This is a genomic window from Mycolicibacter kumamotonensis (assembly GCF_002086285.1).
GTDB lineage: Bacteria > Actinomycetota > Actinomycetes > Mycobacteriales > Mycobacteriaceae > Mycobacterium > Mycobacterium kumamotonense.
The window spans coordinates 1-96,587 of sequence record NZ_MVHU01000017.1; the positions used below are offsets into that span (position 1 = coordinate 1).

Here is a 96,587-nt window from a genome sequence, read left to right on the forward strand (position 1 = left end):
GGCGGCCGCGGGGGGGGCCCGGGGGGGGGGGGGGGCCCGGGCGGGCCCCGCCGGGACCGGCGCAGCGGGCGGTGACGGCGGGTCCGGCGGGGCCGCCGGTCAGGTCGCTGCGGGCAACACCATCATCGACGGCTCCGACGGAGCCGACGGCACGGCCGGTGTGAGCGGCACTGATGGCAACGCCGGTCAAGGCGGCACCGCCGGTCAGCCCTGATCCTTGGTGAACCGTCGCCGAGCGTGTACCTGCTGCGAGATCTCCCCCGAGTTTCCGCAGTGAGTACACGCTCGGCGAAGCGGCATGACCGCTACAGCTGCCGGATGGCCTCGATCCGGGCCCGCAGCTGATCCGACGTGGCCGCCGCCACCGGTGGGCCACCGCAGATCCGGCGCAACTCGTTGTGGATCCAGCCGTGCGGTTTGCCGAGCCGGTGATGCGCCGCCGACACCAGCGCGTTGAGTTCGTGACGTAGCGCCCGCAACTGTCCGTGGGTGGTCACCGGTACCGGAACCCCGCCGTCGTTGACCGCTTTGGACCGTCGGACCAGCTGCTCTTCCTGCCTGCGCCGCAACAGGTCCCGCATCTGGTCGGGGTCCAGCAGACCGGGGATGCCCAGATAGTCGGCCTCCTCCTCGCTGCCGGCCGGGGTGGCCGTCCCGAACGACGCACCGTCGAAGATCACCTGGTCCAGCTCGGCGTCGGCGCCCAGCGACTCGAAGGTGTTCTCCAGTTCGGACGGTTCGTCGCGCCGGCGCTCGGCCTCGGCGAACTCGTCGCGTTCGGACTCCCGGTGCGGCTTGCCCAGCACATGGTTGCGCTGCGCCTCAAGCTCACTGGCCAACTGCAGCAGCGACGGCACCGAGGGCAGGAAGATGCTGGCGGTCTCGCCCGGCCGCCGCGACCGCACGAACCGGCCGATCGCCTGCGCGAAGAACAGCGGGGTGGACGCGCTGGTCGCGTAGACGCCCACCGCCAGCCGTGGCACGTCGACACCTTCGGAAACCATCCGCACCGCCACCAGCCAGCGACTGGTCGCCGCGGAGAACTGCGCGATCTTCTGCGAGGCGGTCGGGTCATCGGAGAGCACCACCGTCGGGGCCTCGCCGGTGAGCGTGGTCAGCAGCTTGGCGTAGGCGCGGGCGGTCTTCTGATCCGAGGCGATCACCATGCCGCCGGCGTCGGCCATGCCGCCATCGCGCAGCTGGCGCAGCCGAGTGTCCGCGGCGGTGATCACCGCCGGCATCCATTGCCCGGCCGGATCCAACGCCGTGCGCCAGGCCCGCGCGGTGTGCTCGGCGGTCAGCGGCTCGCCGAGCCGGGCCGCGTACTCCTCACCGGCGCTGTCACGCCAGCGGGCCTCCCCCGAATAGGCCATGAACACCACCGGGCGCACCACGCCGTCGGCCAGCGCCTCGGGGTAGCCGTAGCTGTCGTCGGCCACCGAACGCAACGCGCCGCTGCCGTCGGGCTCATAGTTGACGAACGGAATGGGACTGTCGTCGCTGCGAAAGGGGGTGCCGGTCAGCGCCAGCCGGCGAGTGGCGTCGGAGAACGCCTCGCGGATGCCGTCGCCCCAGCTTTTGGCGTCCCCGCCGTGATGGATCTCGTCGAAGATCACCAGGGTTTTCGCGGCCTCGGTGCGCACCCGGTGCCGGGTCGGGTGGCTGGCGACCTGCGCGTAGGTGACGACGACGCCGTGGTATTCCGCACTGGTCTGGGCGTCGGAGTTGGAAAACCGCGGATCCAGGGCGACGCCGTGTTCGGCGGCCGCCGACGCCCACTGCACCTTCAGGTGTTCGGTGGGCACCACGATCGTGATGCGCTCGACGGTGCGGTCGGCCAGCAACTCGGCGACGATGCGCAGCGCAAACGTCGTCTTGCCGGCGCCGGGGGTGGCCACCATCAGAAAATCGCGCGGCTTGGCGGTCAGATACCGCACCAGAGCCCGCCGTTGCCAGCCCCGCAAAGCCCGGGTGCTGGGCGCTGCGTCAGCCCGCACCCGGTCTCCTATCTGATCGAGAGGCAGTCTAGGGCAAGCGGATAGCATCGCTTGCGTGTCCACCCCGGGGGAGCCGGAATCCATCCGCGTTGAGCGGCTACTCGACGCGCAGACCAAAGCCGCCGCGCTGTTCGACGAGATCGAGCGCCGCGGCATGATCCGCCCCGGTGTCGGCGAGCAGCAGCTCTCCGATGAGATCGCCGACCTGGCCGCCGAACGGTTCGGGGTGACGCGGCACTGGCATCGCCGGGTGGTGCGCGCCGGGGAGAACACCCTGCATCCGTTTCACGCCCACCCGCCGGATCGGATCATGACCGACGACGACATCGCCTACCTCGATCTGGGCCCGATCTTCGCCGAGTGGGAGGCCGACTTCGGTCGCACCTTCGTGCTCGGTGACGACCCGGACAAGCTGGCGCTGCGCGACGCCCTGCCCGGGGTGTGGAGCGCGGGTCGCGCGTTCTTCGAGGCTCACGCCGAGATCACCGGCGCGCAGCTGTTCGAACACGTCGTCGGCCTGGCCCAGGACGCGGGTTTCGAGTTCGGCGCTCCCATCGCCGGGCACCTCCTCGGGGAGTTTCCGCACAAGAAGATCTCCGGAGACGACGCCCGGTTCTACGTCGCACCCGGATCCGACGAGCCGATGCGCCGCACCGACCGCACCGGCCGGGTCTGCCACTGGATCCTCGAGGTGCACCTGGTCGACCGGGCCCGCCGGTTCGGCGGTTTCTACGAGGAACTGCTCGACGTGGGGTGAGCCGGGTTCGGCTATACCGGAAAGACCACCCCGGTCAGCTCCTCGGAGACGGTCCACAGCCGCTTCTGCGCGTCGACATCGTGGGACTTGCGGCTGGACTTCACCACGGTGGGGTAGCCGCGTCCCTGCGCGAAGCCGTCCGGCCCGAAGTACTGGCCGCCGAGCGCCTGCGGGTCGCTGGCGGCGCGTAGTGACGGCAGCGCGCCCATGTCCGCACCCTGGAAGAGCGGTTTGATCAACGGGTAGGCGGCCGCAGCCCACCGCGGCAGGTGGCGCATCAGGTCGGTGTTGGAGCCGCCGGGGTGCGCGGCGGTGGCGATCGTGGTCGCGTGCGGAGCCAGCCGGCGCTGCAACTCGTAGGTGAACATCAGGTTGGCGAGCTTGGACTGCCCGTAGGCCTCGACCCGGTTGTAGCGGCGCTGCCACTGCAGGTCGTCGAAGTGGATGTCGGCGCGGATGCGGTGACCGACGCTGCTGACGGTCACGACCCGGGAGCCGGCGACCGGCAGCAGCCGGTCCAGCAGCAGTCCGGTCAGGGCGAAGTGGCCCAGATGGTTGGTGCCGAACTGCAGCTCGAAGCCGTCCTTGGTCGTCGCCTTCGGCGGGTACATCACCCCGGCGTTGTTGATCAACAGGTCGATGCGGTCGTGATCGGCGCGCAACTGCGCCGCGGCGGAGCGGATCGAGTCCAGCGAGGTCAGGTCGAGCTCCTGCAGCGTCACGTCGGCGCCGGGGCTGCGGCGACGGATGAGGGACTCGGCGTCCTTGCCCTTCTCGAGATTGCGCACGGCGAGCACCACCCGGGCGCCCTGCGCGGCGAGTGCGGCGGCTGTCTCGAAGCCCAGACCGGTGTTGGCTCCGGTGATGACCGCGACCCGCCCGGTCTGGTCGGGGATGTCCGCGGTTGTCCATTTGGCCATGGGGAACTCCTGAGCTGTAGGGTAAACGGGGCTAGCGCTCCGGTTTTTGCAACTATACGGAACGATCGCCCCGCTTTGTCAACCGATAGGGATGCACAGGTGACTGAGTCCAGCCGGCCACTGCGCGCCGACGCGGTGCGCAACCGTGCGCGCGTGCTGGACGTCGCCTATGAAACCTTTGCGGCCGAAGGCTTGTCGGTGCCGATCGATGAGATAGCCCGACGCGCCGGAGTCGGCGCCGGGACCATCTACCGGCACTTCCCGACCAAGGACGCGCTGTTCCGGGCGGTCCTCAAAGACCGCATGCAACGCGTCGTCGACGACGGGTACGCCCTGCTGGAATCCGACGAACCGGGGGTGGCGCTCTTCACCTTCCTGCGCTCGATCGTCCTGCAGTGGGGTGCGACGGATCGGGGCCTGGCCGAAGCACTGGCCGGCGTCGGCATCGACATCGCCCAGGCCGCACCGGAGTCCGAGGACGCCTTCCTGGCGGTGCTCGGTGAGCTGCTGGGCGCCGCGCAGCGGGCGGGCATCGCGCGAGGCGACCTCGGTGTCGGCGACGTGAAGGCGATCCTGGTCGGGTGCCAGGCGATGCAGTCCTACAACGCCGCGTCGGCCGAGCGCGTGATCGACGTCGTCATCGACGGTTTGCGCGCGCCGCAATAAGGCGCGCTTCGCTCCGCGCATCATCGCCGGACGAGCCCGACGGTCCGGCTCCTCAGCTCGTCGCTTCGCTCCGCGCATCGTCGCCGGACGAGCCCGACGGTCCGGCTCCTCAGCTCGTCGCTTCGCTCCGCGCATCGTCGCCGGACGACCTTGCACTCTCCATGGGCGAGTGCTAAGAATGACGTTGGCACTCGCGACCGGCGAGTGCTAGGTCGGGACGGTGAGGTACGGGGCCGCACCTGCGGAGCACACCCACAGCCGTCCGTCGCGGGCACTGACCCGACCGACAAGACGTGCACCCCCTAACCGGAGGAATCACTTCGCAATGGCTAAGCAAATTGCGTATGACGAAGAGGCCCGTCGCGGCCTCGAGCGGGGACTGAACGCCCTCGCCGACGCGGTCAAGGTGACGCTGGGCCCCAAGGGCCGCAACGTCGTCCTGGAGAAGAAGTGGGGCGCCCCCACGATCACCAACGATGGTGTGTCCATCGCCAAGGAGATCGAGCTGGAGGACCCCTACGAGAAGATCGGCGCCGAGCTGGTCAAGGAGGTCGCCAAGAAGACCGACGACGTCGCCGGTGACGGCACCACCACGGCCACCGTGCTGGCCCAGGCCCTGGTCAAGGAAGGCCTGCGCAACGTGGCCGCCGGCGCCAACCCGCTGGCCCTCAAGCGCGGCATCGAGAAGGCCGTCGAGAAGGTCTCCGAGACCCTGCTGAAGGACGCCAAGGAGGTCGAGACCAAGGAGCAGATCGCGGCCACCGCCGGGATCTCCGCGGGCGACCAGTCCATCGGTGACCTGATCGCCGAGGCGATGGACAAGGTGGGCAACGAGGGTGTCATCACCGTCGAGGAGTCCAACACCTTCGGCCTGCAGCTGGAGCTCACCGAGGGTATGCGCTTCGACAAGGGCTACATCTCGGGTTACTTCGTCACCGACGCCGACCGTCAGGAAGCGGTCCTGGAGGACCCCTACATCCTGCTGGTCAGCTCCAAGGTGTCGACGGTCAAGGACCTGCTTCCGCTGCTGGAGAAGGTCATCCAGGGCGGCAAGCCGCTGCTGATCATCGCCGAGGACGTCGAGGGCGAGGCGCTGAGCACCCTGGTCGTCAACAAGATCCGCGGCACCTTCAAGTCCGTCGCCGTCAAGGCTCCGGGCTTCGGTGACCGTCGCAAGGCGATGCTGCAGGACATGGCGATCCTCACCGGTGGCCAGGTCATCAGCGAAGAGGTCGGCCTGTCGCTGGAGACCGCCGACATCTCGCTGCTGGGCAAGGCTCGCAAGGTCGTGGTGACCAAGGACGAGACCACCATCGTCGAGGGCGCTGGTGACTCGGAGGCCATCGCCGGCCGGGTGTCGCAGATCCGCGCCGAGATCGAGAACAGCGACTCCGACTACGACCGCGAGAAGCTGCAGGAGCGCCTGGCCAAGCTGGCCGGCGGCGTCGCGGTCATCAAGGCCGGGGCTGCCACCGAGGTGGAGCTCAAGGAGCGCAAGCACCGTATCGAGGACGCGGTCCGCAACGCCAAGGCCGCCGTCGAGGAGGGCATCGTCGCCGGTGGTGGCGTGACCCTGCTGCAGGTCGCGCCGTCGCTGGACGAGCTGAAGCTCGAGGGTGACGAGGCGACCGGCGCCAACATCGTCAAGGTGGCGCTGGAGGCCCCGCTGAAGCAGATCGCCTTCAACGCCGGCCTCGAGCCCGGCGTGGTGGCCGAGAAGGTCCGTAACTCGGCCGCCGGAACCGGCCTCAACGCCGCCACCGGCGAGTACGAGGACCTGCTCAAGGCCGGCGTCGCCGACCCGGTGAAGGTGACCCGCTCGGCGCTGCAGAACGCAGCCTCGATCGCGGCGCTGTTCCTGACCACCGAGGCCGTTGTCGCCGACAAGCCGGAGAAGGCGGCCGCACCCGCGGGCGACCCGACCGGTGGCATGGGCGGCATGGACTTCTAAGTCTGGTTGCACGACAAGGCCCGGTCTGCTTCGGCAGACCGGGCCTTCGTCGTTTACGTTGACTCTGCGCGTAGGGCGGGAAAGTGCGAGTGGGGTGCGCCCTGGACGCAGAGTCAACGAGGATGGGTGCATGGAGATCCTGCTGCTGGGCACCGGCAGCGCCGACGGCTGGCCGAACCCGTTCTGCCGGTGCGTCTCCTGCCGATCGGCGACCGAGGTTCGCGGGCAGACCGCCGCGCTGGTCGACGGCGTGCTGTTGCTGGACTGCGGCCCGGAGGCGCCGCGGGCCGCCGCGCGCTTCGGACGGTCGCTGGCGTCGGTGCGCCACATCCTGTTCACCCACGGCCACTGGGACCACGTCGGGCCGGCCGCCATGCTGATGCGGCACTGGACCGGGACCGGCGAGCCCCTGGATGTGGTCGGCCCGCCGAGCGCTCTAAATCAGTGCCGGGACTGGGTGGGCCCGGACGACCCGGTCCGGTTCGTCGAGGTGAGCCCGGGCGACGACGTGCGCGTGGGTGACTACCGGGTCCGGGTGCTCGCCGCCGCGCATGGCGCCGACATCGGCGGTGACGCGGTGCTCTACGATCTGGAATCCGTTGGCGGCCGGATCTTCTGGGCCACCGACACCGGCCCGCTGCCCGAGGCTACGCACGCCGCGGTCGCCGGCGCCGGCTTCGACGCGGTGTTCCTGGAGGAGACGTTCGGGATGCATACCGGCCACGGCACCGAACACCACGACCTCCCCGCTTTCGCGGCGACCGTGGATGAGTTGCGCCACTCCGGCGCCGTCGTGGCCGCCACCGACGTCGTCGCCGTCCATCTGAGCCATCACAACCCGCCGGAACCGGAACTGACTGCGGTATTGGCTGATTCGGATGCCCGGCCGGGGCGCGACGGTGAGATCCTGGGCGCGGTGCCGATCCGTTCGCTGATTCTCGGCGGCGCCCGCTCAGGCAAGTCCGCGCACGCCGAAGCGCTGCTGGCCGGGCAGGTAGCGGTCACCTACCTGGCCACCGGCGGAACGCGCGAGGGCGATCCGGAATGGGCCGAACGGATACGGCTGCACCGGAGCCGACGCCCGCACACCTGGCGCACGGTGGAGACCGTCGACATCGCCGATACGCTGCTCACCGCCGAAACCCCGCTGCTGCTGGACTGTTTGGGAACCTGGCTCACCGCTCGCATGGACCTGCACCGGGTTTGGGACGACGGCGGCCTCGACGGCGTGCACGCCGATATCGACGAACTGGTTTCGGCGTGGCGGGCCTGCCCGGTGCGGGCGGTGGCGGTAAGCAACGAGGTCGGCAGCGGAGTGGTGCCGCCCGCCGAATCCGGGCGGTTGTTCCGCGACCTGCTCGGCGTGCTGAACGCACGGATCGCCGCGGAGTCCGACGAGGTCGTGCTGATGGTGGCCGGGCGACCGCTCAAGCTTCCTGCGCAGTGACCTTCAAGTCGACACAGTCGCTGTAGCAAGGGGTTTCGCCCGGCGACTCCGGGGTGGCGACCCGGATCAGCACCGCGCGACTGGGGGAGATCTTCAGGCTGGCCAGCTCACCGGCATCAGACACCTCGGCGGTGCCGTCGACGATGACGGTGTAGCCACCCGGGACCGGCGGCGGCCACATCACCGTGACATCGCTGCTGCGAGCCAGGTTCGCCCGGCTGCGCCGCCCACCGAGCGCGCCGATGTGCACGATGTCGCCGTTGAGCGTCGGCATCACCGGTACCGGGTGCGGCCGGTTCTCGGCGTCGACGGTGATCAGGTAGGCGTAGTCGTAGCCCACGAGTTTCGCTGCGAGGCGGTCGAAATCCACGTTGGAAGCCATGCGACCAGCCTAACGTCGCCGGCTGTCAATTCGCCTTGAGCTGCACGCAGTCGTGCACGGTGCCGACCGCCCGCTTGGTGCCCTCGGCGAACACCGGCCGGTGCAGCAGGGCCTTGGTCGGCCTGACCAGCACCGGGGCTCCCGGATCATCGGGAAGCTCGGCCTGGCCGTCGACGAACAGGGAGTACTCGCCGACCTCGCGGGCGGGCCAGACCAGGGTGACACCGGCGCGGGCCGCGATGTTCTCCCGGCCGTGGGCGCCGACGGGTCCGACGTCCACCCGGGCGCCGTCGAAGACCGGGGTGATCGCGGTGGTGCGAATGCGGTAGTCGTCACCGACGGTCACCAGGTAGGCGAAGTCGTAGCCGGGCAACAGCTCGGCCAGCCGGGCGAGGTCGACGGAGGTGGTCATGGTGTCGAGGATAGTGATCAGGTAGCAGACACCAGAGGAAACCTGGGCCAAGATGAACCCATGGAATTCCGCTACCTGGGCAACTCCGGCCTGCAGATCTCAGAGATCACCTACGGCAACTGGCTCACCCACGGATCGCAGGTCGAGAACGACGTCGCGACCGCGTGTGTGCATGCCGCGCTCGATGCGGGCATCACTACCTTCGACACCGCCGATGTCTACGCCAACGGTGCCGCCGAGGAAGTGCTCGGCGCCGCGCTGCAGGGCCGGCGACGTTCTTCGGTGGAGATCTTCACCAAGGTCTACTGGCCGATAGGGCCGGCCCCGCTGGGCCGCAACGACACCGGGTTGTCCCGCAAGCACATCATGGAGGCCATCGACGGGTCGCTGCGCCGGCTGGGCACCGACTACGTCGACCTCTACCAGGCGCACCGCTATGACTCCTTCACCCCGCTGGAGGAGACCATGCAGGCCTTCGCCGACATCGTCCGGGCGGGCAAGGCGCTCTACATCGGGGTCAGTGAATGGACCGCCGAACAGATCCGCCAGGCCCACGGGCTGGCCCGCCAGCTGGGCATATCGCTGATCTCCAGCCAGCCGCAGTATTCGATGCTGTGGCGGGTGATCGAGCCGGAGGTGGTCCCCACCTGCCAAGAACTGGGCCTGGGCCAGATCGTGTGGTCGCCGATGGCCCAGGGCGTGTTGTCCGGCAAGTACCTGCCGGGTCAGCCGCCGCCGGCCGGCTCGCGCGCCACCGACGAAAAAGGTGGGGCGAACTTCATCAAACGGTTCATGACCGACGAGGTGTTGACCCGGGTCCAGCAGTTGGCGCCGATCGCCGCGGAGCTCGAGCTGACCACGGCGCAGCTGGCGATCGCGTGGGTGCTGCAGAACGACAATGTGGCCGCCGCTCTGGTCGGCGCCTCGCGTCCGGAGCAGGTCACCGAGAACGTCAAGGCCTCCGGCGTGCGCATCCCCGCTGAGCTGCTGGCCCGCATCGACGAGGTGCTGGGCGACGCGGTGACCCGCGATGCCGACGTGGTGGCCCGCTCCACCCCGGAAAAACGCTTGATCTAGGCCCGGCACAGGATCTGGCTGTGCGGAATCATCAACCAGCCGTCGGGGTTCTCGGCCCAGCTCCGCCAAGCCTGCGAAATCGCCTGCAGTGTGGCCTGATCGGCGGCGCCACTGTCGAGCAGCTGCTCGGCGATGGCGGACTGCAGGATCCGATCGGCCCACATGCCGCCCCAGTGTTCCCGCTCGGCGGGGGTGCCGTAACACGTCGCGCTGGCCGTCGGGGTGACGTCGGTGAATCCGGCCGCATGCGCCCAGGCCAGCAGATGCCGGCCCGCGTCGGGCTCACCGCCGTTGGCTCGCGCTGCATCGCGGTAGAGCCGCAGCCAGTCGTCCAGCTCCGCCGAGGCCGGATACCAGGTGAACGCCGCGTAGTCGCTGTCGCGGGCGGCCACCACGCCACCGGGTTTGCAAACCCGGCGCATCTCGCTCAGCGCGGTCACCGGGTCGGCGACATGCTGGAGCACCTGATGGGCGTGCACCACGTCAAAACTGTTGTCGGGGAACTGCAATGCGTGCACATCGGCGACCACGAAATCGATGTTGTGCTGCCCTCGCTCACGTGCGCAGTCGCGGGCCAGATCAAGTGCCGCGGGGACGGGCTCGATGGCCGTCACCGTCCCCGGCGCAACCAGGGCGGCTAGATCCACCGTGATGGTTCCCGGCCCGCAGCCGACGTCCAGCAGCTGCAGGCCCGGCGTCAGGGCCGGCAACAGATACGCCGCGGAGTTCTGCGCTGTGCGGGAGCGGTGGGCGCGCAGCACCGATTCGTGGTGGCCGTGGGTGTATTTGGGCTCTGCAGGCTCAGTCACACCGGAAACGGTACGCCGGCAAGTTGACATTCAGGACGGCGCGGGTTGCCGGCCGCGCACCAGCCTGCCCGGCCGGGCCGCGGTGGGTTTGCCGTTCTCCGCGATGATCTCGCCGGAGACGATCGTCGCCACGTAGCCGTCGGCGCTCTGATCGAGCCGGCGCCCGCCGGCGGGCAGGTCATAGTTGACCACCGGCTTGTGCAGCCGCAGCCGCTCGTGATCGATGACGTTGAGATCCGCCTTGTAGCCCACCGCGATCCGGCCCCGGTCGTCGAGTCCGGCGGTCCGGGCCGGTGTCGACGTCAGTTCGCGGACCGCCTCGGCGACGCTGAGCCGGCCCGACGCGCGATCACGGGCCCAGTGCGTCAGCACATAGGTGGGAAAGCTTGAGTCGCAGATCATTCCGTAGTGGGCGCCGCCGTCGCCCAGGCCCAGCACCACGTCATCGCGACGCATCAGGTCCCCGACGGTGTCCAGCGAGTTCTCCCGGAAGTTGGCCAGTGCGTCCAGCAGGATCGCGTGCCCGTCGTCATCGAGCAGCCGGTCGTATGCCTCCTCGACCGGGGAGACGCCACGCGCCTCGGCGCGTGCCGCAATGCTCTTCGACGGATCCGGCTCATAGTCGGCGTCATCGCCGAGCGGGTACGTCCACTGCCAGGACTGGGCCAGGTACGCGATGGGGTTGGTCGGGACAATGCTGGCATGGTCGGCCAAAATCCGCTGCCGCACCTCGGGTTTGCGCATTTCAGCGACCCGCTCCGCGAGCGGCAGGTCGGCGATCTGCCGATAGCTCGGGTACAGCACGAAGGGGTTGATGCTCAGGTCCAACCCGACCATGAGCCCGATCGGGCGGGGGAACACCTGAGCGGTGATCGCGGCGCCGGAGCTGTTCGCCTTCTCCACCATGGTAATCGCGTCGTGCCACAGCGGCTCGCCGGCATTGCCGATCAGCAGGGTGAACGTGACCGGCAGGCCCGCATCGGTAGCCGCGTCGAAAACCTGCTGCAGCACAGGCTGATACGCGCCGTCGGGGAGGTCGGGGACGAACTGGATCAGCCCTCCGCCGCCGTCGGCGATACCGCGGCCGATCTCGAGGATCTCGGTGTAGGCGGCGCCGTAGCTGGGAATCCGGGCCCCGGCCCTGGTGCGGTGAGTGGTCAGCCGTGACGATGAAAATCCCAGCGCCCCAGCTTCGGCGGCCTCGCGGGCCAGCTCCCGCATCCGCGCCAGATCCGCGGGCGTGGCCGGCTCGCGGTCGACACCGCGTTGCCCCATCACGTAGACCCGCAGCGGCGAATGCGGCAGGAACGCTGCGACGTCGATGTCCCGCTGCCGCGCGTCGACGGCATCCATGAACTCCGGGAAGGTCTCCCATGTCCACGGCAGGCCATCGGTCATCACCACTCCGGGGATGTCTTCGACGCCGGCCATCAGGTCGACCAGCACCTCATGGTCGGCGGTTCGACACGGCGCGAAACCCACCCCGCAGTTGCCCATCAACACCGTCGTCACCCCGTGCGCCGACGAGGGATTGAGGCGATCCGACCAGATCGACTGCCCGTCGTAGTGGGTGTGAAGGTCGACGAAACCGGGGGTGACCAGCAGCCCCGCCGCGTCGATCACATGCTGGGCTGCGGTGGCCCCCGCGTCGTCCACCCGGCCGACCTCGGCGATGACGCCCTCGCGAACCGCGACATCGCCGACGAAAGGCTGGCCACCCAGCCCATCGATGACCGTGCCGTTGCGGACCACGAGGTCGTAGGTCATCTAGAAAATCTACGCCCGGGTACGCATCGGATGCCAGGATGATTTCGGTGATCGCCGGTGGCCACCAATTGCAGCGGCTCTACGGTCCGCGGGCGTGGCTATAGTTGGTGGCTGAAGCGCAACCACGGAGCCTGATACGGGATCGGAGGCGCGAACCGATGGTAGCCCTCGAGCGGTTCGACTCCGACGGTGTCCGGGAGCTGATCGGCCGGACGGACCAACTCGGTGTGCTGACGGTGTGTCTCAACGCGGATCCGAGCGGGGACCCGAACCTGCAAGCCGCCTCGATCGATTTGAAGAACCGTTTCCGGGAACTGCAGCAACGGGTCGCCTCGGAGAATGAGCACGGCGGCGAGACCGTCGCCGCGCTGGAACGACTCTGGCCGCGGGTGGCACAACTCGCCGATCCTGCGGCCGGTGGCCGAAGCCGAATTCTGTTCGCCGGACTGGAAGATGACTGGGAGCTACAACTTCAGAGCGCGTTGCCGATAGCCAGCCGAGTGGTGTTGGACGAGCGCCCGTTCATTCATCCGCTGCTGGAGCTGCTCGATGAAGGCCGGCCGGCGGGGGTGGTCCTGGTCTCCGCCGAGGACGCCCGGCTCCTGGAATGGCGGGTCGGGTCGCTACAGCTGCTGAGCCGCATCGAGCAGCAGTATGTCGAGGCGCCGCACGAGCGCGCCGGGCAGATCGGTGGCGGCCCGCAGGGCCAGTTCCACACGCCCGTGCAAGAGCAGCGTCAGTCGCGCGAGCATGATCGGGCACACCGATTTCTGGACCAGGTGACGACGGTGGCCGCCGGGCTGGCCGCTGAGCGCGGATGGGAACGAATCCTGGTCAGCGGCGGGGACCGCTGGACTGAACGGGCCGTCGAGAAGTTTCCGCAAGCGCTCAGCGACCGGATCTTCGCCGACGCTCGGGTTCTCAGCGGGCTCGATCCCGGCGCGCTGCAGGCCGCGGTGACCGAGTGGGCGCATGAGCAGCACGCCGCGCGGGAAAGACGGCTGCTGGACAGTGTTTGCGACGGCGCCGGCTCCGGTCACCGGGTGGCTCTGGGCGTGTCGGAGGTGGCCGCGGCGTTGAATGCCGGGCGAGTCGCGCACCTGGTATATGACCCGGAGGTCCGCTACACCGGGACGGTGGGCGCGAACGGGTCGCTGTACGCCGGCGACGAGGTCGGGCCGGACGGGCGCCCGGGGACGCCGGATTCCCGGTTGACCGAGAGGCTGGTCGAGCGGGCATTCACCACCGGAGCCCGGATCAGTCCCATCGAGGGCGCAGCCGACGGGCGGCTGCGCGATGCCGCGGGAATCGCCGCACTGCTGCGCTGGTAAACGGACTTTCGGAAGGAATGGACGATGAATCCGACGAGATCGATGACGTGCCGATGAGCGACGCCGCGTTGCAGGACCTGCTTCGAGACGCGTTCACCCGGTTGATCGAGCATGCCGACGAAGTCACCGGCGGGCTCACCGAGGAAGTGGCCGACTATCGGCCGACCCCGCAAGCCAACAGCATCGCCTGGCTCCTTTGGCACAGTGCCCGGGTGCAGGACATCCAGATCGCCCAGGTTGCCGGTGTCGAGCAGGTGTGGACCCGCGACGGGTGGGTGGACCGGTTCGGCCTGGACCTGCCACGCGACGACAGCGGCTACGGCCACAGCCCGGCCGAAGTCGCCAAGGTGCACGCCCCGGCGCAACTACTGGCCGACTACTACCGCGCCGTGCATCAGCTGACCCTGGACTATCTGGCCGGTGTCACCGCGGCCGAACTGGGCCGCGTGGTCGACACCCACTGGAATCCGCCGGTGACAGCGGGGGTGCGGTTGGTCAGCATCATCGACGATTGCGCGCAGCATCTCGGTCAGGCCGCCTACCTCAGGGGCTTGCAGGAATAAGCCGCCGGGGACGAACTTGACACCTGTCGAGGGCGGATGCGACCGGGGTCACAATCGGTACTAGCATGGCGCCATGACCATCACAACGCCCGCTGCCACCACCCTGCTCGGAACCGACACCGTGCTGAACCCCGCCACCGGGGAGGCCGCCGGTGAGGTCCGCTGGACCGATCCGTCCGAGGTCGAAGCTATCGCCACCGCCCTGCGCACCGCACAGCGCGAATGGGAGGCCCGCGGCGCCAAGGGCCGGGCCAAGGTGCTGGCACGGTACGCGGTGTGGCTCGGCGAGCACCGGGACGAGATCGAGAAGGTGCTGATCGCCGAGACCGGCAAGTCCCGCACCGACGCCGCTCAAGAGGTGCCGTTGCTGATCATGATCCTGTCCTACGTGATCAAGGTGATGGACAAGGCGATGACCCCGGAGACCCGGCCGGCGTCGCTGCCGATGATGGCGATCAAGAAGGTCGCCGTGCACTACCGGCCGCGGCCGGTGGTCGGCGTGATCGCGCCGTGGAACTACCCGGTGGCCAACGCGTTGATGGACGCGATCGGTGCCTTGGCGGCCGGCTGTGCGGTGCTGCTCAAGCCCTCCGAGCAGACCCCGCTCACCGCCGAACTGTTGCGTGACGGTTGGCAGCAGGCCGGCGGACCCGACGTGTTCGCGGTGGTTCAGGGTGCGCGCGAGGTGGCCGAAGCGGTGATCGACAGCTCGGACTACGTGCAGTTCACCGGGTCGACGGCCACCGGGCGCAAGGTCGCCGAGCGCGCCGCCCGCCGGCTGGTGCCCTACAGCCTCGAATTGGGCGGCAAAGATCCGATGATCGTGTGCGAGGACGCCGACATCGACCTGGCCGCACACGCCGCCGTGTGGGGGGCGATGTTCAACGCCGGACAGACATGCGTCTCGGTCGAGCGGGTCTATGTGCTCGAACCCGTCTACGACAAGTTCGTCGCCGCGGTGGTCCGCGATGTGCAGGCGCTGCAGATGGGCGCCGGCGAGGGCACCCACTTCGGGGCGCTGATCAGCGACCAGCAACTCGCCGTCACCGAACGCCACGTCAAAGAGGCGCTGGCCGCCGGAGCGCGTGCGCTCACCGGTGGGGAACGCGCACCCGGCAAGGGCAGCTTCTACCCGCCCACCGTGCTCGTCGACGTCGACCATTCGATGGCCTGCATGACCGAGGAGACCTTCGGCCCGACCCTGCCGATCATGAAGGTCGCCAGCGTCGACGAGGCGATCCGGCTCTCCAATGACAGCCCCTACGGACTGAGTGCCTCGGTGTTCTCCCGTGACATCTCACGAGCTAAAGATATTGCGGTCCAACTGGACTGCGGTGCGGTAAACATCAACGACGTGATCTCGAACCTGATGTGCACAACGGCGCCGATGGGCGGCTGGAAGACATCGGGTATCGGTGCGCGCTTCGGCGGCGTCGACGGCATTCGCAAGTTCTGCCGGCAGGAGGCCGTCGTGGCGCCGCGCACGAACGTCGGCGCGGGTGGCAATTACTACCACAATTCGCTCAAGACACTGGCCCGGATGAACGGACTGATGACCCGGATGGCGCTGGCGCGGCCACGACGCACGGCGAAGTAGTGCGCTTCTTCACGGCGGCGCTGTTCTGGTTGCTGGCCACCGTGATGCTGGCGGTGACGCTGCCGACGGCGTGGGCGCAGAGCAACCTGATCGACGGCGACGGCTACGCCCGGCTGGCCCGGCGGGCCGCTGCCCAACCTGCCCTGCAGGACGCGGTCGCCGCCGAGCTCACCGCCCAGGCGGTGCGACTGATCCGTGCGCAGGGTTTCCCCATCAACCCGTCCCCGGTGCGGGAGGCCGCCGCCGAATACACCTCCGGGCCGTCGTTTCCCGCCCAGTTCGTCCAGCTGAACTCCGACGGGCACGACTGGCTGCTCAGCGGCGCCGACACCGGCCCGTGGGAGATCGACGTGGTACCGATGTTGCGGGACAAGGCGTTTGCCCCGCTGCTCTCTGACTACAACATCACGCTACCGGCCTCGATGAGCATCCCGCTGACGCCGACGTCCACCGAGGTGGCGCGTCCCGGCCAATTGCATCGCCTCGCGGTGTGGGGGCCGTGGCTGAGCCTGGTGCTGGTCGCCCTGACCGGTTTGTGCGCGGCGTTGACGCTGGCCGCGGCACGTCATCGCGGACGGGCGTTGGCCAGCCTCGGGGTGTCGGGGCTGCTGGTGGGCGCGGCGGGCTGGTCGGGAATCGAGGTGGCGCGGCGCTACCTGAATCACGTACTCAACCAGGCGACCGGCGATATCCGCCGGATCGCCGAAGCGGTGGCCGATGTGGCCGAAGCCAGCCTGCACCAGTGGCTCAACCTGGTCCTGGCCGGCGGCGGGGTGCTGGTGCTGGTCGGGGTGGCCGTCGCGCTGGCGGGCGGGTTGCGCAAGGTCTGACGGTCAGCGCTGATCGCCCAGCATCCGCCAAAGAAATGAGAAACTCAGCGCGGATTTGAACGCCGCCTGCGCGTTGTCGGCGGCCCCGCCGTGGCCGCCCTCGATGTTCTCGTAGTACCAGACCCGGTGTCCGGCGTCCTGCAGTGCCGCGGTCATCTTGCGGGCATGCCCGGGGTGCACCCGGTCGTCGCGGGTCGAGGTGGTGATCAACACCGGAGGGTAGGTCGCCTCCGCCGAAATGTTCTGGTACGGCGAGTATTCCCTGATGAATTCCCAGTCGTCGGGGTTGTCGGGATCTCCGTACTCGGCCACCCACGACGCGCCGGCCAACAGCAGGTGGTAGCGGCGCATGTCCAACAGCGGCACCTGACACACCAGCGCGCCGAACAACTGCGGGTAGGAGGTGAGCATGATGCCCATCAACAGCCCACCGTTACTGCCGCCCACCGCGCCGAGCTGCGCCACCGTGGTGATCCCGCGGTCCACCAGATCGGTTGCCACCGCGGCGAAGTCCTCGGCCACCAGGTGCCGGCCCGCGCGCATCGCCTGGGTGTGCCAACCCGGCCCGTACTCGCCGCCGCCGCGGATGTTGGCCAGCACGTATGTGCCGCCGCGCGCGAGCCAGAGCCGACCCAGCACCCCGTCGTAGCCGGGGGTGCGGGCCACCTCGAATCCGCCGTAGCCGCCCAACAGTGTCGGGCCGGCAGCAGCGTCCGGCCGCACCACGAAATAGGGGATCGCGGTGCCGTCTTTCGAGGTCGCGAAGTGTTGGGTGACGGTCACGTCTTCGGCGTCGAAAAAGGCGGGCGCGGACTTGATCTCGGTGAGCTCACCGTCGACCGGACCGTGCAGCAGCCGCGACGGGTGGGCGAATCCGCTGGAGTCCAGGAAGATTTCGTCGCCGGTGTCGTCGGCGGCCGCGATCACGGTGTTGGTGTTGGCCGGTACCTCGGTGACCGGGCGCCGCTGCCAGCTACCGGGGGTGGACACCTCCACCCGGCTGGCCACGTCGCGCAGGGTGACCAGGATCAGCCGGTCGCGGGTCCATGCGTAATGGTGCAGTGCCGTGTGCGCGTCGGGTTCGAAGACAACGCCCAATGTGGCTGTGCCGGCCAGGAATTCATCGTAGTCGGCGGCCAACAGGGAACCCGCCCCGTAGGACGCCGTGCCGGTGTCCCAATCGGTGCGCAGCTCGATCAGGATCCACTGCCGGTGCATGGACACCGTCGCATCGGTGGGCGCGTCGATCCGGATCAACTCGCCTTCGCGCAGCTCGTAGACCTCGTCGTTGAAGAAGTCGACGGCCCGCGAGACCAGGGTGCGTTCGAAACCGGGGGTGCGGTCGCGTCCGGCGCTCACCACCACATCGGTCGCCGCGCCGGCGAACACCGTCTCGGCGTCGGCGAGCGGCCGGCCCCGCCGCCACCGCTTGACGATCCGCGGATACCCCGAGTCGGTCAGCGAGTCGGGCCCGAAGTCCGTGCCCACCAGCACCGTGTCCTCGTCCTCCCAGCTGATCCGGGTCTTGGCCTCCGGGAGCTGGAATCCGTCGGCAGATGGGGGGACGAATTCCCTAGTGGCCATATCGAATTCGCGTACCACCACGGCGTCCGAGCCGCCCCGCGACAGCGACACCAGTGCCCGGGTGAGCTCCGGCTCGATCACGTTGGCGCCGGCCCACACCCAGTTCTCGCCGTCGGCGCGGCCCAGCTCGTCGACATCGATGATGACGTCCCATTCGGGGGCGGCGCTGCGATAGCTGTCCAGGGTGGTGCGCCGCCACAACCCGCGCGGGTTCTCGGCGTCGCGCCAGAAGTTGTAGAGGAACTCGCCGCGCCGGCGCACGTAGGGGATGCGGGCGTCGGTGTCGAGCACCTCGAGGGCGGCGGTGCGCATCGCCTCGAAATCCGCCCCGGCGAACTCCTCGACGGTCGGGGCGTTGTGGGCGCGAACCCAGTCCAGGGCGTCGTCGCCGGTGACGTCCTCGAGCCAGAGGTACTTGTCGTCCAGCGCGTCACCAGCCATGGGAGCCATTCTGGCAACGGCGGTAATGTGATGTGTACAACACCGTCGAAACTAGGGGCTACACCGATGACCGTTTTCGCCCGCCCGGGTTCTCCCACCGCACTGATGAGCTACGAGTCGCGCTACGGGAACTTCATCGGAGGCCAGTGGGTGGCCCCGGCCGGCGGTGAGTACTTCGAGGACATCACGCCGGTCACCGGCCAGCCGTTCTGCGAGATCCCGCGCTCCACGGCGGCCGATATCGACAAGGCGCTGGATGCCGCGCACGCCGCGGCCCCGGCCTGGGGCAAGACGTCGCCGGCCCAGCGCGCGGAGGTGCTCAACAACATCGCCGACCGCATCGACGAGCACACCCAGCAGCTGGCGGTCGCCGAGGTGTGGGACAACGGCAAGCCGATCCGGGAGGCGCTGGCTGCCGACATCCCGCTGGCCGCGGATCATTTCCGCTACTTCGCGGCGGCGATCCGCACCCAGGAGGGCGCCCTGAGCCAGCTCGACGACGACACCGTCGCCTACCACTTCCACGAGCCGCTGGGCGTGGTCGGCCAGATCATCCCCTGGAACTTCCCGCTTTTGATGGCGGCCTGGAAACTGGCGCCGGCGCTGGCCGCCGGCAATGCGGTGGTGCTCAAGCCCGCCGAGCAGACCCCGGCGTCGATCCTGTACCTGATGAGCCTGATCGGCGACCTGCTGCCGGCGGGAGTCGTCAACGTGGTCAACGGATTCGGGGTGGAGGCCGGCAAGCCGCTGGCATCGAGTAACCGGATCGCCAAGATCGGCTTCACCGGCGAGACCACCACCGGGCGGCTGATCATGCAGTACGCCAGCCAGAACATCATCCCGGTCACCCTGGAGCTGGGCGGCAAGAGTCCCAACATCTTCTTCTCCGACGTGCTGGCGGCCAATGACGACTTCCAGGACAAAGCGCTGGAGGGCTTCGCCGGGTTTGCGCTCAACCAGGGCGAAGTGTGCACCTGCCCGTCGCGGTCGCTGATCCAGGCCGACATCTACGACGAGTTTTTGGAGCTGGCCGCGATCCGCACCAAGGCGATCCGCCAGGGCGACCCGCTGGACCCGGCCACCATGATCGGCGCCCAGGCCTCCAACGACCAGCTCGAGAAGATCCTGTCCTACATCGAGATCGGTAAGGGTGAGGGCGCCAAGGTCATCACCGGCGGGGAGCGCGCCGAACTCGGGGGCGAGCTGTCCGGCGGCTACTACGTGCAGCCGACCATCTTCGGCGGGCACAACAAGATGCGGATCTTCCAGGAGGAGATCTTCGGCCCGGTGGTCTCGGTGACGTCGTTCACCGACTACGACGACGCCATCGGAATCGCCAACGACACCCTCTACGGGTTGGCCGCCGGGGTGTGGAGCCGCGACGGTAACACCGCCTACCGGGCCGGCCGCGACATCCAGGCCGGCCGGGTGTGGATCAACTGCTACCACGCCTACCCGGCGCACGCCGCGTTCGGCGGCTACAAGCAGTCCGGAATCGGCCGGGAGAACCACAAAATGGTGCTCGACCACTACCAGCAGACCAAGAACCTGCTGGTGTCCTACTCCCCGACGGCGACCGGCCTGTTCTGATGGACGCGCCGGCCAGGGTGCTGATCACCGACGCGGCGGCTGAACTGGTGGCGCGCTTGGTGGATCGGCACGGCCCGGTGATGTTTCACCAGTCCGGCGGCTGTTGCGACGGCTCGGCGCCGATGTGCTACCCCGACGGCGACTTCATCATCGGTGACCACGACGTGCTGCTCGGTGTGCTCGACGTCGATGGAGCCGGGCCGACGCCGGTGTGGATCTCCGGGCCGCAGTTCCAGGCGTGGAAACACACCCAGCTGATCATCGATGTGGTGCCGGGGCGCGGGGCCGGCTTCAGCCTGGAGGCGCCGGAGGGCATGCGGTTTTTGGCCCGCGGCCGGGCTTTCACCGACGACGAGAACGCGTTGCTGGACGAAGTCCCGGTGATCACCGGGTCGCTACCGCGCTGAGCGGGGCTGCCCTCGTAAAATCTGCTGGTGTGATTCCGCTGCCGCGCCCCTGGTTGTTGAGCAGCATCATGCTGGTCGGGATCGCGGTCGGTGTCCTGACCGGAATCGGGACGACGCTGCTGATCACCGCGCCGGTGCGCCCGGACGCCGCGATCGCACTGGTGCTCGGTGCGCCCAGCGTGGCGGGTCTGGTGCTGGTGTTCGTCTCCTCGCGCCGGTGGGTAACCGCAATGGGTGCGTTTCTGCTCGCGCTGGCGGTCGGCTGGTTCGGGGCGCTGGCGGCCGTTCAGGTGGTCTCGCATGTCTGAGACCACCGACACCGGGGCGCTGCCGATGACCGAGCCGCACTGGCCGCCGAGTTTCGAGACCGGTCCGCATCCGACCCCGCTGCCCGACCCGGATGACCAGGGTGAGCCCGAGCCGGAATCGAAGCCCGAACCGGAGCCGGTCCCGGCCGCCTCGACTGCGCCCGACAAGCCGGCCAAGCCGCCCAAGCCGCTGGTCGTGGAGGGGCAGTACCGATTCCTTAGGTGGTGGCAGCTGGCGCTGGTGCTGGTCGCCGTCTGGATCCCGGCGGCCGGGATCGGGCTGGGCTTGTTCTCCTGGTGGTTCTCGCTGGCCGACAAGACCCCGGCCGTCTTCGTCGTCGTGGTCTATGCGGTGGCGTGCACCGTCGCGGGGCTGATCGTGGCGATGGTCGGCGAGAAGCCGTTGCTGGCGGCGCTGGCCATCGCGCTGATGACGGCGGTGTTCGCCTCGGCGGCCGCCGCGGCGCCGCTGTACGGCCACCACTTCTGCCAGCATGTGAGCCGATGCGTGGGCGGTGTGCTCCCGTACTGAGGTCCCCGGTGACGTGACCGTTAGGGTGAACGGGTGACCCACTATGACGTCGTTGTCCTCGGAGCCGGCCCCGGTGGTTATGTCGCGGCCATTCGCGCCGCCCAGCTGGGCTTGAACACCGCCATCGTCGAGCCGAAGTATTGGGGCGGGGTCTGCCTCAACGTCGGCTGTATCCCGTCTAAAGCGTTGCTGCGCAATGCCGAGCTGGCACACATCTTCAACCGCGAGGCCGCCACCTTCGGGATCAGCGGGGAGGCCAGCTTCGACTACGGCGCGGCGTTCGACCGCAGTCGCAAGGTCGCCGACGGCCGGGTCGCCGGTGTGCACTTCTTGATGAAGAAGAACAAGATCACCGAGATCCACGGCTACGGCCGGTTCACCGATGCCCACACGCTGGCCGTCGAGCTCAATGAGGGCGGGACCGAGAACGTCAGCTTCGACAACGCGATCATCGCCACCGGGTCCAGCACCCGCCTGGTGCCGGGCACGTCGCTTTCGGCCAACGTGGTCACCTACGAGCAGCTGATCCTGAGCCGGGAGCTGCCGGGCTCGATCGTCATCGCCGGATGCGGGGCCATCGGCATAGAGTTCTCCTACATCTTGGCTAACTACGGCGTCGACGTCACGGTGGTGGAATTCCTGCCGAGGGCGCTGCCCAACGAGGACGTCGAGGTGTCCAAGGAGGTCGAGAAGCAGCTCAAGAAGCTGGGTATCAAGATCCGCACCGGCACCAAGGTCGAGTCCATCGTGGACAGCGGAGCCGGCGGGTCCGTCACCGTCACCGTCAGCAAGGACGGGCAGACTGAAGAGCTCAAAACCGACAAGGTGTTGCAGGCCATCGGCTTTGCGCCCAACGTCGACGGCTACGGTTTGGAGGCTGCCGGCGTGGCGCTGACCGACCGGCGCGCGATCGGTGTCGGGGAATACATGCAGACCTCGGTGCCGCACATCTACGCCATCGGTGACGTCACCGGTCTGCTGCAGCTGGCGCACGTCGCCGAGGCGCAGGGTGTGGTGGCCGCCGAGACCATCGGCGGTGCCGAGACGATGCCGCTGGGCGACTACCGGATGATGCCGCGCGCCACGTTCTGTCAGCCGCAGGTGGCCAGCTTCGGGCTGACCGAGGAGCAGGCCCGCGCCGAGGGCTACGACGTGAAGGTGGTCAAGTTCCCGTTCACCGCCAACGGCAAGGCGCACGGGGCGGGCGACCCGAGCGGGTTCGTGAAGCTGATCGCCGACACCCGCTACGGCGAGCTGATCGGCGGGCACCTGGTCGGCCACGACGTCTCCGAGCTGCTGCCGGAGCTCACACTGGCGCAGAAATGGGACCTGACCGCGAACGAGCTGGCCCGCAACGTGCACACCCACCCGACCATGTCCGAGGCGCTGCAGGAGTGCTTCCACGGCCTGACCGGACACATGATCAACTTCTGAATCAGACTTGCCGCCGATGCGCGCGTCGGCGGCGTTTCCCTTGCTACCGGCTGTCAAACCAGCCAAGCTTGCGGTCGTGGGGAGTTCAGAGCCGCGACAGGTGCACCGGAAGCCGAGGTCCGATGACCCGGCGGTATGACGTGGCGATAGCCGGGGGCGGGCCGGCGGGTTCGGCGGCTGCCTGGCAGGCGCTCCGGACCGGTGCCCGGGTGGTGGTGCTGGACAAGGCCGAGTTTCCGCGCGACAAACCCTGTGGGGACGGCTTGACTCCGCGTGCCACCGGTTACCTGCAGAGGATGGGTCTGGCCGACGAGATCGCCAAGTTCCACCGCATCAACCGGGCCAAGATCTTCAGCCCGAGTCAGTGGGAACTGACCTTGCCGCGCCGCGTCGGGATGCCCGACCACGGGCACGGTATCCGCCGTCGCGAGCTGGACACGATGTTGCTCGACAACGCCGCGGCCGCCGGCGCCGAGGTGCGCCAGGGCGCCGAAGTCGTCGGCCCCCTCGTCGACGACGACGGACGCGTCACCGGCGTGACCCTGAAGTCCGGCGAGAAGGTGCTGGCCGATGCGGTGATCGCCGCCGACGGCGCGTACTCGCCGGTCAAGCGCGGGCTCACACTGGACTCGCAATACAACGGCTACACGGCGATCGCGATCCGCGCCGAAATGCCGGCGAACCGCCCGGACTCCGACAGCCTCGACATCTATCTGAAGGTTCGGTTCCAGGGCGACCAACTGCCCGGGTACGGCTGGGTGTTCCCACTCGGCGGTGGCCAGGTCAACATCGGGGTGGGCTACGTCAACAGCTACAAGCACTGGCAGAAGATCAACTCCACCCAGTTCCTGGGCGAATTCATGGCCACCCTGCCCCGGGAATGGGAGCTGCCGTCGATCGCCGAGTTGCAGAAGTCGAAGGCCCTGCAGGGCTGGCGGCTGCCGATGGGTTTCACCGCCTGGCCGCCGTGGCGCCCGGGTGTGCTGTTCGCCGGTGATGCGCTGGGGGCGGCCCGGCCGGTGTCGGGCGCGGGCATTTCCAAGGCGTTGCAGTCCGGGATGGCGGCCGGTGAGTGCGCCATCGCCGCGTTGGCCAACGGCGGGCCCGACGATTTCAGCAACTACCAGCAAACCATCCAAGCGGCATGGGGCAAGGAGTACCGGCTCGGCCGGGTCTTCAACAAGCTGGCCGGCGTCCCGGCCCTCACCCGCACCGCGCTCACGTTGTTGGACAGTGTGAACCATCCCGGGTTTCGAGCACGACTGCTGTTGTGGGAGAAGACATTATCGGGACGGTAGCGAAGTGCGGCTACCGCAGCAGCTGAAATACCACCAATCCCGCCGCCATCCCGGCCCCATTGGCGAAGGCGTTGACGACGTCGTTGTCCACCCAGCGCCACCCCCAGGACGGCTGCGTCGGCGACCCACAGTGCAGGCGGTCCTCCACCGTTGCTCCGCAGGCGGTGCACAAGAAGTGTGCCTCCACGCTGGCGCCGATCAGGGTGTCCACCAGGGAGCCGATGATCCCGGCTGCCAGGCCGACGGGCACCATCGTCAGCCCCCCGAAGAGCGCGCCGAAACCTCCGACCGCCGACGCTCCCACCACCGTCGCCGCTGAACCCAGTGGGGAGACCGCCCCCGACGTGCCTTTGGCGACGCGGCTCCGCGTCCGCAGCGACACCGGATCCCGCCTGGAGAACCGGCCGATCTCCGATGCCCACGAATCGGCGATGCCGGCGGCGATCCCGCCGATGGAGACGGCGTACCAGGCCGGATCGCGAGTGAACGCGAAGCCGATCACCGGGGTCAGCACCGGTAGGCCGGCGTTCACCGCGACCTGACTCAGGGTGCGCATGCCTTCGGACCGGCTGGGCCGGCGATACGCGGTGAGCAGGCTGGTCAGCGAGAAGAAGACGGCGGCCGGGATGATCCACGCCCACCCGCCGAGGCCGACGGCGATACCGGCGATCAGGCCACCGCACAGCGCGCCCGGTAGATCCAGCCAGCGCATCCGCAGCATGAACGGCACGATGGCGCAGCCGAATACGGCCGCGGCCAACCAGCGCAGCGCGTCGTCGGTCGACAGATCGCGCGCGACATGCAACAGCAGTGCCACCCACGGTGTGATCAGCAGGTTGTCCGCCGCCGGCCAGACCAGCAGTTCGACCGCCGCCGTCGTCACCGCGACGAACAACGAAACCGCCACCGCCATAAACGAGTTCAGTTCGAGGCCGACCTGGCAGAACACGAACGACACGGCGAAGGCGATCGCCACGAAGGCCACCGAGCCCTCCAGGGAGCGCACGCCGCCGCCGGCTTCCAGCCGGTGGCGGCCCAGGCGGTCGCCGATCAGGGCCGCGCCCGCGTCGGCCAGACCCAGCACCGCCACCCCCGCGGCGATCGCAACCCGGTCCGGCCAGAACGCCAGCACCGCGACGAGCGCCCCGGCGGCGAAGCCGACCAGTCCGTAGTCGCGGGACCGGGTGCCGTCGAAGACTCCCGGCACCGGGACCAGGCCCCGTTCCACGATGAATGTCAACGCCACCGTCGCGACGGCCAGCACGCCCGCCACCACCGCGCCGTTGGACAACTGGAACGCGGCCCCGGCTGCGAACAGCCCGCACAGTGCGTGGGGAACCTTGCGGGTGACCAGCGGGCCGGCGCCACGGCGTACCAACGCTCGCCCGACGAGGATCAGCGCGACCGCGATCAGCAGGACCCCGCCCCCGGCGACGGCCAGGTCGTGGCTCACGGTAGCTGTCACGCAGCGCTACTCATCGAAGTCCAAAGGCACCCGCAGTGCGCTCAGCGTGGCGGCCAGAGCGTCGTATTGGCATGTGAGCATGACGAATTCGATCAGCCGGGGACGGTCGAAGTGCTCGGACAACTGCGCCCAGGTGGCATCCGAGAGCGTGCGGGTATGCACGAGTTCATCGATGCCGGTCAGCATGACGCGCTGACGATCGTCCAGGCCGGGCGCATCGGGGCCTTCGAAAATACGCTCCTGGGTGGCGTCGTCCAAGCCGGCCGCGGCGGCCATTCGCCGGTGGTGCTGCAGTTCGTACTGGCTGTCACGCAGGTGGCCCACCCGCAGGATCACCAACTCGGTGTCGCGGGTCGACAGCTTGCCGCCCCGCATCAGCACCCCGCCGAACGGCAGCCAGGACCACATCAACCGCTTGTGCTGACCGAGTGTGGTGAACAGGTGCGCCCTGGGCACGTGCTGGCGGGCGGCGACGACCTTGCAGACCAGCCAATTGACCAGACCGAGGTCGCGCAGGCCGGGGGCTTCGGGGATGCGTGCTGTCACCGCTGTTGCTTTACCAGATACGGCGACACCGTGCTGCGGTGTTCGTTGAGATCGAGGTCACGGCCCAGCGCGGGGAATGCCCGCTGCGGACAGTTGTCACGCTCGCAGACCCGGCAGCCGGCCCCGATCGGGGTGGCGGGCACGTCATGGCCGTCGTGCAGGTCCAGCCCCTCGGAATAGACCAGCCGATGGGCGTGGCGCAGTTCGCAGCCCAGCCCGATCGCGAACGTCTTGCCCGGCTGGCCCCACCGGGAGGCACGGCGCTCGACGGTGCGTGCCACCCACAGGTATTTGCGGCCGTCGGGCATCTCGGCGACCTGCACGAGGATTTTTCCGGGGTTGCCGAACGTCTCGTAGACATTCCACAGCGGGCAGGTTCCGCCGCTGGAGGAAAAGTGAAAGCCGGTGGCCGACTGACGTTTCGACATGTTGCCGGCTCGATCGACACGGACGAATGAGAACGGCACGCCCCGCATCGACGGGCGCTGCAGGGTGGACAGCCGGTGGGCGATGGTCTCGTAGCTGACCCGGTAGAACGCCGACAGCCGCTCGATGTCGTAGCGGAACGTCTCGGCGCTGTCGTGGAACTGCCCGTAGGGCAGCACGACGGCCGCCGCGAAGTAGTTGGCCAGCCCGAGCCTGGCCAGGGTGCGGGCGTCCTTCGAGGTGAACTTGCCCTCTTCGACCATCGCCGAGATCTGGTCGTCGTATTCCAGGTAGGCCAGTTCGGCGGCCATCTTGAACACCCGCTGGCCCCACGACAGGTGGTTGGAGATGTCCAGGGTCCGGGTCTCGGTGTCGTAGCGGTGCAGCACGGTCTCGCCCAGGTCGATCCGGCGGTTGATGTGCACGCCGTGCACCTCGGTGAGCCGGTTGGCCAACTCGATGGCCAGTTCGCCCTGGTGCCGGCGCATCCGGGTGGCCAGTTCCTCTGCGGCGGTGTCGAGTTCGTGCAGGTAGTTCTGCCGCTGATAGAAGTAGTCGCGGACCTCTTCGTGCGGCATGGTGATCGCGCCGGTGCCGCTGCCGTCGGTGTAGCGCTCCTCGGTGGCCGCGGCCAGCTGGGCCGTGGTGATCCGGTAGCGGCGGTGCAGGTTGACCATCGCCCGGGCCAATTTGGGGTGGGCGCTGACCATTTCGGCCACCTCGGTCAGCTCGACCTCGACGTCCAGGTCGCGGTCCAGCGTGACCTCGCGCAACTCGGCGACCAGCCGGGTGTCGTCCTGGGAGGCGAAGAAGGTGGCGTCGACCCCGAAGACCTCGGTGATGCGCAGCAGCACCGCCACCGTCAGCGGCCGGACGTCGTGCTCGATCTGGTTGAGGTAACTCGGTGAGATCCCCAACATCTGCGCCAGGGCGGCCTGGCTGAACCCGCGCTCGCTGCGCAGCTGGCGCACTCGGGAGCCGACGTAGGTCTTGGCCACTTCGCCGAGCCTACCTGCTGCGAAGGCGACATTCGCATTATTGGCATGGCATGATCGCTCAGGGAAAAACAACCGGGAGCATCGATGCAGCAGACAGATGAGCCGACCGGCCTGGCGAAGGTCTTGATGCCGGTGCCGGACCCGCATCCCGACGTGTTCGACCGGCAGTGGCCGCTGCGGGTCGCCGACATCGACCGGCACGGCCGGCTGCGGATGGACGCGGCCGCCCGGCACATCCAGGACATCGGTCAGGATCAGCTGCGGGAGATGGGGTATGAGGCCACCCACCCGCTGTGGATCGTCCGGCGCACCATGATGGACCTGATCGCACCCATCGAGTTCCAGGACATCCTGCGGGTGCGGCGCTGGTGCTCGGGCACCTCCAACCGGTGGTGTGAGATGCGCGTCCGCATCGACGGACGGCGCAGCGGCGGGCTCATCGAATCCGAGGCGTTCTGGATCAACATCAACCGCGAGACCCAGGGCCCGGCGCGCATCTCCGAGGACTTCCTGGCCGGGCTCAAACGCACCACCAGCGTCGACCGGCTGCGCTGGAAGGCGTACCTGAGTGGCGGGAACCGCGATGTGCGGGCCGGTGCCGCCGAGATCCACGAGTATCCGATCCGATTCACCGACATCGACCTGTTCGATCACATGAACAACTCGGTGTACTGGAGCGTGGTCGAGGATTACCTGGCGAGCTATCCGGAACTGCTCGCGGCGCCGCTGCGGGTCACCCTGGAACACGACGCCGCGGTCGCCCTGGGCGACAAACTAGAGATCGTCTCCCATCTGCACCCGGCCGGATCGACCGATCGGTTCGGGCCGCAACTGGCCGATCGCGCTGTTAGAACGCTCACATACATGGTCGGTGAAGAGGTCAAAGCGCTCGCCGCGATCTTCCCGCTGTAACACGTTCTAGTCAGTACGGGCGTACTGCTAATACCCGCGTTGACCAGTGCAGATAAGTTACCGACCGGTAGCTTAACTGGCGGGCGACGCGAGAGGCTGTCCACGCGATTCTTCGCAAACTTCGCATAACGCCCGTACTGTTTGGCCAAAGTTGGCAGTGAAAACCAGTGGACCTGGGCCGATGTGGTGTGTCAGGGTCTCGTTAACACACCAGTAAATTCGTCGGGGTGTTGGCAAGTCCGATAAGCGGCCCGGCGATCGCGCGAAACAGAAGGAGTCGCCATGTCGACCGTTGGCACGCCGAAGAGCCCCGAGCAGATCCAGCACGACTGGGACCACAACCCGCGCTGGAAGGGCGTCACCCGCACCTACACCGCCGAGGACGTCGTCGCGTTGCAGGGCCACGTCGTCGAGGAGCACACCCTGGCCTGCCGCGGCGCCGAGGTGCTCTGGGAGCAGCTGCACGAGCTGGACTACATCAACGCCCTGGGCGCGCTGACCGGCAACATGGCCGTCCAGCAGGTCCGCGCCGGCCTGAAGGCCATCTACCTGTCGGGCTGGCAGGTCGCCGGTGACGCGAACCTGTCCGGCCACACCTACCCCGACCAGAGCCTCTACCCGGCCAACTCGGTGCCGCAGGTGGTTCGCCGGATCAACAACGCCCTGCTGCGTGCCGACGAGATCGCCAAGGTCGAGGGCGACACCTCGGTGGAGAACTGGCTGGCCCCGATCGTCGCCGACGGTGAGGCCGGCTTCGGCGGTGCGCTCAACGTCTACGAGCTGCAGAAGGCGATGATCGCCGCCGGCGTCGCGGGCTCGCACTGGGAGGACCAGCTGGCCTCGGAGAAGAAGTGCGGCCACCTGGGCGGCAAGGTGCTGATCCCCACCCAGCAGCACATCCGCACCCTGACCTCCGCCCGCCTGGCTGCCGATGTGGCCGGCGTTCCCACCGTGGTGATCGCCCGCACCGACGCCGAGGCCGCCACCCTGATCACCTCCGACGTCGACGAGCGTGACCAGCCGTTCATCACCGGGGAGCGGACCGCCGAGGGCTTCTACCGGGTTCAGAACGGCCTGGAGCCGTGCATCGCCCGGGCCAAGGCCTACGCGCCCTACGCCGACCTGATCTGGATGGAGACCGGCACGCCGGACCTGGAGCTGGCCCGTAAGTTCGCCGAGGGCGTCAAGGCCGAGTTCCCCGACCAGATGCTGGCGTACAACTGCTCGCCGTCGTTCAACTGGAAGCAGCACCTCGACGACGCCACCATCGCCAAGTTCCAGAACGAGCTGGGTGCGATGGGCTTCAAATTCCAGTTCATCACGCTGGCCGGCTTCCACGCCCTGAACTACTCGATGTTCGACCTGGCCCACGGCTACGCCCGCAGCCAGATGAGCGCCTACGTCGAGCTGCAGGAGCGCGAGTTCGCCGCCGAGGAGCGGGGCTACACCGCCACCAAGCACCAGCGCGAGGTCGGTGCCGGCTACTTCGACCGGATCGCCACCACCGTCGACCCGACCTCGTCGACGACCGCGCTGGCCGGCTCGACCGAAGAGGGCCAGTTCCACTGAGCCGCTAGTCCTCGCGGGGCGGAAAGCTTCCGCGGTGCTTGTCGGATTGCGCCGCGGGGGAGTTGACAGCGCGGGCCCCGCCCAGCCAGCCTGGGCGGGGCCTGTTGCTGCCCTGAGACTGAAGATGAACTCGCCGTGAAGCCCGAAAGGAACACAGTGTCGATCCAACGAGTAGGCGTCATCGGAGCCGGGCAGATGGGCGCCGGAATCGCCGAGGTGTCCGCGCGCGCCGGCGTCGAGGTGAAGGTCTTCGAGACCACCGACGCCCTGATCGCCGCGGGCCGCAACCGGATCGTCAAGTCGCTGGAGCGCGGCGTGAGCGCGGGCAAGATCACCGAACGCGAGCGCGACGACGCCGTCGGCAACCTGACCTTCACCACCGACCTGGGCGACCTGGCGGATCGGCAGTTGGTCATCGAGGCCGTCATCGAGGACGACACCGTCAAATCGAAGATCTTCGCCGAGCTGGACCGGGTGATCACCGACCCGGAGGCGGTGCTCGCGTCGAACACCTCCTCCATCCCGATCATGAAGATCGCCGCCGCCACGGCGAACCCGCAGCGGGTGCTGGGCCTGCACTTCTTCAACCCGGTGCCGGTGCTGCCGCTGGTCGAGCTGGTGAGCACCCTGGTCACCGACCCCGCCGCCGCCGACCGCACCGAGGAGTTCGCCAGCGCGGTGCTGGGCAAGCAGGTGGTGCGCTGCTCGGACCGCTCCGGTTTCGTGGTGAACGCCCTGCTGGTGCCCTATCTGTTGTCGGCGGTGCGGATGCTGGAGTCCGGGTTCGCCACCGTCGAGGACATCGACAAGGCGATCGTCGCCGGACTGTCGCACCCGATGGGCCCGCTGCGGCTGTCGGACCTGGTCGGCCTGGACACGCTCAAGCTGATCGCGGACAAGATGTACGAGGAGTTCAAGGAGCCGCTGTACGCCGCGCCGCCGTTGCTGCTGCGCATGGTCGAAGCCGGCCAGCTCGGCAAGAAGTCCGGCCGGGGCTTCTACAGCTACTGAGCTTGCGCCGCCCGGCGCCAGGGCAGGATCGGCGCCGGGTGCGGACCGGCGTTGAACTTCTCCAACGAGCCGCCCACCTCGACGATGCCGCACAACGCATTCCAGCTCAGCATCGTCAGGTAATCGATCAGGTCGTCGGCGCTCATCCTCGGGTCCAGCAGCCACGAGTGGGTCGCCAACTGCACGCCGCCGACGATCATGTACGCCCACGGCTCGACCCCGTGGGTGTCCATCCCGACCTCGTTCATCCGGCGGCGCAGCATCACCGCGAGCATCCGGGCGATGATGCGTTCGGAGTCGGCGATCACCTTGCTCTTGGACGCCGAGCTGTTGGCCATCACGAACCGGTACGGCTCGGGCTCGTTGGCCACCGTCTGCACGTACACCCGGATGATCTCGCGGACCAGATCGAAGCCGTCCAGGTTCGCCGACAGCGCGGCCGCCATATTGGGGATCAGCGTGGTCTGAGCGAACCGCATCATCACCGCGGTGGTCAGGTCGTTCTTGTCGACGAAGTAGCGGTACAGCACCGTCTTGGACACGCCGATCTCGGCGGCGATCTCATCCATGCTCACGTACCGGCCGCGGCGCCGGATCGCCTCGATCGTCCCGTCGATCAGGTCATTTCGGCGGTCGACCTTGTGCTGGTGCCAACGTCGCTTGCGACCATCGGTCTTAGCGACCCCGGCTCGAAGCTGCTCTGCCACTATCGCGGGTTCCCATTCACTAGACGTAGTAGATAATACGGGCTGGTCCAGCAAACTCTGTGCCGCGGTAACAGTTACCGGCGGTTTAGCGAGGCTCGACGGAGGAGAGGCGAAGCTGGAACCGCCGCATTTACTCGGGCGGTTTAGCGAGGCTCGACGGAGGAGAGGCGAAGCTGGAACCGCCGGGGCTCCCGATAGCGGATGATGGTGGAGTGGTGCATCGACAAGACCGCCCGACTTGGCCCGGTGCGGCGCGGACCGTGCAGTCGCTGGCGGAGTCGTTCGCCGATGCCGATCCGGCTGCCGATGCCGTCCGGTTACGCGATCTGCGCCGGATGAAGGTCGTCGCGCTGAGCTTTCTGCTCGGTGCGACCGTCGTCTTCCTGTTGTGCCGGTGGGCCCAGGCCGGCGGCCCAGCTCCGACCTGGGTGGGCTACGTCGGTGCCGCCGCCGAGGCCGGCATGGTCGGCGCGCTGGCGGACTGGTTCGCGGTCACCGCGTTGTTCAAGCACCCGTTGGGTATCCCGATCCCGCACACCGCGATCATCAAGCGCAAAAAGGACCAGCTCGGGGAGGGCCTGGGCACTTTCGTGCGGGAGAACTTCCTGTCCCCGCCGGTGGTGGAGACCAAGCTGCGCGATGCGCAGATCGCCGGGCGGTTGGGCAAGTGGCTCTCCGAGCAGAATCACGCCGAGCGGGTGGCCGCCGAGACCGCGACCGTGCTGCGGGTCCTGATCGAGATGTTGCGCGACGAGGACGTGCAGGAGGTGCTGGACCGGATGATCGTGCGGCGCATCGCCGAGCCGCACTGGGGGCCGCCGGTGGGCCGGGTGCTGGGCACTCTGCTGGCCGAGAACCGGCAGGAGGCGTTGATCCAGCTGCTGGCCGACCGGGCGTTCCAGTGGTCGCTCAACGCCGGCGAAGTCATCCAGCGGGTGGTGGAGCGGGACTCGCCCACCTGGTCGCCGCGGTTCGTCGACCACCTGGTCGGCGACCGGATCCACCGCGAGCTGATGGACTTCACCGACAAGGTGCGTCGCAACCCCGATCACGAACTGCGCCGCAGCGCGACGCGTTTCCTGTTCGAGTTCGCCGACGACCTGCAGAACGACCCGGCGACGATCGCCAAGGCCGACGCGGTCAAAGAGCAGCTGATGGCCCGCGAGGAGGTCGCCAACGCGGCGGCGACGGCCTGGCGGACGCTGAAGCGGCTGGTACTCGAGGGCGTCGACGACCCGTCCAGTGCCCTGCGCACCCGGGTGGCCGCGACGGTGGTCCAGATCGGTGAGTCGTTGCGCGACAACGCCGAGCTTCGCGACAAGGTGGACAACTGGATCGTGCGGGCCGCCCAGCATCTGGTGGCGCATTACGGGGTGGAGATCACCGCGATCATCACCGAGACCATCGAGCGCTGGGACGCCGCGGAGGCCAGCCGGCGAATCGAATTGCATGTCGGACGCGATCTGCAGTTCATCCGGATCAACGGCACCGTCGTCGGGTCGCTGGCCGGGCTGGCGATCTACGCCATAGCTCAACTTATGTTCTGACCTGCGCTAGCTAGTGCTTGCAAAAGTTAGCACTAGGTCGTATCGTGGCATCCGTCAGCAGTTGAAAGTCCACGAAAGGGGTCACCGGTGTCGCAGGATGACAAGCTCACCGCAGTGGTCTCCACCGCCGCGGCCGACATCGGCAGCTTCATCCGGGCGCAGCGCGAAGCCGCGCAGGTGTCCATGCGGCAGCTGGCCGACAAGGCCGGTGTCAGCAATCCCTACCTCAGCCAGATCGAGCGCGGATTGCGCAAGCCCTCCGCTGACGTCCTCAACCAGATCGCCAAGGCCCTGCGGGTCTCCGCCGAGGTGCTCTACGTGCGCGCGGGAATCCTGGAGCCCAGCGAGAAGAGCGAGGTCCGTGACGCCATCATCGCCGATGCGGCGATCACGGAACGACAGAAGCAGGTTCTGCTCGACATCTACACCTCCTTCGTCCAGCAGAACGAAGCCGACGGTGAGGAGACGACGCCTGCCTGATCCCCGATCGTCCTCCTGACAACCACACCCGAAAAACCAATCTGAAAGGAATCCCGAACATGGCCGAGAACCCGACCATCGAAGAACTGAAGGCCCCCCTGCTCGCCGCGATCGGTGCGGCCGATCTGGCCCTGGCCACCATGAACGACCTCGTCGCCACCCTGCGCGAGCGCGCCGGTGACGCCCGCGAGGACGCCAGCAGCCGGGTCGAGGAGAGCCGTGCCCGCCTGAACAAGCTGCAGGAGGAGCTGCCCGAGCAGTTCGCCGAGCTGCGCGAGCGTTTCACCGCCGAGGAGCTGCGCAAGGCCGCCGAGGGCTACGTGGAGGCCGCCACCGGCCGGTACAACGACCTGGTGGCCCGTGGTGAGGCCGCGCTGGAGCGGCTGCGCAACCAGTCCGGTCTCGACGACGCTTCGGCGCAGGTGGAGGGCTACGTCGACCACGCCGTCGAGCTGACCCAGGAGGTGCTGGGCAACGTCGCGTCGCAGACCCGCGAGGTCGGTGAGCGCGCCGCCAAGCTGGTCGGCATCGAGCTGCCCAAGAAGGAGCAGGCCAAGAAGGCCGCTCCGGCTGCCGGGGCCGCCAAGAAGGCTCCGGCGTCGACCGCCGCCAAGAAGACCCCGGCGAAGAAGGCTGCTGCCAAGCCCGCCGCGAAGAAGGCTCCGGCCAAGAAGGTCACCCAGAAGTAACCGCAGTTCGACGCCCGGGACGGTACCCGCCTAGGCTTGCAGCGTGTTCGCTATGAGCCTGGTGGGTATCGTCCTCGGCGTTTTGCAGCTCGCCGTGTTCGCAACGTCGGTGTACGCGTTCGTGCACGCCGCCATGCAGCGCTCCGACGCCTACACCGCCGCCGACAAGCTCACCAAGCCGGTGTGGCTGGTGATCCTCGGGGTGTGCGGGCTGCTGGCCTTGGTGCTGCAGGTGATGGGGATGGCGATCGCCGCCTGCGCCGCCGGGGTCTACCTGGTGGATGTGCGGCCCAGATTGCTTGAGGTCCAAGGCAAGTCCCACTAGCCCCATGGTCCGTTCGACTATCAGCGCCATCGGCGTGGTGGCGGCCGTGCTGGCGCCCGCCGCGCCGGCCCGGGCCGACGCCGGGCCTTCGGATTTCGTCGACCGCACCGAGTGGGTGAGCTACGGGGACCTGTCGAGTCTGCGGGTGTATCCGACTCCGGCCGGCCGGGCCGCGGCCACCCGGTTGGACGCCGCCGAGGGCGAGCAGGCCTGGCGTGAGGTGCTCGCCGCGGCCCCGGAGGCGGACACCCCGAGCATGCGCGAGCAATTCCTCTGTCACTGGAACTACGCCGAGTTCGCCCGTCCCGGCAAGACCAGCTGGAACCTCGAGCCGTGGCGTCCCGTCGTCGACGGTGTGACCATGCTCGAGTCCGGCTGCAACCCCGGCGCCGCCGAAGAGGCCTTCTGATGCCGCCGACGCCCGAGTGCCGGTGGGGCCGTGACCGGGTGGCGAGACTGGTCGACCACACCCTGCTCAAACCCGAGGCGACCGCCGATCAGGTTCTCGCCGTCGTCGCCGAGGCCGCCGAACTCGGTGTCGCCGCGGTGTGCGTCTCGCCGTCGATGGTGGCCATCGCAGCCTCAGCCGACCTCGTCGATGCCGCCCGCGTCCCGATCGCCGCGGTGGTGGGCTTCCCGTCCGGCAAGCATCTTCCGGCGGTCAAGGCGCACGAGGCGGCGCTGGCCGTCGCGGCCGGGGCGGCCGAGATCGACATGGTCATCGACGTCGGTGCGGCAGTGGCGGACGACTTCGCCGCGGTGGGCGCCGATATCGCCACGGTGCGCGCCGCCGCGCCGCACGCGGTGCTCAAGGTGATCGTGGAGTCGGCCGCGCTGCTGGAGCTCGGCGGTGCGGCCACCCTGGTGGCGGCCTGCCGCGCCGCCGAAGACGCCGGTGCGGATTTCGTCAAGACCTCCACCGGATTTCATCCCTTGGGCGGGGCATCGGTGGCCGCGGTGACGCTGATGGCCGACACCGTCGGAGGGCGGCTCGGGGTCAAAGCCAGCGGCGGTATCCGCACCGCGGACGATGCGCTGGCGATGCTCGAGGCCGGGGCCACCCGGCTGGGTCTGTCGGGGACCCGCGCAGTGCTGGACGGGCTGGGGTAGCGCTTACAGCCGCGCGAAGCACTGACTCGACGACGACGCCGGGATGGCGGCGTTGCGCGTCGAGAACTTGACCACCACACCGGAATCTGTGACCTGCGAGCTGTCGATGTGGATCCCCAGCGGAAGATCGCCGGTCACCTTTGCGGTGAGGTCATCCAGGTTGCGCTGCACGGTGTCGGTATCCAGATCGTGGCCGAGCGCTTCCAGCTCCACCACCTGCAGCTTCAGCCCGTTGTCGACGATCTGCGGCTTGACGGTGGCGCGGTTCAGCAGGCCCTTGAGCTCGACGGTGCCGGCGTCCGGATCGGTGGTGACCTTGCCGGTGACGATGCTGCCGATCACCGGAACCACGTCTTGAATCGACTCCTTGATGCCGTCCGCCGGCCAGGTGATGGTGCCGTCCAGCGACCCGATGGTGCCCTTGGAGTCAGCGCTCTTGTGCAGCCGGATGTCGCGGATGTCCAGGTCCAGCTGCATGCCCTTGGCCTTGCGGATCTGGTTGCCGGCGGTCTGCACCGAGATGTGCGGGTAGTCGCCCCGGAAGTACTGCGCCAGCACCGGCGGATCGGAGGCGAACGACACCGTCGCGGTGTCCTCCGCCTCGCACTGGACCGCGTCGGCGACCAGGCTCTTGGCCCGGTGCGTGGCATAGAGCTGCCCGCCGAACAGGGCGACCAGCGCCAGGACCAGCACCGCGGACAGCGCCAGCAGGACCGCCGGCAGGCCGGTAAACCGATGCGAGGGACGCCCTGATCCGAGTGTGCTCATTACTGCAGGCTACAGGTGGGCGAAGCAGGGGTCGTCGGACTGCGGGATGGCGGCGTTACGAGTCGAAAACCGTGCCACCACACCGTTATCGGTGACCTGGACGCTGTCGGCGTGCAGGCCGAGCGGGTAACGCTTGGTCAGCTCCCGGGCGAATCGGTCCAGCTCCGGCTGCAGCGTCTCGCGCGGCAGGGTCAGCGCACCCAGCCCGGTGAGCTTCTGCACCTGCAGCGAGAGCCCACCGTCGACCACCTCCGGCTTGACCACCACGCTGGCCAGGCCGAACGCGCCGCCGAGTTCGACGGTGCCGTCGTTGGCATTGGTCTTCAGATCCGAGACCAGGTTGCCCAGGATCGGCACCATCGACTGGACGGTCTCCTTGATCCCGGCCGACGGCCAGGTCAGGGTGGCGTCCAGGGCACCGATGGTGCCCTTGGAGTCGCCGGTGCCGTGCAGGTCGACGTCGAAGATGTTGAGGTCGGCCGTCATCTGCTGGGCGTCTTTGACCTGGTTGCCCGCGGTGTGGATGGAGATGTTGGTGTAGTTGCCGGTGAAGTGCTGCCACAGGAACGGCGGCGTCACCCCGAACGACACCTTGGCCTTGTCGTGAACCACGCACTCGGTGGCCTTGGCCACCTTGTTGTCGGCGATCCGGCGGGCGATCAGCTCGGCGCCGATCAAACCGGCCAGCGCCAGCGCGATCACGGTGACAATGATCAGCACCAGCGCCAATGGGTCTCGCAGTACGCTGGCCGGCCGCTGCCGGGTGGCGGCGGTGTCGATGACGGTGGTGGGCGCCTCGCCGGCCGGTTCCGGTGCCGGCGGCGGCGCGACCGGCGGGGGCGCAGCGGACGGTGGGGGCGCAACCTCCGCGGGCGCGCCGGGAATCCGGGTGGTCGGCTCGTCGCGGTGCGGATCGCCGACCGGCATCTGTCGGGTGGGCGACGCCGACGGCTCGGGTCGAGGCGAAGCTATGCCCTCGGTGGGCTGGTCGGGCTGGCCGCTGGGGCGCGCCCAAGGTGACTGGTCGCCGTGGGGAGGTCCGGGCGGATTGCTCACCCGCGCGATTCTGCCTTACCGACCTGAACAAAGTCCGCGCGATTGCTCAACACGGCCAGCGTCCGGCGGGCGGTGGCGACCGCCTCGAGGTCGATGTCGCAGACCAGCAGCTGCGGTTCCGGGCCGGCCGATGCTACCGGCTCGCCCCACGGCGAAGCGATCAGGCTGTGGCCCACCCCGGTCGGCGCGCCCGAGGAACTCGTCGGGTCGTCGGCACCGGGGTAGGCCTGGCCGACGGCGGCGATGTAGCTGGTCGAGTCCAGCGCCCGCGCGCAGGCCAGCAGTTCCCACTGCCGCAACTTGTCCGGCCCGGCGCCCCACGAGGCGCACACCGCGATCAGTTGGGCACCGCGGTCGGCCAGCTCGGTGTACAGCGCCGGGAAGCGGATGTCATAGCAGGTGGACAGGCCGACCCCGACGCCGTCGACATCGATCACCACCGGATCGGATCCCGGTGCGACGGTGCGTGATTCGGTGAAACCGAACGCATCGTAGAGGTGCACCTTGTGATAGTGCGCGTCGGTTGCCGGCCCCGTCGCCAGCAAGGTGTTGGTGACTCGTCCGTCACCGGCGGGGACGAACATCCCCGCGACGACGGTCACCCCGGCCCGGGCGGCGATGTCGCGCACCCGGGTGGCCCACGGCCCGTCGAGCGGTTCGGCGATCGGGCCCAGCGGCACCCCGAACCGGCACATCGTGGCCTCCGGGAACACCACCAGGCGGGCGCCCTGCGCGGCGGCGCGCTCGGTGTAGTCGGCCACCAACTGCAGGTTGGCGGCCGGGTCGGTGCCGCTGAGGATCTGCGCACACGCTATCCGCATGGGTTCAGCCTATTCCGGTCGCGCGGTGCCGCCTCGCTGCAGCCATGTCGAGGTGAACTGCTGCTCGGCGGTCATCAATTCGCCCAGCTGGGTGCCGATGAAGTTCTCGATCTTGCCGCCTACCAGCGGGATGTCGACCTGTACCGTCGCGGTCAGCCGCAGCGCGCAGCCGGCTTCCCCCGATTCGGAGGCCGGTTCCAGCACCGCATCCCCGGACAGCTTCGCCGGTGCGCCGACGATCTTGCCGGTGACCTGGGCGTGTGCCCGCCCGTCGCGGACCGGACGCCACTTCTCGTGGCGCGCCATCTCCAGGTCGCCGGGATGGAACTGGGCGGCCAGCGCCGGCAGCTTGTCGCGGTGAATGCCCTGGGTGGTGACCACGTCGACGCCGCCGTCGGCGCCGACGGTGATCGAGTCCAGGGTCGCGGTGTCGGCCCCGGAATCGGCCAGCCGGGCCAGCCAGTACCGCTCGTCGGCGAACGCCGCATAGACCTGCTCGACGCTTCCCGGGTAGTGCTCGGTCAGCGTGAATGTACGCGGCATAGCTGGTCAGGCTACCGTTACCCGCCGTGGCCGGTTCCGAGTTCGCGGGCGCGCGTGTCGCCGAGGCGGTGCCGCTGGCGCCGTTGACCACGCTGCGGGTGGGACCGGTCGCGCAGCGGGTCATCACCTGCACCGATACCGAGCAGATCGTGGCCACCCTGGGCGAACTCGACCGGGCCGGTGTCCGCCCGCTGCTGCTTGCCGGTGGCTCCAACGTGGTGATCGCCGACGACCTGACCGATCTGACCGTGGTCCTGCTGGCCAACGACGGCATCGAGATCGACGGCAACGTGCTGCGGGCCCAGGCCGGCGCGGTCTGGGACGACGTGGTTGCGCGAGCAGTCGCCGCGGGGCTGGGCGGGTTGGAGTGCCTCGCGGGTATCCCCGGCTCGGCCGGCGCGACCCCGGTGCAGAACGTCGGGGCCTACGGCGCGGAGGTCGCCGACACCGTGACCCGGGTGCTGCTGCTGGATCGCCGCACCGGCACCGTGCGCTGGACCCCGGGCGCCGAGTTGAACTTCGGCTACCGCACCAGCGTGCTCAAGTACTCCGATGCGGCGGTGGTGCTGCAAGTGGAGTTCGAACTGGATGCCTCCGGTCGCAGCGCGCCGCTGCGCTACGGCGAGCTGGCCGCCGCGTTGCACGCCGCCGACGGCGACCGCGCCGACCCGGCAGCCGTGCGTGCCGCCGTGCTCAAATTGCGCTCCGCGAAGGGTATGGTGCTCGACGCCGATGATCACGACACCTGGAGTGTGGGCTCTTTCTTCACCAATCCGGTTGTGCCGCAAGAGGTGTACCGGAAGATCGCCGAACGGGAGACCGGACCGGTTCCGCACTGGGACGGCCCCGACGGGGTGAAGTTGGCGGCCGGCTGGCTGGTGGAGCGGTCCGGCTTCGGCAAGGGCTATCCCGGCGATGAGCAGGCGCCGGTGCGCCTTTCCACCAAGCATGCGCTGGCCCTGACCAACCGGGGCGGGGCCGGCACCGCCGACGTGCTGGAGTTGGCGCGCACCGTGCGCGACGGGGTGCGTGCGGCGTTCGGCATCACCTTGCACCCCGAGCCGGTGCTGGTCGGCTGCGCACTGTAACCAACATCGCAGGTGGTCAGGTGGCCCGGCCGGTATCTTGGGATGGCGTGAATGTGAACCGGCGAAAGGCGTTGGCCGCGCTGGCCGCCGGGGTGCTGGCGCCGCAGGCGCTGGCGGGCTGTTTCAGCCGGGCCGGAGACAGCGCCGACAAGACGCCGCCGGCGGCGCCCGCCCTGAGCTTCGAACCCCCGCTCGGCCAGACCGACGTGCTGCCGACCGCCGGCGTCGCCGTCACCGTCTCCGACGGCTGGTTTCAGCGGGTGGCGCTGACCAATCCGGCCGGCAAGGTGCTCAGCGGAACCTTCAACCGGGACCGGACCCGCTACACCATCACCGAGCCGCTGGGCTACGACGCCGAATACCGCTGGTCCGGCTCGGTGGTGGGCCATGACGGCAACGCCGTACCGGTCACCGGCACCATCACCACGGTGACGCCCGCAGTCGTCGTCGACGGCGGTTTTCAGCTGGCCGACGGGCAGACGGTCGGTGTCGCGGCGCCGGTGATCCTGCAGTTCGACGCGCCGATCGGTGACAAGGCGGCGGTCGAGCGGGCCCTGCGGGTCACCACCGAGCCTCCGGTGGAAGGAAGCTGGGCCTGGTTGCCCGACGAGGTGCAGGGCGCCCGGGTGCACTGGCGCAGTCGCGACTACTTCCCGGCCGGAACCACCGTCCGCGTCGACGCCAAGCTGTACGGCGTGGCCTTCGGTGACGGCGCCTACGGGGCCCAGGACATGTCGCTGGAGTTCTCCATCGGGCGGCGTCAGGTGGTCAAGGCCGAGGTCTCCTCGCATCGCATCCAGGTGGTCCGCGACGAGGGCGTGATCATGGACTTCCCGTGCAGCTACGGCGAAGGCGACCAGCCGCGCAACGTCACCCGCAACGGCATCCACGTGGTCAGCGAGAAGTACGCCGACTTCTACATGTCCAACCCGGCCGCCGGCTACAGCAATATCCACGAGCGCTGGGCGGTCCGCATCTCCAACAACGGCGAGTTCATCCACGCCAACCCGGCCAGCTCCGGCGCCCAGGGCAACACCAACGTCACCAACGGCTGCATCAACTTGTCCACCGAGAACGCCGAGCAGTACTTCCACAGCGCGATCTACGGCGACCCGGTCGAGGTGACCGGCAGCTCGATCGAGCTGTCCTACGCCGACGGCGACATCTGGGACTGGGCGGTGGACTGGGACACCTGGGTCTCGATGTCGGCGTTGTCGAGTTCCGAACCGGCCCGGACCTCACTGCCCAGCACCGCGCCGGCCACCCCGACCGACGCGCCGACGCTGTCGGGCACCCCGACGACGACGCAGCCGCCGGCGTCTACTACTCGGCCCGGCGGTTAGCGCGCGTCGCGGAGGCCTGGTCGCGCGGGCGGATCACGATCTGGTCGAGGTCGACGTGCGGGGGCCGGGAGGCCACGAACCCGATCACCTCGGCGATGTCGGCCGCCGTCAGCGGAGTCAGGCCGGCGTAGACCGCGTCGGAGCGCTCCCGGTCACCGTCGAAGCGCACCAGCGAGAACTCGGTTTCCACCATGCCCGGGGCGATCTCGGTGAGCCGCACCGGTTTTCCCAACAACTCACCGCGCAGCGTGCGGTGCAGCGCACTCTGGGCGTGTTTCGCCGAGGTGTAACCGGCGCCGCCGTCGTAGATCTCGAACGCCGCGATGGAGGTCACGGTGACGACCAGGCCGTCGCCGGAGGCGATCAGCTTCGGCAGCAGCGCACGGGTCACCTGCAGGGTGCCCAGCACGTTGGTCTCCCACATCCACCGCCAGTGCTCGAGGTCGGCGTCGCCGACCGGCGCCAGGCCCTTGGCCCCGCCGGCGTTGTTGACCAGCACATTGACCGAACCGGCCAGGCCCTCGCACACCTCGGCCAGCTCGGCGACCGCGGCCGGGTCGGTGACGTCCGCCGCCACGGCGGTGCCCCCGATGTCCTGCGCCAGCGTGGCGATCCGGTCGGCGCGCCGGGCCACCGCTACCACGTGAAAGCCTTGTCCGGCAAGGGTTCTCGCGGTCGCCTCGCCGATACCAGAGCTGGCGCCGGTAACCACCGCAATACGCGGTTCCCGCGCAGGTGTGCTCATCGCCCCAACTTTAGGGGGTGATCGCCAGGGGTCCTACGACGGTCAGCCGGGCGATGCCTCGGGCGGGACCGCCCGGCCCGCCCGGAGCGTTGCGGGGCTAATCGTGGAGCCGTGATACATTTCTCGGTTATGTACCGCAGTGCCCGCTATCTGACAGCGGTGTGTCTTGTCGCCACCGGCGCGTGTTGTTGCGCCTGTTGTCGCGCCTGACCTGCTGCGAGTAGCGCTCCTTTTGAAAGAGCCCGCCGGGTCGCAGGTGTAGCCAGCCCCCTTCCGGACTCTTCCTAGACAAGGACACAGCGTGACCACCACCTCTCTCCCCACCCACATCGCCACCCGCCGAACCGCCCGGACCCGCTCACATCCGCGCGTCGTGCCGCCGGCCCTGCAGCTGCCCGACACCGCCGGCGCCGCGGTTTTCTCCGCTATTCGCCAGCACGGCCCGATCGCTCGCGAGGCCATCGCCGGCGCCACCTCGCTGAGCGTCGCCACGGTCAACCGGCAGGTCAGCGCGCTGTTGCAGGCCGGATTGCTGCTGGAACGCGCCGACCTGGCGACCTCCGGCGCGATCGGACGGCCGCGCCGGCCGGTGGTGGTCAACCACGAGCCGTTCCTGGCGCTGGGCCTGCACATCGGGGCGAAGACCACCAGCATCGTGGCCACCGATCTGCTCGGCCGCACCCTGGACGTCGTCGAAACCCCGACCCCACCCAACGGGGCCGCGCCGGCGCTGGCGTCGCTGGCCGCCAGCGCGCGCCGGTACCTGACCCGCTGGCAGAAACGCCGGCCGCTGTGGGTCGGGGTGGCGACCGGTGGGGCGGTGGACGGCGCCACCGGCTACGTCGACCACCCCCGGCTGGGCTGGTCGGCCGCTCCGGTCGGGCCGGTGCTGGCCGAGGAGCTGCGGCTGCCGGTGTCGGTGGCCTCCCACGTCGACGCGATGGCCGGCGCCGAACTGTTGCTGGGGGTGCGGCGGCCGACGGCGACCAGCGCCACCAGCCTCTACGTCTATGCCCGGGAGACCGTCGGCTACGCCCTGGTGATCGGCGGGCGGGTGCACAGCCCGGCCAGCGGTCCCGGCACCATCGCCGGGCTGCCGGTGTCCTCGGAGCTGCTCGGCGGCTCCGGACAGCTGGAATCCACCGTCAGCGACGAGGCGGTTCTGGCCGCGGCCCGCCGGCTGCGGATCCTGCCCGACGGCAACAGTGCGGCCTCGGCCGCGGTGACCGGCCTGGTGCGCGAGGCCCGGGCCGGTGACGTGCGAGCGGCGGCGCTGCTGACCGAGCGGGCCCGGGCTCTGGGCGAAGCCGTGGCGCTGCTGCGCGATGTCCTCAACCCCGACGACCTGGTGGTCGGCGGCCAGGGGTTCACCGAGTACCCGGAGGGCATGGTCGAGGTGGAGCGGGCATTCGCGGAGCGCTCGGTGCTGGCCGGCCGCAGCCTGCGGGTCACCACGTTCGGTAACCGGGTCCAGGAAGCCGGCGCCGGGACGGTGTCGCTCGGCGGGCTCTACGCCGACCCGGTCGGGGCGATGCGCCGCTCCCGCGGGTCGGTGGCCCGGGCGGTCCCGGAAGCGTCGGCCTGAGGCGAGCTGTAAAGATGACGGGGTGGGGAGTGGCGTCGGATCCGGTGTGCGCCGGGTAGCGGTGCTGTCGGTTCACACCTCGCCGCTGGCGCAACCCGGCACCGGCGACGCCGGCGGAATGAACGTCTACGTCCTGCAGAGTGCGCTGCACCTGGCCCGCCGCGGGGTGGCCGTGGAGGTCTTCACCCGCGCCACGTCGTCGGCCGATCCGCCGGTGGCCCACGTCGCGCCCGGTGTACTGGTGCGCAACGTGGTGGCCGGGCCGTTCGAGGGCCTGGATAAAAACGACCTGCCGACCCAGCTGTGCGCGTTCGCCGCCGCGGTGCTGCGTGCCGAGGCGGCCCACGAGCCCGGCTACTACGACGTCGTGCACTCGCACTACTGGCTGTCCGGTCAGGTCGGCTGGCTGGCCGCGGATCGATGGGCGGTGCCGCTGGTGCACACCGCGCACACCCTGGCCGGGGTCAAGAACGCCGCCCTGGCCGCCGGTGACACCCCCGAACCGCCGCTGCGCAGCGTCGGCGAGCAGCAGGTCGTCGACGAGGCGGACCGGCTGATCGTCAACACCGACGACGAGGCGCGCCAGCTCGTCGCACTGCACGGGGCCGACCCGGCGCGTATCGATGTGGCGCATCCGGGGGTCGACCTGGAGGTCTTCCGCCCGGGCGACAAGCGGCAGGCCCGGGCCGCGCTGGGCCTGTCGCCCGACGAGCCGATTGTGGCCTTCGTCGGCCGCATCCAGCCGCTCAAGGCGCCCGACATCCTGTTGCGGGCCGTTGCGAAGCTGCCCGGGGTGCGTGTGGTAGTGGCCGGCGGGCCGTCGGGCAGCAGCGGGCTGGCCGCGCCGGGCGGCCTGGTTCGGCTGGCCGGGGAACTGGGTATCAGCGATCGGGTGACGTTCTTGCCGCCGCAGTCCCGCGAGAATCTGGCCGACCTGTTCCGGGCGGCCGATCTGGTGGCGGTGCCCAGCTACTCCGAATCGTTCGGGCTGGTAGCGCTGGAGGCGCAGGCCTGCGGGACACCGGTGGTCGCCGCGGCCGTCGGCGGGCTGCCGGTGGCGGTGCGCGACGGCGTCACCGGGGCACTGGTCGCCGGACACGGCATCGAAGCGTGGGCCACAGCGATCGACGAGCTGCTGCGGCTGGGGTCCGGGCCGCGCGGGTGGGCGATGCGCCGGGCCGCGGCCGCTCATGCGGCGACGTTCTCCTGGGAGCGCACCGTGGACGCCCAGCTGGCCAGCTACACCAGCGCGATCGAGGACTTCACCACCGCGCGCGGTGAGCGGATGCGGGTGGTCGGGGCACCGCGCCGGCCCCGGCGCTGGCCCGCGCGACGGGGGGCCCGCGCGTGAACCGCAGCGACGTCCGGCAGCTCATCGAGGACACCCTCAAGGCCGCCGAGCTGACCTACTCGGAGTTTCCGGGCGCGCACGGCGGCCTGCCGGGGCTGGTCGTCGAGCTGCCCGGCGAGCGCAAGCTCAAGACCAACACGATCCTCAGCGTCGGGGAGCACTCGGTGCGTATCGAGGCGTTCGTCTGCCGTAAGCCCGACGAGAACCACGCCGGGGTGTACCGCTTTCTGCTCAAGCGCAACCGTCGCCTCTACGGGGTGGCCTACACCCTGGACAACGTCGGCGACATCTATCTGGTCGGCCGGATGGCGCTGGCCTCGGTGACCGCCGAGGAGATCGACCGGGTGCTCGGGCAGGTGCTCGAAGCCGTCGACTTTGACTTCAACACGTTGCTGGAGTTGGGATTTGCCTCCTCCATTCAGAAGGAATGGGAGTGGCGGGTGTCCACCGGGCAGTCGCTGAAGAACCTGCGGGCGTTCGAGCATTTGATTGACCGCGACGGTGACTGAGACACTGGCCAGCATGTCTGACACTGCCACGCTGGTGCTGCTGCGCCACGGAGAGAGCGAATGGAACGCCAGTAACCAGTTCACCGGCTGGATGGACGTCAACCTGACCGACAAGGGCCGCACCGAGGCGGTCCGTGCCGGCACGCTGCTGGTCGAGCACGGCCTGCTGCCGGACGTGGTCTACACCTCGCTGCTGCGCCGGGCGATCACCACCGCGAACCTGGCGCTGGACGCCGCCGACCGGCACTGGATCCCGGTCCGGCGCACCTGGCGGCTCAACGAACGCCACTACGGCGCGTTGCAGGGCCTGGACAAGGCCGCGACCAAGGCCCGCTATGGCGACGAGCAGTTCATGACGTGGCGGCGCAGCTACGACACCCCGCCGCCGCCGATCGAGCCCGGCAGCCGCTACAGCCAGGACACCGACTCCCGCTACGCCGACATCGGCGGCGGCCCGCTGACCGAATGCCTGGCCGACGTGGTGGCGCGTTTCCTGCCGTACTACACCGACGTCGTCATCCCGGACCTGCGGTGCGGCAAGACCGTGCTGATCGCCGCGCACGGCAACTCGTTGCGGGCGCTGGTGAAATACCTCGATCAGATGTCCGACGAGGAGGTGGTCGGGCTGAACATCCCCACCGGTATCCCGCTTCGCTACGACCTGGACGCCGACCTGCGCCCGAAGGTCGCCGGCGGTGTGTACCTCGACCCCGAGGCGGCCGCCGCCGGGGCGGCGGCGGTGGCGAGCCAGGGCGCCAAGTAGCCGCGGCGCCGGTTCGAGTGAACTGCGAGTGGAAATCGGGTGAAATCTTCCTGCTGAATTCACACTCGACGCACGTCGTGGTCGAACGCTGGCCAGATAGGGCGGTCGACCTGCGTACGATTTTGCCGTGGCTGCGACTTCGGCGCTGACCCTCGCTGCGGTGTCGGCACTGCCGGCGCTCCTGGTGGGCGTGGCGGCCGGTTTCTGGCTGTCGCCGCGGCTGGCCGCGCGGCGCCGGCGGGTGACCACCGAACGGGCGGGGATCACCGTCTCGCAGATGCTGCAGCGGATCGTCGCGCACGCGTCGTTGGGGATCGCCGTCGTGGACACCCACCGCGACGTCGTCTACCTCAACGAGCGCGCCGCCGAGTTGGGCCTGGTGCACGGCCGGCTGCTCGACGACGGCGCCTGGGAGGCCGCGCAGCGGGCGCTGGCCGGCGACGAGGACGTCGTGTTCGACCTCTCCACGGCCAAGCGGGCGGCCAGGGCCGCCCGGCCGGACGTGGCGGCGGTGCGCGGGTACGCCCGGCTGCTGTCCGAGGAGGATCGCCGGTTCGCGGTCGTGATCGTCGACGACCAGTCCGAACAGGTCCGGATGGAGGCCAGCCGCCGCGACTTCGTGGCCAATGTCAGCCATGAACTCAAAACCCCGGTCGGGGCGATGGGGCTGCTCGCCGAGGCACTGCTGGCCTCCGCCGACGACCCCGAGGCGGTGCGCCCGTTCGCGGAGAAGGTGCTGGTCGAGGCGAACCGGTTGGCCAGCATGATCGGTGAGCTGATCGAGCTGTCCCGGCTGCAGGGCGCCGATCCGCTGCCGGACCTGGGCGCCGTCGACGTCGACAGTGTGGTCAACGAGGCGATCTCCCGGCACAAGGTGGCCGCCGACAATGCGGAGATCACCATCACCACCGACGCCCCGAGCGGCTTCCGGGTGCTCGGCGACGAACCCCTCCTGGTCACCGCACTGGCTAACCTGGTGTCGAACGCGATCGCCTACTCGCCGCACGGCTCGCAGGTATCGATCAGTCGGCGCAGCCGGGACGGCTTCGTCGAGATCGCCGTCACCGACCGCGGCATCGGAATCGCACGTAAGGACCAGGAGCGCGTCTTCGAACGGTTCTTCCGCAGCGACAAGGCGCGCTCGCGGGCGACCGGCGGCAGCGGGCTCGGGTTGGCGATCGTCAAGCACGTGGCGGCCAACCACAACGGCACCATCACGCTGTGGAGCCAGCCGGGCACCGGTTCGACGTTCACCCTGGCGATTCCCGCCTACGGCAGTGTGGACCACGATGAGGAGGAGCAGCAGCGATGACGCACGTGTTGATCGTTGAGGATGAGGAGTCGCTGGCGGACCCGCTGGCGTTCCTGCTGCGCAAGGAGGGTTTCGAGGCGACCGTGGTGACCGACGGGCCCTCGGCTCTGGCCGAGTTCGACCGGGCCGGCGCCGACATCGTGCTGCTGGATCTGATGCTTCCGGGGATGTCGGGCACCGATGTCTGCAAGCAGCTGCGGGCCCGCTCGAGCGTGCCGGTGATTATGGTCACTGCCCGCGACAGCGAGATCGACAAGGTCGTCGGCCTGGAATTGGGTGCCGACGACTACGTCACCAAGCCGTACTCGGCCCGCGAACTGATCGCCCGGATCCGGGCGGTGTTGCGCCGCGGCGGCGACGACGAGGGCGGTGTCGGGGAGGGCGTACTGGAGTCCGGTCCGGTGCGCATGGACGTCGAGCGCCACGTGGTGCTGGTCAACGGCGAGCAGATCACCTTGCCTCTCAAGGAGTTCGATCTGCTCGAATACCTGATGCGCAACACCGGCCGGGTGCTCACCCGGGGCCAGCTGATCGACCGGGTCTGGGGCGCGGATTACGTCGGCGACACCAAGACCCTGGATGTCCACGTCAAGCGACTGCGGTCCAAAATCGAGGCCGATCCGGCCAACCCGGTGCACCTGGTTACCGTGCGGGGCCTGGGCTACAAGCTGGAGGGCTGAACCCCAGGCGGCCGGGCTGATCTGTGACCTGACTTGCCCGGGGTGTCGGCGTCGCCGAAAATCACGGGATTGGCGTCCTGCTTCTTAATGTAGCCTTAATCAAGGTTGCCTACGGATTTCTAGGCCCAATATCTAAAACCAATCTTCGTTAGCCATACGGGAGACGCGATTGATGAGCGGGCCGGACGGAACGGTTCACATCCCACGCACGCTGGTGGATCTGCTGAGTCAGCGTGCCCAGCAGCAGGGCGACAAGCCGGCGTTCACCTTCTCCCGTGACGGCGACGAGCACGAGACCAGCCAGGCGACCTACCGGGAGCTGGACCTGCGCGCCCGCCAGGTCGCCACCGACCTGCAGCGTCAGGGCGCCTCCGGGCAACGGGTGCTGGTGCTGTGCCCGCCCGGTCTGGACTTCATCGCCAGCTTCTTCGGGTGCCTGTACGCCGGTGCCATCGCGATCCCGGTACACCCGCCGATGCGCGAGCACCTGCTGCCGCGCGTGGAGTCGATCATCGCCGACGTCCAACCCGGCTTCGCGCTCACCACCGCCGAGATCGAACCCAGGATCAAGCCCGCCATCGACGGGCTGCCCGGCGGGCAGACGCTGCAGTGGTCGATCACCGACTCCTACCCGCCCGGCAGCGAGGCGGCCTGGGCGGCGCCGCAGATCGACGGCGACAGCGTCGCGATGCTGCAGTACACCTCCGGCTCCACCAGCGCGCCCAAGGGCGTCGTACTGACCCACGGCAACCTGATGCACAACCTGGTGACCATCGCCGAGGCCTGGAACCCGCCCGACCACTCCGAGATCGTCGGCGCGTTCTGGCTGCCGCCGTACCACGACATGGGCCTGATCGGCGGTCTGCTGGAGACCCTCTACGTCGGCGGCACGTCGGTCCTGATGCCGCCCACCGCGTTCATCAAGCGCCCGATGCGGTGGTTGGAGGCGATCTCACGGCATCGCGCCATGATCACCGCCGCGCCGAACTTCGCCTTCGACATGTGCGTCGAGCTGTCCAGCCCGCAGGAGCGCGCGGCACTGGACCTGTCCAACTGGACGGTGGCGCTGTGCGGAGCCGAACCGGTGCGCACCGCCACCCTGGAGGGGTTCGCCGAGGCGTTCGCCCCGGCCGGCTTCCGCGCCGAGTCGTTCTACCCGGTCTACGGGCTGGCGGAGGGCACCTTGCTGGTCTCCGGCGGATCGGACTCGGCGCTGCCGCTGGTGCAGCACATCGACCGGGTCGCCCTCGGCGACAACCGGGTCGTCGACGTCTCCGCCGACGACCCCAACGTCGCGACCCTGGTCGGCTGCGGCAAGCCGCGCGGTGGCCAGCGGGTGATCATCGTCGACCCCGAGACCCGCCGGGAATGCGCCGCCGACCGGGTCGGCGAGATCTGGGTGGCCGGTGGAAGCGTCGCGCACGGCTACTGGGGCGCCCCGGAGCTGTCCGCCGAGACGTTCGCCGCGACCCTGTCCGACAGCGGCGAGGGTCCGTTCCTGCGCACCGGGGACCTGGGCTTCATGCACTTCGGGGAGCTGTTCGTCACCGGCCGGCGCAAAGACCTGATCATCATCCGGGGCACCAACCATTACCCCAACGACATCGAGCTGACCGTCCAGAACACCGACCCGGCGCTGCTGCGGGGCCGTGGCGCGGTGTTCTCGATCACCCCCGAACCGGGCGCGGCCGAGCAACTCGTCGTGGTGCAGGAGGCCGACCCGAGCCGCCTGAACGGGGCGGCGGCCGAGGAGGCCATGCAGGCCATCCGCACCGCGGTCACCGAGAACCACTCGGTGCGTACCCACGCCGTGGTGCTGGTGCAGCCGCTACAGCTGCCGACGACCTCCAGCGGCAAGATCCAGCGCAGCGCCTGCAAGCAGCGTTACCTCAACGGCGAGTTGCCGGTGGTGGCGGCCTGGCCCCCGGCCGGGCCCGAGCCCGCGGCCCAGCCGCCGGCGCAGGCCGAGCCCGAACCCGCCCAACCGGCCGGGGCGGGGAACCGCAGTGCGGCCGAGATCAGCGCCTGGCTCGTCGACCGGTTGTCCGGTGAACTCGAGCTTCCCGTCGCCGAGATCGACCCGGCCAAGCCGTTCGCCTACTACGGGCTGGACTCCATCCACGCGGTGCGGCTCTCGACCGCCCTGGAGCAGTGGCTGGGTTGCGAGCTGGCCCCGACCATCGCCTACGAATACCCGTCGATCGACATCCTGTCCCAACACCTGGCCCGCATCGCCGCGGACAGCCCGGCCGCTTCGGGAGCCGGGTCCGCCGCCGAGCGCACCGACCGGCCCACCGCCGACGAGCCGATCGCGATCGTGGGCATCGGCTGCCGGTTCCCCGGCGCGGACGGGCCCGAGGCTTTCTGGCGGCTGCTGTCCGGTGGGGTGGACGCCACCAGTGAGGTCCCGGCCGATCGTTGGGACGTCGACGCCTTCTACAGCCCCGACCCGTCGGTGCCGGGCACCGCGGTCACCCGCAGCGGCGGATTCCTCGACGCCGTCGACCAATTCGATTTCCAGTTCTTCGGGATCTCGCCCCGCGAGTCGGCGCAGATGGATCCGCAGCAGCGGTTGCTGCTCGAGGTGGCGTGGGAGGCCCTGGAGGACGCCGGTCAGGTGCCCGACGCCCTGGCCGGCAGCCGCACCGGGGTGTTCGTCGGGATCTCCACCAACGACTACGGGTTCCTGCGGCTGGGCCAGCCCCAGCTCGTCGACGCCTACACCGGAACCGGCAACGCGCTGAGCATCGCCGCCAACCGGCTGTCCTACACCTTCGACTTCCACGGCCCGAGCCTGTCGGTGGATACCGCCTGCTCGTCGTCGCTGGTCGCCGTCGACCTGGCATGCCGCAGTCTGCGCGACGGCGAGTGCACGATGGCGCTGGCCGCCGGGGTGAACGTGATCCTGTCGCCGGCCTTAGCGATCAACTTCTCCAAGGCCCGGGTGATGGCGCCGGACGGGCGGTGCAAGACGTTCGACGCCGACGCCGACGGCTATGTGCGCGGCGAGGGCGCCGGCGTGGTGGTGCTCAAGCCGCTGAGCCGGGCACTGGAGGACAACGACCCGATCTACGCGGTCATCCGGGGCAGCGCCACCAATTCCGACGGCCGCACCAACGGCTTGATCGCCCCTAGCGGGCGGGCCCAGGAGCGCGTGCTCACCGAGGCGTTCCGCCGGGCGGGCCTGCCGGCCGGTGCGGTCCAATACATCGAGGCGCACGGCACCGGCACCGCGATCGGCGACGCCATCGAGGCCAACGCGCTGGGCACCGTGCTGGCCGAGGGCCGGCCGGAGGGCAGCCGCTGCCTGGTGGGCTCGGTCAAGACCAACATCGGCCACCTGGAGGCGGCGGCCGGTGTCGCCGGTCTGATCAAGGTGGCGCTGGCGCTGCAGCACCGGGCCATCCCGCCCAGCCTGAACTACACCGAACCCAACCCGCACATCCTGTTCGACAGCCTGCCGCTGGACGTGGTGCAGACGCTGACCCCGTGGCCGGCGGGCAGCCGCGCCGTGGCCGGGGTCAGCTCGTTCGGGTTCGGCGGCACCAACGCCCACGTCGTGCTCGCCGAGGCCCCGCAGGTGCGCAGCGGCCACCCCGACGACACCGCGGCACCGCGCGCCGAGCTGCTGGCGCTGTCGGCCCGGTCACCGGAGGCGCTGACCGCGCTGGTCGGGGAGTACGAGATGGCGCTGTTCTCCGGCGGGCTCAACGGCAGCAGCGCGCTGAGCGACCTGTGCTACACCGCCGGCGCCCGCCGCGGCCACCACGACTACCGGCTCGCGGTGGTCGGCGACTCCCCGGCGGCGTTGTTCGAATCGCTGTCGGCTTACCGGCTGGGCGAGTCGCGGCCCGGGCTGTCGGTCGGCCACTGCGCCGCGGGCCGGCCCGGCCCGGGGGTGACCTTCATCTTCTCCGGGCAGGGCTCCCAGTGGCCCGGCATGGCCCAGCGGTTGCAGGCCGACGAGCCGATCTTCGCCGACGCCCTGGCCGCGTGCGACAGTGCGCTGCACCCGCACCTGGGGCACTCGATCCTCAAGGAACTGGCCAAGCCGCAGGAGCGCTCCAAGCTCGGCGACATCGGCATCCTGCAGCCGACGATCTTCGCGATCCAGGTGGCGCTGGCGGCGCTGTGGCGGTCCTGGGGTGTCGAGCCGGCCGCGGTGGTCGGACACAGTCTCGGTGAGGTCGCCGCCGCCCATGTGGCCGGAGCGCTGAGCCTGGAGGACGCCGCGCGGGTGATCTGTGCCCGGGCCCGCATGCTGCGGGGCGTGCGTGGCCGCGGGGCGATGATGGTCACCGAGACCACCCTGGCCGAGGCGCAGGAGCTCATCGCCGGTCATGAGCGCGAGGTCGCCGTCGCGGCCAGCAACAGCCACCGGTCGACCGTGCTCGCCGGCGAGCCCAAGGTGCTCGAAGAGCTGATGGCGAAACTGCAGCAGCGGGACCGGTTCTGCCGGTGGATCGAGGTCGACGTCGCCTCGCACAGCCCGCAGATGGAGGCCCTCGGTGCGGGACTGCGCGGCAGCCTGGTCAAGCTGAAGCCGACTGTGCCGACGGTGCCGATGTACTCCACCGTCACCGGCGAGCTGGTCGGCGAGAAGCTGCTCGACGCCGACTACTGGGTGGCCAACCTGTGCTCGCCGGTGCGGTTCTCACCGGCGCTGCGGCGGCTGCTCGAGACCGGCCACGACACGTTCGTCGAACTCAGCCCGCACCCGATCCTGCTGACGGCGGCTCGCGAAGATGTTGAAGACATGAGGCGCACCTGCACCCTATTGCCGTCGATGCGGCGCGACGATGACGGCCGCTCGACCATGCTCGGCTCCCTGGGCACCCTCTACACCCTGGGGCAGCCGGTCGCCTGGGAGCAGATCTACCCCGAAGGCAGTCGCTGCGTTCCCGCCCCCACCTACCCGTGGCAGCGGGTGCACTCGTGGCTGGACGCCGGCTCCATCGTGGCGCCGCGCCACGGCGGCGCCGGCCTGCCCGGCGGCGGCTGGCGCGGGCCGATCCGGTCGGCCGCTCAGCCGGGCACGGTGCTGACCGAGATCGACGTCACCACGGGGGCGCTCTCCGCCGAGCAGCTCGGTGAGCTGGCCGGCCAAGCGGTCGAGGTGGCGTTCGGGCCGGGCAGCCGGTCGGTCGCCGCGCTGAACCTCAACGGCGGTCCGGTCGCGGCCCGCACCGTGCAGTTCGCCCTGACCGACGACGGGTTCGAGTGCTACGGCAGCGCCGCCGGTGCGGACTGGTTGTTGCTGGCCACCGGACGTCTGGTCGCCGGCCAGTCCGGCGCCCCGGCCATCACCACCGCCCCCGCAGACCCGGCCGAGCACAGCTACCGGGTGCGCTGGCAGCCCGCCTCGATCGCCTCCGATGGCGAGGGCCGGCCCGCCGAACCCGGCAGCTGGCTGATCCTGTCCGACGGCCCGGTGGCCGACACGCTGCGGGACCACCTCGAGGCGCAGGCCCAGTCCTGCGTGCTGGTGGAACCGGTCGTCGGGCTCGCCGAGATCGAACGGGTCAGCGCCGACGGTTATCGCGTCGACCCGGGCCGGCCCGAACACTTCGCCGAGCTGCTGCGCGCGGCGTTCGGCGGTGACCGGCCCCCCTGCCGTGGTGTGGTGCACCTGTGGAACCTGCTGGCAGACACCGGGTCGCTGGAGACGGCGACCGACCTCGGGTCGCTGAGCGTGGTGCATCTGATCCAGGCCCTGACGATGTCCGGGTGGGCGGAGTCGCCGCGGCTGTGGCTGGTGACCCGCGGCGCGCAGCCGGCCGGGGACGAGTCCACGCCGCTCTCGGTCGCGCAGGCCCCGGTCTGGGGGCTGGGCCGCAGCATCGACCACGAGCACCCGGAACTGCACGCCACCGGAGTCGACTTGTCCGCCGACGGCGGTCCCGAAGAACTGCGGGGACTGTTCGGCGAGATCTGGTCGGACAACCGTGAGACCGACGTGGCCCTGCGCGGCCACCGGCGCTACGTGGCGCGGCTGGAACCCCACCGGGCGTCGGCGGAGCAGCCGGGCGAGTTCGCGCTGCACGAGCAGGCCACCTACCTGGTCACCGGCGGGCTCGGTGCCGTCGGCGGCAAGGTGGCCGGCTGGCTGGTCGAGCGCGGCGCGCGCCACCTGGTTCTGATGGGCCGCGGCGCCCCGTCGGCGACGGCGGAAGCGACGCTGGACGCGCTGCGCGCAGCCGGCGCCGAGGTGACTGTGGCCCAGGGCGACGTCACCAAGGCCGACGACGTCGCCGCGGTGCTCGCCACCATCGGCGCCTCCATGCCGCCGCTGCGCGGTGTGGTGCACGCGGCCGGCACCGTCGACGACGCGATCCTGGCGCGCCTGGACGCACCGAAGCTGCGTGCGGTGATGGCGCCCAAGGTGCAGGGCGCCTGGAACCTGCACACGCTGACCGCCGATGCGGAGCTGGACTTCTTCGTGCTGTTCTCCTCGGCCGCATCGGTGCTGGGTTCGCCCGGCGCCGCCAACTACGGCGCCGCGAACGCGTTCCTGGATGCGCTGGCCTGGCACCGGCGGGCGGCCGGCGCACCGGCGCTGAGCGTCAACTTCGGTCCGTGGGCCGGGTTGGGCATGTTCACCAATTCCGAACTGCACCGCCATTTCTCGCACTACGGCGTCGAAGGCATGCCGGCGCAGAGCTACTTCGCGGCGCTGGAGGGTCTGCTGGCCGGCTCCGGCGTCCCGGCACCGCAGGTCATGGTGCTCGACATCGATTGGGCACGCTGGCGTCCCAGCGCGCAGTCGCCGTTGCTGCGCGATCTGCAGGCCTCCGGCGACTCGGCGGGGGCGGCGAGCGGAAGCGGACTGTTCGAGGCGGTGCAGGCCGCCGATCCGCAGGAACGCCGGCGGCTGCTGGAGGTCTACCTGCGTGATCTGGTCGCCGGCAAGCTGGGCCTGGCCCCGGCCGGCCTGGACGTCGCCGCGCCGCTGAACAGCCTGGGCGTGGACTCGCTGATCACCCTGGAACTTCGCATTCAGGTGGAACGCGAACTCGGTATCGTCGTTCCCGTCGCCCGGCTGCTCGATGGGCCGAGCGTGGCGAGCCTTTCGGGGTGGCTCGCCGAGCAGTTGGCCTCCGGCGGTGAGGCCGGGCCGGAGCAGGCCGCAGCGCCCAGCGCCCCCGAACCGGCTGTGTCGCAGGAGATGGACCTGTTGTCGCAGGTGTCCGACCTCTCCGACGACGCGGTGGATGCGTTGCTGCAGAAGATGATCGCCGACGGTGAGCATGTCAAGGATGGGGGATAACCCATGACGGACCGACCCGAGGCGCCCATCGACATCTCCAGCCTGTCACCGGAGAAGAAGCGCGAACTGCTGGCTCAATTGCTGATGGCCAAGGCGCAGAACGCGGCTTCCGAACACGAGCTGTCCTACGGGCAGCGGTCGATGTGGTTCGTGCACCGGCTCGCTCCCGACAGCGCCGCCTACTCCGTTGCCTACGCGGGACGCATCCGTGGCCGCCTCGACGTGCCCGCCCTGGAGCGGGCCGCCCAGGCCCTGGTGGACCGGCACCCGATGCTGCGGACCACCTACACCGAGCGGGACGGCCAGCCGGTGGCGCTGGTCCACCCGCACTGGCCGGTGCGGATCGCGATCCATCGCATCGGCGCGGACGCGGCCGAACTCGAACAGTGGGTCCAGACCGAGACCGACCGGCCGTTCGATCTGCGCACCGGTCCGGTGCTGCGCCTGACCCTGCTGCAGCGCGAGCTCGGTGGCCAGGAAACCGACCACGTGCTGCTGCTGACCGTGCACCACATCGCGGTGGACTTCTGGTCCATCGACATCATCCTCGACGAGCTGCGCGCGCTCTACGCCGCCGAACACGGCGCCGGCCCCGCCACGCCGCCGGGAGCGCCTCCCGACCGCTACGTCGACTACGCCGCGCAACAGACCCGGATGCTGGCCGGGCCCGACGGTGAGAAGTTGTGGGAGTACTGGCGCGAGACGCTGCGCGGTGAGCTGCCGACCCTGGCACTGCCCACCGACCGGCCGCGGCCGGCGGTGCAGACCTACGGCGGTGCGCTGCACCGGTTCAGCATCGACGCCCAGGTGACCGCCGGGCTCAAGCAGCTGGGTCGGGCCGTCGGCGCGACGCCGTATATGACCCTGCTGGCCGCCTATGCGGTGCTGCTGCACCGCTACAGCGGTCAGGACGACCTGGTCATCGGGTCGCCGTTCGCCTGCCGCGACCGGGCCGGCCTGATGGGCATGGTCGGCTACGTCACCAACCCGCTGCCGCTGCGCGTGGACGTGAGCGAGGATCCGAGTTTCGTTGCGCTGCTCGGCCAGGTCAAAGACACCGTGCTGGGCGCCATCGCGCACCAGGAGTACCCGCTGCCGCTGCTCGTCGAGCGACTGCGGCCGGTCCGCGACGCCGGACGCACCCCGGTGTTCCAGGTGTCCTTCGCTTGGCAACAGGTGCGGTTGTTCGACGACGGCGCCGCCGGCGAGGGTGTGCTGCCCCTGGAGACCCTGCACATCGGCCAGGGCGGTTCACCGTTCGACATCACCATGCAGGTCGGCGAGCAGGACGACCGGCTGGAGGTCGCGCTGCAGTACAACACCGACCTGTTCGACGCCGCCACCATGGAGGCGATGGCGCAGCGCTTCAGCTTGCTGCTGGCCGGGTTGGTTCAGCCCGGGGCCGCCGACGCCCCGGTGTCGCGGTTGCCGTTGCTCACCGACGATGAGCGCGCAAAGCTGCAGTCCTGGAACCAGACCCGGGTCGACTACCCGGATGCCACGGCCGGCCTGCACGAGATGGTCGCCGCCGCCGCGGCACGCACGCCCGACGCGGTCGCGGTGAGCTACGACGGCCGGGAGCTGAGCTACCGCGAACTCGACCGGCGGGCCAACGGGCTGGCCCACCGGCTGCAGCAGCTCGGTGTCGGTGCCGGCGCCGGCCCCGCCGTGGTGCCGGTGCTGCTGGAACGCTCCGAAGACCTGGTGATCGCCCTGCTCGGCGTGCTCAAGGCCGGCGGTGCCTTCCTGCCGCTGGACCCCGCCCAGCCCACCGGGCGGATGGAGGCGATGCTGGCCGACGTGCCGGACGCACCGGTCTGCATCACTCACCGGGAGCATCTCGCCCACGTGCCAACGGATTTCACCGGTGCCCGGCTCTGCCTGGACCAGCCCTGGACGGCACCGGCCGAGCAGGAATCTGCTCCCGACGTGGCCTCCGCCGAACTGGCGTATCTGATGTACACCTCCGGTTCCACCGGTGCCCCCAAGGGGGCGCTGAACAGCCATGCCGGCATCCGCAATCGGCTGCTGTGGATGCAGGACGCCTATCCGCTGACCGCCGAGGACCGGGTACTGCACAAGACCCCGATCAACTTCGACCCGTTCGTCTGGGAGATCTTCTGGCCGTTGATCGTTGGCGCCCGGGTGGTGATCGCCAAACCGGAGGGCCACAAGGACGCTGGCTACCTGGCCCGGACCATCGTCGAAGAGCAGGTCACCACAATGCATTTCGTGCCGTCGATGCTGCGCCGTTTCCTGGCGGAGCCCCAGGCGGCGTCCTGTACCGGGCTGCGCCGGGTGTTCTGCAGCGGAGAGGCGCTGACCGCCGACTTGCGCGATGCGTTCTTCGCCGCGCTCCCCGCAGAGCTGTACAACCTGTACGGCCCTACCGAAGCCGCCATCGACGTCACCCACTTCCATTGTGTGCGTGGGGATTCCCGCCCCGTGATCCCGATCGGGCGGCCGATCGCCAACATCGCGATCCACCTGCTCGACACCGCCGGAAATCCGGTTCCGGTCGGGGTGCCCGGTGAACTGTGCATCGGCGGCGTCGGCGTGGCTCGCGGCTACCTGAACCGGCCGGAAGCCACCGCCGCAGCATTCGGCGACGACCCGTTCAGCTCTGAGCCTGGCGCCCTGCTCTACCGCACCGGCGACCTGGCCCGGTATCTGCCCGACGGCAACATCGAGTACCTGGGCCGCCGCGACGACCAGGTCAAGATCAACGGTTTCCGGATCGAGCTCGGTGAGGTGGAGGCCGCGCTGGCCAAGCACCCCGGTATCGCCGAATGTGCTGTGGTGGCACGCAAAGACGCCTCGGGTACTACCCAGCTGATCGCCCACCTCGTGCCGGTCGCGGCGGCGCCGGGCACCGCGGAGCTGCGGCGCTTCCTGCTGAACCTGCTGCCGGCGGCCATGGTGCCCGCGCTGTTCCGCACCACCGACCTGCTCCCGTTGTCGCCCAGCGGCAAGGTGGACCGCCGTGCGCTGCTGGCCATCGACGAGGATCTCGATGCGGTGCCGACGGAATTCGTCGCACCGCGCAACCGCACCGAAGAGGCGCTGGCGAAGATCTGGCGCGAGGTGCTCGACACCGACCGCGTGGGCGTCACCGACGACTTCTTCGCACTCGGCGGGGCCTCCACCCAGGCCCTGGAGGTCGCGGTGCGGGTGGGTGAGCTCGGCATGGAGCTGCGCCCGGAGTCGATGTTCGTCTACGGCACCATTGCCGAGCTGGCCGAAGAGTTCGGCCCGATCGGCGAGGACACCGCCGCCGAGCCCGCGACCGCCCCGGTCGCTGCGGAGATGCCCACCACGCCGAAACCCGTTGCGGCGCCGGTGATCAAACCCGCCCAGACCGGCCCGGCGCGCAACGTCGTGATCGAAAGCCTCGGCGTGTACCTGCCGCCCCGGGCGGTCTCCACGGAACAGGTGCTGGCCGACTGCGTCAACGAGGTGCGGATCCCGCTGGAGCGGCTCACCGGCATCAAGAACCGGCGGATGGCCGGAGTCGACGAGTTCTCGATCGACTTGGGGCGCAAGGCGATCCGCGACTGCCTGTCCCGGTCAAGCTACGCCCCCGAAGAGATCGACCTGGTCATCGCCTGCAACATCTCCCGCTGCGACGGCCCGGAGCACATGTTCACCTTCGAGCCCAGCACCGCCTCCCAGTTGCGTGATCAGCTGGGGCTGACCCACGCGGTCTGCTTCGACATCAACAACGCCTGCGCGGGCATGTTCACCGGCATCAGTGTGGCCCAGGACTTCCTCAAGACCCAGCTGGTGCGCAACGCGCTGGTGGTCAGCGGTGAGTACATCAGCCACATCACCGGAACCGCGCAGCAGGAGATCGACGGGCCGATGGACCCGCGGCTGGCCTGCCTGACCGTCGGCGACGCCGGCGCGGCGGTGGTGCTCGAACTCGGAGCCGGCGATCGCGTCGGTTTCCACGACCTCGACCTGGCCACCTACAGCGAATTCGCCAAGTTGTGCATCGCCAAGGCCACCGAGGGCCCCCACGGCGGCGCCATCATGGTCACCGATTCGGTCACCCAGACCGCGATCGCGGTGAAGCACTCGGTGCCCTACGTCGCCGCGGTGATGCAGCGGCACGGCTGGCGGCCCGAGACGGCCGATCAGTTGCTGATGCACCAGACCTCCGAAGCGTCGATCAACGACGCCATCCTGACCATCAACCGGGTCTTCGGGGCGGGCGCGGCCAGCCGCGCCAACACCATCTGCAACCTGGCCGAGCGCGGTAACACTGCCACCACAACGCATTTCGTCGCGCTATACGACTATATCAATGCGGGCCGGATCAACTCCGGCGACAACGTGGTGCTGTCGATCACCGGATCCGGACAGACCATCGGCACCGGGCTGTACACCTTCGACGACCTGCCCGACCGGATGCGACGTGCCACCAAGGGCCAGTCCGCCCGTGCGGCCCGGTCCACAAACGGCCGCCGGGAGCTGCCGGCGACGCCACGGGTGCGTATCGAGGGGATCGGCACCGCCGCGGCCGGTCAGGGCCGGCCGAGCTCCATCGCGTTCGCGGTGGATGCGGCCAGGGCCTGCCTTGAGGACAGCGGTGTGGACGCCTCCCAGGTCGGCCTGATGATCCACGCCGGCATCTACCGCGACGACTTCCTGTCCGAGCCGGCGGTCGCCACCCTGGTGGCCGGCGAGGTCGGCATCAACGCCGAGCCGGAGTCCGCGGATGCACCCAAGACCTTCGCCTTCGACATCCTCAACGGGGCAGTCGGTTTCCTCAACGGCTGTCATGTCGCCGCCGGCATGATCGGCGCCGGCCGGACCGGTCACGCCATGGTGCTGGCTTCGGAGGTGGAGAACAACACCGTCGAGAGCGGCTACCCGCGCAGGGGCGTCCAGGAGACCGGGTCGGCGATCATGCTGAGCCCCAGCAGCGGCCCGGAGGGCTTCGGCCGGTTCGTCTTCGAACACCATCCGGAGTACCGCCAGGCGCTGGCCACCCACACCCAGGAGCGCGACGGCCGGACCTGGCTGCGGGTGGACCGCGACCCCAACCTGTCGGCGATCTACGTGAGCTGCCTGCCGGCCGCGGTCAAACAGCTGCTGAGTCTGGAGGCCCTGGATCCCGGGGACATCGCGCTGGTGTTGCCGCCGTATCTGCCCGGTGCGGCCCTCGACGACCTTGCCGCGCGGATCGGGGTGGACCGCTCGCGGTTCGTCGACCTGGAGGCGCAGGGCCAGACCACGGACCCGTTCACCTCGACCTTGCCCTATCAGATCCTCGACGCTCGGCGGCGCGGTCTGGTCAAGCCGGGCGACGTGGCGCTGATCATGGCCGTCGGTTCCGGCGTCGAGGTCGGCTGCACCACCTACCGGTTCTGACCCCGTGCGGGCATTCGTCACCGGGGGAACCGGATTCGTCGGCTCGAACCTGGTGGCCGCATTGCTCGATCGCGGTATTCAAGTGCGGGTGTTGCGGCGCTCGACGTCGCCGATGGCAGCCCTCGAAGGGCTGGACTGCGAAACCCGGGTCGGTGACGTACTCGATGGTGTCGACGCGCTGGCCGAGGCGATGGCGGACTGTGACTGGGTGTTCCACACCGCGGCGATCTCGGACTACTGGCGGTACCGCACCCAGACCCGGTTGTACCGCACCAACGTCGACGGCACCCGCGACATGGCCGCTGCCGCCCGGCAGGCCGGGGTGAAACGTTTCGTCTACACCAGTTCGCTTGCCGCCCTGGGCGTTCCCGCGCGGGGCCAGCTGCTGGTGGAGACCGACGAGTTCAACATCCGCCCCCGGAAATTCCCCTACGGGCACAGCAAGCATCTCGCCGAGGCCGAACTGCGCAAGGAAGTGGCGGCGGGTTTGCCCGCGGTGATCGTCAACCCGTCGGTGGTGATCGGTCCCCGCGACGTCAACCGCATCGCCAGCGCGATGCTCGTCGAAGCGCAGCGCGGCCGGCTGTGGTTCGCCGCTCCGGGTGGCACCAACTTCGTGTCGGTCGACGACGTGGTGGCAGGCCACATCGCGGCCGCTGAACGGGGACGGGTCGGCGAACGCTACATTCTGGGCGGTGAGAACCTGTCGTTCCGTGCGGTGTTCACGGCCGCGAACGAGCTCTTCGACCGGGGCGCTCCGTCGGTTGCGTTGCCCCGCTGGGTAATTCCAGTGGCTGCGGCAGGCGTGAGTGCCGCTCGGACTGTCGTGGGCCCGCGGTTGCCGATCGATGCCCGCCAGATGCGCCTGTCGCTGGCCGAGATCTACGCCGATCCGGGCAAGTCCCACAACGAATTGGGGGTGCCGTTCACACCGTTTCGCACCGCGCTGCGCAGCGGCTACGAGTGGTATCGCGACAACGGCTACCTGGACGGGTAACCTGACGGGCTTTTAGCGACAGCGGGTGTCAGCCTGCCTGTTTCCACTCGTCCTCGGGGAGAGGGTCGTCGTCGCCGTCTGCATGAGGCCGCCGGTGGTAGTCGAGGACGGCCTCGATGAAGTGGAACGGGTTGGTGCGTGGTTGGCCGTGGTCGAGCTTGGGTGGCGGGATCCATTCGACCCGGCCGGTGTCGCCGAGTCTGGTCAACCAGCCCTGTTCGCTGGCCATCCGGTTGTCCGGCGCGCACGCCAACGCGAGTTCGTCGACATCGGTCTGTCCGTTTGTGGCCCAGTCGTTTTCGAGGTGGTGGGCCTGGGACAGATACCCCGAGACCGTACATCCTGGGCGGGTGCAGCCGCGGTCGCGTGCATGCAGCACGATGCGCTGATCTCCTGAGGCGAGGCGTTTGCTGCGGCCCAGCCACAAGGCCCGGCCCCTTCCCGTCGAAGATGCTCAGGTAGTGGTAGGCGTGGGAAGCCATGCGCAGCAGATCACCCATGGGCAGCAGGCTGCCACCGGCGGTGTGTGCCTTGCCGGTGATCGGGGATTCGGTCCGCGGCGTATGCCCGGTCGCGGCCTGCAGCTCGGCCAGGGTGGTCGAGACGATCACGGACACCGGCAACCCGTTGAGTCGGCCCAGATCCCCACAGGCCAGGGTGGCGCGTAGGGCGGCGAGCAGGGCATCGTGTTGGCGCTGATCGCGGGTGCGGTGGTCGTGCTGGATCTGGTCCTGGCTGGGTGTGCCGGAGACGCAGGGTTGCTCGTCGGCGGAGTTGCACATCCCCGGGGCGGCCAGTTTGGCCAGCATCGGCTCGAGGGTGGCCCGCAATTCCGGGCTGATCTTGCCGGACAGGCTGCTCAATCCGTCGGCTCGTTGCGGCCCCAGCCGTAGCCCGCGCTGGGCGTGACGTCGGCGGTCGTCGGGCTCGTCGCCGTCTTGATCCAGAACGGCGATCAGGTGCACCGCCAACCGCCCGAAGGTCTCGGGGGCGAACAGCGTCGCCAGTTCCGCCAGGTCACGCTCGGCGCGCTCCCGATCCTTCACATCGATCGTGGTGGGGATCTTCTCCATCGCCTTGCGGGCGATCGCCATCTGCTCGGGCCCTATCTGTCCGGCTGCCTGCGCGGCAGCCAGGCTGGGCAGCACCGGGTCGAGCGGCTCACCGCTCATGGCGGTGCGCGGACCCAGGTCGGCGGCCTCGGCGATCCGCCGGCGGGCTTCTGCCGCGCTGATCCGCAACCGCTCACTCAGCGCCTTGGCCAGCGAACACCCGGCCAACACCTCGCTATGGCCCTCGGCCACGAAGCGGGCCACGATCCGATGATCGATCGCGGGTGCCTGCCACGCCAACACCTCCCGGCGGGCCAGTACCTCCACCAGTTCCTCGGGGCTCAGCGCATCAAACGAACACTGCGCCAACTGGGCATTGATCGCTTCCTGCGCAGCCAGACACCCCAGAATGGTGTCCCGATCGGCGAGCGCATCCCTACCCATACATCGAACATTAGTGCGACTCTCCGACAGGAAATCCCCGGTCCGACCCGCCCGGAGTAAGGAACCGGTGAGAAATTCGGGTCTGTCCGGGTCCGGGCTCCCCATCGGCGATCGAAGGTCGCTCCGATAGTGTCGATCCACTGGCACGTCACCGGAAGGGAGACACCATGGCTGTCACCGTCGTCGACGCGGGGCCCCGGCAGGTCAGCCGGTCGGTGGAGGTTGCGGCTCCGGCGGCCGAACTGTTCGCGATGGCGGCCGACCCGCGCCGCCATCGGGAACTGGACGGGTCGGGCACCGTCCGCGACAACGTCAAGGCGCCCGCCGAAATCACTGTCGGGTCGAAGTTTTCGACGAACATGAAGATGTTCAGGGTGCCCTACCGCATCACCAGCACCGTGACCGCGTTCGAGCCGGACCGGTTGGTCGAGTGGCGCCACCCGGAGGGTCATCGCTGGCGGTGGGAGTTCGAGCCGATCTCACCGAGCCTGACCAGGGTCACCGAGACGTTCGACTACCGCAACGGCGGCGCGCTCAAATTGAAGTTCTACCAGCTGACCCGGTCCGCCAAGACCAATGCCGCCGGTATCGAGGCGACGCTGACGAGGCTGTGCGAGCGCTACCCGATGTAGCGCTTCAGCTGACCTGCGACAGCAGCGCCTCGGTCGGGGGCCGGCGCTGAATCCACGGCCGCACCGACTCTATTTGTGCCGCAAGCGAAATCAGGGCCGCCTCGTCATTGGCCCGTGCCACCAGATGCACCGCCTCGGGGACGCCGTCGGCGGCGATCCCGGTCGGGACCGACATCGCCGGCTGGCCGCTGTAGCACTGCGGGAAGGTGAACGGGATGAACTTCAGCATCCGCAGCATCGCGCGGGCCGGACCGAAACCCTCGAAATAACCCACCCGGACCGGCGGGATCGCCAGCACCGGGGTCATCAAGATGTCGTAGTCGGCGATCGGGCGCTGCGAGCGGGCGGTGATCCGGGGCTCGGCGGCCACCGCGCGCCCGGCGAGCCAGTCCGGGACCAGGCGGCTGGTGCGGGCCTCGGCCTGCATCCGCCGCTCCAGCAGTTCGGTCTCGGGGAGCCGTTCGATCTCGTGGGCGAACCCGTTCATGAACAGCGCGAGCACCGCGGCGATACCCACCACCGGATAGACCGGGTCGCGCTCGACGACCTCGTGGCCCAGTGAGCGCAACAACTCCGCGGTCTCGCGCACCGGGCGCCGCACCTCATCGCTGACGTGCACCGGTACCACCGGCTTGAACGACATCGCGATCCGCAGCGGCCGGGCCGGCGCCCGCAGCGCGTCCATCAGCGGCGGCGCCGGTGGCGGCGAAGGGATTTCGTCGTCGGGTTCGGGGCCGGTCATCGCGTCGTGCAGCAGCGCGGCGTCGACGACGCTGCGAGCCAGCGGCCCGATGTGGTTGAGGCCGTGGAACCGGTAGGCCCGTTCTGGCGACTCCTTGGTGCTGATCCGTCCGCGCTGGCCCTTCAGGCCGACCAGCCCGCAGCAGGCGGCCGGAATGCGGACCGAGCCGCCGCTGTCGCTGCCGGTGGCGCCGGGCACCATCCCGGCGGCCACCGCGGCGGCCGAGCCGCCGCTGGAGCCGCCCGGGGTCCGGTAGAGATCCCACGGGTTGCGGGTCACCCCCCAGGTCGCCGATTCGCAGACCGGGTAGGCGCCGAACTCCGAGAGGTGGGTCTTGCCGATGATCACCGCGCCGGCGGCGCGCAGCCGGCGCACCGCCGCGCTGTCGGCACTCGCCGGGCCGACGTCGATTCCGGTGCCGCACATGGACGAAACGCCCGCCACGTCGGTGTCGTCCTTGACCGCGATCGGCACGCCGGCCAGCGGCAGCACCTCGCCGGCGGCAAGCCGGCGCTCGACCTGCGCGGCTTCGGCCATCGCCGTGTCGCCGAGCACCGTGCGAAACACGTTCAGCACCGGGTCAAGTCGGGCGATCCGATCCAGGTACAGCGTCACCAATTCGCGCGGGGACACCTCGCGCTCCCGCACCAGCTGCGCCAAACGCGCGACGCCGGCAAAAGCCAACCCATCATCGTGCGCGCCCGACATGCCTGCGTCCTTTCCCCCGGACCACAATACCCAGTTTGCGCTGCGGAAACGTGTGCCGATGGTGGCGACACACTGTGAACTGCGAACGTCAGCCCGCTGGCCTGATGTTGTGGTTGAGGGTGAACCGATTGTCCGGGTCCAGGCGCGCCTTGAGGTCGGCGAGGCGCTGATAACCGGCGTCGCCGAACGTCGCCCGGATGCGGTCTTGCCCTTCATCTCCGACGAAGTTCAGGTAGGCGCCGGCCGGGCCGAGCGGGCGCAGGATCTCGAAGGCCTGACCGGCCCACGCGGTGCAGCGCGCGGTGTCGGCCGGGTCGGTCCAGGTCGTCATCAGATGAATGATGTACGGGTGTTCCCGGGTGGCCACGGCCGTCGCCTCCGGCGGCACCCGGCTGGCGTACCCGCCGAGCCGAATCAGGTGCAGCCGGGTCTGCGCCGAGGGCCGCGAGCGGCCGAGCACGGCGATGCGGCGGATCGCCTCGTCGGTCAGTTCGGTGACGAACAACGACTTCCAGTAGTTCAACCAGCCGAACGGCGCGGTCTGGTCGATGGCCTGCTGCCAGGTCGGGTATTCCAGCTTGTGCTGCAGGGCCAGCACGGGTTTGGTGGCCGCACCGCGGACGTTCAGCAGGGCACGGGTGTCGTCGACGCCGGTGGAGTCGGTGCGCGTCGAGCAGCCCAGGATGTTGACCAGCGACTGACCGGACTTGAGGTCGGTGGAGAAGTCCAGAATGGACGCCAGGTGATCCGGGGCGTTGTCCATCTGGGCCCGGAAGTGCTTCAGGGCGGCCTCGGCCTCGGAGTCGGCGTAGGACTGCACGCCGGCCACCACCGAATCGAGCGGGTGCAGCCGCAGCGTGAACTGCGCGACGACGCCGAAGTTGCCGCCCCCGCCGCGCAGCCCCCACAGCACGTCGGCGTTCTCGGTCTCGCTGACCGTCAGCACCTCACCGGATGCCAGCACCAGTTCCGCGCCGATGAGGTTGTCGCAGGTCATGCCGTGGGCGCGGGACAGCCACCCGATGCCGCCGCCGAGCGAGAAGCCGCCGACACCCGTCGTCGACACCACCCCGCCGGGGCAGGCCAGGCCGTACCGGCTGGTGACCGGGTCGACGTCGCCCCAGGTGGCGCCCGCGTCGACGTAGGCGACCCGCGCCTGCGCGTCGACGCGTACCCCGCGCATCTGCGTCAGGTCGATGACGACGCCGCCGTCGGTGGTCGAGTGGCCGGCGACGCTGTGGCCGCCGCCGCGCACCGCGATCTCGGCGCCGGCGTCCACGGCATAGCGCACCGCGGCGACGATGTCGTCGCGTGAACGGCACTGCAGCACCATCCGCGGCCGCTTGTCGATCATGCCGTTGAACACCTGACGCACCTCGTCGTAACGGGCGTCGTCGGGGTAGATGGCGTCACCGGTGAAACCCGGCACCGTGGAGGCGGTCGCGGTCATTGCATCCTTTCCGTCACTCGTCGCGAAGCTCGGTCGCCGGGGTGGAGCGGGTGGACTTCCACGCCGGAATGATGGCCGCGAAGACCGCGGCGACGGTGGCCAGCACCGCATACATCACCGCGTCGGTCCAGGGGAACACCAGCGGGGTGATCAGGCCGACGTTGACGACGGCCGCCCGCCGAACCGCTTCGGAGATCGCGATCGACAACACCGCGCCGAACAGCCCGCCGGCCGCGCCGGCGACGACGGCTTCGACCGTGGTGATGCTGAAGACCCGGAGCCGGGTGGCGCCCAGCGCCTGGATCAGCGCCACCTCGCGCTTGCGGCGGATGCCGACCAGCAACAGCGTCGACAACACCGACACGAACGCGATGGCGAGCAGGCCGTACTTGAGGGTGTTCAGCGGTGTGAGGTACCGGCCGATCGAGGTCGCGATCTCCGAGGCGTAGCCGGCGGTGTCCACCGCGGTCACCGGCTGGTCGAACTTTGCGGCCCCGATGGTGTCGATGACCTGCTCGGCGGTGAACCCCGCCGCCGGGGTGGCGAAGATCAGGCCGGCGGGCTGGGGGCCGTAGATCTGTTCGGCGATCGAGTACGGCATGTATATCCGGCGCCCACCGTATTCGGGGGTGGCCACAATTGTGCCGATACTCATGGCCTGCGCGTCGAGTCCACTTCCAAAGACCAAAATGTCACCGATGTGGAGATTTTTCTCTCTGGCGAGGACGCTGCCGATGACGAGCTGATTGGCTTTCTGGCTCGCCTCCGGCGATTGCCCGGCGAGTAATCCGAACGGGAATGTCGGTCGGTCCTGGGCCTGAATATGCGCCAGCGACCCGTCTTTGAGGCTGATCTCGATTTCAGCCATCCGCTCGATTTTGTCCACACCGGTCAACGAGTTGAGTTTGTTGACCGTCTGCGGGGCGAATCGGGCGTCAATGGGCCCGTAATCGGCGAAGCGCGTCGTGGTGACGGCAATGCGCCCGTCGGACTGCGATTCGGCGACCCGGGTCGCGCCGATGTGAATCGCGACCAGGAAGCCGGAGAGCAGGATCGCGACCACGACCGGCACCGCGATGGCGCCCGAGATCGCCGCGGTACGTGAACGGTCCGAGCGCAGCGCGTTGAGGGCGATGGTCAGCGTCGCCCCGCGCGACTTGCTGGGCTTCGTCCGCAGGCTGGTGATGGCCTGGGCGCTCAGGTACGCCGTGGCCAGCAGCAGGCCGATGATCGCGACCACGGCGCCGGCGTCGGCGAGGGCGGCCTGCCAGGGCACCAGCGCCCCGGACAGCGTGGCCATCCGGGCCGCGATCACCCCGGTCAGTCCGATCGCCAGCAGTAGCAGCGCCTTGGACCAGATCTTGCGCCCGGTGGTCTGTTCTTGGGCCGCCCGCCCGGACAGTTCGGCCGCGATCGGGGTGTTGGACGCCGACAGCGACGGGCCCACCGCGGCCACCACCGCCAACACGATGCCGGCCAGGACACCGACCACCAGGATCACCGGTTTGAGGACCACCGGCACGGTGACGCCGACGAACCGTTCGGTCAGCTCGCTGGCGCTGGCCACGATCGGCTCGGAGATGATGATGCCGGTCAGCACGCCCATCGCCGATCCCGCCGCGCCCAGCAGGGCGGCTTCGCTGAGGAACCCGGTCATGATCGAGGCCGGTGAGGCCCCCAATGCGGAGGCGATCGCGATCTCGCGGCGGCGTTCCTCCACCGACAGGCGGGTGATCTGCGTGATCAGGATGACCCCGACACCGACGGAGATCAGGGCGAAAATCCCCAGCAGGGGCAGCAGCACGTCGTTGACGTTGTAGCCCCGCGCCGGTTCGCTGCGAGGCTGCACGCTGTAGGTGGGCCCGAGGGTGGTCTTCAGCTGCTGCTGGACCTGGGCGGGGTCGGCGCCGTCGTCCAGGGTCACATACACCATGTCCACCCGGTCGCCGCGGGCGAACTGCACCTTGGCCATGCTCATCGGCAGCACCGTGACCAGGCCGTTGTTGACGTCGTCCAGGTCCTCCACCCGCTGGAACTTGTCCATTGCCAGCTGCCCGACGTCGGTGACCAGGGTCGCCGAGGAGTCCAGCGAGTCGCCGAGCGTGCGCGAGATCGCCGGCGGCGGCTCCTGCTGGCCGGCCTGGCAGACCTTCGGGTCGACGATCCACTGCGCCGAGCAGTCCACGCCCAGGCCCAGCCCGAAGCTCTCCTTGCCGTCGTTGCGGATCATCGTCACGCCGCGGATGACCGGGACCACCGCTGCCACCCCGGGCACCGAACGGGCGTGGTCGACGACGGCCGGGCTGATGCCGCCGCGGGTCGCGGCACCGACCACCCGCAGCGGAGCGGGGCCGGCGATCTGATAGCCGACGTCGTCGATGGCCTTGGAGACGCTGGTGACCTCGATCATGACGGCCACCACGACGGCCACCCCGCCGCCGAGGGAGAACGCGGCCAGTGCGGCCCGGAAAGCGTGTTTACGAACGGCCCGGAAATTGATGATCCGGAGCAGGCCGAAAGTGGCCGCTAATGTTCCGCGAGCCATGTCACATTGTTGGGCGTGTGAGCCATTCCACTATCGCTCTCGATTTCGCCGTCGAGTAGCGAAACAAGACGCGGGGCATCGTCGGCGATTTTCCGATCGTGAGTCACCAGAACAATGGTCTGGCCCGCCGCGTTCAAATTGTAAAGCGCGTCGATCACCCGATGGCCATTAAGGGTGTCGAGATTACCAGTGGGTTCGTCGGCCAGAATCACGTCGGGTTTCATGAAAAGCGCGCGGGCGACGGCCACGCGCTGTTGTTCACCGCCGGACAATTCCGACGGCACCCGCTTGGATTTCGCCGCCAGCCCGACCTGGTCCAGCAGGCTCATCGCGTGGGCGTACTGCGAGCGACCGGATTTGCCGGCCAGCAGGCCCGGGAGCATGACGTTCTCCACCACCGACAGGCCCGCTAGGAGGTTGAATGCCTGGAAGACGTAGCCGAGGGTCTGACATCGCACGGCGGCCAACTGCCGGCGCGAGAGCTGGGAGACGCTTTGGCCGTTGATCAGAACATCGCCGCTGGTCGGCATGTCCAGCAGGCCGAGAATGCTCAGCAACGTCGACTTGCCCGAACCCGACGGCCCGACCAGCGCGACGAATTCCCCGCGGGTTATCTGGATATCGATGTTGCGCAATACCGGTGTGGCCGTATCGCCTTCACCGAACTGTTTGTAGAGATTGCGCGCTTCCAGGACCACAGGCGGTCTAAGAACGACCGGCGGCGTCTGGCCGTTATGGTCGAGCTCCACGGTGTGCATGTCGGTCCTGATCATGAATCTCCAACGGCGTGTGTAATACCCCGATCATGCCCCTATTGGGCGAGTTCCTCAATTCTTTGCGCACTCCGATGATGCTGCGCTACCGGGGAGCCCGCAGACGATCATACCGACCTGAGCCGCTCGCCAAAAATCATTCCTTCGTGACCCCGCCCACCATTGACGGCCCTGGTGGGCGGGCCTTCCGGCGGACATCGGCGACGCCGGTACCCCGGTTTCGGCGAGAAATACTCTGACCTGCGGCTAATCGTTCACCGACCGCGAGCCATCGAATTAGGCCTCGCGCTGTTCGGATTGGTGGGCGGCGCCGGTTGCCGGGTGCACGGCCACCAACCCCAGTTCGTTGCGCCGCTGGCAGATCGTCGCCAACTCGGCGTAGGCCTTGGCGCCCAGCAATTCGGTGAGTTCGGGCGCCAGGCTCTGCCACACCTGCCTGGTGCCGACGTGGGCCGCCGGGTCGCCGGTGCAGTACCAGTGCAGATCCTCACCGCCCGGGCCCCAGCCCCGCCGGTCGAACTCGGTGATCGTGGTCTTGAGGATCTCGGTGTCGTCGGGGCGCGTCACCCACTCCTGGCTGCGCCGAATCGGCAGCTGCCAGCACACGTCCGGCTTCATGGTCAGCGGTTCCACCCCGAGCCGGACCGCCTTGATGTGCAGCGCACAGCCCGCACCGCCGGCGAACCCGGGCCGGTTCAGGAAGATGCAGGCGCCCTTGACGGTTCGGGTGCGCAGTTGTTCCTCGCCGTCGTTCTCGTCGTACTCCAGGTAGCCCTTCTTGCCCAGGCCCTTCTCGCGCAGCTGCCAGTCGGCATCGGTCAGCTGCGCCACGGCGTCATCGAGCTTGGCGCGGTCGTCGTCGTCACACAGGAACGCACCGTGCGAACAGCACCCGTCGTCGGGCCGGCCGGCCACGATGCCCCGGCAGGCCGGCGTGCCGAACACGCACGTCCAACGGGACAACAGCCAGGTCAGGTCGGCCGCGATGAGGTGTTCGGGATTGTCCGGGTCATAGAACTCCACCCATTCACGAGGGAAGTCCAAGCCGACTTCACGCCGTTGGGGTGCTGATTGCGCGGGGGTCACAAAACTCCACGCTAGACCAGAAATTCGCGTGGTCTCACGTCGCCGATACCTCGCCCCGTTAAGTTGGGGGCGTGCGATTAGGCGTGCTCGACGTCGGCAGCAACACCGTCCACCTGCTGGTGGTAGATGCCCACCGGGGTGGTCACCCGACCCCGATGAGCTCGACTAAGGCCACGTTACGGCTGGCGGAGGCCACCGACAGCTCGGGCAAGATCACCCGGCGCGGTGCCGACAAACTGGTGTCCACGATCGGCGAATTCGCGACCATCGCAGCGAGTTCGGGCTGCGCGGAGCTGATGGCGTTCGCCACCTCGGCGGTGCGCGACGCGTCCAACTCCGAGGACGTGCTGGCGCGGGTGCGCACCGAGGCCGGGGTTCAGTTGCAGGTCCTGGAGGGCGAGGACGAGTCCCGCCTGACGTTCCTGGCGGTGCGCCGCTGGTTCGGCTGGAGCGCCGGGCGAATCATCAACCTCGACATCGGCGGCGGCTCACTGGAAATGTCCAGCGGTCTCGACGAGGAACCGGAGGTGGCCCTGTCGCTGCCGCTGGGAGCCGGCCGGCTCACCCGGGAATGGCTGCCCGAAGACCCGCCCGGGCGGCGCCGGGTGGCGATGCTGCGCGATTGGCTGGACACCGAGTTGGCGGGCGCGGCCGCGACCGTCCTGGACGCCGGACCGCCCGACCTGGCGGTGGCCAGCTCCAAAACATTTCGTTCGCTGGCCCGGCTCACCGGTGCGGCGCCGTCGGCCGCCGGGCCGCGCGTTCGGCGCACATTGACCGCCGCCGGCCTTAGGCAGCTCATATCATTCATCTCTAGGATGACCACGGCAGATCGTGCCGAATTGGAAGGGGTGAGCGCCGAGCGGGCCCCGCAGATCGTGGCGGGTGCGCTGGTGGCGGAAGCGAGCATGCGAGCGCTGTCGATCGAAGCGGTTCAGATTTGCCCGTGGGCACTGCGGGAGGGTTTGATCCTGCGGCGGCTCGACCGGGAAGCCGACAGCGCCACCTTGCTCCAGTCCTCGTCCATGGGTATGGCGGTGGCCGGGCAGGTGGAAGGAGACCGTCGATGACTGGGCCCAAGCCTGATCCCCGCGACATCGAGACGCGGCCGATATCGGTCGCCGAACTGCTCGCCAAGAACGGGACGATCGGCTCCCCGCCGGTCACCGGGCGCCGTCGGCGCAGGCGCGGTAATGCCGACGCCGTCACGGTCGCCGAACTGACCGGCGAGATCCCCATCATCCGCGACGACCAGAACCCCCCGGACGACCAGAAGCCCCCGGAGCAGAGCGCCCCGGCCGAGCCGTCGGGCAGCCCGAAAAGCTCAGACAGTTCCGGCGGCGAGCCGAGCGGCGGGCTGCTCATCGGTCCGGACCCCGGGTTCATCGAAGAGGAGCCGCCGGCCACCGGGCCGCGCCCCGTCGAGCAGGTGGAGTTCGCCAACCGCTCGGTTCCCGAGCCGCGCTGGCCCAAATCCCCGCCGCAGCCGCCGCGCGGTAGCGGCCCGCAGCAAAGCCCCTACCCGCGTCCGATGCGCCGGTCCGACCCGCCGGCCGCGGAGAACGGCCGACCCGCCGAGGCCCGACCGACGGGCTCCGGGGCGGAACAGATGCGACCCGACCCGGTCGACACCTACACCGACATCGAAGTCGACGTGATGGACACCGACGTGCGAGACGCCGACCTGCAGGTCGGCGACTCCGCCTATGTGCGCTCGGTCCTCAGCAAGGCCGGCAGCACCGAGCGGTCGGTCCGATCGGATTTCGCCGCCGGCTCCGCGGAGCGCCCCGACACCGCGGACCTCGCCGAACCCGACGAGGCCGGCGCCGCCGAAACCGAGCACGCCGACGAATACGCCGGCCCGACGGGACTGGTCGGCGGGGCACTGGTGGTGCTGCAGTCGATGCTGGCGGTGGCGTTCGGAGGCGGATTGTTCATCGCCTTCGACCAGCTGTGGCGGTGGAACAGCATCGTGGCGCTGGTGCTCACGGTCCTGGTCACACTCGGCTTGGTGGCCGCCGTGCAGGCCGTCCGCAAGACCGTCGACATCGTCAGCACCTTGATCGCGGTGGCCGTCGGGCTGCTGGTCACCTTGGGGCCGCTGGCGCTGCACGCCAATTAGCCGGTCACTATTAGTCCGTGCGCCCCGCCATCAAGGTCGGATTGTCGACGGCTTCGGTTTACCCGCTGAGGGCCGAGGCCGCCTTCGAGTACGCGGCCCGGCTCGGCTACGACGGCGTCGAGCTGATGGTGTGGGGGGAGTCGGTCAGCCAGGACATCGGCGCGGTGCGACGGCTGTCGCAGAAGTACCGGGTACCGGTGCTGTCGGTGCATGCACCGTGTCTGCTGATCTCGCAACGGGTCTGGGGCGCCAACCCGATCCACAAGCTGGAGCGCAGCGTCCGGGCCGCCGAACGGCTCGAGGCCCAGACCGTCGTGGTGCACCCGCCGTTCCGCTGGCAGCGGCGCTACGCCGAGGGATTCAGCGACCAGGTCGCCGAGCTGGAGGCCAGAAGCGATGTCGCCGTGGCGGTGGAGAACATGTTCCCGTTCCGGACCGACCGGTTCTTCGGCGCCGATCAGTCCCGTGAGCGGATGCGCCGGCGCGGGGGCGGCCCCGGCGCGGGGATCTCGGCGTTCGCGCCGTCCTACGATCCGCTCGACGGCGGGCACGCGCACTACACCCTGGACTTGTCGCACACCGCGACGGCCGGCACCGACGCCCTGGAGATGGCCCGCCGGATGGGATCGGGCCTGACGCACCTGCACCTGTGCGACGGCACCGGGCTGCCGGCCGATGAGCATCTGGTGCCCGGCCGCGGCGATCAGCCGACCGTCGAGGTGTGCCAGATGTTGGCCGCCGGCGACTTCACCGGGCACGTGGTGCTGGAGGTGACCACCTCCCAGGCGCGTTCGCCGCACGAGCGTGAGGCGTTGTTGATCGAGTCGCTACAGTTCGCTCGCACGCACCTGCTGCGCTGATCGCCGGATCGCTGAGACCCAAGGAGCCCACGCGTGACCTCATCCACGCTGTTCACCGATGCCATGGCCCTGGTGCGCCTCGACGGGGACGAGCATGTCGCGTCGTTTGCCGGAGAGCTGAACGAGCACTGGACCATCGGCCCGAAGGTGCACGGCGGTGCGATGCTGGCGTTGTGCGCCAACGCCGCCCGCTTGGCGTGCGGCGCCCCTTCGGATGCGCTGCAGCCGGTCGCGGTGTCCGCCAGCTACCTGTGGGCGCCCGACCCCGGACCGATGCAGTTGTCGACGACGATCCGCAAGCGCGGCCGCCGGGTCGGCCTCGTCGACGTCGAACTCAACCAGGGCCAGCGCACCGCGGTGCGCGCCGTCGTCACGCTGGGCGAGCCGGAGCACCAGGCGCCGCCACTGCTGTCGTTCAACCCGGTGGTGCCGTTGATGACGCCGGAGCCGCCGCCCGGCTTGGAGCCGATCGGTCCGGGCCATCCGATGGAGCACATCGTGCATCTGGCGCACGGCTGCGATATCCGGCCGGCGCTGACCACGCTCGGCCCCCGCTCGGACGGAGGCCCGCCGGTGATCGAGATGTGGGTGCGGCCCAAAGACGCCGCACCCGATGTGTTGTTCGCGCTGCTGTGCGGCGATGTGTCGGCGCCGGTGACCTTCGCCGTCGATCGCAATGGCTGGGCGCCTACGGTGCAGCTCACCGCCTACCTGCGGGCCGTCCCGGCCGACGGGTGGCTGCGGGTGATCTGCAGCTGCGTGCAGATCGGTCAGGACTGGTTCGACGAGGACCACACCGTCGTCGACTGCGAGGGCCGGATCGTGGTGCAGTCCCGGCAGCTGGCGATGGTTCCCGCCCGCTAGCGCGTCCCCGAGGGGGCCCAAAGGGTGGTATCTGCCATGCTGTCGCCATGGCCAGAATCGCGATCATCGGCGGCGGCAACATGGGCGAAGCCCTGCTGGCGGGTTTGCTCGCGGCGGGACGCCCGGTCAAGGACCTGGTGGTCGCCGAGCGGTTCGGTGATCGGGCCCGCCAGCTGTCTGAGAAGTATTCGGTGCTGGTGACATCGGTCGCCGACGCGATGGAGAACGCGTCCATCGTGGTCGTCGCGGTGAAGCCGCAGGACGTGGACTCCGTCGTCGCCGAGTTCGCCAAGAACGTCACCGCCGCCTCCGGTGACAGCCCCGAGCAGGTGCTGGTGTCGATCGTGGCCGGTGTCACCACCGGGTACGTGGAGTCCAAGCTGCCGGCGGGGGCCGCGGTCATCCGGGTGATGCCCAACACCCCGGTCAAGGTCGGCGCCGGGGCCAGCGCGCTGGCCAAGGGCCGATTCCCCAGCGCCGAGCAGGTCGACCAGGTCGCCGCGCTGTTCGAGTGCGTCGGCACGGTGGCGATCGTCCCGGAAGACCAGCTGGACGCGGTCACCGCGGTCTCGGGGTCCGGACCGGCGTACTTCTTCTTGATGGTGGAGGCGTTGGTGGATGCCGGGGTGGCGGCCGGGCTGAGCCGGCAGGCCGCCACCGATCTGGCCGTGCAGACCATGGCCGGGGCGGCGCAGATGCTTGTGGACGGACGCAGCGAGACGGCGGGGACCGCGGTCATCGACACCGGCCCGGCGCAGCTGAGAGCGATGGTGACCTCCCCCGGGGGGACCACCGCGGCCGCCCTGCGCGAACTGGAGGCGGGCGGCCTGCGGACCTCGGTCGATCGGGCGGTCCAGGCCGCAAAAACACGCTCTGAGCAGCTAAGAATTACATCAGAGTAATTCACTTATTTTTCACATATTGCCCCTCACCCGTCGCAGGAACCCCATTCGTCCCGCTATTCTCCTCTATGTCTGTGCGTGTGGGCGCAGCGGAGGGGAAGCCGCTGGGACTGCACGTGCCTGATTGAAATGGGTAACGATGACGTCTGCGAACGGGCCTTCGGCACGAGACTCGTCTGGCGGCAGGGCGGCACGGGATGCCGGCCCTGCCGAGGCGGGTCGGACACAATTTCTCACCGTGGCCGAGGTGGCTGCATTGATGCGGGTCAGCAAGATGACGGTGTACCGCCTGGTGCACAACGGCGAGCTGCCCGCGGTACGGGTGGGACGGTCCTTCCGGGTGCACGCCAAGGCGGTGCACGACCTGTTGGAGACCTCCTTCTTCGACGCGGGCTGACCGCCACTCGACAGATAAGCGCCCCCCGGGCGTCGCCGCACGGCGACGCCCGGGGTCGGCTGTGTCGTCGGTCCGCCTCGGGTGCCGGTTTTCTGTCCCGCCCTGGTCTACGGGTAAAGTGACCGGGTCGAGCAAGTTCGCCCAGCGCCCCACCGGCGGCGCGGGCAGAAGCAGATAGCGGAGTTCATGGGTTCAGTCATCAAGAAGCGGCGCAAGCGCATGTCGAAGAAGAAGCACCGCAAGCTGCTTCGCCGTACCCGGGTTCAGCGCAGAAAACTCGGTAAGTAACCCACCGGGCCGCAGGCCCCGGGTTCCCGGCCGGGGCGGCCGATCGCCGGTACTGCTTTTCTCCGGTGGCCGTTAGGCTTGCGGAGTGGACGAGGCCGGCCCCCCGAGCGACAGCACGCGAAGCGACGTCCGGCACTACCCCAAGGTTGTGTTGGTTACCGGCGCATGCCGGTTCCTGGGCGGCTATCTGACCGCCCGGCTCACGCAGAACCCCTTGATCAACCGGGTCATCGCGGTGGACGCGGTGATGCCGAGCAAGGACATGCTGCGCCGAATGGGACGCGCCGAATTCGTCCGCGCCGACATTCGCAATCCCTTTATCGCCAAGGTGATTCGAAACAGCGAGGTCGACACCGTGGTGCACGCGGCCGCAGCGTCGTATGTGCCGCGCTCCGGCGGCGGGGCGGCGCTGAAGGAGCTCAACGTGATGGGCGCCATGCAGCTTTTCGCCGCCTGCCAGAAAGCGCCCTCGGTGCGCCGGGTGGTGCTCAAGTCGACCTCGGAGGTCTACGGGTCCTCCTCGCGTGACCCGGTCCTGTTCACCGAGGACAGCACCAGCCACCGGCCGCCCACTCAGGGGTTCCCCCGCGACAGCATCGACATCGAGGGCTACGCCCGCGGGCTGGCCCGGCGCCGGCCGGACATCGCGGTCACCATCTTGCGGATGGCCAACATGATCGGCCCGGCCATGGACACCGCGCTGTCGCGCTACCTCGAGGGTCCGGTGGTTCCGACGGTGCTGGGCCGCGACGCCCGCCTGCAGCTGCTGCACGAGCAGGACGCGCTGGGGGCGCTGGAACGGGCCACCATGGCCGGTAAGGCGGGCACCTTCAACATCGGCGCCGACGGCATCATCATGATGTCGCAGGCGATCCGCCGCTCGGGACGGATCCCGTTGCCGCTGCCCGGGGTGGGACTGTGGGCGCTGGATTCGCTGCGGCGGGCCAACAATTACACCGAGATCAACCGGGAGCAGCTGAACTATCTCAGCTTTGGTCGCGTGATGGATACGACTAGAATGCGAACCGACCTCGGGTACAGCACGAAGTGGACAACTGCCGAGGCATTTGATGACTACGTGCGGGGACGGGGTCTCAACCCGATCATCGACCCCAAGTGGGTGGAGTCGGTGGAGCGGCGCGTGGTGAGCGTGGCGCAACGTCTAGGCGACATCGATGTCAACAAGGTGCGGGGAGGTTAACGCTATGGCTGGTGATTCCAAAGCCAAAGTCATTCCGCTGCACAAAAATTCGGGAGCCGCGCGGCGGCACCCCTCGACCTTGGCCGGCCCCTCGACCGAGCAGATCGTGGCAGTCGTCCGCGAGATCGACCAGCGCCGGGCCGCCGCGGGGTCGCCCGGCGCCGCGGCCGAACCGACGCCGAGCGAGTTCGCCCGGCGGGTGGCCGCGGTGGTCGCGTTTCTGCGGGAGCGGGTCACCGGCGACTACCAGGTCGACGAGTTCGGGTTCGACCCGCACTTCAACGAGGCGGTCGCGCTGCCGCTGCTGCGGCTCTTCTTCAACGAGTGGTTCCGGGTCGAGGTCAGTGGCATCGAGAACCTTCCGGTCGAGGGGCCGGCGCTGGTGGTGGCCAACCACGCCGGCGTGCTGCCGATGGACGCGCTGATGCTCTCGGTGGCGGTGCACGACCACCACCCGACCCATCGCGACTTGCGGATGCTCGGCGCGGACCTGGTGTTCGACCTGCCGCTGATCGGGCCGGCCGCCCGCAAGGCCGGCCACACCATGGCCTGCACCGTCGATGCCCACCGCCTGCTGGCGGCCGGCGAGCTGACCGCGGTGTTCCCGGAGGGCTACAAGGGTCTGGGCAAGCGGTTCAAGGACCGCTACAAGCTGCAGCGGTTCGGTCGCGGCGGCTTCGTCGCGGCGGCGTTGCACACCCAGGCGCCGATCGTTCCGTGCTCGATCGTCGGCTCCGAGGAGATCTACCCGATGATCGCCGACGTCAAGCTGCTGGCCCGGTTGCTCGGTGTGCCCTACTTCCCGATCACCCCGCTGTTCCCGTTGGCCGGCCCCGCCGGTCTGGTGCCGCTGCCGTCGAAGTGGCACATCGCCTTCGGTGAGCCGATCGAGACCACCGACTACGACGCCGGCGCCGCCGATGATCCGATGGTCACCTTCGAGCTGACCGATCAGGTGCGCGAGACGATTCAGCAGACGCTGTACCGGCTGCTGGCGGGCCGCCGCAGCATGTTCTTCGGCTGACCACCCAACTTCTGCGCGAGCACCCAACTTCTGCGCGAGCACCCAACTTCTGCGCGAGCGTGCGTGTTTGCCCGCGAAACGCCGCGGATAAACGTGCAACTGCGCACGCTCGCGAACGGAACCCCGGCTAGGACTTGCTGCGGTTGCGCATCGCCTCGATGGCGGCGATCGTCGCGGCCTCGGTGTCGGCGTCCTGGTTGACCGACTCGCCGAGCATGGTGACGACGCTGGTCACCACCGGGTCGCCGTTCTCATCGCTGACCTCGCTGCGGACCTCGCTGACCACCGTGCCGTGCGACTCGATCACCGAGTCCAGGTAGGTGTCGAAAAACAGCTTGTCGCCGGCCACGATCGGCCGGTGGAAGGTGAACTTCTGGTCGCGGTGCAGCACCCGGGCGATATTGATCGGGATGTCGAACTTTTCGAAGATCTCCAGCTGCACCTGACGTCCGGCGACCGCCAGGAACGTCAGCGACGCCACCAGGCCCGGGTGTCCGGCCTCGGTGGCGGCGGCCTCGTCGAAATGGGCCGGGTGGTCATCTTTGACGGAGCGGGCGAACTCCCGGATCTTCTCCCGGCCGACCTCGAAGTAGTCCGGGAACCGGTAATGCGTACCGATGATCCCCTGCGACTCGGTGTGTACTGCCATGCCGGTTTACCCTCCGCTCGCCGTGGTGTTCGGCGGGCGGAAGCTTATCAGCGTAAAGGTCAGGCGCGCTCGTTCCGGTGCGCCACGGTGCCTGTTGCGGGCGACCGGTCCTCGCGGCCTCCGCAAGCTACGGTCGCTCGTTCCGGTGCGCCACGGTGCCTGTTGCGGGCGACCGGTCCTCGCGGCCTCCGCAAGCTACGGTCGCTCGTTCCGGTGCGCCACGGTGCCTGTTGCGGGCGACCGGTCCTCGCGGCCTCCGCAAGCTACGGTCGCTCGTTCCGGTGCGCCACGGTGCCTGTTGCGGGCGACCGGTCCTCGCGGCCTCCGCAAGCTACGGTCGCTCGTTCCGGTGCGCCACGGCGGCAGCCAGGGCCCCACCGACCGCCCCCAGCGCCAGCGCCGACGGCACACCGATACGCGCCGCCCGCCGTGCGGTGCGGAAGTCGCGGATCTCCCAGCCCCGCTTGCGTGCCATCTCCCGCAGCGCCGCATCCGGGTTGATCGCGACCGCGGTGCCGACCAGCGACAGCATCGGCACATCGTTGAAGCTGTCGGAGTAGGCGGTGCAGCGCCGCAGGTTCAGGCCTTCGCGGATGGCCAGCGAGCGCACCGCGTGCGCCTTGCCGGGCCCGTGCAGGATCTCGCCGACCAGCCGGCCGGTGAACACCCCGTCGACCGACTCGGCGACGGTGCCCAGCGCACCGGTCAGCCCGAGCCGGCGGGCGATGGTCTGGGCCAGCTCGTAAGGGGTGGCGGTGACCAGCCACACCTGCTGGCCGGCGTCTAAATGCATCTGGGCCAGCTCGCGGGTGCCGGGCCAGATCTTGTCGGCGATGATCTCGTCGTAGATCTCCTCGCCCAGATCCACCAGCTCGGAGACCGGTCGCCCCTCGATGAACGCCAACGCCTTGCGGCGGCCGGCCGCGACGTCGTCGCTGTTCTCCCGGCCGGTCAGCTGGAACTTGGCCTGGGCGTAGAGGAACCCGATGACATCGCGGTAGGTGAAGTAGTTGCGGGCGGCCAGCCCGCGGCCGAAATGCACCATCGACGAGCCCTGCACCAGGGTGTTGTCGACGTCGAAGAAGGCTGCCGCGGTCAGATCGACCGGGGCGGGTGTGTCGGCGTCGGCCACGTCGTTCAGCGCCCGGTCGGCGCTGGCTGCGAAATCCCCGCCGGCCGGTGACTCCAGGCCGGCGCCCGCTGCGGAATCCCGGTCGGCCGGGCCGGGTAACGCCATCACCGACTCCTTCCGCTGTGCGCTGCCGGCCGGTCTTCCGGCCGCTCTCAACCCTATCCGGACCCGCCCCCGAAGACCCGCAGGTGATCGCGCAAATCTCCTGTGAGGTCGAGCATCGAGTAGTCCCGGAAACTGAACCGCCAGACGCCGTCCACCCGCTCGAACTCGTCGTGATAGCGACCGGCGGCAACCACCTGCAGCGGCACGGCGTCGGTCTGTTGCAGCACGGTGTAGTAGGACCGGCAGGTCGCGGTGCCGGCCTCCTCGTCGATGTCGAGGATCGGGTTGGTGACGACGTGCTTGGTGCGCGGGGTGCCGTCCGGGTGGATCTTGACCAGCCCGCGCCACAGCGCCAGCAGCCCGGTGCTGTCGAGGACGGTGCTGCCGTCGGCGTCGGCCTTGATCCGGGCGTGGGTGAACAACGCCGCCGCCGAATCCAGGTCGCCGGCGTCCATCAGCTCGGCGTAGCGGTACAGCAGGTTCGTGATCGACACCGCACTTCCGCTGGGCATATCGAAAACATAGCCACCCTGCGCCAGACTGAACACATGACCCGGCCCCAGGTGCAGGTGCTGACCCGCGACGGCTGTCCGGTCTGCGTTCAGGTGCACGCCCAGCTGGCGCAGTTGGCCACTGAGCTGGACTTCGACCTGCACACAGTCGACGTCGACGCCGCCGCCGCGGCCGGTGACAGCGCCCTGCGGGCGGAGTTCGGCGATCGGTTGCCGGTGGTGCTGCTCGACGGACGCGAACACAGCTACTGGGAGGTAGACGAGGCCAGGCTGCGTGCTGATCTTGCCGAATTTGGTGGGCCAGCGCTTTAGCCTCTACCGTGGAGTGAAGTTTGTTCACGGGTGACAGCAAGGAGCGGACCAGGTGATATTGCCGTGAGCGTCCTGCTCTTCGGGGTTTCGCATCGCAGCGCCCCGGTCTCGGTACTCGAGCAGCTCAGCACCGCTGAATCCGATCAGGTCAAGATCGTCGAGCAGGTGCTGGAATCGCCGCTTGTCACCGAGGCGATGATCCTGTCGACCTGCAACCGGGTCGAGATCTACGCCGTCGTCGAGGCGTTCCACGCCGGGTTGTCGGCCATCGGGCAGGTGCTCTCCGAGCACTCGGGCATGTCGATGACCGATCTGACCAAATACGCCTACGTCCGCTACAGCGAGGCCGCCGTCGAGCATCTGTTCTCGGTGGCCAGCGGGCTGGACTCGGCTGTCGTCGGCGAACAGCAGGTGCTGGGCCAGGTGCGCCGCGCCTATGCCTCAGCCGAGGCCAACAACACCGTCGGGCGGGTGCTGCACGAGCTGGCGCAGCGCGCGCTGTCGGTGGGCAAGCGGGTGCATTCGGAGACCGGGATCGACGCCGCCGGCGCTTCGGTGGTCTCGGTCGCATTGGGGATTGCCGCTAAACAGCTGGGCGATAACGGATTACAGGAGCGGTCAGCGGTGGTGATCGGCGCCGGGTCGATGGGTGCGCTGTCCGCGGCGCACCTGGCGCGAGCCGGTGTGGAACGCATCCACGTGGTCAACCGCTCGCTGTCGCGCGCCCAGCGCCTGGCCCGCAAGATCCGCGACACCGGCGTCGCCGCCGACGCCGTCGCCCTGGACCGGATGGCGGCCACCCTGGCCGACGCCGACGTCGTGGTGTGCTGCACCGGGGCGGTCAGCCCCGTCGTGTCGCTGGCCGACGTCCACCATGCGCTGGCCGACGGTGACCGCGACGAGGCGACCCAGCCGCTGGTGATCTGTGATCTGGGCATGCCGCGCGACGTCGACGCCGCGGTCTCCGGGCTGCCCGGGGTGCACGTCATCGACATGGAACGGATCCAGCGCGAGCCGTCGGCGCAGGTCGCCAGCTCCGACACCGACGCCGCGCACGGCATCGTGGCCCGTGAGGTCGCCACCTACCTGGCCGGCCAGCGGATGGCCGAGGTCACCCCGACCGTGACCGCGCTGCGCCAGCGCGCCGCCGACGTGGTGACCGCCGAGTTGCTGCGGCTGGATCACCGGCTGCCGGATCTGGACACCGCCCAGCGCGAGGAGGTGGCGCGCACGGTGCGCCGCGTCGTCGACAAGCTGTTGCATGCCCCCACCGTGCGGGTCAAGCAGCTGGCCAGCTCGCCGGGCGGCGACAGCTACGCCGAAGCGCTGCGCGAGCTCTTCGAGCTCGATCCGACCGCCGTGGATGCGGTCGCGACCGCCGGTGAACTGCCAGTGGTGCCGAACGCGATGGACGTCGGCGCCGAAACCGGGTCGGCCGGGTAGACGTTTTGGGTGAAGTAATCCGTATCGGTACCCGGGCCAGCTTGCTGGCCACCACTCAGGCCGGGACCGTTCGTGACGCCTTGGTGGCCGCCGGGCACCCCGCGGAACTGGTCAAGATCAGCACCGTCGGGGACCGTTCGTCCGGACCGATCGCCGACCTCGGGGTGGGGGTGTTCACCGCCGCGCTGCGCGAGGCCATCGTCGACGGCCGGGTGGACGCCGCGGTGCACTCGCACAAGGACCTGCCCACCGCGGAGGATCCACGGTTCCTGCTGGCCGCCATTCCGCCCCGTGAGGACCCCCGGGATGCGCTGGTGGCGCGCGACGGGTTGGTGCTGGGGGAGTTGCCGACGGGGGCGGTGGTGGGCACGTCGTCGCCCCGGCGGGCCGCACAGCTTAGAGCATTGGGTCTCGGTTTGGAAATTCGCCCCCTACGAGGCAACCTAGATACCAGGTTGAACAGGGTAAGCAGCGGCGAACTCGACGCCATCGTGGTAGCCCGGGCGGGTTTAGCCCGACTGGGACGCCTCGACGCGGTCACCGAGACGCTGGAACCGGTGCAGATGTTGCCGGCTCCGGCCCAAGGTGCGTTGGCAGTGGAGTGTCGCGCCGGCGATACCGCACTGGCGGCGTTGCTGGCGGAGTTGGATCACACCGACACCCGCCGCGCGGTAATCGCCGAGCGGACCCTGCTCGCCGAACTGGAGGCGGGTTGTTCCGCACCGGTGGGCGCGATCGCCGAGGTGGTCGAGTCTATCGATGAGGACGGCCGAGTCTTCGACGAGCTGTCGCTGCGCGGTTGTGTGGCGGCGCTGGACGGATCCGACGTGATCCGCGCGTCCGGCATCGGCAGTCCGGACCGAGCCCGGGAACTGGGCGTTTCGGTCGCTGCGGAACTGTTCGAGCTGGGTGCGCGCGAGTTGATGTCGGCCGCGCGGTGAAAGCCCCGCGTGGGGAAGTGACTGGGAGTAGCGAATGGCTCGCCAAGTGAGCGTGCGAGGGCAGAAGCCCAAGCCGGGCCGCATCGTATTCGTCGGCTCGGGTCCCGGCGACCCGGGTCTGCTGACGACGCGGGCGCGGGTGGCGCTGACGAACGCCGCGCTGGTGTTCATCGACCCGGACGTGCCCGAGGCGGTGCTGGGGCTGGTCGGTACCGACCTGCCCCCGATCGCCGGGCCCGTGCCGCCGGCCCCCAAGGCCGACAAGGCGGACAAGGCCCACGACGACGCGGCCGATGCCACCGACACCGCCGCCGACGCCTCGGATGCCGACTCGGACAAGGCGGCCGACGCGACCGTCCCGGGCGGTCCCGACATCCGCCCGGCGCTGGGCGAACCGGCCGAGGTGGCCAAGACCCTGACCGCCGAGGCGCGTTCGGGCACCGACGTGGTGCGACTGGTGGCCGGCGACCCGCTGTCGGTCGACGCCGTCATCACCGAGATCAACGCGGTGGCCCGCACCAACGTGGCGTTCGAGATCGTGCCGGGGCTGCCGGCCACCAGCGCGGTGCCCACCTACGCCGGCCTGCCGCTCGGCTCATCGCACACCGTGGCCGACGTTCGTGACCCGCAGGTGGATTGGGCCGCGCTGGCCGCCGCCCCGGGTCCGCTGATCCTGCAGGCCACCACCTCGCATCTGCCGGACGCGGCCCGCACCCTGATCGAGTACGGCCTGGCGGACTCCACGCCGTGCGTGGTCACCACCTCGGGCACCACCTGTGCGCAGCGCTCGATCGAGTCCACCCTCGGTGGGTTGACGGAGCCCGCGGCGCTGGCCGGTATCGACCCGGTCATCCTGCCCAACGGTCAGGAGACCTCCGCCGGGACGCTGGTGGTCACCATCGGCAAGACGGTGAACAACCGGTCCAAGCTGAACTGGTGGGAGAGCCGCGCCCTGTACGGCTGGACGGTTCTGGTGCCGCGCACCAAGGATCAGGCCGGCGAGATGAGCGATCGGCTGGTCTCCCACGGCGCCCTGCCGGTGGAGGTGCCCACCATCGCCGTGGAGCCGCCGCGGAGCCCGGCCCAGATGGAAAGGGCCGTCAAGGGTTTGGTGGACGGCCGCTACCAGTGGGTGGTGTTCACCTCGACCAACGCGGTGCGCGCGGTATGGGAGAAGTTCGGCGAGTTCGGTCTGGACGCCCGCGCGTTCTCCGGGGTGAAGATCGCCTGCGTCGGCGAAGCCACCGCCGAGCGGGTCCGGGCGTTCGGGATCAGCCCCGAGCTGGTGCCGTCCGGGGAGCAGTCCTCGCTGGGCCTGCTGGACGAATTCCCGCCCTACGACGACGTTTTCGACCCGGTCAACCGGGTACTGCTGCCGCGTGCGGACATCGCCACCGAGACGCTGGCCGAGGGCCTGCGGGAGCGCGGTTGGGAGATCGAGGACGTCACCGCCTACCGCACGGTGCGGGCCGCCCCGCCGCCGGCGACCATCCGCGAGATGATCAAGACCGGCGGGTTCGACGCGGTGTGCTTCACGTCGAGTTCGACGGTGCGCAACCTGGTCGGCATCGCCGGCAAACCGCACGCCCGCACCATCGTGGCCTGCATCGGCCCCAAGACCGCCGAGACCGCAGCCGAATTCGGGCTTCGGGTCGACGTGCAGCCGGAGACGGCCGCGGTGGGCCCGCTGGTCGATGCGCTGGCCGAGCACGCCGCCCGGCTGCGGGCCGAGGGTGCCCTGCCGCCACCGCGTAAGAAGAGCCGCAGGCGCTAACGGTGACTTCTCTCGCGTTGACTCTGCGTCCATGGCGGAGAAGTGCGAGTGACGTCCGCCCTCACCGCAGAGTCGACGCATGAGAGAGCGTCCTCGCCGGCTGCGTTCCACCCCGGCGCTGCGCCGATTGGTGGCCCAGACCTCGCTGGAGCCGCGGCACCTGGTGCTGCCGATGTTCGTCGCCGACGGCATCGATGAGCCCAGGCCGATAACCTCTATGCCCGGTGTCTACCAGCACACCCGGGAGTCGTTGCGCACCGCGGCCGCTGACGCGGTGGCCGCCGGCGTGGGTGGCCTGATGCTGTTCGGGGTTCCGGCGGAGGCGGATAAGGACAGCACGGGTTCGGCGGGCACCGACCCCGGCGGGATCCTCAACCGCGCGCTGCGCGACCTGGCCGCCGACCTCGGGGATGCCACCGTGCTGATGGCAGACACCTGCCTGGACGAATTCACCGACCACGGCCACTGCGGGGTGCTCGACGAACGGGGCCGGGTGGATAACGACGCCACCGTGGCCCGCTACGTGGAACTGGCTGTGGCGCAAGCTGATTCCGGTGCCCACGTGGTGAGCCCCAGTGGCATGATGGACGGTCAGGTCGCCGCCATCCGCGACGGGCTGGACGCCGCGGGCCGCAGCGACACCGTGATACTGGCGTATGCGGCGAAGTTCGCGTCGGCGTTCTACGGCCCGTTCCGCGACGCCGTCTCCTCCAGCCTGGAGGGGGACCGCCGCACCTATCAGCAGGAGCCCGGCAACGCCCGGGAGGCGTTGCGCGAGGTCACCATCGACCTCGCCGAGGGCGCCGACATCGTGATGGTCAAGCCCGCCATGGGCTATCTGGACGTGATCGCGGCCGCGGCGCAGCTGTCCCCGGTGCCGGTCGCCGCCTACCAGGTGTCCGGCGAATACGCGATGATCGCGGCGGCCGCCGCCAACGGCTGGGTCGACGGGCGGGCCGCCGCACTGGAGTCGCTGATCGGGATCCGGCGCGCCGGGGCCGACATCGTGCTGAGCTACTGGGCGGCCGAAGCGGCCGGCTGGCTGAAATGACCGGGCCGCAGATCGGGTCGCAGCCACCGGCCGCGACCCGCCCCGCCCGTCCGGCGGACGTCGACACCGGGTTCTGGCTGTGGCTGACCGCCCTGCCGCTGATGACGACCGGATACGTGGTGGGTCTACTGGCGTCGCCGGAGATCACCATGATGCCGGTGACCTACCCGATCGTGGCGCTGACCGCGCTGGTGGTGGTCGTGGTGGTGGCGACCTTCCTGATGCTGATGCGCTCGGGGTACCGCTGGGCCCGCACCGGGTTGACCGGCGGTGGGATCGCCTCGGTGGTGTACGCGATAAGCGGTCTGGCGCACGCCGATGCGCGGCCGGCGGTCGCGGTCACCCTGGCCGTCACCGGCATCGTCGGTTCGGTGCTGATCGCCGCGGGGACCTTCCTGCTGCACCGCCAAGACGCCCAGGAGTACTTCACCCGGTAGCCGGTTCAGCCGGTGTCGCCCGGTCACCGACGGCAGACTGGGGTGATGGATCCGGTGGAGGCACTGCGCCAGATCGCGTTCTACAAGGACCGGGCCCGCGAGGACCCGCGTCGGGTGATGGCCTACCGTCGCGCCGCCGACGTCGTCGAGGCGCTGGATGACGGCGAGCGACACCGCCACGGAGTGGCCGAGAGCTGGCAGTCCCTGCCGGGCATCGGACCCAAGACCGCCGCAGTGATCGCGCAAGCCTGGGCCGGCGCTGAGCCCGACACCCTGGCGCGGTTGCGCGACGAGGCGGCGGATCTGGGTGGGGAGGTGTTGCGGTCGGCGTTGCGCGGGGACCTGCATCTGCACTCGAACTGGTCGGACGGCTCGGCGCCGATCGAGGAGATGATGGCTACCGCCGTGGCGCTGGGGCATGACTACTGCGCATTGACCGACCATTCCCCGCGGCTGACCATCGCCAAAGGGCTCTCACCGCAGCGGTTACGCGACCAGCTGGAGGTGATCGACGGGCTGCGGGAGCGCTTTGCGCCGCTGCGGATCCTGACCGGCATCGAGGTCGACATCCTCGACGACGGCAGCCTTGATCAGGAGGAGGGGTTGCTGGAGCGCCTCGATGTCGTGGTGGCCAGTGTGCACTCCAAGCTGGCGATGGAGCCGGGCGCGATGACGCGGCGGATGGTGCGCGCGGTCGGTAATCCGCGGGTCAAGGTGCTGGGGCACTGCACAGGGCGGCTTGTGACGGGTGGACGCGGCCGGCGGCCGGAGTCGCGGTTCGATGCTGAGGCGGTGTTCACCGCCTGCCGGGAGCACAACACCGCAGTGGAGATCAACTGCCGCCCGGAACGACGCGACCCACCAACCCGACTGCTGCATCTCGCGCACGAGTTGGGCTGTCTGTTCAGCATCGACACGGATGCACACGCCCCCGGCCAGCTCGACTTCCTCGGCTTCGGCGCCCAGCGCGCGCTTGACGCCGGAATTGCGCCCGAGCGGATCGTCAACACCTGGCCGGCCGAGGCGTTGCTGGCCTGGGCGACGGCCTGAGAGTCCGGGTGAAAGATCCGCCGCTTTTCGCCTAGCGGCGCCGCGTTAGGCTGACCCGACATGTCTGAACCCGAGCCGAGCGCGCAACCCGCACCGCTATTCTTCGAATGCGGTGCCAGCTGGTATTGGGTGCTGTTCGGCCCGGTCGCGGCGGGACTGCTGATGCTGATCCAGAACTCCGGCGGCTACGGGTTCCAGCCGGTGATTCCCCTGGTCTTGATGGCGATGGTCTCGGCCATGCTGGCCATCCAGGTGAAGGCGGCCCGTATCCACACCTCCGTCGAGCTGACCGCGACCACCCTGCGACAGGGCACCGAAACCCTGCGGCTCGCCGACATCGTGATGATCTACCCCGAGCCCAAGCGGGCCACCGGCTGGGGCAAACCGCCACCGGAGAAGTGGCAGGCGGCCCGGGCGCTGGGCGAGCTGAGCGGGGTACCGCGCCGCCGGACGGGCATCGGGTTGCGCCTGGTCGGGCGGCGCACGGTGCAGGCCTGGGCGCGCGATCACCGCAGGCTACGGGCGGCGCTGGCCGAGCTGATCCCCGAGGCGGTTCCACCAGGCGACCTAGTCGAACCGGATCACGACGACGACGCCGAAGAATCGGCATGGTGAGGGCCGCGATCATCCGGGCGATCGCCGAGCTGATTCTGGCCGGGGCCGCGGCGGTGGGATGCGCGGTGAGCTGGCTCAACGTGCGGTACCTGGTGCTGGTCGCGCCGGTGATCGACGGTGAGCCGGCCACCGCGTCGGTGACCTACCACCCGCGGATGTTGCTGCTGGTGCTGCTGTTGGCGACGGCGGCCGGGGTGCTGGCCGTCGTCGGTGCGGCCAGGCTGCGCAGGGCGCGCCGCAGAACGCCCATATACCCGGTGGGGGTATCATCGGCGGGGTGATCACCACCGACCTGGAACTGCAGGGAATGACGTGTGCGTCGTGCGCGACGCGAGTGGAGCGCGCATTGAGCGCGCTCGACGGGGTTCATGCCACGGTGAACCTGGCGGTCGAACGCGCCCACGTCGAACACGACGCGAGCGTCTCGGTCGACGACTTGCTGCGGGCCGTCGAATCCGTCGGCTATCAGGCCGCGGTGATCGGCGCGGCGCATGAGCACCCGGGTGGGCACGCCGGACATACCGATGTGCCGGCTGCGCAGCTGCGTCCCCGGCTGATCGGCTCGACGCTGCTGGCCATCCCCGTGGTGGCGCTGTCGATGGTGATGGCCTGGCAGTTCGGCGGCTGGGAATGGGTGGCGTTCGCGCTGACCACTCCGATCGTGACGTGGGGCGGCTATCCGTTCCACCGCGTCGCGGTGCGCAACGCCCTCCATCGTGCCGCCACCATGGACACCCTGGTATCGCTGGGCACGCTGGCGGCCTACCTGTGGTCGGTGGTCGCGGTGCTCACCGGCTCGGGTCACCTGTATTTCGAGGTGGCCGCCGTCGTCACCGTCTTCCTGCTGGCCGGACGCTACGCCGAGTCGCACGCCAAACGCTCGGCGGGCGCGGCGCTGCGCGAATTGCTGGAACTGGGGGCCAAGGACGCCGCGGTGATGCGGCGCGGCGACGACGGCCTCAAGGAGATCCGGGTGCCGATCGCCGAGCTACGGGTCGGCGACGTCATCGTGGTCCGGCCGGGGGAGCGGGTCGCCACCGACGGCGTCGTCATCGACGGCAGCACCGCGCTGGACACCTCGGCGATGACCGGCGAAGCGCTGCCCGTCGACGTGGGAGTCGGTGCCGACGTGCTGGGCGGCTCTCTCAACACCACCGGGCTGGTGCTGGTCCGGGCCACCAAGGTGGGCGCCGACACCCAACTGGCCCGGATGGCCAAGCTGGTCACCGACGCCCAGGCCGGCAAGGCGTCGATCCAGCGGCTGGCCGACCGGGTATCGGCGGTGTTCGTTCCGGTGGTGCTGGTGATCGCGGCGCTCACCCTGGCCGGGTGGCTGCTGGCCGGGCAGGCCAGCGCGGCGGCGTTCACCGCGGCCGTCGCGGTGCTGATCATCGCCTGCCCGTGCGCGCTGGGGCTGGCCACCCCGACCGCCATCCTGGTCGGCACCGGCCGCGGCGCTCAGCTGGGCATCTTGATCAAGAACCCGCAGATCCTGGAGGCCGTCAAGGACATCGACACCGTGGTGCTGGACAAGACCGGCACGGTCACCACCGGTGTGATGACCGTCGGCGGGCTGGCGGTAAACCGCGGGGAGGACCCCGACACCGTGCTGGCGCGCGCCGCCGCGGTCGAGTCCGGCTCCGAGCACCCGATCGCCGCGGCCATCGTCGCCGGAGCGAAAGCGGCCGGGCTTCCGATCGGCCGGGTGACCGAGTTCGCCAGCCGACCCGGCCACGGCGTGTCCGGGGTGGTCGACGGGGTACGCGTCGAGGTCACCCGGTCGGCCGCCGCGCACGAGACCGGCACGGCCGTCGAGGTGGTCTGGGACGGCCGGGAGCGCGGGACGATCACGCTGACCGACACCGTCCGGCCCACCAGCGCCGCCGCGGTTGCCGAACTAAAGGCCATGGGCATCACACCGGTGCTGCTCACCGGCGACGGCGCGGCGGTGGCGCGCAAGGTGGCCGGGGAGGTCGGGATCGACCCCGCCGACGTCATCGCCGATGTGCTGCCCACGGACAAGGCCGACGCCGTCAAGAAGCTGCAGGCGCAGGGCCGGCGGGTGGCGATGGTCGGCGACGGCGTCAACGACTCGGTGGCACTGGCCACCGCCGACATCGGTATGGCGATGGGCACCGGCACCGACGCCGCCATCGAGGCCGGTGACCTGACCCTGGTGCGCGGTGACCTCTCCACGGTTCCGACCGCGCTGCGGCTCTCGGCGCGGACGCTACGCATCATCCGGCAAAACCTGGTCTGGGCGTTCGGTTACAACGTCGCCGCGATTCCGCTGGCGGCGGCCGGGCTGCTCAACCCGATGATCGCGGGCGCGGCGATGGCCGCCTCGTCGGTTCTGGTGGTGACGAACAGCCTGCGGCTGCGGGCGTTCTCGGCCGGGCGAAGGAGCGCTTAGCCGAGGATCGGCCGGCCCTGGCTTTCGGGATCGGGAGGGATCAGGACGCCAGCCAGGCCAACTCGGCCGGCAGCTGCCCCCGCCAGTAGGTCACGTCGTGGCCGCCCGGCGAGAACCCGCCCGCCGGACGCGGATTCAACTGGCCGACAAAGTGGTTGGTCGCGTAGTAGAAGCTGTCCGAGGTGCCGCAGTCGACCCGCAGCGGGATCGGCGCGAGCTGCGGCGCCAGGCTGAAAGCAGAGTTCGTCCGCCAGTCGTCGACGCTGTCGAACGCGCCGGCGGGCGCACCGAAGTAGGTCATGTAGATCGCCGGGCTGATCGCGCAGATGCCGGCGGTGCGGGCCGGACCCAGCCGGGTGCCCAGCAGCATCGCGCCGTAGCCGCCCATCGACCAGCCCATGAACGCGACCCGCGAGGTATCGATGCCCTTGTCGGCCAGCATCGGGATCAGCTCGTTGCACACCATCGCCCCGGAGTCCTGGCCCGAGCTGTGCGGCCGCCAGTAGGTGTTGCCGCCGTCGACGGCCACCACCGCGAACGGTGGCCGACCCGAGGCGGTCAGCTTCGCCAGCTCCTCTTCGACACCGAGATCCATCACCCAGGCCGCATCGCCGTCCTTGCAGTGCAGGGCGATCACCGGCCGCAGCGGCGCGGTCTGTCCGGGCGGCCGGGCGATGATCCAGTTGGTCTCCACCCCGCCGCGGGCCGCGGACACGAATGACCCGGACTCGCGGGTGGGGTAGGCGTTGCCGGTGGCCCGCGACTTCGCCGAGAGCAGCGCGCCCGGCCCGAACAGGCTCGCGGCGCCGGCGGCACCGACCCCGAGGCGCAAAGCAGCCCGGCGGGTCAAATCAGCCATGACAGCCATCATCTCGTGCCCGTGCGCGCCGGTCGGACAGGCACGCCGCAGTGACGGTCAGGTTGATGCGGGTTCGCCTGTGCCGTCAGGAGTCGGTGGGCTGCCGAACTGCCGGCGGAACGCCTCCACGGTGTAGCTCACCACGGTCGCCTCGTGAGGCGCGCGGACCGTGGCCGAGCGGGGGATACGAACCATCGGCCCGAGCTGGCCGGCGTAGTTGTCCGGTTTGCCGATCTTGAGCAGGCCCCCGCCGGCATCCGAGGACTCCGGCGCGATCTCCACCTCGCCCTCGGTGACGACGTAGATCAGGTCCTCCACGGTGCCGTGTTCCAGCAGTACCGCGCCGGGCCCCAGCCGGACCGGCGCCTGCTGGGCGCGCGCCGGGGCGGGCGCCGCGGTCGGCGACAGCTGGATGACGATGTCGGCCAGCGGCACGATCCGGGTGTCGTGGGTGGCCACCACCACGACGCGGTCACCGGCGGCGAGCACCCGCAGCAGCTGCACCACTTCGCCTGCCCGGACGAAGTCCAGCTGCGCGGTGGGCTCGTCGGCCAGGATCAGCGGCGGGTCCAGGGCCAGGGCACGGGCCACCGCTACCCGCTGCTGCTGACCGCCGCTGAGCTGCCCGGGCCGGTGATGAGTCCGGTCGGCCAGGCCGACCCGGGTGAGCAGGTCGCGGGCGCGTTCCTGGGCGGACCACTGCGTCCACCCGGCCGCCCACATCGGCACCATCACGTTCTCCAGCGCGGTCAGGCTCGGGACCAGGTTGAACGCCTGAAACACGATGCCGACGGTGCGGCGCCGGTAGGAGGTGATCTCGCGGCGGCTCAGCCCGGTCACCTCGGTGGCGCCGAACCGGATCTCGCCGCTGGTCGGGCTCAGGATGCCGCCCAGACACGACAGCAGCGTGGTCTTCCCGCACCCGCTGGGCCCGAGCACCACCACCAGCGATCCGGCCGGAATCTCGAGGCTCAGGCCGTGGATGGGGCGGATCGGTTCCCCGCTGCCGGTGGCGTATTCGATGACCAGATCCTTGATCCGCAGATCGCCCATGTCTTAGGGCCCCCCGAACGCCAGCACCGGGTCGACCGCCACCGCGTGGCGCAGGCCCGCCAGGCTGGCCAGCAGGCCGATGCCGAGCGCGGTCAGCATCAGCAGGGCGAACGACGACGCGGTCACCGCCACCAACATCGGAAACAGTGGACCGATCGCGACCGCGAGTATCCCGCCGAGCACCGCCGCGGCCACCGCCACGACCACCGCCTGCAGCGCCAGCCCGGCCAGCACCATCCAGGTCGTGACGCCCAGCGCCTTGAACACCGCGAAGTCGCGGGTGCGCTCCAGCGCCGACAGATAGATCAACGAACCCACGATCAGCGCGGCGACGCCCCACAGCAGCACCGACATGTACGACAGCGCCATCTGCGCCCCGGCCAGCGGCCGCACCATGTCGTCGACGGCCGCGGCCCGGTCGACCACCCGGTAGCCCTCGGGCACCTCCGCCGGGGTACCCCGCAAACCGATCGCCGAGGCCACCGGCTGCCCGGAGTACATCAGTCGCTGCGCGCCCGCCACGGTCAGAAAGCCGTTGGGTTGGCCGGCCAGCGTCGTCGACTTCTCCACCAGCCCGACGATCCGCAGTTTGTCCGCGCCCAGTTCGATCTCGTCGCCGACGGCGCGTTTGAGCGTGGTGGACATCGCGATCTCATTCGGCTCGGTCGGCGCGCGCCCCGCGGTGAGCGGCGGCATCGCGGCCTTGGGGACCCCGTAGATGTTCACGTTCTGCGGCGATTCGCCGTCCTGCAGGATGGTGTTGCCGTAGACCACCGGCAGCGCTGCCTCGACACCGGAGATCCCGGCGACATCGCCCGCCTCTTTCTGCGGGAACCGCGAGGAACCCATGAACGGACCGACCGCGGCCGTCTGGATCAGGTAGCTGTCGATGCCCAGGGAATCGACCACATGCTCGGCCTCGACCCGGAAGCCGTGGGTCAGCCCGGCGAGCACCAGGGTCAGCGCAAAGACCATCGCCGTGCCGACGGCGGCAACGATGAACCGCCGCAGCCGCCACTGCAGATCGCGCAAGGCGGTCATCAGCATCCGCACGCGCGCATGTTATCGCAGCGTGCGGCCGCGACCACTATCGCGGCGGGTGGGCCGGACCCGCCTCGGCAAATCCGGAATCGCAGGCCACCGGGGTGGTTATCGGCTACAAATACACACACGCCGTTTTTTGTCGGCCGGTGCCCAGGGAGGGGGTCGGTGATGAATTACGCGGCCCTGCCGCCGGAGGTCAACTCGCTGCGGATGTACACCGGCCCGGGCTCGGCGCCGATGCGGGCGGCGGCCGCAGCCTGGAGTGGCCTCGCCGCCGAGCTGCACGCAGCGGTGAACTCCTACGAAGCGGTGATCACCGAACTGACCGCACAGGCCTGGCTGGGCCCGGCGTCGCTGGCGTTGACGCAATCTGCCGCGCGCTACGCGGCGTGGATGGCCGCCACCGCGGCGCAGGTCGATCACACGGCGGCGCAGGCGAACGCCGCGGCCGCGGCCTACGAGACGGCGTTCAGTGCGACGGTGCCGCCCACCGTGGTGGCCGCCAACCGCGCCCAACTGATGCTCCTGGTCGCCACCAACGTTCTGGGCACCAACACCGCCGCGATCGCCGCCAACGAGGCCGAATACGGCGAGATGTGGGCGCAGGACGCCGCCGCGATGTACGCCTACGCCGCGTCGTCGGCGGCCGCGACCGGGCTGGCGCCGTTCCAGCAGCCGCCGCAGACCAGCAATCCGGGCGGGCCGGTCGGTCAGGCCGCCGCAGCCGGTGCGGCCGAGGCGTCGTCGTCGTCGAACGTCCAGTCGCTGCTGGGGCAGTTGGCCTCAGGGATCTTCGGAGCGCCGCAGAACACCGCGCTGCAGGCGGGAGTGGCCGCGGCGGGGGTGGCCCAGGAGACCCCGGTGATACCCGACCTGATCGGGTTGAACCTGATCGCGGTGGCTTCCCTGGCTGCGTCGGCAGTCGGTATCGGGGTATCGGCTGGCGCCTGGACGGCGGCGGACGCCAGTACCCGGGAGATCCTGTCCGAACAGGATCAACTGCAGATGGTGGAGTACGAGATCCTGCGCAACATCGATATCTTCTCCCCGCTGACCCCGTCACGGCCGGCCGGCGCGGTCCCCCTGACCCCGGCGTTTCCATCAGCGGCGATCGGCGACGCGGTCACCGCGGGGCGGCTTTCGGTGCCGATCAGCTGGGCGGCCAATGCCCCGGAGATCCGTAGCCTGAGCTACACCACGCCGCTGGCCGGCCCGAGCGCCGGCGCCGCACCTGCCGCCTCGCTCAGCGGGGCCGGCAGCGCGTTCAGCCAGATGGCCTTGGCGGGGATGGGCGGCAGCGCCCTGGCGGGTTCGGTCAGCCGCGGCCGCGCCGGCGCGGACACTGCCGATGCCTCGGCGAAGGTTCAGATGCCGCAGCGTCCGACTGGTGCGGCCACTGATTCGCAGCCCGGTGACGGGGACGGTAAGCCCGGTCCGTCGATGATGGGCATCGCCGCGGAGATCCGCGAATTCGCCGAGCTCCGCGATCGCGGGTTGATCACCAACGACGAGTACAACGAGCAGAAGATGCGCCTGCTGGGGCGCTGAGCGGCTGCGGTGTCCGGTTCAGCCCGGCGGGTCGTCGGGACGCTCCCAGGTGTGCGGCAGCATCGGGACCGTCGGGCCGGTCCCAGCGGTCCGGTCGACCAGAGTGGTCAATCCCGTTACCGCAGAAGGTGTTTCACGTTGTGTGGCGCCCGTGAAACCCAGCTGGCCCGCTCCGCTGTCCGAGGTGTCGGACGAGTCCAGGAATTCGTAGCGATTACCGAAGTCGGTGAGCGACTCGCGGTGCCGCCGTCGGCGGGCCTGCCTCTCGGTGGCCGCGGCGGTCGCGGCGGCAGCGGTATCCGCGGAGCGCTGGGCCGCCCGGGGGGCGACCGAGCGCATCGTGGCAGGTGAACCATGGGTCCGGCCGCCGTCGACCAGATACGGGAAGGCCGCCACTTCGGTTCCGGTGATCGGCGGTGGCATCGCCGGGACGGCACCGGCGGCTGTCGCGGCCGGGGGAAGGGTGGGCG

At 69.5% G+C, this 96,587-nt stretch carries 82 protein-coding genes and 4 pseudogenes; 57 read left to right on the plus strand and 29 right to left on the minus strand.

All coding sequences use genetic code 11. The annotated features are described in order from the left end of the window. Window positions 1–214 (plus strand): annotated as a pseudogene (locus BST28_RS24380) (PE family protein); the annotation flags it as partial. 91 nt (window positions 215–305) lie between these two features. Here the strand turns inward: BST28_RS24380 and BST28_RS12580 are convergent. Further along, window positions 306–1,997, minus strand: coding sequence for a DEAD/DEAH box helicase (locus BST28_RS12580; protein ID WP_065287751.1), 1,692 nt, complete (start codon window positions 1,995–1,997; stop codon window positions 306–308). 55 nt (window positions 1,998–2,052) lie between these two features. Between BST28_RS12580 and BST28_RS12585 the strand changes: the two genes are divergently transcribed. Beyond that, entirely contained in the window at window positions 2,053–2,754 is a 702-nt protein-coding gene (locus tag BST28_RS12585; RefSeq protein WP_019734722.1) for a M24 family metallopeptidase, read from the plus strand. 11 nt (window positions 2,755–2,765) lie between these two features. Here the strand turns inward: BST28_RS12585 and BST28_RS12590 are convergent, their stop codons facing one another. Further along, a complete protein-coding gene (locus BST28_RS12590) occupies window positions 2,766–3,674 on the minus strand; it encodes an SDR family NAD(P)-dependent oxidoreductase (RefSeq protein WP_019734723.1) in 909 nt (302 codons plus the stop codon). Window positions 3,675–3,773: 99 nt separating this feature from the next. On the opposite strand from BST28_RS12590, the gene BST28_RS12595 reads away from it, so the two are divergent. The 3 genes from BST28_RS12595 (at window position 3,774) to BST28_RS12605 (ending at window position 7,738) form a co-directional block, all read left to right on the plus strand. Continuing rightward, window positions 3,774–4,340 (plus strand): TetR/AcrR family transcriptional regulator, encoded by a 567-nt coding sequence (locus BST28_RS12595; protein ID WP_019734724.1) that lies wholly within the window; start codon window positions 3,774–3,776, stop codon window positions 4,338–4,340. Between the two features lie 325 nt (window positions 4,341–4,665). Beyond that, on the plus strand, window positions 4,666–6,291 hold the full coding sequence (gene groL, locus BST28_RS12600; RefSeq protein ID WP_019736893.1) for a chaperonin GroEL: 1,626 nt from the start codon (window positions 4,666–4,668) through the stop codon (window positions 6,289–6,291). A 130-nt stretch (window positions 6,292–6,421) separates the two neighbouring features. Beyond that, a complete protein-coding gene (locus BST28_RS12605; RefSeq protein WP_019736892.1) occupies window positions 6,422–7,738 on the plus strand; it encodes a bifunctional adenosylcobinamide kinase/adenosylcobinamide-phosphate guanylyltransferase in 1,317 nt (438 codons plus the stop codon). On the opposite strand, the gene BST28_RS12610 is transcribed toward BST28_RS12605, so the two are convergent. Both BST28_RS12610 and BST28_RS12615 read right to left on the minus strand, forming a co-directional pair. Continuing rightward, a complete protein-coding gene (locus tag BST28_RS12610) occupies window positions 7,719–8,120 on the minus strand; it encodes a pyridoxamine 5'-phosphate oxidase family protein (protein ID WP_019736891.1) in 402 nt (133 codons plus the stop codon). The two genes, BST28_RS12605 and BST28_RS12610, sit on opposite strands and share 20 nt — an antisense overlap. A gap of 25 nt (window positions 8,121–8,145) precedes the next feature. Beyond that, window positions 8,146–8,532: a hypothetical protein gene (locus BST28_RS12615; RefSeq protein ID WP_019736890.1), complete on the minus strand. Its 387-nt coding sequence runs from the start codon at window positions 8,530–8,532 to the stop codon at window positions 8,146–8,148. A 60-nt stretch (window positions 8,533–8,592) separates the two neighbouring features. Here BST28_RS12615 and BST28_RS12620 point away from each other — a divergent pair, with 60 nt between their 5' ends. Beyond that, window positions 8,593–9,609, plus strand: a complete 1,017-nt coding sequence (locus BST28_RS12620; RefSeq protein WP_019736889.1) for an aldo/keto reductase family protein — start codon at window positions 8,593–8,595, stop codon at window positions 9,607–9,609. Here the strand turns inward: BST28_RS12620 and BST28_RS12625 are convergent. Both BST28_RS12625 and BST28_RS12630 read right to left on the minus strand, forming a co-directional pair. Further along, the gene (locus BST28_RS12625; protein ID WP_019736888.1) at window positions 9,606–10,418 is read right to left on the minus strand and encodes a class I SAM-dependent methyltransferase; all 813 of its coding nucleotides are present in this window, start codon (window positions 10,416–10,418) and stop codon (window positions 9,606–9,608) included. The genes BST28_RS12620 and BST28_RS12625 overlap by 4 nt on opposite strands. A gap of 30 nt (window positions 10,419–10,448) precedes the next feature. Continuing rightward, entirely contained in the window at window positions 10,449–12,185 is a 1,737-nt protein-coding gene (locus tag BST28_RS12630; protein ID WP_019736887.1) for an N-acyl-D-amino-acid deacylase family protein, read from the minus strand. 158 nt (window positions 12,186–12,343) lie between these two features. Here BST28_RS12630 and BST28_RS12635 point away from each other — a divergent pair, with 158 nt between their 5' ends. The 4 genes from BST28_RS12635 to BST28_RS12650 all read left to right on the plus strand — a co-directional run bounded on the left by BST28_RS12635 (window position 12,344) and on the right by BST28_RS12650 (window position 16,506). Next, a complete protein-coding gene (locus tag BST28_RS12635; protein ID WP_019736886.1) occupies window positions 12,344–13,516 on the plus strand; it encodes an MSMEG_1130 family ribosome hibernation factor in 1,173 nt (390 codons plus the stop codon). A 47-nt stretch (window positions 13,517–13,563) separates the two neighbouring features. Beyond that, window positions 13,564–14,079 carry a mycothiol transferase gene (locus BST28_RS12640; RefSeq protein WP_109510868.1) on the plus strand — a complete coding sequence of 172 codons (516 nt, stop codon included), beginning with the start codon at window positions 13,564–13,566 and terminating at the stop codon, window positions 14,077–14,079. Between the two features lie 73 nt (window positions 14,080–14,152). Continuing rightward, window positions 14,153–15,676 (plus strand): aldehyde dehydrogenase family protein, encoded by a 1,524-nt coding sequence (locus BST28_RS12645; RefSeq protein WP_019736884.1) that lies wholly within the window; start codon window positions 14,153–14,155, stop codon window positions 15,674–15,676. Then, on the plus strand, window positions 15,676–16,506 hold the full coding sequence (locus BST28_RS12650; protein ID WP_065287747.1) for a hypothetical protein: 831 nt from the start codon (window positions 15,676–15,678) through the stop codon (window positions 16,504–16,506). Before BST28_RS12645 ends, BST28_RS12650 begins: the two co-directional genes overlap by 1 nt. Window positions 16,507–16,509: 3 nt before the next feature. Here the strand turns inward: BST28_RS12650 and BST28_RS12655 are convergent, their stop codons facing one another. Further along, entirely contained in the window at window positions 16,510–18,540 is a 2,031-nt protein-coding gene (locus tag BST28_RS12655) for a prolyl oligopeptidase family serine peptidase (RefSeq protein WP_065287746.1), read from the minus strand. 57 nt (window positions 18,541–18,597) lie between these two features. Here BST28_RS12655 and exaC point away from each other — a divergent pair, with 57 nt between their 5' ends. The 6 genes from exaC to BST28_RS12685 all read left to right on the plus strand — a co-directional run bounded on the left by exaC (window position 18,598) and on the right by BST28_RS12685 (window position 24,100). Next, window positions 18,598–20,121, plus strand: coding sequence for an acetaldehyde dehydrogenase ExaC (gene exaC, locus BST28_RS12660; RefSeq protein ID WP_019736881.1), 1,524 nt, complete (start codon window positions 18,598–18,600; stop codon window positions 20,119–20,121). Next, on the plus strand, window positions 20,121–20,528 hold the full coding sequence (locus BST28_RS12665; RefSeq protein ID WP_019736880.1) for a DUF779 domain-containing protein: 408 nt from the start codon (window positions 20,121–20,123) through the stop codon (window positions 20,526–20,528). The genes exaC and BST28_RS12665 overlap by 1 nt, the downstream gene beginning before the upstream one ends. 29 nt (window positions 20,529–20,557) lie before the next feature. Further along, window positions 20,558–20,836 (plus strand): putative holin, encoded by a 279-nt coding sequence (locus BST28_RS12670; RefSeq protein WP_019736879.1) that lies wholly within the window; start codon window positions 20,558–20,560, stop codon window positions 20,834–20,836. Continuing rightward, window positions 20,829–21,368: a hypothetical protein gene (locus BST28_RS12675; protein WP_065287745.1), complete on the plus strand. Its 540-nt coding sequence runs from the start codon at window positions 20,829–20,831 to the stop codon at window positions 21,366–21,368. The genes BST28_RS12670 and BST28_RS12675 overlap by 8 nt, the downstream gene beginning before the upstream one ends. Window positions 21,369–21,401: 33 nt before the next feature. Next, a complete protein-coding gene (gene lpdA / locus BST28_RS12680; RefSeq protein WP_065287744.1) occupies window positions 21,402–22,802 on the plus strand; it encodes a dihydrolipoyl dehydrogenase in 1,401 nt (466 codons plus the stop codon). 122 nt (window positions 22,803–22,924) lie between these two features. After that, on the plus strand, window positions 22,925–24,100 hold the full coding sequence (locus BST28_RS12685) for an NAD(P)/FAD-dependent oxidoreductase (protein ID WP_019736876.1): 1,176 nt from the start codon (window positions 22,925–22,927) through the stop codon (window positions 24,098–24,100). A gap of 10 nt (window positions 24,101–24,110) precedes the next feature. Here the strand turns inward: BST28_RS12685 and BST28_RS12690 are convergent, their stop codons facing one another. The 3 genes from BST28_RS12690 to ramB are packed head-to-tail and all read right to left on the minus strand — an operon-like array spanning window position 24,111 to window position 27,535. Beyond that, window positions 24,111–25,565, minus strand: a complete 1,455-nt coding sequence (locus tag BST28_RS12690; RefSeq protein ID WP_234808274.1) for a DUF92 domain-containing protein — start codon at window positions 25,563–25,565, stop codon at window positions 24,111–24,113. 6 nt (window positions 25,566–25,571) lie between these two features. Further along, on the minus strand, window positions 25,572–26,111 hold the full coding sequence (locus tag BST28_RS12695) for a carboxymuconolactone decarboxylase family protein (RefSeq protein ID WP_065287742.1): 540 nt from the start codon (window positions 26,109–26,111) through the stop codon (window positions 25,572–25,574). Continuing rightward, complete coding sequence (gene ramB, locus BST28_RS12700) at window positions 26,108–27,535, minus strand: acetate metabolism transcriptional regulator RamB (protein WP_019736873.1); 1,428 nt, start codon at window positions 27,533–27,535, stop codon at window positions 26,108–26,110. The genes BST28_RS12695 and ramB overlap by 4 nt, the downstream gene beginning before the upstream one ends. A gap of 84 nt (window positions 27,536–27,619) precedes the next feature. Between ramB and BST28_RS12705 the strand changes: the two genes are divergently transcribed. The 3 genes from BST28_RS12705 (at window position 27,620) to BST28_RS12715 (ending at window position 31,027) form a co-directional block, all read left to right on the plus strand. Next, window positions 27,620–28,447 carry an acyl-[acyl-carrier-protein] thioesterase gene (locus tag BST28_RS12705; protein WP_065287740.1) on the plus strand — a complete coding sequence of 276 codons (828 nt, stop codon included), beginning with the start codon at window positions 27,620–27,622 and terminating at the stop codon, window positions 28,445–28,447. Window positions 28,448–28,729: 282 nt separating this feature from the next. Next, window positions 28,730–30,016 carry an isocitrate lyase gene (gene aceA, locus BST28_RS12710; RefSeq protein WP_065287739.1) on the plus strand — a complete coding sequence of 429 codons (1,287 nt, stop codon included), beginning with the start codon at window positions 28,730–28,732 and terminating at the stop codon, window positions 30,014–30,016. A 156-nt stretch (window positions 30,017–30,172) separates the two neighbouring features. Next, the gene (locus BST28_RS12715; RefSeq protein ID WP_019736870.1) at window positions 30,173–31,027 is read left to right on the plus strand and encodes a 3-hydroxybutyryl-CoA dehydrogenase; all 855 of its coding nucleotides are present in this window, start codon (window positions 30,173–30,175) and stop codon (window positions 31,025–31,027) included. On the opposite strand, the gene BST28_RS12720 is transcribed toward BST28_RS12715, so the two are convergent. Next, window positions 31,021–31,734 (minus strand): TetR/AcrR family transcriptional regulator, encoded by a 714-nt coding sequence (locus BST28_RS12720; protein ID WP_019736869.1) that lies wholly within the window; start codon window positions 31,732–31,734, stop codon window positions 31,021–31,023. The two genes, BST28_RS12715 and BST28_RS12720, sit on opposite strands and share 7 nt — an antisense overlap. A gap of 260 nt (window positions 31,735–31,994) precedes the next feature. Between BST28_RS12720 and BST28_RS12725 the strand changes: the two genes are divergently transcribed. The 6 genes from BST28_RS12725 (at window position 31,995) to deoC (ending at window position 35,885) form a co-directional block, all read left to right on the plus strand. Next, a complete protein-coding gene (locus BST28_RS12725; protein ID WP_019734988.1) occupies window positions 31,995–33,281 on the plus strand; it encodes a DUF445 domain-containing protein in 1,287 nt (428 codons plus the stop codon). 87 nt (window positions 33,282–33,368) lie between these two features. Beyond that, window positions 33,369–33,761, plus strand: a complete 393-nt coding sequence (locus BST28_RS12730) for a helix-turn-helix domain-containing protein (protein ID WP_019734987.1) — start codon at window positions 33,369–33,371, stop codon at window positions 33,759–33,761. 59 nt (window positions 33,762–33,820) lie between these two features. Beyond that, window positions 33,821–34,450: a hypothetical protein gene (locus BST28_RS12735; RefSeq protein ID WP_019734986.1), complete on the plus strand. Its 630-nt coding sequence runs from the start codon at window positions 33,821–33,823 to the stop codon at window positions 34,448–34,450. A 52-nt stretch (window positions 34,451–34,502) separates the two neighbouring features. After that, a complete protein-coding gene (locus tag BST28_RS12740; RefSeq protein ID WP_083081238.1) occupies window positions 34,503–34,775 on the plus strand; it encodes a DUF2516 family protein in 273 nt (90 codons plus the stop codon). Between the two features lie 4 nt (window positions 34,776–34,779). Beyond that, window positions 34,780–35,184, plus strand: a complete 405-nt coding sequence (locus BST28_RS12745) for a DUF2599 domain-containing protein (protein WP_083081240.1) — start codon at window positions 34,780–34,782, stop codon at window positions 35,182–35,184. Then, entirely contained in the window at window positions 35,184–35,885 is a 702-nt protein-coding gene (gene deoC, locus BST28_RS12750; RefSeq protein ID WP_083081242.1) for a deoxyribose-phosphate aldolase, read from the plus strand. The genes BST28_RS12745 and deoC overlap by 1 nt, the downstream gene beginning before the upstream one ends. Before the next feature lie 3 nt (window positions 35,886–35,888). Here the strand turns inward: deoC and BST28_RS12755 are convergent, their stop codons facing one another. The 4 genes from BST28_RS12755 to BST28_RS12770 are packed head-to-tail and all read right to left on the minus strand — an operon-like array spanning window position 35,889 to window position 39,073. After that, window positions 35,889–36,653 (minus strand): LmeA family phospholipid-binding protein, encoded by a 765-nt coding sequence (locus BST28_RS12755; RefSeq protein ID WP_083081244.1) that lies wholly within the window; start codon window positions 36,651–36,653, stop codon window positions 35,889–35,891. Between the two features lie 9 nt (window positions 36,654–36,662). Further along, on the minus strand, window positions 36,663–37,709 hold the full coding sequence (locus tag BST28_RS12760) for an LmeA family phospholipid-binding protein (protein ID WP_165758082.1): 1,047 nt from the start codon (window positions 37,707–37,709) through the stop codon (window positions 36,663–36,665). Next, a complete protein-coding gene (locus BST28_RS12765) occupies window positions 37,706–38,530 on the minus strand; it encodes a carbon-nitrogen hydrolase family protein (RefSeq protein ID WP_083081248.1) in 825 nt (274 codons plus the stop codon). The genes BST28_RS12760 and BST28_RS12765 overlap by 4 nt, the downstream gene beginning before the upstream one ends. A gap of 9 nt (window positions 38,531–38,539) precedes the next feature. Further along, entirely contained in the window at window positions 38,540–39,073 is a 534-nt protein-coding gene (locus tag BST28_RS12770) for a DUF2505 domain-containing protein (protein ID WP_065287733.1), read from the minus strand. 26 nt (window positions 39,074–39,099) lie between these two features. On the opposite strand from BST28_RS12770, the gene BST28_RS12775 reads away from it, so the two are divergent. Both BST28_RS12775 and BST28_RS12780 read left to right on the plus strand, forming a co-directional pair. Continuing rightward, window positions 39,100–40,161, plus strand: a complete 1,062-nt coding sequence (locus BST28_RS12775; RefSeq protein WP_109560693.1) for a UDP-N-acetylmuramate dehydrogenase — start codon at window positions 39,100–39,102, stop codon at window positions 40,159–40,161. Between the two features lie 5 nt (window positions 40,162–40,166). Then, the gene (locus tag BST28_RS12780) at window positions 40,167–41,504 is read left to right on the plus strand and encodes a L,D-transpeptidase (RefSeq protein WP_234808279.1); all 1,338 of its coding nucleotides are present in this window, start codon (window positions 40,167–40,169) and stop codon (window positions 41,502–41,504) included. Here BST28_RS12780 and BST28_RS12785 read toward each other — a convergent pair. Continuing rightward, window positions 41,485–42,249, minus strand: a complete 765-nt coding sequence (locus BST28_RS12785) for an SDR family NAD(P)-dependent oxidoreductase (RefSeq protein WP_083081254.1) — start codon at window positions 42,247–42,249, stop codon at window positions 41,485–41,487. The genes BST28_RS12780 and BST28_RS12785 overlap by 20 nt on opposite strands. A 655-nt stretch (window positions 42,250–42,904) precedes the next feature. On the opposite strand from BST28_RS12785, the pseudogene BST28_RS25250 reads away from it, so the two are divergent. From BST28_RS25250 to BST28_RS12830, 9 genes and pseudogenes are all read left to right on the plus strand, one after another. Then, window positions 42,905–43,567, plus strand: a pseudogene (locus BST28_RS25250) (ROK family protein); the annotation flags it as partial. A 155-nt stretch (window positions 43,568–43,722) separates the two neighbouring features. Continuing rightward, a pseudogene (gene mshA, locus BST28_RS12795) lies at window positions 43,723–45,185 on the plus strand (D-inositol-3-phosphate glycosyltransferase); the annotation flags it as partial. Beyond that, complete coding sequence (locus BST28_RS12800; protein WP_019735120.1) at window positions 45,182–45,694, plus strand: type III secretion system chaperone family protein; 513 nt, start codon at window positions 45,182–45,184, stop codon at window positions 45,692–45,694. The pseudogene mshA and the gene BST28_RS12800, both read left to right, overlap by 4 nt. 13 nt (window positions 45,695–45,707) lie before the next feature. After that, the gene (locus tag BST28_RS12805) at window positions 45,708–46,457 is read left to right on the plus strand and encodes a phosphoglyceromutase (protein WP_029248794.1); all 750 of its coding nucleotides are present in this window, start codon (window positions 45,708–45,710) and stop codon (window positions 46,455–46,457) included. A 127-nt stretch (window positions 46,458–46,584) separates the two neighbouring features. Beyond that, window positions 46,585–47,769, plus strand: a complete 1,185-nt coding sequence (locus BST28_RS12810) for a sensor histidine kinase (RefSeq protein ID WP_083081258.1) — start codon at window positions 46,585–46,587, stop codon at window positions 47,767–47,769. Further along, window positions 47,766–48,449, plus strand: a complete 684-nt coding sequence (gene regX / locus BST28_RS12815) for a two-component sensory transduction protein RegX (RefSeq protein ID WP_019735123.1) — start codon at window positions 47,766–47,768, stop codon at window positions 48,447–48,449. The genes BST28_RS12810 and regX overlap by 4 nt, the downstream gene beginning before the upstream one ends. Before the next feature lie 172 nt (window positions 48,450–48,621). Further along, window positions 48,622–55,716, plus strand: coding sequence for a type I polyketide synthase (locus BST28_RS12820; protein ID WP_083081260.1), 7,095 nt, complete (start codon window positions 48,622–48,624; stop codon window positions 55,714–55,716). 3 nt (window positions 55,717–55,719) lie between these two features. After that, on the plus strand, window positions 55,720–61,092 hold the full coding sequence (locus tag BST28_RS12825) for a non-ribosomal peptide synthetase (protein WP_083081262.1): 5,373 nt from the start codon (window positions 55,720–55,722) through the stop codon (window positions 61,090–61,092). A 4-nt stretch (window positions 61,093–61,096) separates the two neighbouring features. After that, window positions 61,097–62,089 (plus strand): NAD-dependent epimerase/dehydratase family protein, encoded by a 993-nt coding sequence (locus tag BST28_RS12830; protein WP_083081264.1) that lies wholly within the window; start codon window positions 61,097–61,099, stop codon window positions 62,087–62,089. A gap of 28 nt (window positions 62,090–62,117) precedes the next feature. Here BST28_RS12830 and BST28_RS12835 read toward each other — a convergent pair. Beyond that, window positions 62,118–63,585: pseudogene (locus BST28_RS12835) on the minus strand (HNH endonuclease signature motif containing protein). Between the two features lie 167 nt (window positions 63,586–63,752). Here BST28_RS12835 and BST28_RS12840 point away from each other — a divergent pair. Beyond that, window positions 63,753–64,217, plus strand: coding sequence for an SRPBCC family protein (locus BST28_RS12840; RefSeq protein ID WP_083081266.1), 465 nt, complete (start codon window positions 63,753–63,755; stop codon window positions 64,215–64,217). Between the two features lie 4 nt (window positions 64,218–64,221). Here BST28_RS12840 and BST28_RS12845 read toward each other — a convergent pair whose 3' ends face one another. The 5 genes from BST28_RS12845 to BST28_RS12865 all read right to left on the minus strand — a co-directional run bounded on the left by BST28_RS12845 (window position 64,222) and on the right by BST28_RS12865 (window position 71,521). Then, window positions 64,222–65,667 (minus strand): amidase family protein, encoded by a 1,446-nt coding sequence (locus tag BST28_RS12845; RefSeq protein ID WP_083081268.1) that lies wholly within the window; start codon window positions 65,665–65,667, stop codon window positions 64,222–64,224. An 88-nt stretch (window positions 65,668–65,755) separates the two neighbouring features. Next, a complete protein-coding gene (locus tag BST28_RS12850; RefSeq protein ID WP_083081270.1) occupies window positions 65,756–67,117 on the minus strand; it encodes an FAD-binding oxidoreductase in 1,362 nt (453 codons plus the stop codon). Between the two features lie 13 nt (window positions 67,118–67,130). Continuing rightward, a complete protein-coding gene (locus tag BST28_RS12855; RefSeq protein WP_083081272.1) occupies window positions 67,131–69,662 on the minus strand; it encodes an FtsX-like permease family protein in 2,532 nt (843 codons plus the stop codon). After that, a complete protein-coding gene (locus BST28_RS12860) occupies window positions 69,644–70,435 on the minus strand; it encodes an ABC transporter ATP-binding protein (RefSeq protein ID WP_234808276.1) in 792 nt (263 codons plus the stop codon). The genes BST28_RS12855 and BST28_RS12860 overlap by 19 nt, the downstream gene beginning before the upstream one ends. A 276-nt stretch (window positions 70,436–70,711) precedes the next feature. After that, window positions 70,712–71,521: a DUF3109 family protein gene (locus BST28_RS12865; protein WP_019736742.1), complete on the minus strand. Its 810-nt coding sequence runs from the start codon at window positions 71,519–71,521 to the stop codon at window positions 70,712–70,714. Window positions 71,522–71,592: 71 nt separating this feature from the next. Between BST28_RS12865 and BST28_RS12870 the strand changes: the two genes are divergently transcribed. The 9 genes from BST28_RS12870 to BST28_RS12910 all read left to right on the plus strand — a co-directional run bounded on the left by BST28_RS12870 (window position 71,593) and on the right by BST28_RS12910 (window position 79,179). Further along, the gene (locus tag BST28_RS12870) at window positions 71,593–72,591 is read left to right on the plus strand and encodes a Ppx/GppA family phosphatase (RefSeq protein ID WP_019736743.1); all 999 of its coding nucleotides are present in this window, start codon (window positions 71,593–71,595) and stop codon (window positions 72,589–72,591) included. Continuing rightward, entirely contained in the window at window positions 72,588–73,643 is a 1,056-nt protein-coding gene (locus tag BST28_RS12875) for an Rv0497 family membrane protein (RefSeq protein WP_083081276.1), read from the plus strand. Before BST28_RS12870 ends, BST28_RS12875 begins: the two co-directional genes overlap by 4 nt. A 17-nt stretch (window positions 73,644–73,660) precedes the next feature. Continuing rightward, the gene (locus BST28_RS12880; protein WP_083081278.1) at window positions 73,661–74,503 is read left to right on the plus strand and encodes a sugar phosphate isomerase/epimerase family protein; all 843 of its coding nucleotides are present in this window, start codon (window positions 73,661–73,663) and stop codon (window positions 74,501–74,503) included. Window positions 74,504–74,536: 33 nt separating this feature from the next. Beyond that, window positions 74,537–75,367 (plus strand): thioesterase family protein, encoded by an 831-nt coding sequence (locus BST28_RS12885; protein WP_083081280.1) that lies wholly within the window; start codon window positions 74,537–74,539, stop codon window positions 75,365–75,367. Window positions 75,368–75,414: 47 nt separating this feature from the next. Beyond that, window positions 75,415–76,269, plus strand: a complete 855-nt coding sequence (gene proC / locus BST28_RS12890; RefSeq protein ID WP_083081282.1) for a pyrroline-5-carboxylate reductase — start codon at window positions 75,415–75,417, stop codon at window positions 76,267–76,269. 139 nt (window positions 76,270–76,408) lie between these two features. Further along, complete coding sequence (locus BST28_RS12895; RefSeq protein ID WP_029249139.1) at window positions 76,409–76,666, plus strand: helix-turn-helix domain-containing protein; 258 nt, start codon at window positions 76,409–76,411, stop codon at window positions 76,664–76,666. A 186-nt stretch (window positions 76,667–76,852) separates the two neighbouring features. Next, the gene (locus BST28_RS12900) at window positions 76,853–76,954 is read left to right on the plus strand and encodes a 30S ribosomal protein bS22 (protein WP_003402602.1); all 102 of its coding nucleotides are present in this window, start codon (window positions 76,853–76,855) and stop codon (window positions 76,952–76,954) included. Between the two features lie 85 nt (window positions 76,955–77,039). Then, window positions 77,040–78,155: an SDR family oxidoreductase gene (locus tag BST28_RS12905; protein ID WP_083081283.1), complete on the plus strand. Its 1,116-nt coding sequence runs from the start codon at window positions 77,040–77,042 to the stop codon at window positions 78,153–78,155. Then, a complete protein-coding gene (locus BST28_RS12910) occupies window positions 78,130–79,179 on the plus strand; it encodes a lysophospholipid acyltransferase family protein (protein ID WP_234808277.1) in 1,050 nt (349 codons plus the stop codon). Before BST28_RS12905 ends, BST28_RS12910 begins: the two co-directional genes overlap by 26 nt. Before the next feature lie 127 nt (window positions 79,180–79,306). Here the strand turns inward: BST28_RS12910 and BST28_RS12915 are convergent, their stop codons facing one another. The 3 genes from BST28_RS12915 to BST28_RS12925 all read right to left on the minus strand — a co-directional run bounded on the left by BST28_RS12915 (window position 79,307) and on the right by BST28_RS12925 (window position 81,577). Continuing rightward, on the minus strand, window positions 79,307–79,828 hold the full coding sequence (locus BST28_RS12915; protein ID WP_019734785.1) for an FAS1-like dehydratase domain-containing protein: 522 nt from the start codon (window positions 79,826–79,828) through the stop codon (window positions 79,307–79,309). A 331-nt stretch (window positions 79,829–80,159) separates the two neighbouring features. Further along, window positions 80,160–81,017 (minus strand): HAD family hydrolase, encoded by an 858-nt coding sequence (locus BST28_RS12920; RefSeq protein ID WP_083081295.1) that lies wholly within the window; start codon window positions 81,015–81,017, stop codon window positions 80,160–80,162. 101 nt (window positions 81,018–81,118) lie between these two features. Continuing rightward, window positions 81,119–81,577, minus strand: coding sequence for a nuclear transport factor 2 family protein (locus BST28_RS12925; protein WP_029249142.1), 459 nt, complete (start codon window positions 81,575–81,577; stop codon window positions 81,119–81,121). A 36-nt stretch (window positions 81,578–81,613) separates the two neighbouring features. Here BST28_RS12925 and BST28_RS12930 point away from each other — a divergent pair, with 36 nt between their 5' ends. The 10 genes from BST28_RS12930 to BST28_RS12975 all read left to right on the plus strand — a co-directional run bounded on the left by BST28_RS12930 (window position 81,614) and on the right by BST28_RS12975 (window position 91,613). Continuing rightward, complete coding sequence (locus BST28_RS12930) at window positions 81,614–81,889, plus strand: glutaredoxin family protein (RefSeq protein ID WP_019736759.1); 276 nt, start codon at window positions 81,614–81,616, stop codon at window positions 81,887–81,889. 63 nt (window positions 81,890–81,952) lie between these two features. Continuing rightward, window positions 81,953–83,332: a glutamyl-tRNA reductase gene (locus BST28_RS12935; RefSeq protein ID WP_019736758.1), complete on the plus strand. Its 1,380-nt coding sequence runs from the start codon at window positions 81,953–81,955 to the stop codon at window positions 83,330–83,332. A gap of 5 nt (window positions 83,333–83,337) precedes the next feature. Continuing rightward, on the plus strand, window positions 83,338–84,273 hold the full coding sequence (gene hemC / locus BST28_RS12940; protein WP_019736757.1) for a hydroxymethylbilane synthase: 936 nt from the start codon (window positions 83,338–83,340) through the stop codon (window positions 84,271–84,273). A gap of 34 nt (window positions 84,274–84,307) precedes the next feature. Further along, a complete protein-coding gene (locus BST28_RS12945; RefSeq protein ID WP_085990235.1) occupies window positions 84,308–86,047 on the plus strand; it encodes a bifunctional uroporphyrinogen-III C-methyltransferase/uroporphyrinogen-III synthase in 1,740 nt (579 codons plus the stop codon). A 79-nt stretch (window positions 86,048–86,126) separates the two neighbouring features. Continuing rightward, window positions 86,127–87,098 (plus strand): porphobilinogen synthase, encoded by a 972-nt coding sequence (hemB, locus tag BST28_RS12950; protein ID WP_083081287.1) that lies wholly within the window; start codon window positions 86,127–86,129, stop codon window positions 87,096–87,098. After that, window positions 87,095–87,535: a hypothetical protein gene (locus BST28_RS12955; protein WP_019736754.1), complete on the plus strand. Its 441-nt coding sequence runs from the start codon at window positions 87,095–87,097 to the stop codon at window positions 87,533–87,535. The genes hemB and BST28_RS12955 overlap by 4 nt, the downstream gene beginning before the upstream one ends. Before the next feature lie 45 nt (window positions 87,536–87,580). Then, complete coding sequence (locus BST28_RS12960) at window positions 87,581–88,585, plus strand: PHP domain-containing protein (protein ID WP_019736753.1); 1,005 nt, start codon at window positions 87,581–87,583, stop codon at window positions 88,583–88,585. Window positions 88,586–88,645: 60 nt separating this feature from the next. Continuing rightward, window positions 88,646–89,200, plus strand: a complete 555-nt coding sequence (gene mce1N / locus BST28_RS12965) for a transport-regulating membrane protein Mce1N (RefSeq protein WP_019736752.1) — start codon at window positions 88,646–88,648, stop codon at window positions 89,198–89,200. Beyond that, window positions 89,194–89,481, plus strand: coding sequence for a hypothetical protein (locus tag BST28_RS12970; RefSeq protein ID WP_019736751.1), 288 nt, complete (start codon window positions 89,194–89,196; stop codon window positions 89,479–89,481). Before mce1N ends, BST28_RS12970 begins: the two co-directional genes overlap by 7 nt. Before the next feature lie 26 nt (window positions 89,482–89,507). Further along, window positions 89,508–91,613: a heavy metal translocating P-type ATPase gene (locus BST28_RS12975; RefSeq protein WP_083081297.1), complete on the plus strand. Its 2,106-nt coding sequence runs from the start codon at window positions 89,508–89,510 to the stop codon at window positions 91,611–91,613. Window positions 91,614–91,653: 40 nt separating this feature from the next. Here BST28_RS12975 and BST28_RS12980 read toward each other — a convergent pair whose 3' ends face one another. From BST28_RS12980 to BST28_RS12990, 3 genes are read right to left on the minus strand one after another with little or no spacing between them, the layout of a single operon-like run. After that, window positions 91,654–92,481 (minus strand): alpha/beta hydrolase, encoded by an 828-nt coding sequence (locus tag BST28_RS12980; RefSeq protein ID WP_029249212.1) that lies wholly within the window; start codon window positions 92,479–92,481, stop codon window positions 91,654–91,656. 48 nt (window positions 92,482–92,529) lie between these two features. Beyond that, window positions 92,530–93,525: an ABC transporter ATP-binding protein gene (locus BST28_RS12985; RefSeq protein WP_019737106.1), complete on the minus strand. Its 996-nt coding sequence runs from the start codon at window positions 93,523–93,525 to the stop codon at window positions 92,530–92,532. Between the two features lie 3 nt (window positions 93,526–93,528). Beyond that, window positions 93,529–94,572 carry an ABC transporter permease gene (locus BST28_RS12990; protein ID WP_019737105.1) on the minus strand — a complete coding sequence of 348 codons (1,044 nt, stop codon included), beginning with the start codon at window positions 94,570–94,572 and terminating at the stop codon, window positions 93,529–93,531. A gap of 165 nt (window positions 94,573–94,737) precedes the next feature. Here BST28_RS12990 and BST28_RS12995 point away from each other — a divergent pair, with 165 nt between their 5' ends. Beyond that, on the plus strand, window positions 94,738–96,117 hold the full coding sequence (locus BST28_RS12995) for a PPE domain-containing protein (RefSeq protein ID WP_109560695.1): 1,380 nt from the start codon (window positions 94,738–94,740) through the stop codon (window positions 96,115–96,117). Between the two features lie 18 nt (window positions 96,118–96,135). Here the strand turns inward: BST28_RS12995 and BST28_RS24080 are convergent. Continuing rightward, window positions 96,136–96,587, minus strand: a 452-nt coding sequence (locus tag BST28_RS24080; RefSeq protein ID WP_474630497.1) for a PPW family C-terminal domain-containing PPE protein, incomplete at its 5' end; no start/stop codon positions are given.

What these genes read in the sequence shown, in the direction of transcription:
- BST28_RS12895 (WP_029249139.1), top strand. Translation starts at nt 76,409, where the DNA reads ATGACGTCTGCGAACGGGCCTTCGGCACGAGACTCGTCTGGCGGCAGG.
- BST28_RS12900 (WP_003402602.1), top strand. Translation starts at nt 76,853, where the DNA reads ATGGGTTCAGTCATCAAGAAGCGGCGCAAGCGCATGTCGAAGAAGAAG.
- BST28_RS12875 (WP_083081276.1), top strand. Translation starts at nt 72,588, where the DNA reads ATGACTGGGCCCAAGCCTGATCCCCGCGACATCGAGACGCGGCCGATA.
- BST28_RS12820 (WP_083081260.1), top strand. Translation starts at nt 48,622, where the DNA reads ATGAGCGGGCCGGACGGAACGGTTCACATCCCACGCACGCTGGTGGAT.
- BST28_RS12845 (WP_083081268.1), bottom strand. Translation starts at nt 65,667, where the DNA reads ATGTCGGGCGCGCACGATGATGGGTTGGCTTTTGCCGGCGTCGCGCGT.
- BST28_RS12925 (WP_029249142.1), bottom strand. Translation starts at nt 81,577, where the DNA reads ATGCCCAGCGGAAGTGCGGTGTCGATCACGAACCTGCTGTACCGCTAC.
- hemB (WP_083081287.1), top strand. Translation starts at nt 86,127, where the DNA reads ATGAGAGAGCGTCCTCGCCGGCTGCGTTCCACCCCGGCGCTGCGCCGA.
- BST28_RS12770 (WP_065287733.1), bottom strand. Translation starts at nt 39,073, where the DNA reads ATGCCGCGTACATTCACGCTGACCGAGCACTACCCGGGAAGCGTCGAG.
- BST28_RS12825 (WP_083081262.1), top strand. Translation starts at nt 55,720, where the DNA reads ATGACGGACCGACCCGAGGCGCCCATCGACATCTCCAGCCTGTCACCG.
- BST28_RS12985 (WP_019737106.1), bottom strand. Translation starts at nt 93,525, where the DNA reads ATGGGCGATCTGCGGATCAAGGATCTGGTCATCGAATACGCCACCGGC.
- deoC (WP_083081242.1), top strand. Translation starts at nt 35,184, where the DNA reads ATGCCGCCGACGCCCGAGTGCCGGTGGGGCCGTGACCGGGTGGCGAGA.
- BST28_RS12590 (WP_019734723.1), bottom strand. Translation starts at nt 3,674, where the DNA reads ATGGCCAAATGGACAACCGCGGACATCCCCGACCAGACCGGGCGGGTC.
- BST28_RS12840 (WP_083081266.1), top strand. Translation starts at nt 63,753, where the DNA reads ATGGCTGTCACCGTCGTCGACGCGGGGCCCCGGCAGGTCAGCCGGTCG.
- BST28_RS12860 (WP_234808276.1), bottom strand. Translation starts at nt 70,435, where the DNA reads ATGATCAGGACCGACATGCACACCGTGGAGCTCGACCATAACGGCCAG.
- BST28_RS12605 (WP_019736892.1), top strand. Translation starts at nt 6,422, where the DNA reads ATGGAGATCCTGCTGCTGGGCACCGGCAGCGCCGACGGCTGGCCGAAC.
- BST28_RS12960 (WP_019736753.1), top strand. Translation starts at nt 87,581, where the DNA reads ATGGATCCGGTGGAGGCACTGCGCCAGATCGCGTTCTACAAGGACCGG.
- mce1N (WP_019736752.1), top strand. Translation starts at nt 88,646, where the DNA reads ATGTCTGAACCCGAGCCGAGCGCGCAACCCGCACCGCTATTCTTCGAA.
- BST28_RS12990 (WP_019737105.1), bottom strand. Translation starts at nt 94,572, where the DNA reads ATGCTGATGACCGCCTTGCGCGATCTGCAGTGGCGGCTGCGGCGGTTC.
- exaC (WP_019736881.1), top strand. Translation starts at nt 18,598, where the DNA reads ATGACCGTTTTCGCCCGCCCGGGTTCTCCCACCGCACTGATGAGCTAC.
- BST28_RS12755 (WP_083081244.1), bottom strand. Translation starts at nt 36,653, where the DNA reads ATGAGCACACTCGGATCAGGGCGTCCCTCGCATCGGTTTACCGGCCTG.
- BST28_RS12630 (WP_019736887.1), bottom strand. Translation starts at nt 12,185, where the DNA reads ATGACCTACGACCTCGTGGTCCGCAACGGCACGGTCATCGATGGGCTG.
- BST28_RS12805 (WP_029248794.1), top strand. Translation starts at nt 45,708, where the DNA reads ATGTCTGACACTGCCACGCTGGTGCTGCTGCGCCACGGAGAGAGCGAA.
- groL (WP_019736893.1), top strand. Translation starts at nt 4,666, where the DNA reads ATGGCTAAGCAAATTGCGTATGACGAAGAGGCCCGTCGCGGCCTCGAG.
- BST28_RS12705 (WP_065287740.1), top strand. Translation starts at nt 27,620, where the DNA reads ATGCAGCAGACAGATGAGCCGACCGGCCTGGCGAAGGTCTTGATGCCG.
- BST28_RS12645 (WP_019736884.1), top strand. Translation starts at nt 14,153, where the DNA reads ATGACCATCACAACGCCCGCTGCCACCACCCTGCTCGGAACCGACACC.
- BST28_RS12655 (WP_065287746.1), bottom strand. Translation starts at nt 18,540, where the DNA reads ATGGCTCCCATGGCTGGTGACGCGCTGGACGACAAGTACCTCTGGCTC.
- BST28_RS12765 (WP_083081248.1), bottom strand. Translation starts at nt 38,530, where the DNA reads ATGCGGATAGCGTGTGCGCAGATCCTCAGCGGCACCGACCCGGCCGCC.
- BST28_RS12685 (WP_019736876.1), top strand. Translation starts at nt 22,925, where the DNA reads ATGACCCGGCGGTATGACGTGGCGATAGCCGGGGGCGGGCCGGCGGGT.
- BST28_RS12975 (WP_083081297.1), top strand. Translation starts at nt 89,508, where the DNA reads ATGACGTGTGCGTCGTGCGCGACGCGAGTGGAGCGCGCATTGAGCGCG.
- BST28_RS12635 (WP_019736886.1), top strand. Translation starts at nt 12,344, where the DNA reads ATGGTAGCCCTCGAGCGGTTCGACTCCGACGGTGTCCGGGAGCTGATC.
- proC (WP_083081282.1), top strand. Translation starts at nt 75,415, where the DNA reads ATGGCCAGAATCGCGATCATCGGCGGCGGCAACATGGGCGAAGCCCTG.
- BST28_RS12785 (WP_083081254.1), bottom strand. Translation starts at nt 42,249, where the DNA reads ATGAGCACACCTGCGCGGGAACCGCGTATTGCGGTGGTTACCGGCGCC.
- BST28_RS12675 (WP_065287745.1), top strand. Translation starts at nt 20,829, where the DNA reads ATGTCTGAGACCACCGACACCGGGGCGCTGCCGATGACCGAGCCGCAC.
- BST28_RS12945 (WP_085990235.1), top strand. Translation starts at nt 84,308, where the DNA reads ATGGCTCGCCAAGTGAGCGTGCGAGGGCAGAAGCCCAAGCCGGGCCGC.
- BST28_RS12745 (WP_083081240.1), top strand. Translation starts at nt 34,780, where the DNA reads ATGGTCCGTTCGACTATCAGCGCCATCGGCGTGGTGGCGGCCGTGCTG.
- BST28_RS12915 (WP_019734785.1), bottom strand. Translation starts at nt 79,828, where the DNA reads ATGGCAGTACACACCGAGTCGCAGGGGATCATCGGTACGCATTACCGG.
- BST28_RS12855 (WP_083081272.1), bottom strand. Translation starts at nt 69,662, where the DNA reads ATGGCTCGCGGAACATTAGCGGCCACTTTCGGCCTGCTCCGGATCATC.
- BST28_RS12735 (WP_019734986.1), top strand. Translation starts at nt 33,821, where the DNA reads ATGGCCGAGAACCCGACCATCGAAGAACTGAAGGCCCCCCTGCTCGCC.
- BST28_RS12930 (WP_019736759.1), top strand. Translation starts at nt 81,614, where the DNA reads ATGACCCGGCCCCAGGTGCAGGTGCTGACCCGCGACGGCTGTCCGGTC.
- BST28_RS12740 (WP_083081238.1), top strand. Translation starts at nt 34,503, where the DNA reads ATGAGCCTGGTGGGTATCGTCCTCGGCGTTTTGCAGCTCGCCGTGTTC.
- BST28_RS12995 (WP_109560695.1), top strand. Translation starts at nt 94,738, where the DNA reads ATGAATTACGCGGCCCTGCCGCCGGAGGTCAACTCGCTGCGGATGTAC.
- BST28_RS12850 (WP_083081270.1), bottom strand. Translation starts at nt 67,117, where the DNA reads ATGACCGCGACCGCCTCCACGGTGCCGGGTTTCACCGGTGACGCCATC.
- BST28_RS12910 (WP_234808277.1), top strand. Translation starts at nt 78,130, where the DNA reads ATGTCAACAAGGTGCGGGGAGGTTAACGCTATGGCTGGTGATTCCAAA.
- regX (WP_019735123.1), top strand. Translation starts at nt 47,766, where the DNA reads ATGACGCACGTGTTGATCGTTGAGGATGAGGAGTCGCTGGCGGACCCG.
- BST28_RS12980 (WP_029249212.1), bottom strand. Translation starts at nt 92,481, where the DNA reads ATGGCTGTCATGGCTGATTTGACCCGCCGGGCTGCTTTGCGCCTCGGG.
- BST28_RS12610 (WP_019736891.1), bottom strand. Translation starts at nt 8,120, where the DNA reads ATGGCTTCCAACGTGGATTTCGACCGCCTCGCAGCGAAACTCGTGGGC.
- aceA (WP_065287739.1), top strand. Translation starts at nt 28,730, where the DNA reads ATGTCGACCGTTGGCACGCCGAAGAGCCCCGAGCAGATCCAGCACGAC.
- BST28_RS12615 (WP_019736890.1), bottom strand. Translation starts at nt 8,532, where the DNA reads ATGACCACCTCCGTCGACCTCGCCCGGCTGGCCGAGCTGTTGCCCGGC.
- BST28_RS12970 (WP_019736751.1), top strand. Translation starts at nt 89,194, where the DNA reads ATGGTGAGGGCCGCGATCATCCGGGCGATCGCCGAGCTGATTCTGGCC.
- BST28_RS12620 (WP_019736889.1), top strand. Translation starts at nt 8,593, where the DNA reads ATGGAATTCCGCTACCTGGGCAACTCCGGCCTGCAGATCTCAGAGATC.
- BST28_RS12665 (WP_019736880.1), top strand. Translation starts at nt 20,121, where the DNA reads ATGGACGCGCCGGCCAGGGTGCTGATCACCGACGCGGCGGCTGAACTG.
- BST28_RS12955 (WP_019736754.1), top strand. Translation starts at nt 87,095, where the DNA reads ATGACCGGGCCGCAGATCGGGTCGCAGCCACCGGCCGCGACCCGCCCC.